Source organism: Kitasatospora sp. NPDC096140, from assembly GCF_040303045.1.
Classification (GTDB): Bacteria; Actinomycetota; Actinomycetes; order Streptomycetales; family Streptomycetaceae; genus Kitasatospora.
In genome coordinates, this window is sequence record NZ_JBEOUW010000017.1 from 29254 (window position 1) to 142277 (window position 113024).

At 74.2% G+C, this 113024-nt stretch carries 98 protein-coding genes, 2 pseudogenes and 4 riboswitches (1 of these 104 running past the window's edge); of the genes and pseudogenes, 43 read left to right on the forward strand and 57 right to left on the reverse strand.

Translation table 11 applies throughout. The annotated features are described in order from the left end of the window. Nucleotides 1–91: 91 nt before the first annotated feature. Nucleotides 92–493 (forward strand): AfsA-related hotdog domain-containing protein, encoded by a 402-nt coding sequence (locus ABT048_RS19350; protein ID WP_350522628.1) that lies wholly within the window; start codon nucleotides 92–94, stop codon nucleotides 491–493. Nucleotides 494–878: 385 nt separating this feature from the next. After that, a complete protein-coding gene (locus ABT048_RS19355) occupies nucleotides 879–1412 on the forward strand; it encodes a DUF5959 family protein (protein ID WP_350522629.1) in 534 nt (177 codons plus the stop codon). Between the two features lie 7 nt (nucleotides 1413–1419). Here ABT048_RS19355 and ABT048_RS19360 read toward each other — a convergent pair whose 3' ends face one another. After that, nucleotides 1420–2868, reverse strand: coding sequence for an MFS transporter (locus ABT048_RS19360; protein WP_350522739.1), 1449 nt, complete (start codon nucleotides 2866–2868; stop codon nucleotides 1420–1422). A 173-nt stretch (nucleotides 2869–3041) separates the two neighbouring features. Continuing rightward, the gene (locus ABT048_RS19365; RefSeq protein ID WP_350522630.1) at nucleotides 3042–3563 is read right to left on the reverse strand and encodes a MarR family winged helix-turn-helix transcriptional regulator; all 522 of its coding nucleotides are present in this window, start codon (nucleotides 3561–3563) and stop codon (nucleotides 3042–3044) included. A 93-nt stretch (nucleotides 3564–3656) separates the two neighbouring features. Here ABT048_RS19365 and ABT048_RS19370 point away from each other — a divergent pair, with 93 nt between their 5' ends. Further along, a complete protein-coding gene (locus ABT048_RS19370; RefSeq protein WP_350522631.1) occupies nucleotides 3657–4325 on the forward strand; it encodes a response regulator in 669 nt (222 codons plus the stop codon). Between the two features lie 275 nt (nucleotides 4326–4600). On the opposite strand, the gene ABT048_RS19375 is transcribed toward ABT048_RS19370, so the two are convergent. From ABT048_RS19375 to ABT048_RS19385, 3 genes are all read right to left on the reverse strand, one after another. Next, nucleotides 4601–5956: a sensor histidine kinase gene (locus ABT048_RS19375; protein ID WP_350522632.1), complete on the reverse strand. Its 1356-nt coding sequence runs from the start codon at nucleotides 5954–5956 to the stop codon at nucleotides 4601–4603. Nucleotides 5957–6089: 133 nt separating this feature from the next. Then, nucleotides 6090–7505: an FtsX-like permease family protein gene (locus tag ABT048_RS19380; RefSeq protein WP_502894036.1), complete on the reverse strand. Its 1416-nt coding sequence runs from the start codon at nucleotides 7503–7505 to the stop codon at nucleotides 6090–6092. A gap of 14 nt (nucleotides 7506–7519) precedes the next feature. Next, a complete protein-coding gene (locus tag ABT048_RS19385; protein WP_350522741.1) occupies nucleotides 7520–8284 on the reverse strand; it encodes an ABC transporter ATP-binding protein in 765 nt (254 codons plus the stop codon). Nucleotides 8285–8581: 297 nt separating this feature from the next. Between ABT048_RS19385 and ABT048_RS19390 the strand changes: the two genes are divergently transcribed. The 6 genes from ABT048_RS19390 (at nucleotide 8582) to ABT048_RS19415 (ending at nucleotide 13000) form a co-directional block, all read left to right on the forward strand. Next, a complete protein-coding gene (locus ABT048_RS19390; protein WP_350522633.1) occupies nucleotides 8582–9148 on the forward strand; it encodes a hypothetical protein in 567 nt (188 codons plus the stop codon). After that, a complete protein-coding gene (locus ABT048_RS19395) occupies nucleotides 9145–9945 on the forward strand; it encodes a hypothetical protein (RefSeq protein ID WP_350522634.1) in 801 nt (266 codons plus the stop codon). The genes ABT048_RS19390 and ABT048_RS19395 overlap by 4 nt, the downstream gene beginning before the upstream one ends. A 37-nt stretch (nucleotides 9946–9982) precedes the next feature. Then, nucleotides 9983–10933: a ketopantoate reductase family protein gene (locus tag ABT048_RS19400; RefSeq protein WP_350522635.1), complete on the forward strand. Its 951-nt coding sequence runs from the start codon at nucleotides 9983–9985 to the stop codon at nucleotides 10931–10933. 69 nt (nucleotides 10934–11002) lie between these two features. Beyond that, nucleotides 11003–11593, forward strand: coding sequence for a DUF6817 domain-containing protein (locus ABT048_RS19405; RefSeq protein ID WP_350522636.1), 591 nt, complete (start codon nucleotides 11003–11005; stop codon nucleotides 11591–11593). Nucleotides 11594–11703: 110 nt separating this feature from the next. Further along, a complete protein-coding gene (locus ABT048_RS19410; protein ID WP_350522637.1) occupies nucleotides 11704–12102 on the forward strand; it encodes a hypothetical protein in 399 nt (132 codons plus the stop codon). Between the two features lie 238 nt (nucleotides 12103–12340). Continuing rightward, the gene (locus ABT048_RS19415; RefSeq protein ID WP_350522638.1) at nucleotides 12341–13000 is read left to right on the forward strand and encodes a thiaminase II/PqqC family protein; all 660 of its coding nucleotides are present in this window, start codon (nucleotides 12341–12343) and stop codon (nucleotides 12998–13000) included. A 126-nt stretch (nucleotides 13001–13126) separates the two neighbouring features. Here ABT048_RS19415 and ABT048_RS19420 read toward each other — a convergent pair whose 3' ends face one another. Further along, the gene (locus ABT048_RS19420; protein WP_350522639.1) at nucleotides 13127–13648 is read right to left on the reverse strand and encodes a hypothetical protein; all 522 of its coding nucleotides are present in this window, start codon (nucleotides 13646–13648) and stop codon (nucleotides 13127–13129) included. A 221-nt stretch (nucleotides 13649–13869) separates the two neighbouring features. Continuing rightward, the gene (locus ABT048_RS19425) at nucleotides 13870–15093 is read right to left on the reverse strand and encodes an ROK family transcriptional regulator (RefSeq protein ID WP_350522640.1); all 1224 of its coding nucleotides are present in this window, start codon (nucleotides 15091–15093) and stop codon (nucleotides 13870–13872) included. Between the two features lie 416 nt (nucleotides 15094–15509). On the opposite strand from ABT048_RS19425, the gene ABT048_RS19430 reads away from it, so the two are divergent. Together ABT048_RS19430 and ABT048_RS19435 are read left to right on the forward strand one after the other, a co-directional pair. Next, the gene (locus ABT048_RS19430) at nucleotides 15510–17255 is read left to right on the forward strand and encodes a SpoIIE family protein phosphatase (protein WP_350522641.1); all 1746 of its coding nucleotides are present in this window, start codon (nucleotides 15510–15512) and stop codon (nucleotides 17253–17255) included. Between the two features lie 421 nt (nucleotides 17256–17676). Then, nucleotides 17677–18597 carry a DUF8832 domain-containing protein gene (locus tag ABT048_RS19435; RefSeq protein WP_350522642.1) on the forward strand — a complete coding sequence of 307 codons (921 nt, stop codon included), beginning with the start codon at nucleotides 17677–17679 and terminating at the stop codon, nucleotides 18595–18597. Between the two features lie 55 nt (nucleotides 18598–18652). Here the strand turns inward: ABT048_RS19435 and ABT048_RS19440 are convergent, their stop codons facing one another. Together ABT048_RS19440 and ABT048_RS19445 are read right to left on the reverse strand one after the other, a co-directional pair. Then, entirely contained in the window at nucleotides 18653–19411 is a 759-nt protein-coding gene (locus ABT048_RS19440) for a DUF1775 domain-containing protein (protein WP_350522643.1), read from the reverse strand. Nucleotides 19412–19590: 179 nt separating this feature from the next. Next, complete coding sequence (locus ABT048_RS19445) at nucleotides 19591–19977, reverse strand: hypothetical protein (RefSeq protein ID WP_350522644.1); 387 nt, start codon at nucleotides 19975–19977, stop codon at nucleotides 19591–19593. A 223-nt stretch (nucleotides 19978–20200) separates the two neighbouring features. Here ABT048_RS19445 and ABT048_RS19450 point away from each other — a divergent pair, with 223 nt between their 5' ends. Beyond that, entirely contained in the window at nucleotides 20201–21868 is a 1668-nt protein-coding gene (locus ABT048_RS19450; RefSeq protein ID WP_502894037.1) for an LCP family protein, read from the forward strand. A 151-nt stretch (nucleotides 21869–22019) separates the two neighbouring features. Here ABT048_RS19450 and ABT048_RS19455 read toward each other — a convergent pair whose 3' ends face one another. From ABT048_RS19455 to ABT048_RS19480, 6 genes are all read right to left on the reverse strand, one after another. After that, nucleotides 22020–22679, reverse strand: coding sequence for a double zinc ribbon domain-containing protein (locus tag ABT048_RS19455; protein ID WP_350522645.1), 660 nt, complete (start codon nucleotides 22677–22679; stop codon nucleotides 22020–22022). A gap of 91 nt (nucleotides 22680–22770) precedes the next feature. Further along, nucleotides 22771–23097: a hypothetical protein gene (locus tag ABT048_RS19460; RefSeq protein ID WP_350522646.1), complete on the reverse strand. Its 327-nt coding sequence runs from the start codon at nucleotides 23095–23097 to the stop codon at nucleotides 22771–22773. A 147-nt stretch (nucleotides 23098–23244) separates the two neighbouring features. After that, nucleotides 23245–24249, reverse strand: coding sequence for a signal peptidase I (lepB, locus tag ABT048_RS19465; protein ID WP_350522647.1), 1005 nt, complete (start codon nucleotides 24247–24249; stop codon nucleotides 23245–23247). A gap of 63 nt (nucleotides 24250–24312) precedes the next feature. Next, nucleotides 24313–24909, reverse strand: a complete 597-nt coding sequence (locus tag ABT048_RS19470) for a helix-turn-helix domain-containing protein (protein ID WP_350522648.1) — start codon at nucleotides 24907–24909, stop codon at nucleotides 24313–24315. A gap of 105 nt (nucleotides 24910–25014) precedes the next feature. Continuing rightward, nucleotides 25015–25176, reverse strand: coding sequence for a hypothetical protein (locus ABT048_RS19475; protein ID WP_350522649.1), 162 nt, complete (start codon nucleotides 25174–25176; stop codon nucleotides 25015–25017). Nucleotides 25177–25342: 166 nt separating this feature from the next. Further along, entirely contained in the window at nucleotides 25343–26860 is a 1518-nt protein-coding gene (locus ABT048_RS19480) for a GlnX family signal transduction membrane protein (RefSeq protein WP_350522650.1), read from the reverse strand. A 397-nt stretch (nucleotides 26861–27257) separates the two neighbouring features. On the opposite strand from ABT048_RS19480, the gene ABT048_RS19485 reads away from it, so the two are divergent. Then, complete coding sequence (locus tag ABT048_RS19485; protein ID WP_350522651.1) at nucleotides 27258–28592, forward strand: NAD(P)/FAD-dependent oxidoreductase; 1335 nt, start codon at nucleotides 27258–27260, stop codon at nucleotides 28590–28592. Between the two features lie 69 nt (nucleotides 28593–28661). Here the strand turns inward: ABT048_RS19485 and ABT048_RS19490 are convergent, their stop codons facing one another. Continuing rightward, nucleotides 28662–30206 carry an FMN-binding glutamate synthase family protein gene (locus ABT048_RS19490; RefSeq protein WP_350522652.1) on the reverse strand — a complete coding sequence of 515 codons (1545 nt, stop codon included), beginning with the start codon at nucleotides 30204–30206 and terminating at the stop codon, nucleotides 28662–28664. Nucleotides 30207–30609: 403 nt separating this feature from the next. Between ABT048_RS19490 and ABT048_RS19495 the strand changes: the two genes are divergently transcribed. After that, nucleotides 30610–32520 carry a lamin tail domain-containing protein gene (locus ABT048_RS19495; RefSeq protein WP_350522653.1) on the forward strand — a complete coding sequence of 637 codons (1911 nt, stop codon included), beginning with the start codon at nucleotides 30610–30612 and terminating at the stop codon, nucleotides 32518–32520. Between the two features lie 150 nt (nucleotides 32521–32670). Continuing rightward, on the forward strand, nucleotides 32671–33618 hold the full coding sequence (locus ABT048_RS19500; RefSeq protein ID WP_350522654.1) for an endonuclease/exonuclease/phosphatase family protein: 948 nt from the start codon (nucleotides 32671–32673) through the stop codon (nucleotides 33616–33618). Nucleotides 33619–33685: 67 nt separating this feature from the next. On the opposite strand, the gene ABT048_RS19505 is transcribed toward ABT048_RS19500, so the two are convergent. After that, nucleotides 33686–34258 carry a histidine phosphatase family protein gene (locus ABT048_RS19505; protein ID WP_350522655.1) on the reverse strand — a complete coding sequence of 191 codons (573 nt, stop codon included), beginning with the start codon at nucleotides 34256–34258 and terminating at the stop codon, nucleotides 33686–33688. Nucleotides 34259–34558: 300 nt separating this feature from the next. On the opposite strand from ABT048_RS19505, the gene ABT048_RS19510 reads away from it, so the two are divergent. Further along, nucleotides 34559–34774: a CbtB domain-containing protein gene (locus ABT048_RS19510; RefSeq protein ID WP_350522656.1), complete on the forward strand. Its 216-nt coding sequence runs from the start codon at nucleotides 34559–34561 to the stop codon at nucleotides 34772–34774. A 26-nt stretch (nucleotides 34775–34800) separates the two neighbouring features. Continuing rightward, entirely contained in the window at nucleotides 34801–35580 is a 780-nt protein-coding gene (locus tag ABT048_RS19515) for a CbtA family protein (RefSeq protein WP_350522657.1), read from the forward strand. 112 nt (nucleotides 35581–35692) lie between these two features. Here ABT048_RS19515 and ABT048_RS19520 read toward each other — a convergent pair whose 3' ends face one another. Next, complete coding sequence (locus ABT048_RS19520) at nucleotides 35693–37096, reverse strand: short-chain fatty acyl-CoA regulator family protein (protein WP_350522658.1); 1404 nt, start codon at nucleotides 37094–37096, stop codon at nucleotides 35693–35695. A gap of 350 nt (nucleotides 37097–37446) precedes the next feature. Here ABT048_RS19520 and aceA point away from each other — a divergent pair, with 350 nt between their 5' ends. The 3 genes from aceA (at nucleotide 37447) to ABT048_RS19535 (ending at nucleotide 41425) form a co-directional block, all read left to right on the forward strand. Continuing rightward, nucleotides 37447–38739 (forward strand): isocitrate lyase, encoded by a 1293-nt coding sequence (gene aceA / locus ABT048_RS19525; protein ID WP_350522659.1) that lies wholly within the window; start codon nucleotides 37447–37449, stop codon nucleotides 38737–38739. Nucleotides 38740–38906: 167 nt separating this feature from the next. Further along, entirely contained in the window at nucleotides 38907–40520 is a 1614-nt protein-coding gene (gene aceB / locus ABT048_RS19530; RefSeq protein ID WP_350522660.1) for a malate synthase A, read from the forward strand. A gap of 38 nt (nucleotides 40521–40558) precedes the next feature. Continuing rightward, entirely contained in the window at nucleotides 40559–41425 is an 867-nt protein-coding gene (locus ABT048_RS19535; protein WP_350522661.1) for a 3-hydroxybutyryl-CoA dehydrogenase, read from the forward strand. A gap of 171 nt (nucleotides 41426–41596) precedes the next feature. Here ABT048_RS19535 and ABT048_RS19540 read toward each other — a convergent pair whose 3' ends face one another. Further along, nucleotides 41597–42388 carry an AraC family transcriptional regulator gene (locus ABT048_RS19540; RefSeq protein WP_350522662.1) on the reverse strand — a complete coding sequence of 264 codons (792 nt, stop codon included), beginning with the start codon at nucleotides 42386–42388 and terminating at the stop codon, nucleotides 41597–41599. A gap of 55 nt (nucleotides 42389–42443) precedes the next feature. Between ABT048_RS19540 and ABT048_RS19545 the strand changes: the two genes are divergently transcribed. Next, entirely contained in the window at nucleotides 42444–43043 is a 600-nt protein-coding gene (locus ABT048_RS19545) for a class I SAM-dependent methyltransferase (RefSeq protein WP_350522663.1), read from the forward strand. 104 nt (nucleotides 43044–43147) lie between these two features. On the opposite strand, the gene metE is transcribed toward ABT048_RS19545, so the two are convergent. The 7 genes from metE to ABT048_RS19580 form a co-directional block, all read right to left on the reverse strand. Further along, nucleotides 43148–45463 (reverse strand): 5-methyltetrahydropteroyltriglutamate--homocysteine S-methyltransferase, encoded by a 2316-nt coding sequence (gene metE / locus ABT048_RS19550; RefSeq protein ID WP_350522664.1) that lies wholly within the window; start codon nucleotides 45461–45463, stop codon nucleotides 43148–43150. A 159-nt stretch (nucleotides 45464–45622) separates the two neighbouring features. After that, nucleotides 45623–45860: riboswitch (cobalamin riboswitch) on the reverse strand. Nucleotides 45861–46056: 196 nt separating this feature from the next. Beyond that, entirely contained in the window at nucleotides 46057–46362 is a 306-nt protein-coding gene (locus ABT048_RS19555) for a hypothetical protein (RefSeq protein ID WP_350522665.1), read from the reverse strand. A 17-nt stretch (nucleotides 46363–46379) separates the two neighbouring features. Continuing rightward, a complete protein-coding gene (locus ABT048_RS19560; RefSeq protein WP_350522666.1) occupies nucleotides 46380–47231 on the reverse strand; it encodes an ECF transporter S component in 852 nt (283 codons plus the stop codon). Further along, nucleotides 47228–48871 (reverse strand): ABC transporter ATP-binding protein, encoded by a 1644-nt coding sequence (locus ABT048_RS19565; protein WP_350522667.1) that lies wholly within the window; start codon nucleotides 48869–48871, stop codon nucleotides 47228–47230. The genes ABT048_RS19560 and ABT048_RS19565 overlap by 4 nt, the downstream gene beginning before the upstream one ends. After that, complete coding sequence (locus tag ABT048_RS19570; RefSeq protein WP_350522668.1) at nucleotides 48868–50106, reverse strand: energy-coupling factor transporter transmembrane component T; 1239 nt, start codon at nucleotides 50104–50106, stop codon at nucleotides 48868–48870. The genes ABT048_RS19565 and ABT048_RS19570 overlap by 4 nt, the downstream gene beginning before the upstream one ends. Nucleotides 50107–50110: 4 nt before the next feature. Beyond that, nucleotides 50111–51241, reverse strand: a complete 1131-nt coding sequence (locus ABT048_RS19575; RefSeq protein ID WP_502894038.1) for a hypothetical protein — start codon at nucleotides 51239–51241, stop codon at nucleotides 50111–50113. Beyond that, on the reverse strand, nucleotides 51238–54156 hold the full coding sequence (locus ABT048_RS19580; protein ID WP_350522669.1) for a prenyltransferase/squalene oxidase repeat-containing protein: 2919 nt from the start codon (nucleotides 54154–54156) through the stop codon (nucleotides 51238–51240). The genes ABT048_RS19575 and ABT048_RS19580 overlap by 4 nt, the downstream gene beginning before the upstream one ends. A 329-nt stretch (nucleotides 54157–54485) precedes the next feature. Next, nucleotides 54486–54562: riboswitch (cobalamin riboswitch) on the forward strand. A gap of 212 nt (nucleotides 54563–54774) precedes the next feature. On the opposite strand from ABT048_RS19580, the gene ABT048_RS19585 reads away from it, so the two are divergent. Further along, nucleotides 54775–56139 carry a prenyltransferase/squalene oxidase repeat-containing protein gene (locus ABT048_RS19585; RefSeq protein WP_350522744.1) on the forward strand — a complete coding sequence of 455 codons (1365 nt, stop codon included), beginning with the start codon at nucleotides 54775–54777 and terminating at the stop codon, nucleotides 56137–56139. 114 nt (nucleotides 56140–56253) lie between these two features. After that, nucleotides 56254–56580 (forward strand): hypothetical protein, encoded by a 327-nt coding sequence (locus ABT048_RS19590; RefSeq protein WP_350522670.1) that lies wholly within the window; start codon nucleotides 56254–56256, stop codon nucleotides 56578–56580. Between the two features lie 65 nt (nucleotides 56581–56645). On the opposite strand, the gene ABT048_RS19595 is transcribed toward ABT048_RS19590, so the two are convergent. Both ABT048_RS19595 and ABT048_RS19600 read right to left on the reverse strand, forming a co-directional pair. Next, entirely contained in the window at nucleotides 56646–57134 is a 489-nt protein-coding gene (locus ABT048_RS19595) for an SCO2322-related protein (RefSeq protein ID WP_350522671.1), read from the reverse strand. Nucleotides 57135–57163: 29 nt separating this feature from the next. Continuing rightward, nucleotides 57164–58237, reverse strand: a complete 1074-nt coding sequence (locus tag ABT048_RS19600; protein ID WP_350522672.1) for a peptidase — start codon at nucleotides 58235–58237, stop codon at nucleotides 57164–57166. A gap of 100 nt (nucleotides 58238–58337) precedes the next feature. Next, nucleotides 58338–58487: riboswitch (cobalamin riboswitch) on the reverse strand. Nucleotides 58488–58593: 106 nt separating this feature from the next. Between ABT048_RS19600 and cobF the strand changes: the two genes are divergently transcribed. Further along, nucleotides 58594–59352: a precorrin-6A synthase (deacetylating) gene (gene cobF / locus ABT048_RS19605; RefSeq protein ID WP_350522673.1), complete on the forward strand. Its 759-nt coding sequence runs from the start codon at nucleotides 58594–58596 to the stop codon at nucleotides 59350–59352. Between the two features lie 82 nt (nucleotides 59353–59434). Here cobF and ABT048_RS19610 read toward each other — a convergent pair whose 3' ends face one another. The 5 genes from ABT048_RS19610 to ABT048_RS19630 are packed head-to-tail and all read right to left on the reverse strand — an operon-like array spanning nucleotide 59435 to nucleotide 64806. Beyond that, nucleotides 59435–60208 (reverse strand): enoyl-CoA hydratase, encoded by a 774-nt coding sequence (locus tag ABT048_RS19610; protein WP_350522674.1) that lies wholly within the window; start codon nucleotides 60206–60208, stop codon nucleotides 59435–59437. Continuing rightward, nucleotides 60205–61089 carry a 3-hydroxyisobutyrate dehydrogenase gene (mmsB, locus tag ABT048_RS19615; protein ID WP_350522675.1) on the reverse strand — a complete coding sequence of 295 codons (885 nt, stop codon included), beginning with the start codon at nucleotides 61087–61089 and terminating at the stop codon, nucleotides 60205–60207. The genes ABT048_RS19610 and mmsB overlap by 4 nt, the downstream gene beginning before the upstream one ends. After that, entirely contained in the window at nucleotides 61086–62162 is a 1077-nt protein-coding gene (locus ABT048_RS19620; RefSeq protein ID WP_350522676.1) for an enoyl-CoA hydratase/isomerase family protein, read from the reverse strand. Before ABT048_RS19620 ends, mmsB begins: the two co-directional genes overlap by 4 nt. Further along, a complete protein-coding gene (locus ABT048_RS19625; RefSeq protein WP_350522677.1) occupies nucleotides 62162–63310 on the reverse strand; it encodes an acyl-CoA dehydrogenase family protein in 1149 nt (382 codons plus the stop codon). The genes ABT048_RS19620 and ABT048_RS19625 overlap by 1 nt, the downstream gene beginning before the upstream one ends. Further along, a complete protein-coding gene (locus tag ABT048_RS19630) occupies nucleotides 63307–64806 on the reverse strand; it encodes a CoA-acylating methylmalonate-semialdehyde dehydrogenase (protein ID WP_350522678.1) in 1500 nt (499 codons plus the stop codon). The genes ABT048_RS19625 and ABT048_RS19630 overlap by 4 nt, the downstream gene beginning before the upstream one ends. A 203-nt stretch (nucleotides 64807–65009) precedes the next feature. Beyond that, nucleotides 65010–65193: riboswitch (cobalamin riboswitch) on the reverse strand. Nucleotides 65194–65417: 224 nt separating this feature from the next. Between ABT048_RS19630 and ABT048_RS19635 the strand changes: the two genes are divergently transcribed. Both ABT048_RS19635 and ABT048_RS19640 read left to right on the forward strand, forming a co-directional pair. Beyond that, on the forward strand, nucleotides 65418–66674 hold the full coding sequence (locus tag ABT048_RS19635; protein WP_350522745.1) for an arsenic transporter: 1257 nt from the start codon (nucleotides 65418–65420) through the stop codon (nucleotides 66672–66674). Nucleotides 66675–66678: 4 nt separating this feature from the next. Further along, complete coding sequence (locus ABT048_RS19640) at nucleotides 66679–67167, forward strand: universal stress protein (RefSeq protein ID WP_350522679.1); 489 nt, start codon at nucleotides 66679–66681, stop codon at nucleotides 67165–67167. A gap of 113 nt (nucleotides 67168–67280) precedes the next feature. On the opposite strand, the gene ABT048_RS19645 is transcribed toward ABT048_RS19640, so the two are convergent. Next, nucleotides 67281–67448: a hypothetical protein gene (locus ABT048_RS19645; RefSeq protein WP_350522680.1), complete on the reverse strand. Its 168-nt coding sequence runs from the start codon at nucleotides 67446–67448 to the stop codon at nucleotides 67281–67283. A 171-nt stretch (nucleotides 67449–67619) separates the two neighbouring features. On the opposite strand from ABT048_RS19645, the gene ABT048_RS19650 reads away from it, so the two are divergent. From ABT048_RS19650 to ABT048_RS19675, 6 genes and pseudogenes are all read left to right on the forward strand, one after another. Next, nucleotides 67620–68540 carry an NADP-dependent oxidoreductase gene (locus ABT048_RS19650; RefSeq protein ID WP_350522681.1) on the forward strand — a complete coding sequence of 307 codons (921 nt, stop codon included), beginning with the start codon at nucleotides 67620–67622 and terminating at the stop codon, nucleotides 68538–68540. A 252-nt stretch (nucleotides 68541–68792) separates the two neighbouring features. Continuing rightward, nucleotides 68793–68945: a hypothetical protein gene (locus tag ABT048_RS19655; protein WP_350522682.1), complete on the forward strand. Its 153-nt coding sequence runs from the start codon at nucleotides 68793–68795 to the stop codon at nucleotides 68943–68945. Further along, complete coding sequence (locus ABT048_RS19660; RefSeq protein WP_350522683.1) at nucleotides 68945–69685, forward strand: (Fe-S)-binding protein; 741 nt, start codon at nucleotides 68945–68947, stop codon at nucleotides 69683–69685. Before ABT048_RS19655 ends, ABT048_RS19660 begins: the two co-directional genes overlap by 1 nt. After that, nucleotides 69682–71163, forward strand: coding sequence for a LutB/LldF family L-lactate oxidation iron-sulfur protein (locus tag ABT048_RS19665; protein ID WP_350522684.1), 1482 nt, complete (start codon nucleotides 69682–69684; stop codon nucleotides 71161–71163). Before ABT048_RS19660 ends, ABT048_RS19665 begins: the two co-directional genes overlap by 4 nt. After that, nucleotides 71160–71873 (forward strand): LutC/YkgG family protein, encoded by a 714-nt coding sequence (locus tag ABT048_RS19670; RefSeq protein WP_350522685.1) that lies wholly within the window; start codon nucleotides 71160–71162, stop codon nucleotides 71871–71873. The genes ABT048_RS19665 and ABT048_RS19670 overlap by 4 nt, the downstream gene beginning before the upstream one ends. Beyond that, nucleotides 71870–72166 (forward strand): annotated as a pseudogene (locus ABT048_RS19675) (L-rhamnose mutarotase); the annotation flags it as partial. The gene ABT048_RS19670 and the pseudogene ABT048_RS19675, both read left to right, overlap by 4 nt. A 294-nt stretch (nucleotides 72167–72460) precedes the next feature. On the opposite strand, the gene ABT048_RS19680 reads toward ABT048_RS19675, so the two are convergent. Next, nucleotides 72461–72952: a thioredoxin family protein gene (locus ABT048_RS19680; RefSeq protein ID WP_350522686.1), complete on the reverse strand. Its 492-nt coding sequence runs from the start codon at nucleotides 72950–72952 to the stop codon at nucleotides 72461–72463. Nucleotides 72953–73912: 960 nt separating this feature from the next. Between ABT048_RS19680 and ABT048_RS19685 the strand changes: the two genes are divergently transcribed. After that, complete coding sequence (locus ABT048_RS19685) at nucleotides 73913–75484, forward strand: PP2C family protein-serine/threonine phosphatase (RefSeq protein WP_350522687.1); 1572 nt, start codon at nucleotides 73913–73915, stop codon at nucleotides 75482–75484. A 140-nt stretch (nucleotides 75485–75624) separates the two neighbouring features. Here the strand turns inward: ABT048_RS19685 and ABT048_RS19690 are convergent, their stop codons facing one another. Both ABT048_RS19690 and ABT048_RS19695 read right to left on the reverse strand, forming a co-directional pair. Then, a complete protein-coding gene (locus ABT048_RS19690; RefSeq protein ID WP_350522688.1) occupies nucleotides 75625–76353 on the reverse strand; it encodes a YcnI family protein in 729 nt (242 codons plus the stop codon). Between the two features lie 152 nt (nucleotides 76354–76505). Beyond that, nucleotides 76506–77213 (reverse strand): hypothetical protein, encoded by a 708-nt coding sequence (locus ABT048_RS19695; protein ID WP_350522689.1) that lies wholly within the window; start codon nucleotides 77211–77213, stop codon nucleotides 76506–76508. A gap of 300 nt (nucleotides 77214–77513) precedes the next feature. Here ABT048_RS19695 and ABT048_RS19700 point away from each other — a divergent pair, with 300 nt between their 5' ends. Both ABT048_RS19700 and tsaD read left to right on the forward strand, forming a co-directional pair. Beyond that, a complete protein-coding gene (locus ABT048_RS19700) occupies nucleotides 77514–77744 on the forward strand; it encodes a hypothetical protein (RefSeq protein ID WP_350522690.1) in 231 nt (76 codons plus the stop codon). Nucleotides 77745–77963: 219 nt separating this feature from the next. After that, the gene (gene tsaD, locus ABT048_RS19705; RefSeq protein ID WP_402803022.1) at nucleotides 77964–79028 is read left to right on the forward strand and encodes a tRNA (adenosine(37)-N6)-threonylcarbamoyltransferase complex transferase subunit TsaD; all 1065 of its coding nucleotides are present in this window, start codon (nucleotides 77964–77966) and stop codon (nucleotides 79026–79028) included. A gap of 82 nt (nucleotides 79029–79110) precedes the next feature. Here tsaD and ABT048_RS19710 read toward each other — a convergent pair whose 3' ends face one another. Beyond that, complete coding sequence (locus ABT048_RS19710; RefSeq protein WP_350522691.1) at nucleotides 79111–79797, reverse strand: response regulator; 687 nt, start codon at nucleotides 79795–79797, stop codon at nucleotides 79111–79113. Beyond that, nucleotides 79794–80999 (reverse strand): sensor histidine kinase, encoded by a 1206-nt coding sequence (locus ABT048_RS19715; RefSeq protein WP_350522692.1) that lies wholly within the window; start codon nucleotides 80997–80999, stop codon nucleotides 79794–79796. The genes ABT048_RS19710 and ABT048_RS19715 overlap by 4 nt, the downstream gene beginning before the upstream one ends. 146 nt (nucleotides 81000–81145) lie before the next feature. Between ABT048_RS19715 and ABT048_RS19720 the strand changes: the two genes are divergently transcribed. Both ABT048_RS19720 and ABT048_RS19725 read left to right on the forward strand, forming a co-directional pair. Next, nucleotides 81146–81889: an ABC transporter ATP-binding protein gene (locus tag ABT048_RS19720; RefSeq protein ID WP_350522747.1), complete on the forward strand. Its 744-nt coding sequence runs from the start codon at nucleotides 81146–81148 to the stop codon at nucleotides 81887–81889. A 145-nt stretch (nucleotides 81890–82034) separates the two neighbouring features. Next, nucleotides 82035–84380, forward strand: a complete 2346-nt coding sequence (locus ABT048_RS19725) for an ABC transporter permease (protein WP_350522693.1) — start codon at nucleotides 82035–82037, stop codon at nucleotides 84378–84380. Between the two features lie 242 nt (nucleotides 84381–84622). Here ABT048_RS19725 and ABT048_RS19730 read toward each other — a convergent pair whose 3' ends face one another. Both ABT048_RS19730 and ABT048_RS19735 read right to left on the reverse strand, forming a co-directional pair. Next, nucleotides 84623–85393, reverse strand: a complete 771-nt coding sequence (locus ABT048_RS19730) for a methyltransferase domain-containing protein (RefSeq protein ID WP_350522694.1) — start codon at nucleotides 85391–85393, stop codon at nucleotides 84623–84625. A gap of 7 nt (nucleotides 85394–85400) precedes the next feature. Continuing rightward, entirely contained in the window at nucleotides 85401–85955 is a 555-nt protein-coding gene (locus tag ABT048_RS19735; RefSeq protein WP_350522695.1) for a hypothetical protein, read from the reverse strand. Between the two features lie 80 nt (nucleotides 85956–86035). On the opposite strand from ABT048_RS19735, the gene ABT048_RS19740 reads away from it, so the two are divergent. Continuing rightward, nucleotides 86036–86809, forward strand: a complete 774-nt coding sequence (locus ABT048_RS19740; protein ID WP_350522696.1) for a class I SAM-dependent methyltransferase — start codon at nucleotides 86036–86038, stop codon at nucleotides 86807–86809. A gap of 298 nt (nucleotides 86810–87107) precedes the next feature. On the opposite strand, the gene ABT048_RS19750 is transcribed toward ABT048_RS19740, so the two are convergent. From ABT048_RS19750 to ABT048_RS19760, 3 genes and pseudogenes are all read right to left on the reverse strand, one after another. Then, nucleotides 87108–88325, reverse strand: coding sequence for a glycosyltransferase (locus ABT048_RS19750; RefSeq protein WP_350522697.1), 1218 nt, complete (start codon nucleotides 88323–88325; stop codon nucleotides 87108–87110). After that, entirely contained in the window at nucleotides 88322–89161 is an 840-nt protein-coding gene (locus ABT048_RS19755; protein ID WP_350522698.1) for a MerR family transcriptional regulator, read from the reverse strand. Before ABT048_RS19755 ends, ABT048_RS19750 begins: the two co-directional genes overlap by 4 nt. Before the next feature lie 123 nt (nucleotides 89162–89284). Further along, nucleotides 89285–89518, reverse strand: a pseudogene (locus tag ABT048_RS19760) (DUF6745 domain-containing protein); the annotation flags it as partial. A gap of 401 nt (nucleotides 89519–89919) precedes the next feature. Between ABT048_RS19760 and ABT048_RS19765 the strand changes: the two are divergent. Next, nucleotides 89920–90300 carry a VOC family protein gene (locus tag ABT048_RS19765; RefSeq protein WP_350522699.1) on the forward strand — a complete coding sequence of 127 codons (381 nt, stop codon included), beginning with the start codon at nucleotides 89920–89922 and terminating at the stop codon, nucleotides 90298–90300. Between the two features lie 230 nt (nucleotides 90301–90530). On the opposite strand, the gene ABT048_RS19770 is transcribed toward ABT048_RS19765, so the two are convergent. From ABT048_RS19770 to ABT048_RS19785, 4 genes are all read right to left on the reverse strand, one after another. Continuing rightward, a complete protein-coding gene (locus ABT048_RS19770) occupies nucleotides 90531–93251 on the reverse strand; it encodes a ligand-binding sensor domain-containing protein (RefSeq protein WP_350522700.1) in 2721 nt (906 codons plus the stop codon). A 188-nt stretch (nucleotides 93252–93439) separates the two neighbouring features. Then, a complete protein-coding gene (locus tag ABT048_RS19775) occupies nucleotides 93440–94150 on the reverse strand; it encodes a rhomboid-like protein (RefSeq protein WP_350522701.1) in 711 nt (236 codons plus the stop codon). Nucleotides 94151–94419: 269 nt separating this feature from the next. Continuing rightward, nucleotides 94420–94848: a hypothetical protein gene (locus tag ABT048_RS19780; RefSeq protein ID WP_350522702.1), complete on the reverse strand. Its 429-nt coding sequence runs from the start codon at nucleotides 94846–94848 to the stop codon at nucleotides 94420–94422. Between the two features lie 88 nt (nucleotides 94849–94936). Then, a complete protein-coding gene (locus tag ABT048_RS19785; protein WP_350522703.1) occupies nucleotides 94937–95950 on the reverse strand; it encodes a helix-turn-helix transcriptional regulator in 1014 nt (337 codons plus the stop codon). A gap of 159 nt (nucleotides 95951–96109) precedes the next feature. Between ABT048_RS19785 and ABT048_RS19790 the strand changes: the two genes are divergently transcribed. The 4 genes from ABT048_RS19790 to ABT048_RS19805 all read left to right on the forward strand — a co-directional run bounded on the left by ABT048_RS19790 (nucleotide 96110) and on the right by ABT048_RS19805 (nucleotide 98113). After that, the gene (locus tag ABT048_RS19790) at nucleotides 96110–96310 is read left to right on the forward strand and encodes a hypothetical protein (RefSeq protein ID WP_350522704.1); all 201 of its coding nucleotides are present in this window, start codon (nucleotides 96110–96112) and stop codon (nucleotides 96308–96310) included. A 5-nt stretch (nucleotides 96311–96315) separates the two neighbouring features. After that, nucleotides 96316–96528 (forward strand): response regulator transcription factor, encoded by a 213-nt coding sequence (locus ABT048_RS19795; protein WP_350522705.1) that lies wholly within the window; start codon nucleotides 96316–96318, stop codon nucleotides 96526–96528. Between the two features lie 149 nt (nucleotides 96529–96677). Next, the gene (locus ABT048_RS19800) at nucleotides 96678–97322 is read left to right on the forward strand and encodes a LuxR C-terminal-related transcriptional regulator (RefSeq protein ID WP_350522706.1); all 645 of its coding nucleotides are present in this window, start codon (nucleotides 96678–96680) and stop codon (nucleotides 97320–97322) included. Further along, nucleotides 97322–98113 (forward strand): thioesterase II family protein, encoded by a 792-nt coding sequence (locus ABT048_RS19805; protein ID WP_350522707.1) that lies wholly within the window; start codon nucleotides 97322–97324, stop codon nucleotides 98111–98113. Before ABT048_RS19800 ends, ABT048_RS19805 begins: the two co-directional genes overlap by 1 nt. A gap of 100 nt (nucleotides 98114–98213) precedes the next feature. Here ABT048_RS19805 and ABT048_RS19810 read toward each other — a convergent pair whose 3' ends face one another. The 9 genes from ABT048_RS19810 to ABT048_RS19850 all read right to left on the reverse strand — a co-directional run. Then, nucleotides 98214–100448, reverse strand: coding sequence for a pyridoxal-phosphate dependent enzyme (locus ABT048_RS19810; protein ID WP_350522708.1), 2235 nt, complete (start codon nucleotides 100446–100448; stop codon nucleotides 98214–98216). Nucleotides 100449–100482: 34 nt separating this feature from the next. Further along, a complete protein-coding gene (locus tag ABT048_RS19815; RefSeq protein ID WP_350522709.1) occupies nucleotides 100483–101391 on the reverse strand; it encodes a GHMP family kinase ATP-binding protein in 909 nt (302 codons plus the stop codon). Continuing rightward, complete coding sequence (locus ABT048_RS19820) at nucleotides 101388–102947, reverse strand: argininosuccinate lyase (RefSeq protein WP_350522710.1); 1560 nt, start codon at nucleotides 102945–102947, stop codon at nucleotides 101388–101390. Before ABT048_RS19820 ends, ABT048_RS19815 begins: the two co-directional genes overlap by 4 nt. Next, on the reverse strand, nucleotides 102938–104590 hold the full coding sequence (locus ABT048_RS19825) for a condensation domain-containing protein (protein ID WP_350522711.1): 1653 nt from the start codon (nucleotides 104588–104590) through the stop codon (nucleotides 102938–102940). The genes ABT048_RS19820 and ABT048_RS19825 overlap by 10 nt, the downstream gene beginning before the upstream one ends. Beyond that, a complete protein-coding gene (locus ABT048_RS19830) occupies nucleotides 104587–105585 on the reverse strand; it encodes a TauD/TfdA family dioxygenase (protein WP_350522712.1) in 999 nt (332 codons plus the stop codon). Before ABT048_RS19830 ends, ABT048_RS19825 begins: the two co-directional genes overlap by 4 nt. Then, nucleotides 105582–107786, reverse strand: a complete 2205-nt coding sequence (locus tag ABT048_RS19835) for a non-ribosomal peptide synthetase (protein WP_350522713.1) — start codon at nucleotides 107784–107786, stop codon at nucleotides 105582–105584. The genes ABT048_RS19830 and ABT048_RS19835 overlap by 4 nt, the downstream gene beginning before the upstream one ends. Before the next feature lie 242 nt (nucleotides 107787–108028). Then, complete coding sequence (locus ABT048_RS19840) at nucleotides 108029–110749, reverse strand: non-ribosomal peptide synthetase (protein ID WP_350522714.1); 2721 nt, start codon at nucleotides 110747–110749, stop codon at nucleotides 108029–108031. Continuing rightward, a complete protein-coding gene (locus ABT048_RS19845) occupies nucleotides 110746–112482 on the reverse strand; it encodes a non-ribosomal peptide synthetase (protein ID WP_350522715.1) in 1737 nt (578 codons plus the stop codon). The genes ABT048_RS19840 and ABT048_RS19845 overlap by 4 nt, the downstream gene beginning before the upstream one ends. Then, on the reverse strand, nucleotides 112479–113024 hold the 3' portion of the coding sequence (locus ABT048_RS19850; RefSeq protein ID WP_350522716.1) for an aspartate/glutamate racemase family protein. Its footprint extends 294 nt past the window's final position; 546 of the gene's 840 nt are visible here — the last part of the coding sequence; its start codon lies beyond the right edge, outside the window; its stop codon occupies nucleotides 112479–112481. The genes ABT048_RS19845 and ABT048_RS19850 overlap by 4 nt, the downstream gene beginning before the upstream one ends.

The following is a 113024-nucleotide window of genomic DNA, read 5'->3' on the forward strand; positions in this document are numbered from 1 at the left end:
GCCCCCCCCCGGTTCCCCCCTTACCCCCCCCCCCCCGCCCGCCCCGGCCGGGGGGGGGGGGGGGGGCCGCGCCCCCGCCCCCCCGCTGCCGGTGCCCGGTACCACCGCCGAGCCGCTGCCGCCGGCCCGGGTCGGACGGCTCCGCCCCTGCGACGTCGTCCTCACCCCGGCCGGTGCGCCCGGTACCTGGCACCTCACCCCCGACTTCTGGCACCCGATCCTCTTCGACCACGCCAACGACCACATTCCCGGCATGGTCCTGCTGGAAGCGGCCCGCCAGGCGACCAACGCGCTGGCCAGCCCGGTCACCGTCACGCCGACCGCCGCGGCCACCACCTTCCACCGGTACGCCGAGCACGACGCGCCCACCCTCATCACCGCCCGGCACACCCCCGGCGAGGACCCGGACGCGCTCACCACGACCGTGACCGGCCACCAGCACGGCGAGCCGATCTTCACCACCGTCCTCACCGGACACCCGGACCACCGCTGAGTCGACGCCCACCGCCCACCGCCGCACCGAAGCGGGCAGCCGGTGCGGCGAGGGCAGCCGGTGCGGCCCCCACCGCCTGAACGCTCCCTCCCCGCGAACGTCCCGCACCGCCGCGACGGCCCGCCCGACCTCCCCGGTCCGGCGGGCCGACCCGCTCGGGGCAGCGCGCGTCGGCAGGGCCCGATCCCGGACGCGACGGAGGCTCGCGCGGACGGCCCCGGCCGGGCCGCAGGCCGACGGGGACGGGCCTCGGCGGGGACGGAGGCCGGCCGGCGAGCTGCGGCAGGGAACCCCGACCGGAACGCACCACCCCCGGGCTGGCACCGGAGCGAACACCTGCGCGAGGATGTCAGCCCTTGGATCCACTGCCACCGGGGAGCACGCAGTGAGTGAAGCCGCTTCGCACCAGCACGAGTTGATCAAACTGACGGACCGTCCGGACGACGCCGACGCCCGCGGCTGCGACGGGCGGACCGGCGGCCGCGACGTCCGGGTCCGGGTGCTCGGGCGGCACGCGCCGGGCTCCCTGCGCGGGCACGACTGGCTGGACTGCGAGATCACCGTCACGGCCGACACCGTGCGCGGACGCTTCACCACCGTGGTGACCGATCGCCACCTTCGGCGCTGGGAAACGGCGCTGGACCGGCTCCGCCAGGGGTTCGCGGTCCGCTGGCTGAACGAGGAGCACGGCCCGGAACTGCGGATCGAACCCGGGCGGCCGGGCGGGCTGTGGGTGACCGTCTCGGACACCGAGGACTCCGGCGTCACGCTCCGGGTCGCCCTCTCCCCCGCCCCCGGCTGGCTGGACGAGCAGCACGCCCTGCTCGAACTCGTCCGGAACGCCTATCCGACCGAGGTGATCGAGGCCGCTCCCGGCGTCCACGCGGAGTGGCGCGGGACGCCGGCCGTCGAGAGCTGAGTGGCCGTCAACCCGCGTTCCCGACGCTCTTCCCGGCTGTGGTCGCGGCGGGCTTGTCGGTTGTGGTCCCGGCGGGCTTGTCGGCGGGCTTCGCGAGGCGGCCGAGGGAGCGGTCGGGCAGGGTGAGGAGGAACAGCAGGGCCGCGGCACCGAGCATGAACAGCGCGAGGCCGTGCAGGCCTTCCGTGGTGGCACCGTGCGGGAAGACGGCGGCGTTCGCCGCGGAGGCGGCCATCGCACCGAGGTACATGAAGGTGCGCAGCAGCCCGGCCGCGGAGCCGATGGCGGCCGGGTCGGCCTGGTGGTACAGCGCGGTCTGGGTGCCGAGCCCGATCAGCCCCTGCGGGATGCCCGCCAGCACGCCGATCGCGATCAGCAGCCCGGCCGGGCTGTCCGCGTGCACCGACGACAGGGCGGCACAGGCGGCGATCTGGCACGCCGCGCCGACCAGGAGCTTGCCACGGACAGCCGGGCTGCGGCCGGTGAGGCCGGACACGGCGAGGGCCGTGAGCGAGAGCGGCAGCAGGACCAGTCCGGCGCCGGTGGCGGACAGGCCGCGACCCTCCTCCAGCCACTGGGTGTATCCGTAGAGGAAGGCGTAGCCGGCGGTGTAGCCGAGGAGTTGGCGCAGATAGGTGGCGATCAACGGCCGGTTGCCGGCGAGCGCCCGCAGGTCGATGAAGGGGGTGCGGGCCCGCGTCTCGCGGACGGCGAAGCCGGCGCCGGCGAGGAGGGCCAGCACGGGCAGGTACCAGAGCGCCGGGCTCGGCCTCATCAGGAACAGCATCAACGAGACCAGCAGGACGGCGAACAGCGCGATCCCGGTGCGGTCGAGGCGGTCAGGCTGACCGGTGTGGTCGGGCCGGTCGGGCCGGTCGGGCTGATCGGTACGGTCGGGCTGGTTCTGGGGGCCGCGGTGTGCGGCGGCGACGGGCAGCCGGGCCGCACCGAGCACCAGACACGCGAGCGAGAGCGGCACGTTGACGAGGAAGACCGTCCGCCAGCCGCCGACGCCGATCAGCAGGCCGCCGAGGGTCGGACCGATCACCGCGACGGTCTGGTTGGCGACGGCGAGCGCGGTCAGCACCCCGGTGGAGCCGGACCTCCCGGTCCGCTCGGCCTCGCTGCGGGTGAGGTGCATCGCGGCGGGGTAGGCCGCCGAGGTGCCCAGGCCGAGCAGTACCCGGGCGGCGATCAGCAGACCGAGGGACGGGGCGAGCGCGCCGAGCAGTCCGGCCGCGCCGACCAGCGCGGTCCCGGCGAGGTAGAGACGGCGCGGGCCGTGGGTGTCCACCAGCCGCCCGATCACCGGCTGACCGACGGCCGTGGCGAGGTAGAGGCCGGTGACCAGCCAGGCGGTCTCAGCGGGCGGGGCCCCGAAGGCTGCGCCGACCGGCACCAGGGCGACCGCGATCATCGAGGAGTTGATCGGGTTGAGCACCGAGCCGAGCACCATCGGCGCGATCAGCCGTCGGTCGAACGCGCCGTTCGGAGCGGGCGCCCGGCGACGGCCCACCCGAAGGCGGTCGGCCCGAAGGCGGTCGGACCGAAGACGGCCGGCCCAGCCGCTGGCCTCGCGACGGACCCCGCGACGAATCCCGGGGCGGGCCGCGCGGGTGGCCGGGCCGGTCATCGTCGGTTCAGCCGGTCGATCAGGGCCAGCGCGGCCAGGACGGTGGTGCGTTCGGCCTCGTCGTACTGCTCCTCCAGCGCCCGGGCCAGCCACTCCTCGCGCGCCTGTCGACTGTCCGCAATCCGGGCCAGACCGGCCTCGGTGAGGCTGACCAGCAGGCGCCGCCCGTCCTCGGGATCGGGCCGTCGCCCGATCAGGCCGTGCTGTTCGAGCGCAGCGAGGCTTGCGGCCATGGACTGCGGCCGGACCCGCTCGGCGGCGGCCAGCGCACTGGCGGAGGCCGGGCCGTCGTTGATCAGCCGGCTCAGCACGGCGGTCTGGGAGGGGGTGAGGTCGCCGGTTCCGTCGGCCTCCCGGAGGGTGCGGCGCAGTCGGCTGAACACGGCGCGCAGCTCCCGGGCAGCCAGGGCCGCGGAGTCGCCGGGGCCTGCGGAATCTTCGGGGTCGGCGGAGTCACCGGCGGCCACGGGGGCCTCGGGGGCCTCGGGAACAGGGCGGGTCTCTCGCTTCTCGGTCATGCTTCCACGGTAATTTCATCAGTCTGGACTGATGGTTTTCCTCTTGTCCGGCTACGGGGACGGCTCCGTCCGGCGGCCCGGAATAATGGCGGAATGACCGATGAACAGCTCCGCGTCGTCCTCGCCGAGGACTCGGTGATCCTCCGGGACGGGATGGTCGAACTGCTCACCGCGCGCGGCTGCGCGGTGGTCGCCACCGCCGGTACGGCGCCCGAGCTGGTCGCCGCCGTGACCGAGCACCGGCCCGACGTGGCCGTGGTGGACATCCGGATGCCGCCGACCCACACCGACGAAGGGATCCGGGCGGCCGTCGAGATCCGCGCCACCACGCCCGAGGTCGGGATCCTGGTCTTCAGCCAGCACGTCGAGACCGTCTGGGCGGCCCGGTTGCTGGCCGACGGCGCCGCCGGCATCGGCTACCTGCTCAAGGAACGGGTGGCCCGCACCTCCCAGTTCGTGGACGCGCTGCACCGGGTCGCCGCGGGCGGCACCGCGCTCGACCCGGAGATCGTCAACGGGCTGATCGGCGGCCGGCGGCGCAGCCCGGTGGACGCGCTCACCCCGCGCGAGCGGGAGGTACTGGAGCTGATGGCGCAGGGCCACTCCAACCGCTCGATCGCCGCGCAGCTCGTGGTGTCGGAGCGGGCGGTGGAGAAGCACGTGGCCGCCGTGTTCACCAAGTTCGACCTGCCGGCGACCGACACCGACAACCGACGGGTCAAGGCCGTACTCGCCTACCTCGCAGAGAGCGGAGCCTCGTGAAACCGGGCATGCGGGCTGCGCATGAGCGCGCCTCATGAGCCTGCCTCATGAGGCGCGCTCATGAGCCTGCCCCATGAGCAACGCTCATGGGCACTCATCATGAAGTCCTCGCATGCCCAGGGCCCATGAAGTCCTCTCATGGGAACGTCGGCCCATGCACGCAGCTCATGGCCGACCCCATGAGAGGAGCTCATGGCCCTCCCCATGAGCTCCTCTCATGCCCCCGCTCCCACCCCCCGATAGCTCCATCCGCTCCGACGGCCCATGAGAGTCCGTCACAACCTGCCGGGCAACTCGGCGCTGACCACGGTCGGCCCGCCCGGTGGGCTGTCCACCCGCAGCACACCGTCCACCGCGGCGAGCCGTTCGGCCAGGCCCGCGAGTCCGCTGCCCGTGCCGACCGCGGCACCGCCGCGGCCGTCGTCGCGCACGGTCAGCCGGACCCTCCCGTCGGCGGCGCTCGCGGTCAGTTCCGCCGATCGCGCGCCACTGTGCTTGGCCACGTTGGTCAGCAGTTCGGCCGCGCAGAAGTAGACGGCCCGTTCGATCACCTCGACCGGCCGTTCCCGCAGGTCCAGCCGGACCGTGACGGGCACCGGCGAGGTCGCGGTGAGTCCGGGCAGTGCCTCGGCCAGCCCGCCGTCCAGTGCCACGGGGTGGATGCCCCGGGTCAGTCGGCGCAGGCCCGTGATGGTGTCGTCGGTCTGCCCGCGGGCCCGGTCGACCAGGGTGCGCAGCCGTCCGAGGTCGGGCTCGGCCGGGTCGGCGAGGGCGTCGTCGGCCAGCGAGAGGGTGATGGCGAGCGCGACCAACTGCGCCTGGGTGCCGTCGTGCAGGTCGCGTTCCAGGCGCCGCAGCCGGTCGCTGTTCTCGGTCAGCAGGGTGGCCCGCGCGCTCTCCAGTTCGCGTACCCGCTGCTGCGAGCGCACCGGGCCGAGCAGCGTCCGGGCGAGCGCCCGGTTGGCCCGGCTCAGGGCCCGCAGCACGGCGGGTACGGCGGCCAGCAGTGCGAGGCCGACCGGGATCGCCAGCACGTCCGACCAGCCGACCGGTCTCGGACCGGGCTCCGCCAGCCGTACCCAGAGGGGGAAGCCGACCAGCCAGACGCCGCCGAGCGGCAGCCCGACCGCGGCCAGGAAGCCGAGCACTCCCACCGGCAGCCGTAGGAAGAGGTAGAGCAGCACCCGCCAGGCCACCGGGTCGGTCAGCACGATCCGGCCGCGGGCGATCAGCCCGGACGGGCGCGGCAGCGGCGGCGGGCCGGGCACCGTCTCGTCGAGCAGCCACTCGACCAGCCACCGGTGCATCCGGCCGATCCGTCGGGCCCCGAGCAGCGCGGCCGCCAGGAACGGCAGGCCCAGCACGGTGAGCGAGAGCAGCACCCCCGCGTAGAGGACGGCGACCGCGTAGACGCCGCCGAGCACCCCGAGCGGCAGCCCGAGGACGGCGAACGCCGCCTCGTCACCGCGCACCGCCAGGAACCGCCGCCGCTCCGCCACCGTCCGCGTCACCGCCGCCCACCGGGCTGCCGCCCACCGCGCCACCGCACCGCCGCCCACCGCACCGCCGTTCACCGCGCCACCGCCCACCGCACTGCCGTCCACCTCACTGCCGTCCGCCTCACCGCTCACCCGCCGACCGAGGCAAGCATCCACCAGGCCCCGCCGCACCGCCGCAACTACCGCATCCAGCGGCCTGCACCGGTCTCCTCAGGCCCCGCCGCCCCGCCCGCGCGCCCCCGCCCGCGCCCCCGCGCCCGTCACCTCACCCCCGCTCCCCGCCCGCCGACTCCACCGCCGATCCGCCGCTCGCCCACAGCCCCGTCCCCACGATCCCCGGCACCGTCAGGACCGCCGCGCCCAGCACCACCCAGGCGCACCCCGCGCCCGGCACCACCGGCACCACCGTTCCCCGGACCGCCCGGCTGAACGCCCCGGTGGCCGCGGCGGCCACCGCCGCGCCCAGCAGCACACCGACCGCCGTGGTCAGCAGTGCCTCCGCCGTGAGCATCCGCAGCAGTTGCCTCCGCGTCGCGCCCACCAGACGCAGCAGGGCGAACTCCCGGCGCCGGTCGGCGGTCAGCGCGACCAGGGTGTTGACCGTGGAGACCGCCGCGAAGCAGACCAGCAGGCCGAGTTCGGCCTGGCGCAGCCAGATGTCACTGGCCTTGGTGACGCTGGTCGCGGCGCCGGTCGCCCGGGCGACCCGCTCGGCGGTGCTGGTCATGATCAGCATCGTGCCGGAGAGCCCGACCAGCAGCGCGACCGGGACCACCGCCGAGGAAAGCCGGGCGGCGTAGCCGCGCAGGTTGGCGTCGGCGAGCCAGCCGGCCCGCGGGACGAGTGCCCGGACCGGGGCGCCGAGCACCGCGGCCGTCGCCCACGCCGCCGACGGACCCAGCAGGGCGACGGCGACCAGGAGCACCAGCGAACCGAGCAGCGAGGCCTGGCCCGCCTTGTCCAGCTCCCCGGCGGGCCTGGTCGCGGCCAGTCGCAGCAGCAGCACACCGCCCGCCAGCACGGCCGCCCCGGCGATCAGCCGCGGCACGCCGGTCCGCCGCGGCCCGCCCGTCTCCCCGGTCAGGGCGACGGCCGGTGCGGGCCGGGTGATCCGCCGGGCCGCGACGGCGGTGGCCGCCAGGCCGACCAGCAGCGCCACGCCGAGCGCGACCAGCACGGGCACCGGCGACCCGGATACGTGCAGACCGGGAGCGGCCATCCCGCGCCGCTGCAGGGCGGAGAGGAAGAACCGGGCGGCGAGGAGGCCCGCCGCGCAGGCGGGGGCGGCGGCCAGCAGGACGGTCGCCAGGACCTGGGCGCGGACCACCCGCCGCACCTGCCAGGGCGTCGCGGCGACGGTGCGCAGCAGGGCGAGGTCGCGGTGCTGCTGACGGACGGTGAAGCCCAGCGCGTTGACCACGACGAACAGCGCGACCAGGACGGCGATCTCACCGAAGGCCGCGGCGATCACCATCACGCCCGGCCCGCTCACCGGTGTCCGTGCCACCGCCTCGGGAGCCGTCGCCTGCGCGGCGACCAGCGAGCCGAAGAGCGTCACCGTCGCCATCGCGAGGAACAGCGCCGCCCCCAGGCCGGCGAAGGCCGCGGGCCGCCGCCGGATCTGCCCGACGGACAGGGCCAGCACGGGGCTGCTCGTCCATGCCGTGCTCATCGTGCTCATCGTGCCCATCGTGCTCACCCGCCCAACCGGCTGAGCCGCTCGCCGACCTGCGCGGCGGTCGGCCGGAGCAGCTCGTCCACCAACAGCCCGTCCGCGAGCAGCAGCACCCGGTCCGCGTAACCCGCGGCCACCGGGTCGTGGGTGACCATCACACAGGTCTGCCCGTCCACGTCGACGCCCGTGCGCAGCAGGTCGAGGATGTCGTGCCCGGTCGCCCGGTCGAGCGCGCCCGTCGGCTCGTCGGCGAAGAGCACCTGCGGCCGGGCGACCAGCGCCCGGGCGATCGCCACCCGCTGCTGCTGGCCGCCCGACAGCTGTCCGGGCCGGTGCCGCTCGCGTCCGGCCAGTCCGACCCGGGCCAGTGCCTCCCGCACCCGGTCCCGCTCCGGCGGCCGACCGGCCAGCCGCCCGGGCAGTTCGACGTTCTGGGCGACGGTCATCGCGGGCATCAGGTTGAAGGCCTGGAAGACGAAGGCCATCCGGGTGCGGCGCAGTTCCGCCAGCCGTCGCTCGGGCAGCCCGGACACCTCGGTGTCGCCCCACCGGACGGTGCCCCGGGTCGGCCGGTCCATCCCGGCCAGGCAGTGCAGCAGGGTCGTCTTGCCCGAGCCCGAGGGCCCCATCACCGCGGTGAACGTCCCCGGCTCGAAGGCCACGGACACCCCGCCCAGTGCCCGTACCGCCGCCGTGCCGCGCCCGTACGCGCGGTACAGGCTGTCCCCGCTCAGTGCTGTGCCCGTCGTCCTGCCGTGCGCCGCCTGGGCGGCGGCTGTCGTCATCCCGTTCATGCCCTCCATCCTGGGCACCGGGGGCCGGGTGATCGATCGAGCTGGCCCCCGAATCCGGGGTTCGGATAACCGAACCCCGCAGGCAGGGGGTCGAAGACGGGCGCTACGTGCTTGCGGGCCGGTTCCGGCACTGCCAGGCCCAGAGGGCGGCGGCCCGGTGGGCGGGCCGGTACACCGCCGGGGCACTGCCGCGCACCCGGCGCACCCTGGCCCCGGCCGGAGCGGAACGGACTCGCCGATTTCCGCCCCGCGCTCCCCGCCGCGCGCCCCACGAGGAATCATGAGCGGGTGACCATCGACCTGCTGCCCGGCCACGGCGTCCGATTGCCGGAGCCGCTGCCCGAGTTGCCCTTCGGCCTGACCGAGACGGCGGTGCGGGCGCTGCTGGCCCCGCACGACGGGCTGCTGCCCGACGGTGTGCGGAACACCTTCGTCTGCGGCACCCGTTGGGCGCTGGCCTTCCAACTGCCCGGGGTGAGCGTCACCCTCTGTTCGGACGACGACAACCGGCTCCGCAGTGTCACGGTCAACCGGAACCCGGGCGACGACCGGCCCGCCTGCCCGGTCGGCTACCTCGGGATCGACCTCCTCGGCTGGCCGGCGCACGAGCTGGTCGAGGCGCTGCGCGCCGAGGGCCTGCCGGTGCCCGATCCGACCCGCGGCACTCTCCGCCACGGGCCGCTCCACCTGTGCCGTCACCCCGCCCCGCGCCGGCCGTCCGCCCCGGGCCGCAAGCCGCGCCACGAGGAGCCGTTCGCCTTCGACTGCGTCTCCTTCCACGTCGACACATGGGCCACGCGAACCGAAGCCGCCGAAACCGCTGCACCCGCTGAACCCGCCGAGAACACCGGATGACGCCCCTGACGACCCCGCCCCCGACCCCGACCCTGCCGCAGCCGACCGGCACGGCCACCGGTCCGCACGACGCCGCCTTCCTCCCCCGTCTGCAGTTCGCCCTGCGGAGGGCCGAGCGGCCGATCACCGCTCCCGTCCCCAAGCTCGGCGGCGACCCCTGCTGGCCGGCCGAGCCCGCCTGGCCGCTCTCCCCCCGCACCGGTGAACCGCTGGTGTTCGTCGGCCAGTTCGCCGTCCCCGGCGAGGACCGCCGGCTCGCCTTCCTCTTCCTCGCGGCGGACGGTGGCCTGGACGGCCCCATGGGCGGACTCGACCCGGAGTCGGGCGACGCCGTGCTGCTCGTCCAGCCGGGCGGCCGGATCCCGCCCTTCGCCGTCATCGGCCCACCCGGCACCCGCGGCCGTACGCTGTGGCGCCTCGACCCCGACGGGGACGGGGGCGGAGACGGGGACGGCAACGGCAACAGGACCCCGGTCGAGTTCCACCTCGACCTGGTGCCGCTGCCGGGCGACCTCGACCGGTCGATGGACGAACGGGCTGCCTTCCAACGGCACTTGCGCGGCGAGGGCCCCGAGGTCCGGTTCCCGGACGGCGGCCACGCGCACGACCACGTCGGCGGCCTCCCGTCCTTCCCGAGCGGCCGGGCCGGGGTCCCCGCGCCGTGGCGGTACTTCTTCGCCCTCTCGGACGCCCCGTACCCGGACGATCCCTACTTCCTCGACTTCGGCCACGGCGACGGCTTCGGCTTCCTCAGCCCGGACGGCCTGGAGGGCCGCTTCCACTGGGACATCCCGTGACCGCCCCCCGACCCTCCTCTCAGCCCCGGGAGTCAGCATGACCACCACCCCCCTGACCGTCGCGGTCCTCGGACCGGGCGGCGTCGGCGGACTGATCGGCGGACTGCTCGCCCGCGACGGGCACCGCGTCGTCTGCCTGGCGGGCGAGCGGACCGCCGCCGTCCTCGCCCGGGACGGACTGCGCGTCCGCAGCGGGCAGTTCGGCACGTTCACCGCCGACGTGGAGGCCGCCACCGAGCTGTCCGAGCCGGTCGACGCCGTCCTCGTGACCGTCAAGGAGACGGCCCTGGCGGCTTCGCTCGACCGGCTGCCGGCGGACGTGCTCGGCGCCGCGCTCGTGGTGCCGCTGCTCAACGGCCTGGACCACATGGCGGTGCTGCGCGAACGCTACCCCGCCGCCGGGGTCGTGGCCGGCACGATCCGGGTCGAGACCACCCGCACCGCGCCCGGGCGGATCGAGCACACCAGCCCGTTCGCCGCGATCGAACTCGCCGCACCCTCCGGACCCACCGGCCCCGCGACGTCCACCGCCCCCGCGACTTCCGACGAACTCCGCCGACCCGTCGAGGAGTTCGCCGAGCAGCTCCGGCACGCCGGCCTGACCGTGACGCTGCGCGAGGACGAGACGGCGATGCTGTGGAGCAAGCTCTCCTTCCTCGCCCCGCTGGCGCTGCTCACCACCCGCCACACGAGTGACGTCGGCACCGTGCGCACCGAGCACCGGCCCGAACTCCTCGCCGCGCTGGACGAGATCACCGCCGTCGCCCGGGCGGTCGGCGCCCCGGCCGACGCGCAGGCCCTGCTCGCGGTGATCGACCGCGCCCCCGGGGCGATGAGGTCCTCGATGCAGCGGGACGCGGAGGCCGGCCGCCCGACCGAGCTCGACGCGACCGGCGGCGCCGTCCTGCGGGCCGCCGCCGCACACGGGATCGCCGTCCCGACGCTCGCCCGCCTGGTCGCCGAGCTGTCGGAGCCCGCCGAACGGTGACGGGCCCGCGCCGGGCGTCTCCTGCGGCAGCAGCGGGCGCAACGGACGGGAGCGGGTAGGAGTCGCGGCATGACGCCTTCCGAGCCCGGCAGCGCTCCCGCGTGGGACCGCATCGAAGCCTTCCTCCTCGCCCACGACGCCGACCGGATCCCCCACCCCGGCGGCACACTGCTGGCGCATCTCCACCGTGTGGCCGACCTGTTGGCGGACTGGGGCTGCGACCCGGCCGTCCGGGCCGCCGGCCTCTGCCACGCCGCGTACGGGACCGACGGGTTCGACCACGCCCTGCTGGGGCTCGACCGGCGCGGCACCCTGGCCGACCTCGTCGGCCCCCGCGCCGAGGCGCTCGTCCACCTCTACGCGAGCTGCGACCGGGCGGCGGTCTACCCGCGGCTGGGCGTCGACGAACCGGTGGTGTTCCGCGACCGGTTCACCGGGGCCGACCACACGCCGCCGGAAGCGGACCTGCGTGCCTTCCTCGCCCTCACCGTCGCCAATGAACTCGACGTCCTCGCGCACAACGCGGACCTGGCCGCCCGTTACGGACCGGGCCTGTACGAACTCTTCGCCCGCGCCCGCGCCCTGCTGCCGTCCGCCGCCTGGCGGGCCTGCGGCGATCTCCTCGGACGGCACACCACCGCTCCTGAGGAGCGGAATTGACGTTTCGTCATAACCGATTCCCAGGCCCGAGGTTTTGCCAACCGTTCATCCGTCCCGCCGGAACCACCGTACGGCACAACGGCGTTGTCCATGCCGGGAGGGATAGTGACATGACAAGGAAGCCGTACCGTCCGGCCGCCGCCGCTCTCGCGGTGCTCATCGCGGCCCCGTTGTTCACCGCGTGCAACAGCGCCGACCAGGCCATCGACTGCGGGAAGCGCGCGGTCAGCCTCGCCGGCGACGTCCAGGACCTCACGGACGCGGCGTCCAACGTCGGCCAGATCGCCGACGACGAGCGCCGCCGGCACACTGTCGACGCACTGAAGAAGGTCGTCGACGATGCCAAGAAGATCCGCCACGACGGCGGGGACAAGCTCGATGCCGCCGCCGACAAGCTCTCCAAGGCCGTCTCCGATGCCATCGACAAGGTCAACGACAACAAGCAGCCCGACTTCGGCGCGATCACCAGCGCCGCCGCCGACGTGACCAAGGCCTGCGCCGGGGCCTGACCACCCCGATCGTCCTGACCCCCTGACCGTCCGAGTGCACCGCGCGCCCCACCGGTACGATCCACCGCTCCCGGCCCGGCCCGCTCCGGGCCGGGAGCACCCGGCGACCCCTGCCGCCCCGCGCGACCCCGGCCGCCCCCGGCGACCCCGGTCCGGCCGCGCCCGGCCTGTCGCCGCCCTCCGGACGCCGCCAGGCGGTAGGAATGGCACCGGACCGAACCGCACCCCGGAGGCACCGGTGAACCACCCGATCCTCGACCGGATCCAGGACCTGCGCGCCGAGTTGGCGCCCGGCGACGCCGCCCCCGCGCTGGTCACGGCGCTGGCCGCCGGCACCGCCACCCGCTCGGCACTCGCCGAACTCGCCGCCCAGCAGCACCGGATCATCCGCTCCGACCGCCGCAGCCTGCTCATGCTCGCCACCCGCTGCGCGGACCGCCCGCTCGGCGCCTGGTTCGCCACCCTGGCCGAGGGCGAGAGCGCCGCCCTGCGCACGCTGCCCGCACTCGCCGCCGCCAGCGGCCTCGACCTCGCCGCACCGGAGGCCCGAGCACCGCTGCCCGGCTGCCAGGCCTACCCCGCCTACCTCGCCTGGCTCGCCCTGAACGGTCGGCCCGAGGCCGCGGCCGCCGCCCTGGTCGCCAACTTCGCAGCCTGGGGCGGCTACTGCGCCACCATCGGGAAGGCGCTGCGCAACCACTACGGCTTCGACGACGAGGCCTGCGCCTTCTTCGACTTCTTCGCCCGACCCGCCACCGAACTGGAGCAGCAGGCCGCCGACGCGCTCGGCGCGAACGGGCTCGACGCACCGGCCCTGGCCGACGCGCGCGAGTACGGGCTGCTGCTCCAGTCCTACGAGCACCTGTTCTGGGACACCCTGGGCGTGCTCGACCTCTGACCGCCGGACGCCGGACCCCGCACGACCCGGACCGACGCACGACCCGGACCGGACGTACCACCGGGACCGGGTCGTACCACTCGGACCGAACGTAGGCCCAACCACGCCTCGGGCGGCCCGTCCGCGTCAGGCCTGCCAGTGCGGCTTGCCGCTGACCATCCGGCAGTAGATCTCCCGGCCGCTCGCGTCGTGGGTGCTCTTCCCCAGGTCGGCGTTGCGGCAGAACTGCCCGGCCTCGTAGCAGTTGCCGGCGGCTGAGCGGATCTCGCACCCGCCGCCGGCGGCCGCCGCGGTGTGCTCCGGCTGCGGGTCGGCCGGCGGCTGAACGGTGGTCACCTTCGGCTGTGGAGCCTTGGGCGCCGCGGGCTGCGAGGCGGCCACGGGCGGCGCCGGGGGCGTGGCGGCCGGTGCGGTGGGCTGCTCCGACGGCGTGGTGGCCGGAGCCGGGGCCGGCGCCGCGGGGGTCGTCGGCGGCGCGACCGGCGCGGGAGTGGTCGGGGCGGCGGCGACGCTCGGCGTGGCGGAGGCCGTCGACGTGGCGTCGGCGGCCGACGGGTCGCAACCGGTCAGCGCCAGGCCGACGGTGAGGACGAGTCCGGCGAATCCGGCCAGACCGGCCCGGCGGCGCCCGGGTATGCGTGAAGGCATGGGAGGAGAACGCTCCGTTCCGTTTGGATGAGTCGTGCGATTCAAGCAGGGCTCCCACACGCCCCGCGCACCGTTTCCCCACTCGTTTGCAGATCGAGATCTGGCGACCACCGAGCGTGTCCGCCCTCCCGGTCGCCGTCACGCTGCGCGTCCCGGCCCCCGCACCCTCCGCGGCCACCCCGACCCCGCGCCCTCCGCGGCCACCCTGACCCGCCCGACGGTCAGCGCAGCCCTGCGGTCCGACGCTCGAACACCTCCGGGCGGGCGGACTCCAGTGCCGTGGAGACCGCACCGAGGAGCACCGCCTCCTCCCCCAGCAGGCTCGGCGCGAGCGTCGGACGCATCGGCGCGAGCCGGTGCAGGGCCCGCTCCAGCGGCTCCAGCAGCAGGTCCGCGCTGCTGCCGATCCCGCCCCCGAGCACCACCAGGTCCGGATCCAGGACGGCCGACAGCACGGCCACCGCGTAGGCGAGTTGCTCCGCCTGCCGCTCCACCGCCCGCAGCGCCGGGGCCTCCCCGGCCCGGGCCCGCTCGAACACCTGCTTCGCCGTCAACTGCCCGGCGGCGCCCGCCCCGACCAGCCCGAACTCCCGGGCACTGCGCACCACCGCGTCCGCGGCGGCCTCCTCCTCGATGGTCCCGGTCGGCTCGCCGCCCCGGGCGGGCAGCGGCACCAGGCCGATCTCGCCCAGCCCGCCGTGCGCGCCGACCAGCAGCTCGCCGTCCTTCACCACGCCCAGTCCGAGCCCGGTGCCGACCAGCAGGTAGGCGAACATCCGGCTGCCCCGGCCGGCCCCCAGCGTGTACTCGCCGAGCGCGGCCAGGTTGGCGTCGTTGGCCACCGACACGGCCGTGCCCAGCCCCTCCGCGATCCGGTCGAACAACCCCGGTCGGCCCCAGCCGGGCAGGTGGGAGGCGTAACGCACCCCGCGCCGCCCCTCGTCCCAGACGCCCGGGGTACCGATCACCGCGTGCACGATGTCGTCGGTCGCCAGGCCCGCGTCGGTGATCGCCCCGTGCGCGGCGGCCACCACGGCGTCCGCGACGGCGTCCGCCGAGCTGCCCTCGTTGGCCACGTCCCGGCGGGCGACGACCGACCCGGCGAGGTCGGCGACCGCCACCCGCAGCCGGGCCCGGCCGATGTCCACGCCGAGCACGTGCCCGGCCGTCGGGTCGACCTCGTACAGCACGGCGGTGCGGCCCCGCTCGGGGGCCAGCCGACCGGCCTCGCGGACCAGCCCGGCCTGTTCGAGGGCGGCCAGTGCGGCGGAGACGGTCGGCTTGGACAGGCCGGTGTCCCGGGCCAGCTGGGCGCGCGAGGAGCCGCCGCCGGTGCGCAGCAGCTCCAGCAGCAGCCACTCGTTGTTGCTGCGCAGCCGCTGCCGGTTCCAGGGCACCGCGGGAGCCCCTGCCGCCGGGCGACGGGTCGGCTGGTGGGGGCTCATCGTTCTTCCTCCGGTCTGGTGCTCACGGACGTCTCCGCACGGGTCTCGCGCGGGGTCCGGCGCTGGTCTGCGGGGGTCCGGCCGGGCCTGCGGGGGTCCGGCCCGCCCGCGGGCGCACAGCCGGCCCCCGAGGGTGTTCCGGCCCCGCCCGTGGGTGTTCCGGCCCGGCCCGCGGCGCCCGGGTCGGGCCCCGCCGCCCAAGTATGACCGGTGATCATCCGGCGTTCGCCCGCCCGACCCTGGCCGGTCCGCGGCAGGTCCCGCGCGCGGCCGCCCACCGCCTCCCGGGGCCCGCTCCGCACGCACGGCACCGCTCTGCACCGCTCTGCACCGGGCCCGGGACAACAGCGTCTCCGCCCGGTCAAGGTTTCCTCCAGTTGTGGGCGTGCCGCGCCCCGGCGCGTGATCATGGGCGTATGCACTTCCGGCACGGAAACCGAGCAGAGGGTTCCCCGTCCGCGACACCGGGGCCCCGGTCCCTGGCGGCGACGGCGGCGGCCCTCGCGGCGAGGCTCGGCGCGATCACCGGCAGTGACCACGGAGGTGACGACCCCGACCTGCTCCGGGCGGTCCTCGGCGCCGCCCCGGTCGGCGTCGCCGTGCTCGACGAGCGGTTGCGCTGGGTGTACCTCAACCCCGCCTTCACCACCGCCACCGGCCTGCGCCGCGCCGATCTGCTCGGCCGCACCGCCGAGGCCACCGCCTTCGCCCCGGCCACCACCACCCTGCGCCGCGTCCTCGACGACGGGCTCGACCGCGAACACGGCACCGGCGGCCCGGACGGCGTGGGCCACCCCGTCCCGCCCGGCCTCCGGGTGCGCTACCGGCCGCTGCGCCACGCCGGACGGACCACCGGTGTGATCGTCGTCGTCCTGGACGACCCCGACCCGGCCCGCGAACGGCTCCGCGAGCTCGAACAGGCCCGCGCCCGCCTCGCGCTCCTCGACGACGCCGCCGAGCGGATCGGCACCACCCTCGACGTCGGAACGACCTGCGCCGAACTCGCCGCCTTCGCCGTGCCCGGCCTCGCCGACCTCGCCGTCGTCGACGTCCTGCCGCCCGAGGCCGAACCCTTCCGGGCCGGCCACGGCACGCCCCAGCGGCTGCACCGCGCCGCCGTACGGTCCGTGCCGGCCCTGACCGCCGCCCTCGCCGACCTGGCCCGTCCCGGCGAATCGATCCGCCACCGGGAGGGCTCGGCCGCCGCCCGCAGCCTCGGCGGCGGCATCGCCGTACTCACCGAGCCCGGCCCCGAGGACGCCTGCCCCGCCGGGACGGCCTCGCTGCTGGTCCTGCCGCTGGCAGCCCGCGGCGGCCAGGTCGGGCTGCTCACCCTCGGGCGCACCGCCGCCACGCCGCCCTTCACCTCCGACGAGGCCGCGCTGCTCGGCGACCTCGCCGCGCGGGCCGCCACCGGCATCGACAACGCCCGCCGCTACACCCGTTCCCAGGGCATCGCCCTCGAACTGCAGCGGGCCCTGCTCAGCGAACCCGGCAACCCGCACCAGAACCTCGCCCTCGCCTCCCGCTACCTGCCCTCCGGCACCACCTCGGTGGTCGGCGGCGACTGGTACGAGACGGTCCGGCTGCCGTTCGGCCGCACCCTGCTCGCGATGGGCGACGTCATGGGGCACGGCGTCGAGGCCGCCGTCGACATGAGCCACTACCGCTCCGCCCTGCGGGACATCGCCGGGATGGACCTCCCCCCGCACCGGATCCTGCGCCAGCTCGACACCGTCATCTCCGCCGACGACTCCGCCCGCCCCGCGACCTGCCTGCTCGCCCTCGCCGACCCGGGCCGCGGCCGCTGGACCCTCTCCAGCGCGGGCCACCTGCCGCCCGCCCTGATCTCCCCGGGCCAGCCCACCGAACTGCTGCACCTGCCCAGCGGCCCGCCGCTGGGCACCGGCCTCGGCGGCTACGAACAGACCACCCACCCGCTCACCCCGGGCGAGACGCTGCTGCTCTACACCGACGGCCTGGTCGAACGGCGCGGCGAGGACATCGACGTCTCACTGGACCGCCTCGCCGCCCTGCGCCTGCCCGCCACCGGCGACCTCGACGACCTCCTCGACGCCGTCCTGCACGCCCTCGTCCCGCCGCCGGCCCCCGCCGCCGAGGACGACATCGCCATCCTGGCCGCCCGGGCCAAGCCGCGCTGACCGGTCCGCACCGGCGCCCCCGCCGTCCCAGGCCTGGACCACGGTCCCGGTGACTCCGTCGGGCGGGGTGAAGGAGTACGTGCCGGGCACGTCGGCACCGGCGCGAGGCAGCTCCGGCGCGAACCGGCGACCCGGGAACACTGTGTTCGGAGAGTGGCCATGGCGCGACGTTCCACTGCGGTGCGTACACGTGCAATCCGGAGCTCTCCGCCCGAACCGGCGCTGGTGCCGGGCCCGTCACCACTGCCCGCCGGCCGCCGGGCGCCTCCCGGACGCGGCGGCGACCGATGCCGCCGGTCCCGTGCACCGCGACTTTCGGTTATCAGGCCGTACGCCGGCGGTCTCCAGTAACAGCGGGGCCGAACGCCGTCGGCCCGCACGGCGTCGCCCCCGGCGCGCCCGCAACGGGAAAGACCTGCCGATGACCGCTTCTCCCACTCGCCGTCCGTTCCAGCGGCGCTGGCTGCTCGCCTCCTGCGTGCCGGTGCTGCTCGTGCTCGGGATGGCCGCGTCCGTTCCGGCCGCCCCGTCCGCTCCCGCGCCGCACGCCGGCATGCCCGGCATGTCGGACGGCATGCCCGGGATGCCCGGCATGGCCGGCGCGCCGGGAGCGGCGGACGCGTCCGGGAGCACCGGGCGCGGCCTCGCCGCCGAGCAGGGCGGCTACCGGCTGGACACCGCGGCCACCGAGCTGCCCGCCGGGCGTCCGACGCCCTTCCGCTTCACCGTCACCGGCCCGGGCGGCTCACCCGTCACCGACTTCGCGGTCCACCAGACCAAGAAGCTGCACTTCTACGCGATCCGCGCCGACCTCACCGGCTTCCAGCACCTGCACCCGGACATGGCCGACGACGGCACCTGGACCGCCGACCTCTCCGCCCTCGCGCCCGGCACCTGGCGGCTGTACGCCGACTTCGTGCCGGACACCGGCCCCCACGCCCCCGAACTCGTCCTCAGCCGCACCGTGACGGTGCGCGGCGAGTACGCCCCGGTGCCCCTGCCGGCCCCGACCGGCACGGTCGAGGTGGACGGCTACACCGTCACTCTCCGCGCCCAGGCGGCGGCCGGCGCACACACGTTGGTCGCGAGCATCGGCCAGGACGGCCGGCCGGTCACCGACCTCCAGCCCTACCTGGACAGCTACGCCCACCTCAGCGCCTTCCACGAGGGGGACCAGGCACTCGCCCACCTCCATCCGGCGGACGCCGTGGCCGGCGACCACGGGGGCCCGACCCTGACCTTCCAGGCCCTCCTCGCGGAACCCGGCGACTGGCGGGTCTTCCTGCAGTTCCAGACCGCCGGGCGGCTCCACACCGCCGAACTCACCCTGCACGTCGACTGACGCCGCGGGCCCGGCCCCCGCCCCTCGGGCCGGACGCCCCGGTTGCGACGGACCGTCAGCTGCCGGCGGCGGCCCGCCTGCGGCGCCACAGCCACGCACCGCCCGCGGCGAGCGCGACGACCACGGCGGCACCGACGGCGAGGCCGGCCGAGGAGGAACCGCCCCCGCCCGACGCGGTCGAGGCCGTTCCGGGCGAGGCCGTCACGCCCGGGGCGCCGGACGGAGCGGGCGCGGCGGCGGCCGAGGTGGCAGCAGCCGAGGTGGCGGAGGTGGCGGAGGCGCCGGCCGAGGAGGGCACCGCGGACGGCGTGCCGATCGGGGTCGCTCCGGGCGCGGCGGCGGCGAGCTTGAGGGTCGGCGCGGGGTGCTGGGGCTCGGTGCCGCCCTCGGGCAGCTCGATCCAGCGGTCGATGTGGCCGTCGCCGTACGTCTCCAGGGTCTTGAAGACCAGCTGCCGGGCGTCGGGCAGCTGCTTGACGGTGATCCGGTAGACGGCGTCCTTGCCCTGCGGGAGCGCGGGGCCGCCGACCGTGTAGCCGTCGGCGGTGGCGGCGAGCGTCCAGCCCTGGGGGGCGTCGGCGAGCGTGACGTCGGCGGGGGCGATGCCCTCGGGCAGGACGACCCGGAACTCGGCGAGGCCGGCGGTGCTCGACTCGGCCTCGGCGGTGAAGGTGACGGTGGCGTTGACGGCCAGCGCCCGGGCGGTCTCGGAGGCGACCTCCACGTGTGCGAAGGCCGGCGCCGCGAGGGCGAGGGATCCGGCCACGACGGCCGTGACGGTGGCGGCACGGCCGGGCAGGCGGGAGTCGTTCACGGGTCTTCGCTCCGGGGGGGGAGCCGGCGTCGGGCCGGGGCCGGCCCGGCCGATCGGGCCCGGCGGCGTCCATCATGCACGACGGATCCGCGATCCCGGCCCACCCCGGAGGGCCCCGGCCGGGCCGGAGCCGGCGCCCGGCCCACCGCGACGACCGCTCACCCGCCCGGCCCGTTCCCTTACTTGCGGCGGCCGAAGATCCGCTTCGCGGCGTAGATGATCCCGACGATCAGCAGGACGAAGAGGAGGATGATCAGGATGATCACGACCAGCAGGAACTTGCCCAGCTTGGCGAAGAACCCCTTCTTCTTCTTGGTGTCCTTGGCCGCGACGTGCACGGCATCGGCGTTCGACGGGGCGACGGACGAGGCGACGGAGGCGGCGATCGGCCGGGCGCCCGCCTCGGCGGCCGCCCCCGCGGCCGGTGCTCCGCGGTCGGACACCGCGACGGCGGCGGTTCGGGGTGCGGCCACCGCCGTCGCGCTCGACGCGACGGCGGTGAGGCCGACGGCGGCCGCCAGTGCCACCAGGGCCCCGGCTATCGAACGTGCGATCCGGTGAGTCATCGTGCTCCTCGTACGGGTTCAGGGCTGCTCGGACAAGTCCAACCAAAGCAATTTCTCATGCTCTGACCAGCTGGTTTTCTCATCCGCGCCTAGTATGCTCCACTGAAGTTCTACAGCGGTGTAAAAGTTTAGCGACGGGCCTCGCCCGGATCGGCTCCGGCCCCGGACCGCGCAAGCCCACCGCTCCGACGGGGGCTCCGTGGCAACTGTGGAGGATGACGACGTGTCTGGCCGCAAGGGTTCCCCCGACGCCGGAAATTCGCCGCACCGGGCGGGCGGACGCCGGGCGGCGGGCCGAACGAACGCCCCGGAAACGGGCGAAAAGGACACCGAGGGCATAGCCGAGGGCATAGCCGAAGGCCGTTCGGCGAGCCGCGCCAAGAAAAAGCCGAAGCGCAGCACCAAGCAGAAGGTGCTCTGGGCGACCGCCGGAGGCACCGCGCTCCTGGTGCTCGCCGGCGGCGGCCTCTACTACCGCCTGAACAGCAACATCTCCACCTTCGACGGCGACGCCGTCAGCAAGGACCGCCCGGACGCCGCTGCGCCGGACGCCCAGGGCCGCACCCCGGTGAACGTCCTGCTGATCGGTTCGGACAGCCGCGGCAACGGCAACAGCGACCTCGGCGGCGGCGGGGACGGCGGCGCCCGCTCGGACACCGCGATCCTGCTGCACGTCTACGCCGACCACAAGCACGCCGTCGGCATCTCCATCCCCCGCGACTCCCTGGTCACCATCCCGCCCTGCAAGCTGCCCGGCGGCAAGTGGACCAAGGAGCAGACCAACGTCATGTTCAACAGCGCCTTCTCGGTGGGCGACACCGACCAGGGCAACCCCGCCTGCACCCAGAACGCGGTCGAGAAACTGACCAACCTGCGCGTCGACCACACCATCGTGGTGGACTTCAACGGCTTCGCCTCGATGACCAAGGCGGTCGGCGGGGTCGAGGTCTGCCTGCCGAACGACGTCCACGAGGGGGACCTCAACCCCAACCTGGGACACAAGGGCAAACTGGTCTTCGCCAAGGGCAAGCAGAAGGTCGAGGGACAGTCCGCGCTCGACTACGTCCGGGTCCGGCACGGCATCGGCGACGGCTCCGACATCGGCCGCACCAAGCGCCAGCAGGCCTTCCTCTCCTCCCTCATCAAGCAGGTCAAGTCCCGCGGGATGGACCCGACCACCCTGCTGCCGCTCGCCGACGCGGCCACCAAGTCGCTGACCGTCGACCCCGGCCTCGGCTCGGCCGCCAAACTGCTCGACTTCGCCACCTCCCTCAAGGACATCGACCTGCACGACGTCAAGTTCCTGACCACGCCGTGGCGCTACGAGGGCCCGCGGGTCGCCCTGGTCCACCCCGACGTGGACCAGCTCTGGGCGGCGCTCAAGGCCGACCGCACCATCGACGGCCAGGACGCCAGCGCCCCGGGCGGCCCCGGCTCCGCTGCCCCCACCACCCCCGCCACCGAGGCCGCCCCCACGCCGACCACCGCCCCGGACCCGAAGGCCGCCGGGGTCAAGGTCTCCGTGCTCAACGGCACCGGCGAGACCGGCCTCGGCGGCAAGGCCGCGGAGACGGTGAAGGGCGCCGGCTACACCGTCACCACCGTCGGCAACGCCGCTGGGAAGCCCCGCGGCACCACGGTCGTCGAGTACGGTGCGGGCGAGCGCGGCTCCGCCGAGGCGGTCGCCAAGCTGTTCCCGGGCGCGACCGTCCAGCCCGGCGGCCGGGGCCTCAGCGTCGTCCTCGGCCACGACTTCGCCTCCGCCAACCCGGCGACCGCCGCCAACCCGGCCCCCGGCGCGGGCGCCGCTCCGGCACCGCTGCCCACCAGTGTCAGCGGCACCGCCCGCTCGGCGGACGACGACCCCTGCGCCAACGTCTCGTACGGCTGAGCGGCGCGCCGCCGACGGGTGCGCTCCCGGGGCGCGCGGACGGTGCCAGGGCGCCCGGGCGCGCACACGGCGGAAGGGCGCGCGGACGGCGACGGGGCGCCCTCGGACCGCCGTCCCGAGGGCGCCCCGTCGGCCGCGCCAGGAGTCGCGTCTAGCGTCTCGTCCCGCAGGACGGGCAGAACGCGGCGCCGTCCGGCACGTCCTGGTGGCAGCTCGTGCACTGGACGGCCTGCGCCAACCGGAAGCCGCAGCCCGGACAGAACGGCGTTCCGTGCGTCTCGGCGTGGCACTGCGGACAGACCAGCTGGCGCGGCGCGTTGACGTCGTACCCGGTACCCGTCTGCTGTCCGACCTGGTAGGCGCGCTCGGAGACCATGTCGTTGAGACCGCGGTGCTGCGCCGCCATCGCCTCGGCCGCGGTGTCCGGGGCGCAGCTGAAGCACAGGCCCTGCGCCGGGTTGAAGCAGCGGCCGCAGACGTAGTGCGTGCAGCGGGCGCAACGGTTGAAGTGCGTCTGGGCGTTGGCGATCGCGCGCTGGAAGGCGGCGTCCCGGGTGGTGCCCCAGGTCTGGCCGGCCAGACCGTCGGCGGCGTTGCTGATGGTGTTGGCGTTGCCGCCGATGAGGTTCCAGGCCGCGCTGACGCCCTTGCCTATCCAGCCGGCCATCTGGCCGGTCCGGAACGCCTCGAACGGTGAGCGCCAGGTGTCCGAGCAGCGGTAGCAGTAGAACTCGAACTGGAAGCCCGCACCGGTGCCGTGCTGCTCGCACAGGTCGCGGTAGTTGCTGCTGAAGTAGATCTCCGAAGTCACGTCGTCCCCGGTCGCTGAAAGTGGGATGTCGGCGGTCGCTCCCAGGGACGATAGGGCTCAATGAACGGTTCCGCCAAGGCGTCTGCGCTGATCAGAGCCCCGATACCGGCAGCAGCACCACTCGTGCCGGGTCGAACCGCTCCCAGTACGCGGGCTGTCCGCTGCGGCCGACCCGCAGCCGGCACCAGCGCCGGCCGGTCGCGTCCTGCCACCAGCCGCTGATCCGGCCGAGCGCCCAGGCGCCCTCGCCGAGGTCCACCTCGACCGGTTGGTAGACCCACTGCACGGTGTGCTCGGCCGGGTCCACCGGGTCCGCCCCGTCGGCCCCGACCCCGCGCTCGTCACGCTCGTCGCGGTCGTCCCCGTTCGCGGGGTCCGCCGGGTCCCCGGTCTCCCGGTGACCGCACTGACTCTCCATCACGGCTCCGCCTCCCGACCCGGCCTCGGCCGCGGAGGCCACCCGGTGCGGGGCGGCCGCCGCGGCCGGGGGTGCAGTACACCTCCTGAACTCTACAGGCGTGTAGAGAACGACGGGAGGGATTCCCCGAAGCCGAGCAGGACCGGCTCAGCGGTCCTTCCGCACCGACCTCCGACGACGGACTCCCCACAGCGCCACCGGAACGACCCCGGCCAGCGCGAGCGCCTCCGAGGCCGGCGGCGCCTCGAACGGGGCGCCGGCCGCCCCCGCCGGGACCTTGTCGAAGGTGTCCGGCACGGGCAGGGTGGACCAGTCCGACAGCGGCCACGCCACCACGAACGCCCGGCCCACCACGTTGTCCACCGGCACGAAGCCGTCACCGGTCACGTTGTGGTGCCAGCGGGAGTCCCGCGAGTTGTTGCGGTGATCGCCCATGACCCAGAGCTTGCCCTTGGGCACGGTGATGGTGCCCACCGGGTCGTTGTCGCAGGGCGTCGAGCCGGGGAACAGGTACGGCTCGTCCAGCGCGACGCCGTTCACCTTCAGCGGGGCGCCCGCGTCGCACTGGACGGTGTCCCCGCCGACCGCGATCACCCGCTTGATCAGGTCCTTCTCGTCCGCCGAGGGCATCAGGCCGACGGTGCTCAGCGCCTTCCGGACGGAGCCCATCACGGAGTCGTCGGTGGTCGTCGTGCCCTCCAGCCAGCCGCCGGGGTCACGGAAGACCACCACCTCCCCGCGCTCCGGCTCCGCGCCGAACCACGGGGTCAGCTTGTCCACCAGCACCCGGTCACCGATCGCCAGGGTCTGCTCCATCGACCCGGAGGGGATCGAGAAGGCCTGCACGAAGAAGGTCTTGATGCCGAGCGAGAGCAGCAGGGCGATCACCAGCAGGATCGGCAGCTCCTGCCAGAACGGGCGCTTCTTGCGCGGGCGCTTCGCCCCCTCGTCCGGGTCCTCCCCCGCGCCTCCGCCCGAGTCCCCGCCCGCCCCTGCGGCTGCAACCGCGGCCGCGGCCGCCGTACCCACGCCTGTGCCCGTGCCCGAGGACGTGCTGGCGGACGTGCCCACGCCCGCCCGGCCGTCCCCGGCCCCGCCGCGTTCCCCGGCTCCACCGCTCTCGCCGGACTCCGCGCTCTGCTGCACACTCATTTCCTCGGCCCCTCCCGACGGCCCGACGGGAGTCGCAACGAAGACCCCCTGTCAGGAACGAACCTACCGAACAGAGGTTCCCGGGCGCGCCCTGACGTGCATGCGCTCACCCTGCGGGCCGAACAGGCTCAGGAACTCCACCGGCTGCGGGCCCGCGTTGCCGAAGGCGTGCGGGGTGCGGGTGTCGAACTCCGCGGCCTCACCGGCCGTCAGCACCAGGTCGCGCGACCCGAGCACCAGCCGCAGCCGGCCGGACAGCACGTACAGCCACTCGTAGCCCTCGTGCACCTTCAGCTCCGGCTCCGGCTCGGTGTTGCGGCCCGGCGGCACGATGTGCTTGAACGCGTGCATCCCGCCCAGGTGGCGGGTGAGCGGGATGATCGTCTGGCCGTTCCTGGTCACCGGGCGCGGGTGGATCCGCGGGTCACCGGTGGCCGGGGCGCCGACCAGCTCGTCCAGCGGCACCCGGTACTCCCGGGCCAGCGGCAGCAGCAGCTCCAGCGTCGGCTTGCGCTGCCCGGACTCCAGCCGGGACAGCGTGCTGAGCGAGATGCCGGTCGCGGCGGCCAGTTTGGCGAGCGTGGTGCCGCGCTCCCGCCGCAGGGCCCGCAACCGGGGACCCACCGTGGTGAGGACGTTCTCGAACTCTTCGTCGGCCATGCCTGCCATGTGCCGCTATGGCAAGGGCGTTTGTCAATCCGGCACCCGGGTGAGCGCCCCGGATACCGGGTGAGGCCCCCGGGACACCGCGTACGAGCGCCTCGGCTAGGGACGCTCCCGCCGCCAGACCAGGAACCAGTGCTCGTGCACCGACCGCACGAACGGGTCGAGCCAGTCGCTGAACGCGAACAGCACCACACCGACGCCTCCGCCCAGCAGCAGACCGATCGCCACGGCCGCCACCACGATCCGCACGATCGCCCGCACCCGGCCCTCCTCCCGTTTCCCGGCAGGGTTCCCCGGTGCGGCCGTCGTTGCACCCAACGTCCTTGCACCGAAACCGAGTTGTCATCGACCGGTGAGGACCGGGAGCCCGCCGGCCCGCCGACGGTGACCGGCCGTCGGCCGGCCGGCGGCGCCTCGGAGCGCCCGGCTACCGGTACTCGCGCAGCCGCGGCCGCACCCCGACCGCGGCGAGGCCCAGCGCCACCGCCAGCACACCGGCTGCCAGGGCCGCCGTGGTGCCGTCCAGGTCCCCGTCGGTCTCGGCGACCGCCCGGTCCATCGCAGTGGCGTTGATCGCGATGGTGTCCCCGATCGCGGCGCCCAACTGCTCGAAGTCGTAGTTGGACTGCCCCTTCGAGAGCCCGGTGTTGAGCGTGACCGCCTCCTTGAGCCTCCCGGCGGTGCTCAGCTCGCGGATCCTGCGGTCGGTCAGCTGGTACTGCTGGAAGGTGTCCAGCACGCGCTCGGCGGCGTCCTGCTCGCCCGGGAAGGTGACGTTGTGCAGCTCGCTGCCGAGGTACCCGCCGAAGGGGACCGCCGTACGGTCGGCGCGGTGGCGGCCGGCCGCGTCGGCCAGCCGGGCGTTGTAGTCCGCGAGGGTGGCCCCGTCGATCCGGGCGATCGCCTGGGTCTGCTCCAGGAAGGCCTGCTCGTACACGACGGCGCGGGTCGGGTCGATCAGGTAGCGGCTCTCGTCGGCGTTCATGTCGAACGCGACGGCGCGGGCCCGGCTGAGAGCGATCACCGAGTCGTAGGCGTTGCTCTTGGCGGTCACCAGGTGGTCCTCGGCGCGGCCCACCAGGTTCAGCCCGGTCACCAGCACCACGCCGGTCAGCAGGGTCACCGCGGCCAGCGCCGGGTTGACCACCCGGCGGTAGCGCACGGCGAGGGCGCGCTGGAGGCCGAGCAGCGCCGCGAGGGCGAGCAGGCCGACGGCGAGCAGCCACCACCGGCCGCTGCCCAGGGCGTCGCGCTGCTGAAGGTAGACGCGCTCGACGGAGGCGTCGCTGGTGACGGTGACCTGGTCGGCGGCGGGCAGGAGTCGGCCGCGCAGCAGGTCGGTGGCCTGCCGGTAGGTCTCCAGCGCGGCCGGCGAGGGCTGCCCGGCGGGCGAGTTCGCCTGCTCCTCCAGCAGCTGCGCCCGGGCGACCAGCGCCTCGTAGCTGCCGAGCCGGTCCAGGACGAGCCGGACGGCGCGCTGCCCGGCCGGGTCGTCGGCCGCGGCCCGGGCGGCCTGCTGCAGGTCGTCGTCGGCCTGGGCGCGGCGCTGCTCGTAGGTGTCCAGGGTCTGCTTGCGCAGGGTCGTGTACTCGGGGTCGGCGCCGACCAGCAGCAGGTTGGCGGCCTGGGCGTCCATGTCGCTGAGCGCGAAGTAGAGGTCGGCGGCGCGGGTGGCCTGCGGGGCGTCCCGGTGGCCGATGGTGTCGGTGCCGTCGCGGGCGCCGCCGAGTACGGCGGTGGCGGTGGCGCCGAGGCCGAGCAGGGCGGCGAGGCTCAGCGCGGTGAGGCCGCGCACCAGGCGCGGGGTGGTCCAGTGGTCCCGGCTGCCGATCGTCCGCGCACGGCGGCCGAGGCGGGCCAGGGTGCCCGGTGGGGCGGGTTCCGCCGTCTCCGGCGGAACCGCCTCGTTCGAGGTGGTCGCCCTGTGCTCCGTGGAGGTCGTCATGACCGCACGTCCCTTTCCCCCGTGGCACGGTCGGCCGGGGGTTCGGGCGCGCCGAAGACCCCGAGCGCCGAACCGTTTCTGCTTTTCGTTCGCTCTTCCGCCGCGCGACGCTAGTGCCGCACCGACCGGTGCACGGGTGGTCCTGACGCCTCCTTGACACCGCCGGGCACCGATCTTGACGCTTCCTTAGCGCCCGCCTGCGCCCGCCTGCTCCCGCCTGCTCCCGGCACCCGGCGCCCCCTTGCCGCCGGCACCCTCCCGACCGCTTGGCGGCCCGCCCCGGGGAGCCGGCGTGCCGGTCGATCCGAGCGGACGTCAACAGCGGCCGGGAGCACCGGCGTTCCTCCTCCGACCGAAACGATCACGGAGCCCCCGGCGCGCCACTACGCTACGTGTCATGACTTCTTCGGATAAGACCCCCGGGCTGGGCACTGCGGTCGTGATCGGCGGCGGACTGGCCGGATTGGGGGCGGCCTGGGCGCTGCGCGGCCACGCGGAGCGGATCGTCGTCGTGGAGCGGGACCACTACCCGGCGGAACCGGCGTTCCGGGCCGGGGTGCCGCAGGGACGGCACGCCCACCTGGTGCTGGAGGCCGGGCACCGGGTCCTGGAGGAGATGTTTCCCGGCATCAAGCAGGAGCTGATGGACGCGGGTGCGCTGCGGGTGACCACCTCGGAGGTGAGGTGGCTCTGCTCCGCGGGGTGGATGGCCGAGTACCCGGCGCAGATGGCCTTCCTCTCCTGCACCCGGCCGGTGCTGGACCAGCTCGTCCTGGAGCGGGTCCGCGCCGACTCCTCGATCGAGTTCCTGGAGGGCACCGACGTGGTCGGCCTGCTCGGGTCGGCCGGGGCGGTGACCGGGGTGAAGGTCCGCGAGCGGGGCCCGGAGCGCGGCGAAGTGCGTGACCTCCCCGCCGAGTTGGTGGTGGACGCGGCCGGCCGCTCGACCTCGGTGCCGAAGTGGCTGACGGAGCTGGGCTGCCGCCCGGTGCCCGAGCAGCGGGTGGACGCGGGTGTGGCGTACACCTCCCGGCTGTTCCACCGCCCGGCCGGGGTCGACCTCGGCGGCCAGGCGATCTACCTGCAGACCAAGGCACCGGAAGCACCGCGGATGGGCGTCCTGCTGCCGGTCGAGGGCGACCGCTGGATCGTCAGCCTCGCCGGGATGCGCGGCGCCGAACCCCGGCCCGGCGAGGAGGGGTTCACCGAGCACCTCGCCGGACTGCGCGACCCGCTGCTCCGCGAAGTGCTGCGGGACGCCGAACCCGCGGGCGAGGTGCGCGGCTTCCTCCCCGGCCCCGGCGTGCGGCGGCACTACGAACGCAGCGGTCCGGAGGGCCTGGTGGCGGTCGGCGACGCCGCGAGCACCTTCAACCCGGTGTACGGCCAGGGGGTCACCGTCGCCCTGTTCTGCGCCCGGGAGCTGCGGCGGACCGTGCGGCGGCACGGCGGCATCGGCCACGCCGCGGCCCGGGACGCGCGGCGCGCCGTCGCGGCGGCGTCCAAGAACCCGTGGGTGATGTCCTGCGCCGAGGACGCCCGTTTCGACACCACCACCGGCGCGCCCACCGGCGCCCTGCTCAAGCTCCAGCACCGCTTCCTGGACAAGGTGCTGGCCGGCGCCACCCGCGACCCCCTGGTCACCGCGGCGTTCCACGAGGTGATGTCGCTGGTGGAGCCGCCGTCGTTGCTGTTCCGCCCGTCGGTGCTCAGCGCCGTCCTGCGCGGCTGAGCACCGACGGGTCGGGCCGGCCGGGGCCGCTTGATCGGCCCGGCCGGCCCGATCGGCGCCGTCGGCGCGTCAGACGGTCGGCTTCCCGTGGGAGGCCGGCCCGCCCGTGACGAGGGCCGTGATCTCGGCGGCGAGCTGCGGGCCGAGCTCGCCCCACCCCTCCTTGTAGCCGTAGACGCCGGCCAGGGAGCGGGCGTCGTAGTCGCCGTTCATGATCTCGATGTCGTTCGCCGTGATCAGTGCCGGGTGGGCCACGCCGACGGCCGCCGAGACCTTCATCAGCTCCTTGCGCAGGGTGCGCAGGTAGACGGCGGCCCGGGTGGCCTTCGAGGCCGGGTCGAGGCCGCGGGCCAGCCACGGGTTCTGGGTCGCGATGCCGGTGGGGCACTTGTCGGTGTGGCACTTCTGGGCCTGGATGCAGCCGATCGACAGCATCGCCTCACGGGCGACGTTGATCATGTCGACCCCGAGGGCGAAGGCGACCGCGGCGTTCTCGGGCAGACCGAGCTTGCCGGAGCCGATGAAGGTCAGCTCGTCGGTCAGCCCCAGCTCGGCGAAGGTGCCGTAGACCCGGGAGAAGCCCATCCGGAACGGCAGCGACACCGAGTCGGCGAACATCCGCGGGGCCGCCCCGGTGCCGCCCTCGCCGCCGTCGATCGTCACGAAGTCGACCCCGCGGTCGCCGCGCGCCATCAGGGTGGCCAGCTCCTGCCAGAAGCCCATCTCGCCCACCGCGCTCTTCACCCCGACCGGCAGGCCGGTCTCGGTGGCGAGCAGCTCGACGAAGTCGAGCATCGAGTCGACGTCGCCGAACGCGCTGTGCCGCGACGGGGAGGCGCAGTCCTCGCCGACCGGGATGCCGCGGATCCCGGCGATCTCCGGGGTCACCTTCGCACCCGGCAGCATCCCGCCCAGCCCGGGCTTGGCACCCTGGGAGAGCTTGATCTCTATCGCCTTGACCGGGGCTCCGGCGACGACGTCCTTGAGCTTGTCGAGGTTGAAGCTGCCGTCCTCGTTGCGGCAGCCGAAGTACGACGTCCCGAGCTGGAGGACGAGGTCACCGCCGTTGCGGTGGTACGGCGAGAGGCCGCCCTCGCCCGTGTTGTGCATCGTGCCCGCCAGCGCCGCGCCCTTGTTGAGCGCCGTGACGGCCGCGCCCGAGAGGGATCCGAAGCTCATCGCCGAGATGTTCACCACGCTGGCCGGCCGGAACGCCTTGGCGCGCCCGCGCGGCCCGCCGAGCACCTTGGCCGAGGGCAGCGGGGCCTGCGGGTCGTGCGCGTCGGGCAGGGCGCCGGCGAACGTGCGCTGCTTGACGTAGGCGTGGCCCTGGACGTGCTCGACGTCGACCTCGGTGCCGAACCCGAAGTAGTTGTTCTCCTCCTTCGCCGACGCGTAGATCCACGTGCGCTGGTCACGGCTGAACGGGCGCTCCTCCTCGTTGGAGGTCACGATGTACTGCCGCAGCTCCGGCCCGATCCGCTCCAGCAGGTACCGGGCGTGCCCGACCACCGGGAAGTTCCGGAGCAGCGCGTGCCGCTTCTGCATGAGGTCGCGGGCAGCCAGGAGCGCCACCGCTGTCGCGGCGGCCGCGCCGATCTTCCGGGCTTGCATGAACGTTCCTCCAAGGTGCACGACACCATCGCCGGGCGGTGGGGTCGTCGTGTCGTGTGGGGTGCCGGACGGCGGGCACGCGGCCGAGCAGGCAGCAGCGTCCGTCGAGGGATGCCAGACGATGGTAGGAGGCCCCCCGGACCGGCCCGCGGCCAGGGGCGGTCGGAGCGCGCGGCCGCCGGCCCGCGCCCGGCGTTCCGGGGTGTTCGGGGTGTTCCTTGTGTTCCGGGGTGTTCCCGAACCTTCCGGGACGTTCCCGAGCGTTCCGGAGCGTTCCGGAGGTCAGCAGGCGGCATTCAGCCCCCGTACACGCTGTTTCAACGTTGCGTCACCAGAGTTCGGCCTCGTGCCTACCTCACACTCACGCGCCGGTGTCGCCTCCCTGTGCGCCGCGGCTTTGACGTTGTCAGGAATCGTCGTCACCGGGATCGTCGCCGCACAGCCCGCGGCGGCCGCGGACCCGGCCGGCTACCAGAACGTTCGGATCAACGAGGTCACCTCGTCCAACAGCGACACCGTGGAGCTGTTCAACAGCGGCTCGACCGCGGTGAGCATCAGCGGCTGGAAGATGTCCGACGACGGCTTCACGCCGCAGGCGTTCAGCCCGTCCTCCACCACCATCCCGGCCGGCGGCTTCGTCACCTTCAACTCGCCCAAGGGGCTGGGTGACTCGGACAAGGTGGTGATCTACACCGCCGACGGCACCGTGGTCGACCGCGTCGACTGGGCGACCGACAACGCCAAGCCGGCGATCGCCCGCTGCGGCGGCGACGGCACCGGGACGTGGGTGACCGCGACTGCGGCTACCACCTTCGGCTCCGCCAACGCCGGCGGCTGCCCGGCGTCGATCCCGGCCGCGAGCAAGGTGCGGATCAACGAGGTCACCGCGGACGGCGCGGACACCGTCGAGCTGTACAACAGCGGCACGAGTGCGGTCGGCATCGGGTCGTGGAAGTACGTCGACAACGACACCACGCACTCCCCGGTCTCCGTCTCGTCCTCCTCGCCGAGCGCGACCACCATCCCCGCGGGCGGCTACGTCACGTTCAACTCCACCATCGGCCTGGGCGGCAACGACTCGCTGTTCCTGATCGACGGCAGCGGCAACACCGTCGACTCGGTGACCTGGGCGGCCGGTGGCGCCTCACCGTCCGACGAGCGGTGCACCGGCGGCTTCCGGACCTCCGTGACCGCGACGTTCGGCAGCGCGAACTCCTGCACGGGCGCCGGCGGCGGGGGCGGTGGCGGTCAGACCGGCCACCTGCTGGGCGGCGGCGGCGCGCTCACCAGCGGCTGCACCCCCGAGGCGCCCTCCGGTACGGGCTCCACCCCGGCGGGCACCCTGGCGTGGCCGGGCGGGCTGGACGTCACGATCGCCGACAACGTCTGCGCGTTCACCACGTCCACCGGCCCCGAGGGCCGTGACGTCAGCGGCCTGGCCTTCGACCCGGCCAACCCGTCCGTGCTGTGGGCGGCCAAGAACAAGAACTGGCTGTTCAAGCTGGTCAAGAGCAACGGCAAGTGGATCCCGGACGCCTCCTGGAGCGCGACCGGCAAGCAGATCCGCTCCGCGGGCGGCTCCGGCCAGCCGGACTCCGAGGGCCTGACGGTCGGCCCCAACGGCCACCTCTACGTGACGTCCGAGCGCGACAACAGCAACAACACCGTCCCCAAGGACACGATCATGGAGTTCGACCCGGCCGCGACCGGCTCGACCCTCACCCCGGTCCACCAGTGGGACATGACCTCGCAGTTCCCGCAGCTGAACACCGGCAGCAAGGACGACGCCAACCTGGGCTTCGAGGGCGTCGGCTACGTGCCGGACAGCTGGCTGACCACGAACGGCTGGGTCGACCCGCTCACCGGCTCCGCCTACAACCCGGCGAACTACCCGCTGCACGGGGCGGGCCTGTACTTCGCCGGTCTGGAGTGGGACGGCACCCTGCACGTGTACGGCCTGAACTCCGACGGCACGTTCACCACCTTCGGCACGATCGCCACCGGCAAGGTCTCCGTCATGGACGTGACCTTCGACGCCGGCACCCAGCGCCTCGTCGCGACCTGCGACAACACCTGCGGCGAGACGCACACCTTCATGAAGGTCGACGCCGCCGGCGCGATCGTCCCGGACGTGACCTACACGAACCCGGCCGTCATGCCGGTCGACAACCTGGAGGGCTTCGCGATCGCGCCGACGTCCACCTGCGTCAACGGCTTCCGCGAGGCCGTCTGGAGCGACGACGGCATCTACGGCTTCGGCTCAGGGACCTCCTCCTCCGGACACGCCCTCTACAGCGGCACCTTCCCCTGCTGACCGCGTGCTGAAAGCTCCCGGCCGTCGGCGGGTCACGACCGTGACCACCGCCGACGGCCGGGAGCTTCGTCGTACGGTCCGTCCCCGCCGGGCGGGCCGCCGGGACCCTCCAACGCTCCGGCCCCGGGGCGCTGTTGGTAGCGTCCCTCCATGATCGGCTCCGCGCTGGTGCGCCTCGCGACCTTCAACGTCCTGCACGGGCAGCAACTCCCGGACGACGGCCGCCCGCCAGGGCCGGCCTCCGACACCGCCGGCGTACACCCGCTCGTCGACGCCGTCGTCTCCCTGGACGCCGACGTGGTGGCGCTGCAGGAACTCGACCGCTTCCAGGAGCGGTCGGGCCGCGTGGACCAGGCGCGCGCGATCGCCGAGGCGACCGGCGCCGCGGACTGGCGCTACGCCTCGGCGTTCCACGCCCGGTCCGGGCCGGGGCGGACCTGGGCCCCCGACCGGTCCGAACCGGGGCTGCGGGTGTACGGGCCGAAGGACGCCGGGCAGGACGGCGAGGTCCCCTCGCACGGCATCGCGCTGCTGTCCCGGCTGCCCGTCCTGGACTGGCGGGCCCGGCGGTTCGGCGCACCGCCCGTCGCCGTGCCCCTACCGGTGTCCGGACGCGCGGGCCTCACGGTGATCCGCGACCATCCGCGCGTGGCACTGGCCGCCGTCCTGCAGGGCCGGCGCGGCCCGTTCACCGCGGTGGCGCTGCACCTGTCGTTCGTCCCGGGGTGGAACCTCCGCCAACTCCTCGCCGTACACCGCTGGATCGCCGGCCTGCCCCGGCCGCACGTACTGCTGGGCGACTTCAACATCCCCGGCGCCATCCCCGCGGCCGCCCTCGGCACGGCCGAGTTCCTCGCTCCGTCGAAGCCCGCGACTCCCCCGCCGCGCGCGACTCCACCGCCGCAGACCGCCGGCCTGCCGGCCCGGCCGGGCTGGCGCCGCCTTGCCCGCGTCCGCACCTTCCCGTCGCACCGCCCCCTGGTGCAGCTCGACCACGTGCTCGCCACCAGGCTCGGGCCGCACCCGTCCCAGCCGGCGCGGGCTCCGAGGACGCCGGTCTCGGACCACCGGCCCGTGGTGGTCGAGCTGCCGCTGTAGGCCCACGACCGACCGACTGCTTCCCGCTCACCGACGGCACCCTGCCGGCACCCTCACGACGGCACCGTCACACCGGCATCAGAGCCGTCCCGCAGAGCAGGTTCCAGCGGCCTGCGCGGCCGGACAGCTCGGTGGCCGACAGCGGCCGGACGTCGAGGCGCCAGAACACCGTCGGTGGCAGGTCGAGCGCCCGTACCACCGCGGCCCGGACGACCGCGGGTTCGGCCACCGCCAGGACCCGCCCGCCGTCCCCGGCCAGCCCGTCCAGCCAGCCGCCCACCCGTGCGCACAGCGCCGTGACCGACTCCCCGCCGTGCGGGGCCGCCTCCGGGTCGGTCAGCCAGCGCGACACCGCCTGCGGGTCCCGGGCCGCGACGTCCTCCAGCCGCTGCCCGCGCCAGTCGGCCACGTCCAGGTCCGCCAGCGACGCGGCCGGCGCGGCGGCGAGGCCGAGGGCCTCCGCGGTCAGCCGGCAGCGCGCCGAGGGCGAGGTGAAGGAACGGGCCGCCGGGGGCAGCACACCGGCTGCCGCGCGGGCGGCGGCCAGGCCGGCCTCCTCCGGCGGGGCGTCGTCGCCGAATCTCGCCTCCCGCAGTTCGGCTCCGATCGACGGTGCGATGAAGATCACGCGGACGGTCACCCGTCCCCCTCCCTGCCCCGAACTGGGCCTTCGCGCGTGTGCGTACCGGTGCTCCCGCCGTCCGACGCGCCGGGTGCGCGCCCGTGAGCCCCCTGTCAAGCCATTGGCCGGACGTTCGCGACACGGTACCGTCCCTGCGACAACTGAAGACGACGGTGCGCGGAAGCCGGTGAGAACCCGGCACGGTCGCGCCACTGTGAAGCCGTAGCCCTGGCCCCCGCCTCGGCCCGGCCAGTCAGACCCGCCTCCGTCGTCCGTGCTCCACCGAACGGGACGCGTGTTCCCAGAAGGAGGTCGGCCATGGCTCACCCCATCGCCCCCGCCGCCACCGCTCCGGCGGTCACCCCCATCTCCGTCAAGGCGATCCTGCCCTGGGCCGTCTTCTTCGGCATCCTGCTCATGGCCCTGATCTACTTCGTCGGCGCCGAGCAGGGCGCCACCTCCCTCATCTCCGGCGAAGACGTCCACGAGTGGGTCCACGACGGCCGCCACCTGCTCGGCTTCCCCTGCCACTGACCAGGGAAAACAGGGGAAACAGACCAGTGAACTCCGTGAACGTCAGATCCCTGCTCGTCCGCGGCATGCTCGCCGGCCTCGCCGCCGGCCTGCTCGCCCTCATCGTCGCCTACCTGCTCGGCGAACCCCGCGTGGACGCAGCCATCGCCTACGAGGACGCCCACGCCGCCCCCGGCGCACCCGAGATGGAGATCGTCAGCCGCTCCCTGCAGTCCACCGCGGGCCTGGCCACCGGCGTCCTCGTCTACGGCGTCGCCCTCGGCGGCATCGCCGCCCTCGCCTACTGCTTCGCCCTCGGCCGCGTCGGCCGCTTCTCCCCGCGCGCCACCGCAGCCCTGCTGTCCGGCGTCGCGCTCGTCGCGGTCTACGTCGTGCCGTTCCTCAAGTACCCGGCCAACCCGCCGTCGGTGGGCGACCCGGAGACCATCGGCAAGCGCACCACGCTGTACTTCCTGATGATGGCGCTCAGCGTGCTGCTGGCCGTCGCCGCCGTGATCGTCGGCAAGCGCCTCGCACCACGCCTGGGCACCTGGTACGCCACCGTCGTCGCCGTCCTCGGCTTCACCGTCGCCGTCGGCCTCGCCTACGCCTTCCTGCCCGCCATCAACGAGGTCCCCGAGGACTTCTCGGCCACCCTCCTCTGGCAGTTCCGTCTCGCCGCACTCGCCATCCAGCTCACCCTCTGGACCTCCTTCGGACTGCTGTTCGGCCACCTCGCCGAACGACTCCTCAACCCGAAGCCGGCGACCGCGGCCGCCGTCGCAACGCCGGGGAGCGCCCCGGAGACCGCCGCCTCCGCACACTGAGGCACGGACCGTCCCACCGTCACACCACCGGAGGCCGGTCGAGGCGACACCACGTCGCCCCGACCGGCCTCCGGCGTTCCCGGGACGAGGACGGAGCCGCCGTTTCCGGCCGTCAGCTCCGGGGGTCGGGTACCGCGGCGTAGGGGACGAAGGTGCTGGTGCGCTCGTCGACGGCCAGTGGGCGGCCGATGGCGGGCGCGGAGCGCTGCGGGCAGGCGGGACGTTCGCAGACCTTGCAGCCGAGGCCGATCGGGATGGCGGCGCTCTCGTCGCCGAGGTCGAGGCCGGCCGAGTACACCAGCCGTCCGGCGTGGCGGATCTCGCAGCCGAGGCCGATGGCGAAGGTCTTGCCGGGGCGGCCCCAGCCGCCGGGTGAGCGGGTGACGGCGCGGGCGGTCCAGAGGTAGCGGCGGCCGTCGGGCATGGCGGCGACCTGGACGTGGACCCGGCCCGGCGAGGCGAAGGCGTCGTAGACGTTCCACAGCGGGCAGGTGCCGCCGGTGCGGGAGAAGTGGAAGGGCGTGGCGGACTGCCGCTTGGAGACGTTGCCGGCCCGGTCGACGCGGACGAAGGAGAACGGCACGCCGCGCAGGCCTGAGCGCTGGAGGGTGCTGAGGCGGTGGCAGACGGTCTCGTAGCCGACGCCGAAGTGGTCGGCGAGGTGCTCGATGTCGTAACGCGCCGCCTCCGCCTGGGCGTGGAAGGCGGTGTACGGCAGGACGAGGGCGGCGGCGAAGTAGTTGGCCAGCCCGATCCGGGTGAGGGAGAACGCGGTGGAGCCCTCCGGGCTGTCCTGGACGGCGAGTTCGGACAGCAGGGAGTCGTGTTCCAGGTAGCCGAGCTGGGTGGCCATCCGGAAGGCCCGCTGGCCGGGGCGCAGCCGGTCCGACAGGTGCAGGGTCCGGGTCCGCTCGTCGTACCGGTGCAGTTGTCCGCCCCCGGTGGCGATCCGGACCCGGTGCGTGGTGGCGAGCCGTTCGGTCAGCGCCTCCCTGACCCCGCCGCGCCTCAGCTCGATGGAGTTCGCCAACTCCTCGGCGGCGGTGTCGAGTTCGTGGACGTAGTTGCGGCGGCTGTAGAAGAACTCCCGGACCTGTTCGTGCGGGGTGCGGGCGTCGGCCTCGGCGCCGCGGTCCCCGGCGAGGACGGCGAGCTGTTCGGCCGTGTCCCGGCGGCCGCGGGCGAGATCCGTCAACAGCCGTGCCACGGCGGGCAGTCGGCCGGCCAGCTCGTCGAGGTCGCCGGCGGTGACGCGTCCGGTGGTGATCTCCTCGCCGAGCGTGTCCCGCAGTTCGGCGGTGAGCCGGGCGCTGTCCGGCGGGGCGAAGTAGCCGGCCTCGATTCCGAAGGCCTCGGTGAGGCGCAGCAGGACGGGGACGGTGAGCGGGCGGGCGTCGTGCTCCAGCTGGTTGAGGTAGCTGGGCGAGAGGTCGATCAGCCGGGCGAGGGCGGCCTGACTGAGGCCGCGTTCCTCGCGCAGGCGGCGCAGCCTGGCGCCGGCGAAGGCCTTCCCCATGTGGCTCCCTCCACTGTGCGCGCCCCGGGCGGATGCGGTGGGGGCAGCCTAGCCGCCGGGGCGGGGGCCGGATCGTCGCAACCTTCGCAGATTCGCTGATGATCGTTCGCAGAAGTTGGCACCGGTCCACCGGTGACGGCGGGCCCGACAGGCTGTCAGAGTCGGTGGTGCGGCCGGGAGGTGCGCAGGACAGCAGTGAAACACCAGGTCGGTCGCGGTCCGGTGGGCTGTCCGGGCATCCACGTCCCGCGGTGCACCCACCGCAGCCCGGCACCGTCCGGCCGCCCACTCGCCCTTGCGGTGAGGTGCGTCACACCCTTCGCAAACCAGCACCCTCGGGGAGCAGACCCATGACTCAGTCGGTTCGGCAGCAGCAGGAGCAGCAGGCGGCGGAGCTCGCCGCGCGGTGGGCCTCCGACCCGCGGTGGGCGGGCGTCGAGCGCACGTACACGGCGGCCGACGTGGTGCGGCTGTCCGGCACGGTGCGCGAGGAGCACACCCTGGCCCGGCGCGGCGCCGAGCGCCTGTGGACCCAACTGCACGAGCAGGACTACATCCACGCCCTCGGTGCACTCACCGGCGGGCAGGCCGTGCAGATGGTGAAGGCCGGACTGCAGGCGATCTACCTGTCCGGCTGGCAGGTCGCGGCCGACGCCAACCAGGCCGGTCAGACCTACCCCGACCAGAGCCTCTACCCCGCCAACTCCGTTCCGCAGGTGGTGCGCAGGATCAACAACGCGCTGCTGCGGGCGGACGGGATCGATGCGGCGGAGGGCAACGACGGCCCGGACTGGCTGGTGCCGATCGTCGCCGACGCCGAGGCCGGCTTCGGCGGCCCGCTGAACGCCTTCGAGCTCACCAAGGGCATGATCGCGGCCGGCGCGGCGGGCATCCACTACGAGGACCAGCTCGCCTCCGAGAAGAAGTGCGGCCACCTCGGCGGCAAGGTGCTCGTCCCCACCGCCCAGCACATCCGCACCCTCAACTCGGCGCGCCTGGCCGCCGACATCGCCGACGTGCCGACCCTGATCGTGGCCCGCACCGACGCGCTCGCCGCCAACCTGCTGACCACCGACGTCGACGAGCGCGACGCCCGCTTCTGCACCGGCGAGCGCACCGCCGAGGGCTTCTACCGGGTCGAGCCCGGCATGGCGCCGGTCATCTCCCGCGGCCTGGCCTTCGCCCCGTACGCGGACCTGATCTGGGTGGAGACCGGCACCCCGGACCTCGCGCAGGCCCGCGAGTTCGCCGAGGCGCTCAAGGCCGAGTACCCGGACAAGATGCTGGCCTACAACTGCTCGCCGTCCTTCAACTGGAAGGCCGCGCTGGACGACGACCGGATCGCCAAGTTCCAGCGGGAGCTGGGCGCGATGGGCTACCGCTTCCAGTTCATCACGCTGGCCGGCTTCCACGCGCTCAACCACTCGATGTTCCAGCTCGCCCGCGGCTACGCCGAGCACGGCATGACCGCCTACGTCGACCTGCAGGAGGCCGAGTTCGCGGCCGTGCCGGACGGCTACACCGCGGTGAAGCACCAGCGCGAGGTCGGCACCGGGTACTTCGACCTGGTCTCCACCGCCGTCAACCCGAACGCCGAGACCCTGGCGCTCACCGGCTCCACCGAGGCCGAGCAGTTCCACTGAGCCACCCCGGGCGAACCGGAGCGCCACTGAGCCACCCCGGACGCCCGAACGGTCACTGAGCCACCCCGGCGGCCTCGTTGGGGACGAGCCGCCGTCCACCCCGCCGCCCTGGGCCTCGTTGAGGGACGAGGCCCAGGGCGCCTTCCGCCTGCCCCCTGGAGAGCCGGATGAGCCAGCCCAGCCGCATCGAGGTCCTCGGAGCGCACGAGGACCGATTCGACGAGATCCTCACCCCCGAGGCGCTCGCCTTCCTCGCCCGCCTGCACGACCGGTTCGCGGACCGCCGCGCCGAGCTGCTCGCCGAACGCGGCCGCCGTGCCGCCGCGTTGGCCGCCGGCGCCACCCTGGACTTCCTCCCGGAGACCCGCGCCGTCCGGGAGGACCGCACCTGGCGGGTGGCCGGCGCCGGTCCCGGCCTGCACGACCGCCGGGTGGAGATCACCGGGCCGCCCGAGCGCCGGATGACCGTCAACGCCCTCAACTCCGGTGCGAAGGTGTGGCTCGCGGACTTCGAGGACGCCACCTCCCCCACCTGGCACAACCTGGTCTCCGGCCAGCTCAACCTGCTGGACGCGATCGACCGCCGGATCGACGACACCACCCCGGACGGCAGGCGCTACTACGTCGGGGACGACCCCGCCACCATCGTGGTCCGCCCCCGCGGCTGGCACCTGGACGAGCAGCACCTGCTGATCGACGGCCGCCCGGCCGTCGGCGCCCTGGTCGACTTCGGCCTCTACCTCTTCCACTGCGGCCGGCCCCAGATCGCGGCCGGTTCCGGCGCCTACTTCTACCTGCCCAAGCTGGAGAGCCACCACGAGGCGCGGCTCTGGAACGAGGTCTTCACCTTCGCCCAGGCCGAGTTGGGCATCCCGCACGGCACGATCCGCGCCACCGTCCTCATCGAGACCATCACCGCCGCCTTCGAGATGGACGAGATCCTCTACGAGCTGCGCGAGCACGCGGCGGGCCTCAACGCGGGCCGCTGGGACTACCTGTTCAGCCTGATCAAGAACTTCGCCCAGCACGGCCCGCGCTTCGTCCTGCCCGACCGCGCCACCCTCACCATGACGCAGCCGTTCATGCGCGCCTACACCGACCTGCTGGTGCGCACCTGCCACCGCCGGGGCGCCCACGCCATCGGCGGCATGGCCGCCGCGATCCCGCAGCGCGACCCGGAGGCCAACGCCGTCGCGCTGACGAAGGTCCGCGCCGACAAGGAACGCGAGGCCGGCGACGGCTTCGACGGCTCCTGGGTCGCCCACCCCGGCCTGGTGGCCACCTGCCGCACCGCCTTCGACGCGGTCCTCGGGGACCACCCGAACCAGCTCGACCGCACCCGCGAGGACGTCGAGGTCACCGCCGCCGACCTGCTCGGCGTCCACCGTCTGACCGCCGGCCTGCCGACCGAGCAGGGCCTGCGCGCCAACGTCGCCGTCGCCCTGCGCTACCTGGTCGCCTGGCTGAACGGCTCCGGCGCCGTCGCCGTCTTCGGGCTGATGGAGGACGTCGCCACCGCCGAGATCTCCCGCTGTCAGATCTGGCAGTGGCAGCACCACTGCACCCGGCTCACCGGCGGCTCGCTCGTCACTCCGGACACGGTGCGGCGCCTGATCGACCGCGAGCGGGCAGCCCTGCTCGCGGACGGCGTCGATCCGGTGCTGGTGGACGACGCGGTGCGGATCCTGGAGGAGACCGCGCTCGGCGCGGACCTGCCCGCCTTCCTGACCACCGAGGCCTACGCCCGCCACCTCGTGCACACGACCGTCCCGGTGGCCTGACCCGTGGCGACCCGCATCCGCTCTGAAGGGGCACGCTCATGAACGACATCCGCCGTGTGGCCGTCGTCGGGGCCGGGCAGATGGGCTCCGGCATCGCCGAGGTCTTCGCCCGCGCCGGGCTCGACACCGTCGTCTGCGAGAGCGGCCGGGCCGCCCTGCGCGCCGCCCGCAGCCGGATCGACCGCTCCCTGCACCGCGCCGTGGACCGCGGCCGGATCGGCGAGCAGCAGCGCACCGACGCCTGGGCGCACCTGCTGTTCGCCGACGACCTGGAGGCGCTGGCCGACCGTCAGCTCGTCGTCGAGGCCGTGGTCGAGGACGAACGGGTCAAGACCGAGGTGCTCACCACGCTGGACAAGGTGCTCGTCGCCGAGGACGCCGTCCTGGCCACCAACACCTCGGCGATCCCGGTCACCCGCCTCGGCATCACCACCGGGCGCGCCTCGCACGTCCTCGGCCTGCACTTCTTCAACCCCGCACCGGTGATGCCGCTGGTCGAACTGGTCGCCTCGCTGCACACCGACCCCGCCGTCGTCGGCCGGGTGGAGGCCTTCGCGACGAACGTCCTCGGCAAGCGCGTCGTCCGTTCCCGGGACCGGGCCGGCTTCGTCGTCAACGCCCTGCTGGTGCCCTACCTGCTGTCCGCGATCCGGATGGCCGAGGCCGGCCACGCCGACCCCGAGGACATCGACGCCGGCATGGTCCACGGCTGCGCCCACCCCATGGGCCCGCTTCGACTCGCCGACCTGATCGGCCTGGACACCGTCGAGGCGATCGCCCGGTCGATGTACGAGGAGTACAAGGAGCCGCTGTACGCCCCGCCGCCGCTGCTCTCCCGGATGGTCGAGGCCGGCCTGCTCGGCCGCAAGAGCGGGCGGGGGTTCCACGTCCACCGGCCGGCCTGACCCGGGCACGGCCGCCCGTTCGCAGCCACCCGTTCGCGGCCGCCCGTTCGCGGTCAGCCGTTCACAGCCACCCGTTCGCGGCCCGGGAGAACGCACCGCCCCTCCGCAGCCCCGGAGTTCGCGCCGACCGCGCACTGCTCCGGGGCTCCGTACCGTCCCGGCCCGGGTCCCTCAGTCCGCCGCCGGGCCGCCGCGGAAGTAGCTGCCGGGGGTGAGGCCGGTCTCCCGGACGAAGGCGGCCACGAAGGCGCTGGGCGTCGCGTAGCCCACCCGGCCGGCCACCCTGCCGACGGGCTCCCCGTGGGCGAGGTGGCCGAGGGCCGCGCGCAGCCGGACGGCGGTGCGCCAGCGGGCGAAGGTGATGCCGGTGTCGGCGGCGAAGGCTCGGGCCAGGGTCCGTGCGCCGGCGCCGACGTGGTGCCCCCACTGGGCGAGGGTCCGTGGGTCCGCCGGGTCGGCGACCAGGGCGCGGGCGACGTCGAGGGCCCTGGGATCGACGGGCATCAGCACCTCGATCGAACGGGCGGGGACCGGGGCCAGGTTGTCGATCAGGACGGCCTGGGCCCGGAGCCGGCGCGGCGGGTCGAGAGCGGGCCGGGCCAGGTGGTCGATCAGGCCGGCGACCAGCTGGTCCACCGCCACCGGCTGCGGCACCGACCAGCCGGGCAGCCCGGGGCCCCGGGTGATGTTCAGGCTGCGCATGGCGGTGCCGGCCAGCGCGGCGGTCTGGTGCGCGGTGCCGGCCGGGATCCACAGCGCCCGGGTCGGCGGCAGGATCCACTCACCGTCCTCGGTCGACACGGTCAGCACGCCGTTGCGGGCCCAGACCACCTGGTGGGTGTCGTGCCAGTGGGTGCCGAACCGACTGCCCGGCGCGAGGTCGTAGGAGCGCACCACGATCGCGCCGGCCGCCTCGTCCACGGTGCCCGGCGGACCGGGACGGGGTTGTCCGTTTGACGACATGATCTGGAAGCGTACGCGCTGGTGGCCCACCCGCGCCCTTCCTAGCCTCTTGGACATGAACCTCAACCACGCACGAGTGTGCACCAGCCCCGAATGGGCCCGGACGTTGCAGACCACGGTGTTGCCCACGGTGACGGCCGGAGCCGAGTTGGGCACGGTGATGCTGGAGATCGGCCCCGGTCCGGGCGCCGCCACCGACTGGCTGCGGCACCGCGTCGAGCGGCTCGTCGCCGTCGAGTACGAACAGCCCGCCGCCGAGGCGCTGGCGGCCCGCTTCGCCGGCACCAACGTCGAGGTCCGGCACGGCGACGCCACCGCGTTGCCCTTCGCCGACGCGGCCTTCGACTCGGTGGCCTGCTTCACGATGCTGCACCACGTCCCCACCCGGGCCCTGCAGGACAGGCTGCTCGCCGAGGTCCTGCGCGTGCTGCGCCCGGGCGGGGTGCTGGTGGGCTCGGACAGCCTGGCCGGCGACGGGCTGCACCACTTCCACGAGGGCGACACGTACAACCCGGTGGAGCCGTCGTCCTTCCTGACGCGATTGCAGACGCTGGGCTTCGAGAACCTGACCATCGGGGTGGGGGGACGGTTGACCTTCGTCGCCCACAGGCCGCGAGCCGCAGCCGAGGACGGCAGCGTCACCGGCGCCCGCTGACCGGCCCCGGGCCCACGGGAGTGCGCGCCGGGCGGCCCCGACGGAAGGTCCGCCGGGGCCGCGAACCACCGGCCGCTCGGCCGACGACTCCCTTCGGGGGACGGTCAGTCGGCGAGTTCCTCGCGCAGGCGGCGGGCGGCGGCGACCAGGCTGTCCAGGGAGGCGCGGGTCTCCGGCCAGCCGCGGGTCTTCAGGCCGCAGTCGGGGTTGACCCAGAGGCGCTCGGCCGGGATCGCGGCGAGGCCGGCCCGGAGCAGCGAGACCGCTTCCTCGGTGCTCGGGACGCGCGGGGAGTGGATGTCCCAGACGCCGGGGCCGACCTCGCGCGGGTAGCCGGCCTCGGCCAGCTCCCCGGCGACCTCCATGTGCGAGCGGGTCGCCTCCAGGGAGATGACGTCCGCGTCGAGGTCGTCGATCGCCTTCATGATCGCGCCGAACTCGGCGTAGCACATGTGGGTGTGGACCTGGGTGTCCGCGCGGACGCCCGAGGTGGCCAGCCGGAAGGCCTCGGTGGCCCAGTCCAGGTAGGCCGGGCGGTCGGCGGCGCGCAGCGGCAGGGTCTCGCGCAGGGCCGGCTCGTCGACCTGGACGACGGCGGCGCCGGTGGCCTCCAGGTCGGTGACCTCGTCGCGCAGGGCGAGGGCGACCTGGCGGGCGGTGTCGGCGAGCGGCTGGTCGTCGCGGACGAAGGACCAGGCGAGCATGGTGACCGGGCCGGTGAGCATGCCCTTGACCGGGCGGTCGGTGAGGTCCTGGGCGTAGCGGAACCAGTCGACGGTCATCGGGTGCGGGCGGGAGATGTCCCCGGCGAGGACCGGCGGGCGGACGTAGCGGGTGCCGTAGGACTGGACCCAGCCGTGCCGGGTGGCGAGGTAGCCGGTGAGCTGTTCGGCGAAGTACTGGACCATGTCGTTGCGTTCGGGCTCGCCGTGGACGAGGACGTCGAGGCCGGCTTTCTCCTGGTAGGCGATGACGTCGCGGACCTCGGCCTCCATCCGTTCCCGGTAGGCGGCCGTGTCGATCCGGCCCGCCGTCAGGTCGGCGCGGGCGACGCGCAGTTCGGTGGTCTGCGGGAAGGAGCCGATGGTGGTGGTCGGCAGCAGCGGCAGCCTGAGCCGGGCGCGCTGGGCCTGGGCCCGTACGGGGTAGGGCTGGGCGCGGCGGGCGTCGTCCGTGGTGACGGCGGCGGAGCGGGCGCGGACGGCGGGGTCGCGGGTGATCGGTGAGGTGGCGCGGGAGGCCAGGTCGGCGCGGTTGGCGGCGAGTTCGGCGGTGATCGCGCCGGTGCCCTCGCGCAGGCCGCGGGCGAGCAGCGCGGCCTCGGCGGCCTTCTGCTTGGCGAACGCGAGCCAGCGGGCGATCTGCGGGTCGATGTCGCGTTCGAGCGTGGCGTCGATCGGCACGTGCAGCAGCGAGCAGGAGGGCGCGACGTCGACCCGGTCGGCGAGGCCGAACAGGGTCGCCAGGGTGGCGAGCGACTTCCCCAGGTCGTTGATCCAGATGTTGCGTCCGTCGATCACACCGGCGACCAGTCGCCTGCCGGGCAGCCCGCCGACGGCGGCGAGGTCGGCGAGGTTGGCCGCGGCCGGTCCGGTGAAGTCCAGCGCCAGGCCCTCGACCGGAGCCTTCGCCAGGACCGGCAGGGCGTCGCCGAGGCGGTCGAAGTAGCTTGCGACCAGCAGCTTGGGCCGGTCGGCGAGGGCGCCGAGGTCCCGGTAGGCGCGGGCGGCGGCGTTGAGCTCGGCCGGGGTGCGGTCCTGCACCAGGGCGGGCTCGTCCAGCTGGACCCACTCGGCGCCGGCCGCCTTCAGGGCCGCGAGCAGCTCGGCGTAGACCGGCAGCAGCCGGTCCAGCAGGGTCAGCGGCTGGAAGTCCGCGGCGACACCGGGCGCGGGCTTGGCGAGCAGCAGGTAGGTGATCGGCCCGACCAGCACCGGCCGGGCGGTGTGACCGAGCGCGAGGGCCTCGCCGAGCTCGCCCACCGACTTGGCCGGGTTCGCCGCGAAGGCCGTGTCGGGGCCCAACTCGGGCACCAGATAGTGGTAGTTGGTGTCGAACCACTTGGTCATCTCCAGTGGCGCGACGTCCTGCGTGCCGCGCGCCATGGCGAAGTAGCCGTCCAGCGGATCGGCCTCGACCGCGGCCCGGTGCCGGGCGGGGATCGCGCCGACCGCGACGGTGGTGTCCAGCACGTGGTCGTAGAGCGAGAAGTCACCGGTCGGGACTTCCTCGATGCCGGAGTCGGCGAGCTGCTGCCAGTTCCCCCGGCGCAGGTCGGCGGCCGTCGCCAGCAGCGCCTCGGCGGTGACCGCGCCCTTCCAGTACCCCTCGATCGCCTTCTTCAGCTCCCGGCCCCGCCCCTGGCGGGGGTAGCCGTACGCGGTGGCGAGGGTTGCCGCGGCTGCGGACTTCGTGGTCAAGGGACTCTCCTTCGCGAGTCTGTCTCCTCAGGGATCCGGAGACCGCAGGGGCGCGAAGGGATGACGGACCGGGCAGTGGCCGCACGGACGTACGGGCCTGATCTGCCTGGTATGGTCGCCGACCCGCCCACGAGGTCACCGGATGTCCGCGCGCGGATCCTCCGCGGGCGGGCAGTGGCAGGTCTTCGGACTCGCGGGCGCGCCCACCCTGTCGAGGGCGGACTCCTACTGGCCGTCGCTTCCCAGACCCGTCCCGGGCCCAGTGCGTATGACGGCGGTCGTTCCCACTCACCGCTGCGGGGCAGTCCCGGACTGGCCGATCAAACGGCGTCACCGGGTTCCCTCTTGCGACGCCCCGCCTGGCGGACAGGGCGAACCAACTGCACGGCCAGCTTAGGGGCAAGGAACCCGAACCCACGCGGAATTCACGCAACGTGTCCGCATGGTGAGACCCGGCGCCGCCCGCGATGGCGCACGGGGTGCACCCCGGCGGCACCGGCCGTGGCCGCGGCGCACGGCCGCCGCCCCGGGGCCTCACCCGGTTCCGTACACCCGGCAGACGGTCAGGGACGCGCCGGCGGTCAGGTGCGTGCCTAGGTGTCGGGCGTGCGCGGCAGGGCGGCGCGGATGTCCGCGATCAGTTGGGGCAGGGTGCGTCCTGGATCCAGCTGACCGTCCAGGTGCCCGATCCGGTCGGCGGGGATGCCCGCCAGTATCCGTTCGGCCTCGCCCAGCAGTCGGCTCTTCCGGTGGAGGTCGAGCTTCATCCGGGCGACCTGCGCCTGTGCCCCGCCCAGCTGGCGGCGTGCGGATGCCAGGCCGGCGTGTTGTTCCGGGGTCAGGACGACGACGTCGACCCCGTTCAGCGTCACCGTCCGGGGCTTCGCGGGTTTGGGCACGATGGTGGCCTTCCGGTTCAGGGGTTCTCCGACCCGACGGGCCGGCCGACGGCCTGCGTTCCCACCGCGGCGTCCGCACCGCGCGGAGCCTCGAAGCGCACGGTGGGCTCGAAGTTGGCGCGGCGGGCGGCGCGGCGGAAGACGGTGAGGACGGCCGGCCCGACGACGAGGACGGCGGTGAAGGTGGTGACGGCGCGGCCGGTGTCCCAGCCGAGCGAGGTGGCGAGGTCGAACAGGAGGTAGCGGTGCCACTGTTCGGTGAAGGGCAGGCCCGGCAGGTAGGCGATCGAGCTGTTCGGATCGGTGGAGAACGGCCAGAAGGACAGGTTGAGCAGGAAGCCGAAGAGGTAGCCGGAGAAGGCGCCGTACACGGCCAGCATCGGCACCTCCACCCGGCGCCGCCGGGCACCGGGCAGCAGGCCGGCGAGCATGCCGACGAAGGCGCAGCCGAACATCTGGTAGGGCATCCAGGGGCCGACGCCGCCGGTGAGCAGCGCGGAGGCGAACAGTGAGGTGCAGCCGAGGGTGAAGCCGAAGCCGGGGCCGAAGACCCGGCCGGCCAGGACGAGGATGAAGAACACCGTCTCCACCCCGGCGGTGCCGGCGCCGAGGGGACGGAGTCCGGCGTTGACGGCGGAGAGGACGCCGAGCATGGCGAGGGCCTTGGCGTCGATGCCGCCGGACGAGATCTCGGCGATGACGACGGCGAGCACCAGGACCAGCAGGGCGCCGAAGATCAGCGGTGGCGCGTAGGAGGAGCCGAACTTCCCCGGGGCGACGACGAACGGCCAGGTGAAGGCGACCAGGCCGATGAACGCCGCCAGGGCGATGACGACCCGGGCCCGGCCGGGGATCCGCAGGGCGGTCATCGGGCCGCCCCTGCCGGTTCGAGGGCCTCGGCGACCTGGTGGGCCGTCAGGTAGGCCAGCGGCGCCAGGATCTTGGCGGTCTGGGGGGCGAAGGTCGGTGAGGCGACGATGACCTCCGCGGTCGGGCCGTCCGCGACGACCTCCCCCTCGGCCATCACCACGACCCGGTCGGCGGCGGAGGCGACGAACTCGACGTCGTGGGTGGAGACCACGACGGTGCGCCCCTCGGCGGCGAGCGCGTCCACGATGCCGGTGAGCGCCGCCTTCGCCCGGTAGTCGAGGCCGCGGGTGGGCTCGTCCAGCAGCACGACCCTCGGTGCGGCGGCGAGTTGGATCGCCAGGACGAGGGCCAGCTTCTGGCCCTCGGAGAGGTCCCGGGGGTGGGTGTCGTCCGGGATCCCGAGGGCCAGGCGGTCCAGGATCTGCCGTGCGGTCGGGCCGCCGGCCCGGTCGGCTTCGACATCGCTCTGGGCGAGTTCCTGCGCGACCGTCTCCAGGTACAGCAGGTCGGTGGGAGTCTGCGGGACGAGACCGACCAGCTGCCGGGCCCGGGCGGCCGGGAGGCGCTTGGGGTCCTCGGCCTTCCCTCCCCCGGTGCCGGTGACCTTCACGCTGCCGCCCTGGCGCGGGCCGGAGCCCTGCAGCGCCCACAGCAGCGAGGACTTGCCGGAGCCGTTGCGCCCCATCAGGGCGGTCACCTCGCCGGCGCGCAGCGACAGGTCGACGTCCCGGACGGCGGCCACCGGCCCGTAGCGGACGACCACCCCCCGGGCGTCCAGCACCGGCTCCCCCGCCACCGCTGCCCGGCGCGGCGGAGGAACCGGTACGTCGGTGAGCCGCTCGCGCAGCGGCGCGGCGGCACGGCGGGCGTCCCGGACGGACAGCGGCAGCGGCCGCCAGCCGGCCAGTCGGCCGAGGTCGACGACGGGCGGCGCGATCGCGGTGGTCCGGAAGACCTCCGCGGGCGGCCCGTGCACGACGGTGCCGTCCCCGGGCAGGTAGGCGACCCGGTCGGCGTACTGGACGACCCGTTCCAGACGGTGCTCGGCCAGCAGGACGGTCACGCCGAGGTCGTGCACCAGCCGGGTGATCGCGGCCAGCACCTCCTCGGCGGCGGTCGGGTCGAGCGCGGAGGTCGGCTCGTCCAGGACCAGGACGCGGGGGTGTGCGGTGAGGACGGAGCCGATGGCGACGCGCTGTTGCTGGCCGCCGGAGAGCTCGTACAGGGCGCGGTGGCGCAGGTCGGCCAGGCCGAGCAGGTCGAGGGTCTCCTCGACGCGCTTGCGCATGACCTCCGGACGGATCGCCAACTGCTCCATGACGTAGGCCAGTTCCTCCTCCACCGTGTCGGTGGTGAAACCGGCCAGTGGGTCCTGCCCCACGACGCCGACCACGTCCGCGAGTTCGCGCGGCGGGTGGTGGGCGGTGTCGCGGCCGTCCACGGTGACGCGGCCGCGCAGAGTGCCGCCGGTGAAGTGCGGCACGAGGCCGTTGACGGCGCCCAGCAGGGTGGACTTTCCGGCGCCGGTGCGGCCGACCACGAGGCAGAGTTCGCCCTCCGGGATGTGCAGGTCGACGTCGCGCAGGACGGGCGTGGTCCCGCCGTCGTACACCACGCTGACCTGGTCGAATCGGATCACGTGCTCACCTCTGAGGTCGTGCGGGCGGTGCGGGTGCTGCGGGTGTCGCCGGTACTGCGGGGGTCGCCGGCGGGCTCGGGTGTCCGGCCGGGCGGCGGCGAGACGACCCCGGCGGCGCCCGCCAGCAGCAGGGCGAGCACCGGGACGAGCGGCAGGGTCGGCCAGGTCAGCGGGTAGAGGGAGGGGTTGAGATCGGTGGCGTCGTAGCCGACGGTGGCGAACAGCAGGACGGCGGCGGTCACCCCGCACCCGGCCACACCCCATTCGGCGGCCCGCCAGCGGTCCGGCCGGTAGGTGGTGCGTCGCACGCGGCGCCCACCGAGCAGCAGGCCCGCCACGCAGAGCACGGCGCCCGCGAGGAAGGCCGGCAGGCCGAGCGCGGCGGGGGCCGTACCGTCCAGCAGCCCGTACACCCCGGCGCACAGACCGCACATGCCGAGCAGCATCAGCGCGCCGGTGGTCCGGCGGGAGCGGCGCGAGGCGGTGCCGGCGCGTCCGTAGCCGCGCGAGTCCATCGCGGCGGCCAGGTGCAGCGACCGCTCCAGCGCGTCCTCCAGGACCGGCACGACGATGCCGCGCAGCGCGCGGACGCCCTTGCGCCCGCCGGCGCGCAACCGCCGTGCCCTGGACACGCGTTGGACGCTCTGCACCAGCTGCGGCGCGACGCTGAGCGACACCGTCACGGCGACGCCCAGCTCGTACAGCGCGCCGGGCAGCACCCGCAGCGCCCGTTTGGGGTTGGCCAGGGTGTTGGCGGCGCCGATGCAGCAGATCAGGCAGGCCAGCCGCAGCCCGTCGAAGGCGGCGGAGAGCGTCGCCTCCAGCGAGACCGGGCCGCCGATCCGGATGCCCGCGTACCAGGCGGGGGTCGGGATGTGCGGCAGCGAGAAGAGCAGGTGGTCGCTCGGGGTGATGCCGGTGGCGAAGACGCACCGGAAGAGCACCCGGATCGCCACCACGGTGAGCGCGACCCACAGGTAGTAGGTGAACCCGCGCGCCCACGGGGCCTCGCTGCGGCGGGCGGTGACCACGTAGCCGAGCACGGCGAGGACGAGCAGGAGCAGCAGCGGGTTGGTGGTGCGGCTGGCCGCCGTCGCCAGGGCGATCGCCCAGGTCCACCAGGCCAGTGGGTGGAGGTTCCGCGGGACGCGCCGGCCCCCCGCACCGCGCCCGGGGGCGGCGGACGGGGAACCGGCGGGCGGGGAACCGGCGGAGCGCTTGTCGGGCACGGTCACCGGATCACTCGGCCCCTCGCCGACGACGGCGCGCGGTGATCACGGTCGCCACGCCCAGGACCACCACGAGGACGGACCCGATCACGGCGGGGAGCATCGACCCGGAGTCGTGCGACGCGTCGGCCATCGGCGGGGCGTTCTGCACTCCGCCGGGCACCGCCGGGGTGGCGGTCGGCGCGGCGACGGCGTCCGTTGGCGGCGTCGGCTGCTCGCTCGGGGTGTCGGTCGGTGCTGCGGTGGGCGGCTCGACCGGCACCGGGGTGGCGGGCACTTCCGTCGGCTCGGGCGCGCCCGGCGGGGTGACGCCGTCCTCGGGGGTACCGGCCGTACCGGCCCCTGCGGGCGGGGTCGGCGCGGGCGGACGGGCTCCGCCCGCCGGGGGCTTGGCGGGGGCCGGGGCCCGGCCGGTGCCGGTGCCCGTGCCGGAGCCGCCGGTGCTGCCGGTGCTGCCGGTGCTGCCGGTGCTGCCGCCCGAACCGGTGCCGGAGCCACCACCTCCCGTACCTCCGGATGCCGTGGAGCCGCCGGAGCCGCCCGCGGTGCCCTGGCCCGGGTCGGCAGGCTGCCCGCCGGGGCTGGAGTTGTGCGCCCGGACGCTGTCCGGGGAGAAGGTGGGACGCCCCTCGGTGCCCTCGATGTTGGTGCCTCCGAAGATCCACAGGTCGACGCTGCCCGGCTTCGGCTGGTAGAGCATGGCGCCCAGCTGGCTGTACGACCACGTGTTCTGCCCGGGGTCGGCGTGCCAGTACGACCAGTACGCCGTGGCCGGGGGCGTCAGCACGCACTTCTCCTGGTCCGGGGTCGGGAACTGCTTGCCGCCCTGGAAGCCGCTGTAGCCGATCCGGCAGATGAACGCCGGGCCGTCGTGGCCGGTGCCGGTGGTCTTCCAACCGCCCTGGTTGAGCAGGGCGTAGCCGGTGGTCGGGGTGGTGCCGCAGGACCGCAGCAGCGGGCCGCCCCACTTGCCGAAGTCCACGGCGAGCACCACGCCGGACGTGGTGGTGCACTGGTCCATCGGCAGCGGCGCCGCGGCCGCCGGGGCGGTGCTCACGGCGACGCCGCCGCAGGCGAGCGCGAAGGTCAGTGCCGCCGCCCCGGACAGCCGGCCGAGTCGCGTGCCGGGCCCCCCGCTCACCGGTGACGTCCCGGGGTGGCGGCGGAGCGGCGACGGGCGATGACGACGGCGGCGGCCCCGAGTGCGGTCAGCGCACCGGCACCCGCCGTCAGCACCAGCGCCTCGGTGCCGGTACTGGCCAGGTCGCCGGAACCACTCTGCACTGACACGTCGCCGGCCGGCCCATTGCCCCCGGCGGCACCGCCGCCCCCGGCCGGGGCGTCGATGCCGCCGGCCGGCTGGGTGGTCCCGGTCGTCGTGGGCGAGGCGGTCCCGGTGGGAGTACCGGTCGGCGTACCGGACGGCGAACCCGTCGGAGTGCCAGTCGGCGTACTCGTCGGGGTCGGGGTACCGGTCGGGGTGCCGGTCGGCGTCCCCGTCGGGGTGGGCGTCGGCGTGCCGCCGAGGCTGTGGGCCAGCGTGCCGAAGGAGATGCCGGTGGCGCCGCCCAGCACCTGGGTCGAGGCCCGGACGTCCGAGCCCTGCTGTCCGGCGGAGGCGACGTTGAACCCGCCGTCGCCGTTCTGCTGCCCGGCGAGGAAGTCCAGCGCCTTGGCGATCTGCCCGTCGTAGGCGGCCTTGTGCAGGGTCATGCCCTGGACGGCGAGGGCCGCCGAGTTGGTCGAGTGGCCGGCCGCGCCGGGGAAGCCGCCGTCGGGCAGTTGCTGGGCGGCGAGCCAGGTGAGTCCCTTGTCGACGGCCTGGGCGGCGTCGTCCCCGGGCACGAGCGCGAGGGCCATGACGGCCATGGCCGTGCTGTCGACGTCGGAGTCGCCGGTGGCGGGGATCAGGCTCGGCCACGAGCCGTCCGCGTGCTGGAGGCTCCTCAGGTAGGCGATCGCGGGCGCGGCACCGGTCGACTCCCCGGCGCGGAGCTGGGCCATGATGCCGAGGGCCTGCGAGAAGACCGAGGTGGCGTACGTGTAGTTGCCGGGGGCGTCGCAGCCGGTGTTCGCGTCGGCCTTGGTGCACACCATGGCGGCGAGGGCGGCGATCAGGTCGTGGCCGCCGAAGTTCCGCGGGTCGCGGCCGACGATCTCGGCGAGCAGCGCTTCCTTGCCGACGGAGCCGCCGCCGGCGTACTCGGTGCCGATGCCCGTCCAGTCGTTGACGCTGCGGTCGCTCGCGTCCTTGCCCTGCTGGTCCAGGAAGTCGACGATCCTGCGCAGCGCGGCGTCGTCGGTGCCGGTGGCGGCGAGCGCGTAGGCGCCGTCGATGGTGAGGCCGAAGTCGGCGAAGGCCGGGAAGCCCTCGTAGTAGTGACCGTCGATCAGCCGGGCCGGGTCGGTGAGGTAGGCGCTGCCCTTGGCGGCGTCGGGCTTCCTCCCGGCGGGCGGGGTCGGTGTCGTGGTGGTGGCGTCCGGGTTGTGCCGGACGCTGGTGAGGTCGGTGCCGGTCAGGGCCAGGAGGGCCTGCTCGGTGGCGGGCGCGTCCGGGTCGACCGTGGACGCGTCGGGTCCGACACCGCCGTCCTTGCCCTGCCGGGCGGCGAGCCAGGCGGTGGCGGCGGCCCGCCGGGCGCCCTGACCGGTGACCTTGAACACCTGGGCGGCGCTCGCGGTGCTGAGGGTGTCGCCGGGGGCTCCGGCGTACGGGACGAGCGATCCGTCCGGCTGCTGGCTCGCCGCGAGCTGGTCAGCGGCCTTCTTTGCGGCCGCCTCGTACCCGGGGGCGGGGCGCAGCGCGAGAGCGGCGACGGAGGTGGTGAGCGGGTCGGACTCGCAGTGGTCACCGGCGGCGATCATCGATCCGGCCATCCCGCCGTCGGCGCACTGGAGCGCCGTGAAGCGGGCGAGCGCCGGGGCGGGCGGTGTGACGCCGGCGCGCTGGAGCGCGATGACGCCGAGGGACTGGACCCAGGGCGAGGCCGCGCCGAGGAAGTCCCCGGCGGCGGTGCACTTGCCGTTCTCCCCGGCCGCGGTGCAGACGTGGTCGGTGAGCGCGGCGATCAGGTCGCGGCCGCCGAAGGTGCGGGGATCCCGGCCGGTGCTTTCGGCGACGAGGGCCAGCAGCGTGGCGGCCCTGGTGTCGGGCTGGGCGGTGGGGCCGTCGGGGTACAGGAAGGCGTCGGTGTGGGCGGCGAGGAAGGCGACCACCTTGCGCAGGGCCGGGTCCTGGGTGCCCGCGGCGGCGAGGGCGACGGCGGTGAGCGCGGTGCGGGGGTAGTCCGGCCCTTCGGTGGCCCAGTTCTCCATGTGGTCGCCGCCGACGAGCTGACCGGCCAGCCAGGCGGCGGCCGCGGCCGGGTCACCGGTGGCGGAGGGCCCGGTCGGAGTGGCGGTCGGGGTCGGGGTCGCGGAGGGTGAGGGGGACGTGGAGGGCGAGGGGGACGTGGAGGGCGAGGGGGACGTGGAGGGCGAGGGACCGCCGTTCTTGGCCCGCACCGAGTCGGGGGTGAAGCTCGGTGCCCCGCTGGTGCCGCCGATGTCGGTGCCGCCGTACACCCAGGCCTCGACCTCGCCGGGCTTGGGCTGCTGGGTGCCGGCGCCGAACTGGCTGTAGGACCAGGTCTGTTGGCCGGGCGCGGCGATCCAGTAGGACCAGTAGGCGGTGGCCTGCGGGGTGTTGACGCAGGGTTCCTCGGCGGGCGTCGGGTACTGGACGCCGCCGTTGAAGGTTCCGGTGCCGAGCCGGCAGATGAAGGCGGGCCCGTCGTGGTCGGTCCCCGCGGTGGTGAAACCGGCGTTGTGCAGCAGGTTCATCCCGGTCGTGGGGTGGGCGTCGCAGCCCCGGACGACTCCACCGCCCCAGTGGGTGAAGTCCACGGCGACGATCGCGCCCGTGGTCGCGGTGCACTGCTCGATCGGGTCGGCGGCGGCGATGCCGGGCCGGCCGAGCAGGACCGTGCCGCAGGCGGCAGCCGCGACGGTGCCGGCGACCAGCAGGGACGCGAGGTCCCGGTTCCTGTGACGTGTGCGACTGCTGCTGACCCTCACGACGACTCCCTGATCGGTCGACGCAGGAGGCCACGGCGCAGCCGACGGCTGCCCGCAGACACGGGGCCGTCATGAGCTGCGTCGTAGTCCGCGACGACGCAAGTGCTGTGTGAACAGACCCCCGGTCCAGGCATTCCGGCTCACCCACCACAAGGTGGGTCCACGGTTGCGGGTCAGCGCCGGAGTTGGACCGGCTTCCCCTGAATGCCGAGGGTGAAAATCGCTTCATCAGACCACGGCGTTCGATTCGGAGTCAACGGGTCGTCAGGTGGGTCACACCATCTCGTCAGCCGGTCCGCGCGTGCGGTAGCGTCCGCCGTGGCCGAGTGGGGGAACCCGGTGCGACTCCGGGGCTGACGCGCAGCGGTATGGGGTGGCGGTCGAACCGTCCCGAGCCCGAATGCCCGCCCGGCCGTGCACCACGGCGAATGCCGGCCCACGCGATCCGGGCGGCGCCCGCTCCGGCTGTCGCGCGCCCCCGAACGGACGCCGAGACTTCCGGGGCAGGGTCGGCGCCCGCCACCCCAAGGAGCCTGACCCGTGCCCCTCCCCACCCCGAAGCGGACCACCCCCAGCCGGACCACCCCGGCCCGCGCCGCCTCCGCGGCGACCGTCGCCCTGACCGCCGGAGCCCTGCTCCTCTCCGCCGTTCCCGCCCACGCGACGGCCAGCCCCACGCAGATAGCCACCTCCAAGAGCACCGGCGTCACGTACCTGAAGTCCCTCCAGGCCGCCGACGGCAGCTACGTCACCGGCGGAGGCCTCTCCAACGAGTGGGCCTTCAGCGCGCTGGCGGCCGCCGGCACCGCCGCCGCGGACGTGACCCCCGGCGGCGACCCGAGCAAGAACGCCCGTCTGGTGTACCGGAACCAGCTCGCCGTCGCCGGCTGGCCCGGCGGCTCGCCGGTGGTCACGGACTACGAGCGCGCCATCCTCAACTCCTACGCCGCCGGGATCGACCCCGCCCGCGTCGGCCCCGGCCGCAACCTGATCGCCGACGCGGTCGCCTACTGGCAGACCGCCGAGCCCGGCTACTACGGTCCGTCCGCCAACTTCAACGGCACCGTCTTCGGCCTGCTCGCCCTCGCGGGCGCCAAGACCCAGACCGGCACCCAGCGCGCCCCGCAGGCCCTGCTGAACGCCTCCGTCACCGCGGTGCGCGCCAACCAGCACAACGACGGCGGCTGGAACTACAGCAAGGCCGCGGGCGACCCGACCGCGCTCGCCCAGGGCAGCGACATCGACATGACCGGCGCCGCCATGGCCTCGCTGTGCGCGGCGGGCGTCCCCAACACCGACCCGGCGATCGTGGTCGCCAAGAACTTCCTCAAGGGCAAGCTGGCCTCCTCCGGGGCCTTCAACGCCATGTTCGGGGTGAACACCGACTCCAACGGCTGGGCCGTGTCCGGCCTCAACGCCTGCGGCATCAACCCGCAGGGCACCGACTTCACCAGCGGCACCGGCAAGACCCCGCTCGACTTCCTCATCGCCCAGCAGTTCAAGCCCGGCGGCGGCTTCAAGTACCTGCCCACCGACACATCCCCGTCCCCCTACGCCTCCGTCGACGGCCTGCGCGCCGTGGCCGGGGCCGGGTTCACCGCCACCCCGCCCGCCCCGGTCACCGCGGGCGAGCCCACCTGGACCGCCACCACCGGCTTCACGGCCGGCACCGCCGCCAGGCTCGCCCTGGTCGTCGACGACGGCACCGGGGCGCTCAAGGCCTGCACCGTCACGCTCACCCCGACCGGCAGCACCGCGACCCTCGGCGACGTCCTCGACGCGGCGGGCACCGCCACCCCGGCCGGCTGCGTCACCGCTGTCACGCCGTCCACCGGCGGCGGCACCGTCACGGCGATCAACGGCACCGCCAACAGCGGTTCGTCCACCTGGAAGGTCAGTCTGGACGGCGCCACCGCCACCGGTGCGACCCGCGCCACGGTGGTCCACCTCGGCGACACCGTCTCGCTGCGCTACGGCAGCTGACCGCACGACTCCGCAGGGGAGTCGAGCACGGATCATCCTCCCCTCGGCAGGGCAGAACCACGACGGCCCGACGGATCCCGCCGCCGGACCACGGAACAGGGGGAAGTGGTACCGATGGGTGTCTCCAGGTGGGTGGCAGGCGGCTACGTGGCCTCGGTCGGCGTACTGGCCGCCCTGGGCGGGCTGACGGGGAACGGGCGCTACTACCTCGCGTCGATCGTCCTCACCCTGCCCGTCGGGCTCGCCGCGTTCGCGGGCGTCTACCTCGCCCGGGGGCTGCTGACGGGCGTCGGTGAGCTGTTCACCACGACACGACTCCCGAACGGCGATGATCCCGGGTGGCTGACCACGGCGGGCATCGTGGCCAACACACTGCTGTTCACCGCTGCCGCCGTCATCACCGTGGTGCTGGCCGAGCGCTTCGTCCGCCGCCGGCGGTGAGCCCCGGGCACCCGGCGCCCCGGCTCCTCGTGGAAGGGGCTGGGGCACCGATGTGCCATGGGGTGTCAGGGCGCCGTGATGCCCGGCTGGGCGCCGGCGCCGAAGGACCAGCCCTCGACGTCGCCGGGCGCCGGGTTGTAGCTGCCCGCGCCGAGGTTGCTGTACGACCAGGGGCCGCCGTGCTGGGCGTGCCAGTACGACCAGTAGGCGCTGCCGGTGGGGTTGGTGCAGGTCGTCGGCAGGCTGTTGATCTTGCAGACGAAGCCGGGGAAGCGCGGGTGGAAGGCGTACGAGAACCCGGCGCCGGTCAGCGCGGCCAGGCCGCTGGCCGGGTCCCCGGGGGCGCAGCCGGTCTCGATGCCGCCGCCGACGGCGGTGAAGTCGACCACGACGGTGACGCCGGTGGTGCCGTCGCATGCCGCCGCGTGGGCCTGCGGGGCCTGGGCGGCGGAGGCGCCGAGCAGGCCGGCGGTGAGGGCCGCCGCGGCCGCGATCGACCCGAGCGTACGGCGGGCCGGGCGGGCCGGGCGGGCCGGGGTGAGGGTGTCGGTCATCGGTGAACTCCTCGCGGTTTCGGGCCTGTTCAGCGGGTGGCCGGGGCCGGGCAGGCCAGGGTGGGGGCGTCGGGGCGCGCGCCGGCGGCGGACAGGGTGGCCAGCGGCGCACCGCCCAGGCCGAGGACGGCCTGCGCGGTCGCCCGGGCGCCGTTGCCCGCGTTGAAGCCGGTCGCGTCGTAGGCGACCGCGCCGCGGACCGCCGGGTCGGCGGCGCAGCCCTGCTGGAGCTTGACCAGCCGGCTCCAGCCCTTGAGGCCGGCACCGAAGCGCCCGCCCGAGAGCAGGGCCTGGGTGGCCAGGCCGGTGGTGTTGGCGTTGGAGGCGGTCGCCCCGGCGGCCGCGAAGCCGCCATCGGCGTTCTGGTGGGTGGTGAGCCAGGTGAGGCCCGCGTTGGCCTTGGCGGTGCGGCCGGTGGCGGCGAGGGCCTGGGCGGCGAGGGCGGTGGCGTCCGGGTCGCCGGCGCAGGTGGCCTGGCCGAAGGCGACGGGGAAGCCGCCGTCCGCGCACTGGCTGTTCGCGAGGTAGTCCACGGCTGCCGCCGGGGCGCCGCCGGGGGTGCGGTGCAGGGCGATCAGGGCCAGTGACTGGCCGAAGGCGTTGCTGTAGTCGCCCCACTGGGAGCGGTCGGAGAAGCGTCCCTCGGCGGTCTGGAGGGAGCGCAGCCGGGCCGGCAGGTCGACGCCGCCGAAGTTCGCCGGGTTCGCGTCGCGGACCTCGGCGGCGAGCAGCAGCTTGGCGGTCGCGCCCGCGTACGCCTCGGTGGTGCCGTCACCGAGGTAGCCGGAGATGATCTCGGGCTTCGCCAGCCAGACGGTGGCGTTGGCGGCGGCCTCGTCGGAGCTGTGCGAGGCGGCGAAGGCCAGCACGGCGTCGATGGTCAGCCCCTGGTCGGGGTAGGCGGTGCCGTTGAAGACGGACTCGAAGTGGTCACCGCCGACGAGCTGGCGGGCCAGCCAGCCGGCCGCGGCGGCGTCGGGACGGACGGTCCTGGACGAAGACGAGGTCGTGTCGGCGTGGGCGGCGGTGGCGGCGGGGAGCGCGGTGGCGAGGGCCAGGGCGGGTATCGCGAGCAGACCGAGGGTACGGCGGAGCGTGGGCATGGGTGCCTTTCCGGGCCTGGACGCAGGGGCCCGGAGGGCGTCGGCGCCGTGCCGGAGCAACCCTCGGAGCTCCGGCCCGCAGACCACGACGGGAGGAGGGGACGACACACCTCCGCCGACGGGTACTCGGGCTCGCCGCCGACGTGGCGTCGGCGGCCTACCGTTGCGGGCCAGCGCCGGATTCGAACCGGACTTCCCCCGTGGGCGGAGTCACTACGTGACGGCTCATCATGGCGAAACGGAAAAGATCGGGTCAAGGGATCGTGCGTCACATCACGGTGACCACGGCGTAGTTCGCCGACTCGCCCCCGCCGGCCGGACGAGATCGCAGCGGTTCGGACGGCAGAATGCCTCCCATGCGGCACATCTTCGTCATCGGTATCGGCGCGGGCGACCCCGACCACCTCACCCTGCAGGCGGTCAGGGCGCTGGCCCGCACGGACGTCTTCTTCATCCTCGACAAGAGCGAGGAACGGCAGGACCTGATCCGGCTGCGTCGCCGGATCCTCGCCGAGCACGGCCGCGCCGGGCACCGCGTGGTCGAGGCGCCGGACGCGGAACGGGACCGCGGCACCCCCGCGTACGCGGCCGCCGTCGACGACTGGCGCGTCCGCCGCGCCGACCTGGTCGAACGGCTCCTCGCCGAGCACCTCGGCGAGGACGAGACCGGCGCCTTCCTGGTCTGGGGCGACCCGAGCCTGTACGACAGCGTCATCGCCGTCGTGGACGACGTCCTGGCCCGCGGCACCGTCGGGTTCGACTTCGAGGTGGTCCCGGGCATCAGCAGCGTCTCGGCGCTCGCCGCCCGCCACCGCACCACACTGACCCGGGTCGGCCGCCCGGTGCAGATCACCACCGGCCGCCGTCTGGCCGAGGGTTTCCCCGAGGGCGTGGACGACGTGGTGGTGATGCTCGACGGCCGGGCCGCCTTCGCCGGGATCGACCCCGAGGGGTTGGAGATCCGGTACGGCGCCTACCTCGGCACCCCCGACGAGATCCTCGTCGCCGGCCCGCTCGCCGAGGCCGCCCCGAGGATCCGCGAGCTGCGCGAGCAGGCCCGCGAGCGCAAGGGCTGGATCATGGACACCTACCTGCTCCGGCGGGCCGGGAGCTGACCGGCGGTGCGCCGCCCCGTGGAGGGGGCGGCGCACCGGGCCGGCCCGTCAGCGGTTGCCGAACGTCAGCGGTTGCCGAACGTCAGCGGTTGCCGAACGTCGGCGGGCGCTTCTCGGCGAAGGCTGCCATGCCCTCCTTCTGGTCCGCCGTGGCGAAGGTGGCGTGGAAGAGCCGGCGCTCGAAGCGGACGCCCTCGGCGAGGGTGGTCTCGTACGAGCGGTTGACGCTCTCCTTGAGCATGACCGCCGCCGGAGCGGACATCGCCGCGATGGTCTCGGCGGTGGCCAGGGCCTCCGTCTGCAGCTGGTCGGCGGGGACGATCCGGGAGACCAGGCCGGCCCGTTCGGCCTCCTCGGCGCCCATCATCCGGCCGGTCAGGCACAGCTCCATCGCCTTGGCCTTGCCGACCGCCCGGGTGAGCCGCTGCGAGCCGCCGATGCCGGGGATCACACCGAGCTTGATCTCCGGCTGCCCGAACTTGGCGGTGTCCGCGGCCAGCAGGACGTCGCACATCATCGCCAGCTCGCAGCCGCCGCCCAGCGCGTACCCGGCCACCGCCGCGACGACCGGCTTGCGCAGCGCGGCGAAGCGGTCCCAGGCGGCGAACCAGTCGCCGAGGTAGGCGTCGACGAACTCCAGGGACTGCATCTCCTTGATGTCGGCGCCGGCCGCGAAGGCCTTCTCCGAGCCGGTGACCACCAGACAGCCGATCTCCCTGTCCCGGTCGAACTCCGTGGCCGCGGCGACGACTTCGGTCATCAGCTGGGTGTTGAGCGCGTTGAGCGCCTTCGGGCGGTCGAGCGTGATCAGCCCCACCCGGCCCTTGCGCTCGACCAGGATCGTCTCGAACGTCATGCGGTGTCCTTCCGGAGGGTGGTGATGATGGCGGAGAAGTCCAGCCCGGCGCCCGCCCCTTCGGCGAACGCGGCGTACACCTCCGATGCCCTGCCGCCCAGTTCGGCCGGTACGTCGCAGGCGGCGGCCGCGGCGGCCGCGAGTCCGAGGTCCTTGGCCATCAGGGCGGCGGCGAATCCGCCGGCGTAGTCGCGGTTGGCGGGGCTGCCCGGGACCGGGCCGGGGACGGGACAGTTGGAGGTGAGCGCCCAGCACTGCCCAGAGGCGGTGGAGGCCACCTCGAACAGGGCCTGATGGCTGAGCCCGAGGCTCTCCCCGAGTACGAAGGCCTCGCTGACCGCGATCATCGAGACGCCGAGGATCATGTTGTTGCAGATCTTCGCGGCCTGCCCGGCACCGGAGGGGCCGCAGTGCACGACCCTGCGGCCCATCGCGGCCAGCAGCGGCTCCGCCTCGGCGAAGTCGACGTCCTCCGCGCCGACCATGAAGGTGAGGCTCGCGGCCTCGGCACCGGGCACACCGCCGGACACGGGCGCGTCGACGGCCCGGTGGCCGGCCGTGCGGGCAAGGTCGGCGGCGACCCGGGCGTCCCCGACGGCGATGGTGGAGCAGTCGATGAACAGCGCACCCGAGGCCGCCTCGGTCAACTCGCCGTAGGAGTCGAGGACATGGCGTCCGGTCGGCAGCATGGTCAGCACCACGTCGGCCTCGCCGACCGCCTCGGCGGCGGAGACCGCGATCATCACTCCCTGCGCCGCGGCCAGGTCCCGGGCCTCGGCCGAGAGGTCATAGCCGATCACCCGGTGCCCGGCCTTGACGAGGTTGGCGGCCATCGGGCCGCCCATGTTGCCCAGTCCGATGAATCCGATGCTGTGGGTCACCAGCGCTCCAGGGATGTGGTGGTGGCGGCGAGGCCGAGTTCGCCATCGCCGCGCGGGGCGAAGTAGCGGGCCACGGCAGCGGGTTCGACGGCGCCCAGGGTGGCCGGGCTCCACCGCGGCGAGCGGTCCTTGTCGATCACCTGCGCCCGGATCCCCTCGGCGAGGTCCGGCGTGGCGAGCGCCGCACACGAGGTGCGGTACTCCTGGTCGAGCACCGCCTCCAGCGGGCCGAGGGCCCGGGCCCGGCGCAGGGCCGCCAGCGTCGCCTTCACCGCGGTCGGGGAGTTGGCGGTGATCCGGTCGACGGCCTTCTTCGCCTCGGGTTCACCGCTGTCCCGCAGCCGGTCGAGGATCTCCTCGACGGTACCGGCCGCGTAGCAGGCGTCGATCCAGGCGCGCTGCCCCTCCAGCGCACCGGTCGGCGCGGGTTCGACGTGCCGCTCCAGGGCGTCGTGCACGGGCAGCCCGGCAAGGTCGTCGAGCAGCGCCGGCACCCGCTCGGAGGGCAGGAAGTGGTCGGCGAGCCCGCAGAGCAGCGCGTCCGCCGCTCCCACCGATCCGGCGGTGAGGGCGAGGTGGGTGCCCAGCTCGCCGGGCGCCAGGGCGAGCAGGTAGGTGCCGCCCACGTCAGGGACGAAGCCGATGCCGGCCTCGGGCATGGCGATGCGGGTGGTCTCCGTGACGATCCGCACGCTGCCGTGGGCGGAGACGCCGACGCCGCCACCCATGACGATGCCGTCCATCACGGCCACGTAGGGCTTGGAGTAGCGGGCGATCCGGGCGTTGAGGCGGTACTCGTCGCGCCAGAACTCCTCGACCGCGCCCGGGTCCCCGCCGGTGGCGGCGCGGTGGATGGCGACGATGTCGCCGCCGGCGCAGAACGCGCGGTCCCCGGCCCCCGTGATGACGACGGACTCGACCCGGTCGTCCTGCTCCCAGGTGTCCAGGGCCTCCGCGATGCGCAGCACCATGGTGTGGGTGAGGGCGTTCAGGGCCGCCGGCCGGTTGAGGACGATGAGTCCGGTCCGGCCCTCGCGCTGGAGGACGACCTCGTCGAGGTCGTGACCGGCCATCACGCGGCTCCGGTCAGGCCGCGGGCGACGATGACGCGCATGATCTCGTTGGTTCCTTCCAGGATCTGGTGCACCCGCAGGTCGCGGACGATCTTCTCGATGCCGTACTCGGCCAGGTAGCCGTAGCCGCCGTGCAGCTGGAGGGCCTGGTTGGCGACGTCGAAGCCGGTGTCGGTGGCGTAGCGCTTGGCCATCGCGCACAGCTGCGGCGCCCGGGGATCGCCCCGGTCCAGCGCGCCGGCCGCCCGCCACACCAGTGCCCGGGCCGCCTCCAACTCCGTTGCCATGTCGGCCAGTCGGAACTGCAGGGCCTGGGCGTGCAGCAGCCGGGCGCCGAACGCCGCACGGTCCGCCAGGTAGCGGGTGGCGCGCTCCAGCGCCTCCTGCGCGCCGCCGAGCGAGCAGGCCGCGATGCCGAGCCGGCCGCCGTTCAGCCCGCTCATGGCGATCCGGAAGCCCTCGCCCTCGGCGCCGAGCAGACGGTCGGCGGGCAGCCGGACACCGTCCAGCACGACCTGCCGGGTGGGCTGGGCGTTCCAGCCCATCTTCCGCTCGTTCGGCCCGAACGAGACGCCGGGGTCGTCCCGCTCGACGACGAACGCGGAGACCCCGTCGGCTCCCGGTCCACCGGTGCGGGCCATCACCACGTAGATCCGGGAGTCGCCCGCCCCGGAGATGAACTGCTTGACGCCGTCCAGCACCCAGTGGTCGCAGTCCCGGACGGCCCGGGTGGCGATCGCCGCCGCGTCGGAGCCGGCGCCGGGCTCGGTCAGGCAGTAGCTGCCCAGGTGCTCGGCCGTGCAGAGGCCGGGCAGCCAGCGGGAGCGCTGCGCGGTGCTGCCGTAGCGGTCGATCATCCAGCCGACCATGTTGTGGATGGACAGGTAGCCGGCGATCGACGGGCAGCCGGTCGCCAGCGCCTCGAAGGCCACCACCCCCTCCAGGCGGGAGAGTTCGGAACCGCCGGCGTCCTCGCGCACGTAGACGCCGGCCAGACCGACGTCCGCCGCCTTGCGCAGCACGTCCACGGGGAAGTGCTTGGCCTGGTCCCACTCGACGGCGTTCGGTGCCAGGTACTCGTCGGCGAAGGCCCGGGTCGTCTCCGCGATGGCGCGCTGGTCCTCGGTGAGATCGTGCACGGCGCTCATCCCATCGTCGGCATGGTGAAGCTCGCGCCCTCCTTGACCCCGGAGGGCCAGCGCGAGGTGACGGTGCGGGTGCGGGTGTAGAAGCGGATCGAGTCCGGGCCGTGCTGGTTGAGGTCGCCGAAGCCGGAGCGCTTCCAGCCGCCGAAGGTGTGGTAGGCGATCGGCACCGGGATGGGCACGTTGACGCCGACCATGCCGGTGTTCACCCGGCGGGCGAAGTCCCGCGCCGTGTCGCCGTCCCGGGTGTAGATGGCCACGCCGTTGCCGAACTCGTGCTCGCTGGGCAGCCGCAGCGCCTCCTCGTAGTCGGCGGCGCGGACGACGGTGAGCACCGGGCCGAAGATCTCCTCGCGGTGGATCCGCATCTCCGGGGTGACCCGGTCGAACAGCGAGGCGCCGAGGAAGTAGCCGTCCTCGTGCCCCTCCAGGCGGAAGTCCCGTCCGTCGACGACGAGTTCGGCGCCCTCCTCGACCCCGAGGTCCAGGTAGCCGCGGACCCGCTCCAGGGCGTCGCGGCCCACCAGCGGGCCGAAGTCCGCCGCCGGGTCGTCCGAGCGGCCGACCTTGAGCGCGGCGATCCGCTCGACCAGCTTCGCCACCAGGGCGTCCGCGGTCTCCTCGCCGACCGGGACGGCGACGGAGATGGCCATGCAGCGCTCGCCGGCCGAGCCGTAGCCGGCGCCGATCAGCGCGTCGGCGGCCTGGTCGAGGTCCGCGTCGGGCATCACGATCATGTGGTTCTTGGCGCCGCCGAAGCACTGCGCGCGCTTGCCGTGCGCAGCCGCGGTCGCGTAGACGTACTGGGCGATCGGGGTCGAGCCGACGAAGCCCAGTGCCTCGACCCGCGGGTCCTCCAGCAGGGTGTCCACGGCCTCCTTGCCGCCGTTGACCACGTTGAACACGCCCGGCGGCAGCCCGGCCTCCAGGAACAGCTCGGCCAGCCGCAGCGGCACCGACGGGTCGCGCTCGGAGGGCTTGAGGACGAAGGCGTTGCCGCAGGCCAGTGCGGGCGCGGCCTTCCACAGCGGGATCATCGCGGGGAAGTTGAACGGCGTGATGCCCGCGACGACGCCGAGCGGCTGGCGCATCGAGTAGACGTCGATGCCGGTGCCGGCGTTGTCGCTGAACTCGCCCTTCAGCAGGTGCGGGATCCCGGCGGCGAACTCCACGACCTCCAGGCCGCGTTGGAGGTCGCCGTGGGCGTCGGCGACGGTCTTGCCGTGCTCGGCGGACAGCAGCCGGGCCAGCTCCTCCTTCTCCTGCTCGACGAGCTGCAGGAAGCGCAGCAGGACGCGGGCCCGGCGCTGCGGGTTCCAGGCCGCCCACGCGGGCTGGGCCTGCGCGGCGTCGGCGATCACCGCCTCGACCTCGGCGCGGTCGGCGAGCGGCACCCGGGCCTGCACCCGGCCGGTGTTGGGGTCGTACACGTCGCCGAAGCGACCGGACGTCCCGGGTGTGCGCTTCCCGGCGATGAAGTGGGTCAGTTCACGGACCATCGGTTCCTTCTCTCAACGGGTCGGGAGAGGAGGAATGGAGGCCGCCGCCGGACGGCGGGGCGCACGGTCGTGCGCCGCCCCGGCATGCGGTGGTTGACGGACCGTCAGGGCAGGTGGGCCCCGACAGCCATCGGCACGGGACCACCAGGAGCAGCGGAACGGGAGCAGCCCGGAGTCATGCGTGTCGTCTCCATCCTCGTGGAAAACACGGATCACCCGCGGCCGGTATCCTGACTCCCGGATCACCGCACGCCCTCAGGCCTTCCCGGCTGGCTGCCAGTGGCCGTCTCCTGCGAGGACGGACTCCCCGGTCACAGTGGCGGGACCGTGCCGGACTCACACCGGCTTCCCTGACACCGCGGACCTGCCGTCGACCATATAGTTGGACGTCCTAGTAAGTCCAGAGGTCCGGGTGCGCGCCGCGCCATCGGAATCCCACGCACCGGGCGCCGGGCCGATGGCGCGATCGGCCCGCCCGCCACCGGGCGAGGCGCGCACCGAGCCCCCGCGCCGACACCGGCGGTGCGGCGGCCAGCCGGTACATTCCTACCGGCTCACCTGCGTGTTTCCGGATCGGTGGGTGGTCACCGTCACCTGCGAGGAGCAAGACCCTGAGTACGTCATCCGCGGAAGCGCTGTCCGTCGGCCTGCTGGTGCTGGTACTCGTCTGCGCGGTGGTACGGCCGTGGGGCTGGCCGGAGGCGGTGGTCGCGGTCCCGGCGGCCGGGCTGGCGATCGCCACGGGCGCGATCTCCTGGGACCACGCGGTGGCTGAGGCGCAGCGGCTCGGGCCGGTGATCGGGTTCCTGGCGGCCGTGCTGGTGCTGGCTCAACTGTGCGACGACGAGGGCCTGTTCCGTGCCTGCGGGGCGTGGATGGCCCGGACGTCGGCCGGGAGTCCGCGGCGGCTGCTGGTGCAGGTGTTCGTGGTCGCCTCGGTGGTCACGGCGGTGCTCAGCCTGGACGCCACCGTGGTGCTGCTGACGCCGGTGGTGTTCGTCACCGCGGCCCGGCTCGGCGCGCGCCCCAAACCGCACCTGTACGCCTGCACCCACCTGTCGAACACCGCCTCGCTGCTGCTGCCGGTCTCCAACCTCACCAACCTGCTGGCCTTCGCCGCCAGCGGGCTGAGCTTCACCCGGTTCGCCGCACTGATGGCGCTGCCGTGGCTGGCGGCCATCGCCGTCGAGTACGTGGTGCTGCGCCGGTTCTTCGCCGCCGATCTGGACGCGGGCGCCCCGGCCGCGGGCGAGGCGGAGGCGTCGGAGATGCCGCTGTTCGCGCTGGTCACCGTCGCCTGCACGCTCGCCGGATTCGTCCTGACCTCGATCGTCGGCGTCGATCCGGCCTGGACGGCGCTGGCCGGCGCGCTGGTGCTCGCCGTCCGGGCCCTGGTCCGGCGGCGCTCCACCCCGGTGGCGATCGTGCGCTCGGCCGCCGTACCGTTCCTGGCCTTCGTCCTGGCGCTCGGCATCGTGGTCCGGGCCGTGGTCGACAACGGGCTGGCCTCCGCGCTCGGGCACCTCGTGCCCCACGGCACCTCGCTGCCCGCGCTGCTGGGCACCGCGGCGCTGGCCGCGGTGCTCGCGAACGTCATCAACAACCTGCCCGCCACCCTCGTCCTGCTCCCGCTGGCCGTGCCGTCCGGCGCCGGGGCGGTGCTGGCGGTGCTGCTCGGGGTCAACATCGGCCCCAACCTCACCTACGCCGGCTCGCTGGCCACGCTGCTGTGGCGGCGCATCGTGCGCGAGCACGAAACCGAGGTCGGCCTGGGCGAGTTCACCCGGCTCGGACTGCTCGTCGTGCCCGCTGCCCTGGTGACGGCCGTGGTGGCACTGTGGGGGTCCCTGCACATCATCGGAGGCTGACCGCGTGACCGTCGTCGTCTGGATCACCGAAGGCACCTGGCCCGCCTGCGTGGACGCCGCCCGCGCCCACGCACCCCGGGAGGCGGAGATCGTCCTGCTCCACGTCAGCGGCCAGGAGGTCCCCGGCGTCGCGCACGGCGCGTTCGCCGGGCTGCTCGGTCGCGGCCACCGCGAGCGCGACCCCGGCACCCGGGTGGAGACCCTGGCGGCGGCCTCCGCCCGGGAACTCCTCGACGCCGCCGCCGAGCGGCTCGGACGGCCCTGCGCCCGGGTGGAGCGGACCGGACGGGTCGAGCGCGAGGTCGTCGCGGCCACCGAGGGCGCGGCGTTGCTCGTCCTCGCCCGCGACGGCGACCGCACCCGCCTCGGACCGCACAGCCTCGACCCCGCGACCCGTTTCGTCGTCGACCACGCGCCCTGCCCGGTGCTGCTGGTCTGGCCGGAACCGGCGCCCGGCACCGCCACGATCCCTCCCCCGCCCGACGGACGGTAGCGGTCCGGGCCGGGACGCCCGGGCCGTGCGACGCCTGGGCCGTACGACGCCTGGGCCGTGACTCCGGGTCAGCGCGTCCGGACGGACCAGTGCCCGACCGCCCGGTGTCCCCGTCAGTGCCCGACGGCCGGTCCGGGGCGGGAGAGCCGGTAGACCCCGCCCGCCGTGAGGCGGACCCGGAAGCGCCGCTCGTCGCCGGGGACGGCGGCGGCCACGACCGCCCGGCCGTCCCCGCCGGTCAGGACGGGGTTGCCCGCGGGCTCGGGCAGGCGCAGCTCCACGGTGGTGTCCCGGGCGGCCCGGAGGCCCCGGACCGTTCGTCACCGCCCGGTTCGCTCCGACGGGTGGGCGAGGGTGCCGGGCGTCCGCCCGCGGCATAGCGTGGCCGACGGTGCCCGCCCACCCGGTGGCGGTGGGCCCCGGGCCGGCATCGCCACCCTGGAGGCCAGTTCATGCGAGCGGTGACCTACGACGCGTACGCCAAGGACAACTCCCGCCTGCGGTACGGCGAGCTGCCCGACCCCAAGGTGGGCCCCGGCCAGGTGCTGATCGAGGTCCGGGCGGCCTCCGTCAACCCGGTCGACTGGAAGGTCATGGCGGGTGGTCTGGACGGCATGATGGACACGGTGTTCCCGGTCGTCCCCGGCTGGGACGTGGCCGGTGTGGTCACCCGCACCGGCCCCGACACCCCCGAATTCGCGCCCGGGGACGAGGTGATGGCCTACGCCCGCAAGGACGTGGTGCAGGCCGGCACCTTCGCCGAGTACGTCGCGGTCGCCGCGCCGTCCGTGGCGCGCAAGCCCGCCGCGCTCGACTGGGCGCAGGCGGCCGGGCTGCCGCTGGCCGGCCTGACCGCGTTGCGCTGCCTGGACCGGCTCGGGGTCGGCCACGGCGACGTGCTGCTGGTCCACGGCGCCGCCGGCGGAGTCGGCAGCCTCGCCGTCCAGCTCGGCCGCGACCGCGGGGCCCGGGTGATCGGCACCGCCTCGGAGCGCAATCACGCCTTCGTCCGCGAGCGGGGCGCCGAACCGGTGGCCTACGGGGAGGGGCTGGCCGAGCGCGTGCGCGCGCTCGCGCCCGGCGGCGTGTCGGCCGTGGCCGACCTCGTCGGCGGCCAGCTGGAGACGACGAGGGCCGTGCTCACCGACGACGGGAGGCACGTCTCCGTCGCCGATCCGACCGTGGAGCAGCACGGCGGCCACTGGATCTGGGTCCGCCCGGACGGCGCGAAGCTCGCCGAGCTGGCGGCGGCGGTCGACCGCGGAGCCCTGACGGTGGAGGTCGCCCGGACCTTCCCTCTGGAACTGACGGGCGCGGCCTTCGACGCCAGCCGTACCGGCCACACCCGCGGGAAGCTCGTCATCGTGCCGTGACGCTCCGCCCGGGTGCTGGGAGCACGCGGGCGGGGGCCACCCCTACGCTGGGACGCAGCGGCCGGAATCCCGTTCCGGCGTGCACCGCTACCCGGACGGAGGTCTGGCTCGTGGATTCGGCTGGTATGCGGGACGCGCCCACGGCTGGGGTCGTGGTGGATCCGGACGGCGTGGCGAGCGGCTGGAGCGAGGGCGGGCTCTCCTGCTCGGCGCCGCGGCGCTGCGCTGCGCTTCCCGTTCGGGCACCCCGCCGTGGTCAGCGTGCTGGTCGGCACCCGCAACGCCGGCGAGGCCCGGGACGCCGCCGCGATGCTCCGGCACCCGGTCCCCGACGAGCTGTGGGTGGAACTGAAGGACCGCGATCTGCTCCCACCGGACGTCCCGACCCCGCAGGAGGCACCCTGATGCGCGTCGCGCTGTTCATCACCTGCTTAAACGACACCCTGTTCCCCGGCACCGGCCGGGCCGTGGTGAGCGTCCTCGAACGGCTCGGCCACACCGTGGAGTTCCCGCAGGACCAGACCTGCTGCGGGCAGATGCACGTCAACACCGGCTACCGCACGGACGCCGTCCCGCTGATCGCCCGGTTCGCGCGCGCCTTCGGCGAGTACGACGCGGTCGTCACGCCGTCCGCGTCCTGTGCCGGGCTGGTCCGGGAGCACCACCCCGCCCTCGCCGAGGAGTACAGCCCCCCGGAGCTGCGTCGACAGGTCGCCGAACTGGCGCCCCGGGTGCACGAGTTCACCGAGTTCCTGACCGACGTCCTCGGCGTCACAGACGTCGGTGCGCGCTTCCCGCACCGGGTCACCTACCATCCGACCTGCCACTCGCTGCGCGGGCTGCGCCTCGGCGACCGGCCGCAGCGGCTGCTGCGCGCGGTCGAGGACCTCGACCTGGTCGAACTCCCGGCCGCCGACTCGTGCTGCGGCTTCGGCGGCACCTTCGCCGTCAAGAACGCCGCGACCTCGGGCGCGATGCTCCTCGACAAGGTCGACGCCGTCCTGGAGACCGGGGCCGACGTCCTGTGCACGGTCGACAACTCCTGCCTGATGCACATCGGTGGCGGCCTGTCCCGGCAGGCCGCCCCGGTGCGGACCATGCACCTGGCCGAGATCCTGGCCACGACCGAAGGAGGACGGCCATGACCGGAAAGGTGCCCGGGACCACCCCGGTTGACCGCGGCGTGGTGTGGCTGGGCTCGCCGTCCTTCCCGGACGCCGCCCGGGAAGCCCTCGGGGACACCCGGCTGCGGGCCAACCTGAAGCGGGCGACGACCGTCATCCGCGACAAGCGCCTCGCCGCGGCCTCCGAGCTGGACGACTGGGAGGAGCTGCGCGCCGCCGCCGACGCCGTCAAGACCCGGACCCTGCGCCACCTCGACCACCACCTGCTGCGGCTGGAGGAGACGGTCACCGCGGCCGGCGGAACGGTGCACTGGGCCGCCGACGCCGCCGAAGCCAACCGGATCGTCACCGATCTCGTGCGAGCGACCGGCGAGCGCGAGGTGGTCAAGGTCAAGTCGATGGCCACCCAGGAGATCGGCCTCAACGAGCACCTGGCCGAAGCCGGCATCACCGCGTACGAGACCGACCTCGCCGAACTGATCGTCCAGCTCGGCGACGACCGGCCCTCGCACATCCTCGTGCCTGCGATCCACCGCAACCGCACCGAGATCCGCGACCTGTTCGCCGCCGAGATGGGCCACTGGGGCCGCCCCGCACCCGACGGCCTCAGCGACGACCCCGAGGCACTGGCCGAGGCGGCCCGGCTGCACCTGCGGGAGAAGTTCCTCACCGCCAAGGTGGCCGTGTCCGGTGCCAACTTCGCCGTCGCCGACACCGGCACCGTCATGGTCGTCGAGTCCGAAGGCAACGGGAGGATGTGCCTGACCCTCCCGCAGACCCTGATCACCGTCATGGGCATCGAGAAGGTCCTCCCCGCCTGGGCCGACCTGGAGGTGTTCCTCCAACTGCTCCCCCGCTCCTCCACCGGCGAACGGATGAACCCCTACACCTCCGCCTGGACCGGGGTGACCGAGGGCGACGGGCCGCAGGACTTCCACCTCGTGCTGCTCGACAACGGCCGCACCGACACCCTCGCCGACACCGTCGGCCGCCAGGCCCTCGCCTGCATCCGCTGCTCCGCCTGCCTCAACGTCTGCCCGGTGTACGAGCGCACCGGCGGGCACGCCTACGGCTCGGTCTACCCCGGGCCGATCGGCGCCGTCCTCACCCCGCAGCTCGTCGGCGTCGGCAGTGACAAGAACAGCAGCGCAGCGTCGCTGCCCTTCGCCTCCACGCTCTGCGGGGCCTGCTACGACGCCTGCCCCGTGAAGATCGACATCCCGAAGCTGCTGGTCCACCTGCGGGCCGAGGTGGTCGAGGCCGGGGGACGATCGGCGGAGTCCCTGGCGATGAAGGCCGCCGCCACCGTCCTCGACTCCCCCGCGCTGTTCACCGCCGCCCAGAAGGCGGCCTCGCTCGGCGGCCGGGCCCTCGCCCGGGGCGGGTGGATCGGCCGGCTGCCCGGCCCGCTGCACGGCTGGTCCGACACCCGCGACACCCCCGCACCGCCCGCCGAGTCCTTCCGCACCTGGTGGCGCAGGAACAGGGAGAGCGAATGACCAGCCGCGAGACCGTCCTCGCCCGCATCCGGGCCGCCCTCGCCGACGTCCCCGCCGACGAGGGCCCGGACGACCTGCCCGTACCCCGCTCCTACCGGCGCGGCCACACCGCCCCCGGGCAGGACCTGGTGGCCCTGTTCGCCGAACGCGTCGCCGACTACCGCGCCACGGTCACCCGGACCCGACCGGCCGGACTGCCCGGGGCGATCGCCGCCGCCCTCACCGCGCGCGGTGCCGGGCGGCTGGCGGTGCCCGCCGGCTTCCCGGACGACGCCCTGCCGTCCGGGGAATGGGAGTGGCACCGGGAGCCCCTGGACGTCTCCGCCCTGGACGCCCTCGACGGCGCCGTCACGCTCGCGGCCGTCGGCATCGCCGTCACCGGCACCATCGCCCTGGACACCGGGCCGGGCCAGGGCAGGCGCGCGCTCACCCTCGTCCCGGACTACCACCTGTGCGTCGTCCGCGCCGAGCAGATCGTCGACGACGTCCCCGCGGCGCTCGCGCGCCTCGACCCGCGGCGGCCGATGACCTTCGTCTCCGGCCCGTCGGCGACCAGCGACATCGAACTCGACCGGGTCGAGGGCGTCCACGGGCCCCGGACCCTGCACGTCATCGTCGTCGACACCACCGACACCACCATCCACACGACCGTCGGCACCACCGGCGCCACCGTCGGCACCACCGATCCCGAGCCCGCGGAGCAGCCATGAGGACCGCCCTGCACACCCGCGTCCGTGCGGACCGGATCGAGGAGTACGAGGCCGCGCACCGCGAGGTTCCCGCCGAACTCACCGACGCCATCAGGGCGGCCGGCGTGAGCTCCGGGACCATCTGGCGCAGCGGATCCGAGCTGTTCCACCTCCTGGAGTGCGAGGACTACGGCCGGCTGCTCGCCGAGCTGGAGGACCTGCCGGTCAACATCGCCTGGCAGGCGCGGATGGCCGAACTCCTCGATGTCGTCCACGACTACTCGGCGGCCGGTGCCGCGGCCGGACTCCCCGTGGACGGGCTCGATGCCCAGCAGGACGACCGTCCTCGCCGGCAGCAGGACCGACACAACCTCTGGACGCCGCGCGACGCGGCCGAAGACCACGGCGCACACGGTCGCTTCGACGCCGAGGCCCGCGAGCACAGCGCCCAGCTGTGGGCCTCCCAGCACCGCGGACTGGTCGCGGCCGGCCTGCTGGGCGGTGCGGCGGCGGCCGGTGCCGGCGCCCTCGCCCGGAGCCTGCGGTTAAGGCCCGGGGAAAGCCGTCACCACGACGTCACTCGTCAATCCCCGGTGACCTTGCGACGATCAGTCCCCGGTGACCTTCCGAAGGATTCGGAGCATGGCCCGCAGAGCGCCCTGGTTCGGACCGATGACGGAATCCCGGCTGTGCTCGCCCTTGAAGATCACGAACGTGGGCAGGGTACGGACTCCGTACCGTTCGCCGATCTCGGGGAGAGCGGCGATGTCGACCGCGACGAATTCGACCGATGGATTCTCCTCGCTCTGCCTTTCGAAGAGGGGCGCCATTTCGCATGACGCGCCACTCCCGGCAGCCGTGAAGTGGACCACGAGGAAGGACCCCGAGGCCAGGAGTTCATCGAATTCGGCAACTCCTTCGATCCGCTTGACCATGCCGCCTCCCTCGGCGGTCGCCGAGGCCGAGCAGGCCCCCACGTGGCCCCGCCCGGCGGACGGGTGGCAGCCCTCCGACAGCAGGGGCCGCCGACCCCAGTACCGACGGTACATCGGCTGCCCCCTGCCTCGGAGGCCGCAACGAGCGTCCCCGCCCCGTGGCATGGTCGACCCGCCGCAGCAGCGCCTACACCGATGTCGCCCTCGACCTGGCCGTGCCCGCCCCCGCCGGAACACTGGTCTTCACCCGTTTCCTCGCCGGAGAGACGAGTTGATGGACCGTCACACCGTCGCCCTGGCCCTGCTCTGGGCGGGCACTGCGGCCCTGCTGCTCGCCGGACTCGCCCTCGTGCTGCTGCCCGGTCCGTACCGGCGCCTCCACGCCCTCTCCCCCGCCGCCGCCCTCTCCCCCGCCGCCGCGCTCGCCGCCGCCCTGATCGCCGCCGCGACCGAGCTTCCCGGCTTCGGCGGCCTCCGACACCCCTACGGCGAAAGGTCGATGTCCGCCGCAAGGCCGTCACCGAGGACGCCGTCGGACACGAACTGGCGTGGCTGCCCGCGGTGTTCGTCCGGGGCGTCCGCGCTCGCCGGTGGCGCAGGTGCTGCGCGCGGCCCTGCGCGTGTTCGCCGGAGCCGGGCTCCCGCCCCGCGAGCACCCGGAGGCCGCCGCCACCAGCGGCGAGGTCGAGGAGCCCGACGTCCCGGGCGGCCCGGCACGACGCCCGGCACGGCGCCCGGCACGGTTCGCCGTGGGACCGGGGCGCCTTGCAGATGTGCGTTCAGTACGGGAGTGGACGGCCCGAGGGCGTCCGCAGATCGAGCGGCGGTTGCGGACGCTGTGGCGCAGGGCGCTTCTTCACCGTGATCGCGGTCATCTCCGTCACCTCCTCGAACCGGAGGACCCAACCGACGTGTGCCCAACCGACGGGAGTTCTACCGGATCCGGCACACTCAGCCCAGGCACGTACCGGACGGCCTCCGCCTCCGGGGACTCGGCCGGTGCCCGAAGGCGCTCGTCGCCTTCCACCCTGCCCGGGCGGCATCGCCGTCGATGCACGAACGGAGCCCCGGGAGCACCTTCCCGGACGAGGGCTGCCGACTGCCGTGGCGTGGCATGCTCGTAGCATGACGGACCGATCGGTGGTGCCGGGGCCGGGCGGAGGCCCGACGGCGGGGAGCGACCCGGCGGTCGCGGTGGTCCGGCAGGTCCTGGCGGGCCTTCCCGGTTCGGTGGTCTTCCTCCGGCCGGAGTTCGGGTCACAGGGCGAAGCGACGGACTTCCGGTTCGTGGCCACCTCACCCGAGGCGGTCGACATCGGCGGACGCCGGGGCCCGGACCTGTTGGGACTGAGCGTCCTCCGGACGTACCCCGGCGTGGCCGGCAGCGACCTGTGGCAGGGCTACCTGAGAGCGTTGAAGGCCGGGGTCGGCTACGAGGGGGAGCTGGAGTACGAGGCGGTCGCCGCCGGTGTCCCGCACCGGTCCCGGTACAGCGTGCGGGCCGTACCGTGCCACGACGGGCTGATCGTCTCCTGGGACCGTCTGGACAGCAGCGAACGCGAACAGCGCCGACTGGCCCTCATGCAGCACCTCGGCCGCATGGGCTGGGTGGACCGGGACCTGGTCCACGGCGAGATCACCTGGTCGGAGGAGGTGTACTCGATCTTCGACCGGGACCGGTCGCTGGGCCCGATGACCCTGGAGGACCTGTCCGTCCACGCCGAACCAGAAGACCGTCCGGCCCTGGACGGAGCGGTCGAGGCCCTGCTGAAGACCGGCGAGCCGCTCGACCACACCTTCCGGATCAGCCTGCCCCGGAAGGTGACGCGGCACGTACGGATAGTCGCCGGGACCGAGAACGACGCACAGGGACATCCCGTCCGCGTCCACGGGTTCTTCCAGGACCTCACCGCCGCCAAGCGCGCCGAACAGCAGTTGCTGGAGCACCAGCAGACCGCTCTCGCCCAGCAGAGCCTGCTGACCGCCGAACGCGACCTGGCCGCCCGTCTCCAGAACACCCTGCTGCCGGTGCCCCAGCAGGTTCTGCACCTGGCCGACCTCACCGTGGACATCGCCTACCAGCCCGTCCAGGAAGGCCTCAACCTCGGCGGCGACTGGTACAGCGCCATCGAACTGCCCGACGGCAGCTCCCTGTTCGTCGTCGGCGACGTCGCCGGCCACGGACTGGACGCCGTGGCCGCCATGGCCCTGCTGCGCTTCACCGCCAAAGGCATGGCCATCACCGGCACGCCCCTGCCGACCGTCCTCGACGGCCTGAACACGCTGCTGCTGCACACCACCGAGCGGACCTGCGACACGGCCACCATGATCATGGCCGTGTACCAGCCCGCCACCTCCCGACTGACCTGGGTGCGGGCCGGCCACCCGCCACCCCTGCTGCTGCGCCGGGGCGAGGCGCGCTTCCTGCCGCCCCCCGCGGGCATCCTGCTCGGCGCGACCACCACGCCCCGCTACGCGGCGGCCACCCTTGACCTGCTCCCCGGGGACCACCTGCTCCTCTACACGGACGGCCTGGTCGAAAGGCCGAACGAGCCCATCGACGAGGGCCTGGCCCGCCTGGCCCGAACCGCCGCGGCCCACGCCGACACCCCGCGCTTCCTGGACGGACTCGTACGGGCACTCGTCGCCCCGGAGGCCCGCCGCGACGACATCTGCGCCCTGCACATCAGCCGCTGACCGCTCCGGACCACGGCGGGACCGGCCCGGGGTCGGGCCTTGCGCGGGTCGGGCCTTGCGCGGGTAGCCGCATGGTTCCGTCCGCGATCTGACGGCCCCTCCCGGGTGGGCGCCGGGTTCGGCGCCCACCCGGGGTGGTGTCAGGACTGCGGGGTGTTGCGGCGGCGCAGGCTCAGCACGCCGAAGGCGGTGCCGGCCACACCGACGACGATGCCCACGACGCCCAGCGTGCGGGCGGTGGTGTCGGACGAGGAGGAGCCGGCGGCGGCCGCGGGTGCCGCCGTCGGAGCGGCCGCCGGGTGGTCGCCGTCGCCGTCTGCGGTGGCCTTGGTGAGGGTCAGCGCCGGGGCCGGGTGCTGGGGCTCGGGCTGGCCGGCCACGGTCTCGTCGATCCAGCGCACCACGTTGCCGTCGTCGTAGGTCTGCAGGGCCTTGAAGACGATCTTGTCGGTGTCGGTGGGCAGCGGGCCGAGCGAGACCCGGAAGTCCTGGAACTGCCCGGGCGCGATCTTCGTCCCGGCGTCCGCGGTCCAGGTGACCTTGGAGACGGCTTCGGTGATCTCGTCCCCGTCGTCGGTCTTGATCGGGTTGGCCAGCTTGGTCTTCTCGGCCGTGGCGGTCCAGCCGGGGATCGGCTCGGTCGCCACCGATGCCACCGGGTGGTCGGCGGGCAGGGTGACCTCCAGCTTGGTGGTGGAGGCGGTGTCGCTCTCGTCGGGCACCCGGAAGGCGACGGCGGTGTAGCCGCCCTTGGGGGCGGTGCCGGGCTGTACGGTCACGTGCGCGAACGCGGGGGCCGCGGTTGCCAGCACGGTCGCGGTGGCGAATGCAGCCGCGGCCACGGTGCGTCGGGTGGCGATGGAACGCATGGGTGGGTCTCTCCGTCCGGGAGATGGGCACGGCGTGGACCGGTGCGGCGGTATGCCGCCGACCGGGAGCGTGCCGGGGGGGTGGGATGGTGCTCGGTCGGCGCACGCCGGACCGGCGGCAAGGCCCGAGCGGCCCTCCGTCGATCGTTCGGCTACGCGCCCACCATCCGCGGAGGCCCCCGGAGGACGCGGCTGTAGCGCAGGGCCACCGGAGCGGCCGACACGTCGTCGGCGCACGGCACCGGGCCTGTCGACACGACGGCCCGCAGCTGCACGGGCTCGACCCGCCCCGCCAGGCGGGCCAGCGTGTCGGAGCACCGCCGCCGCCAGTCGCGGGCCGACTCCGGCAGAGCCCTCGCCAGGTCCAGCAGACGCCACAGCGTGACCTCGACGCGGTGCAGCAACCACCCCGTCGCGAGCGCGGCACACCCGTGCGCGGCGAGCATCGCGGGCGAGTGCCCCAGCATCGCCGTGTGCGCCGACGCGTGCATCGCGCCGCCGCCGGTCATCGTCGCCGGGTGGTGGAGGTGGACGTGCCCGCCCGAACCGGCGGCCGGCTTCAACCGACCACGCAGACGCGCCCACGGGTCGGACCGGAACAGCAGGTGCAGGCCCAGCTGCCCCGTTGCGAACGCCCCCGTGATCGTGGGACACGACCGTTGCCGCCCGGCCCCGGCCGCACCGATCAGCGCCGTGAGTGCCCAGCCCAGAACCAGCGATCCCGTGCCCGGGCGGCCACCCGCCGCCGTGTGCGCCGCGGCGGCGAGCGCGACGCTCACCGTGGCCAGCACGACCGCCCGCACCAGCCGGACGTCGACGGCGGCGGCGCGGGAGCTCGGGGTGCGGGGCTGGGCGGTCATGGCCGGCCCATCATGACAGCCCCACGGGCCGGGCCGGGCGCGGACCGTGGATCCGGCGCCCTTCGGCCGCCACCCGCGCCGCAGTGCGGCCCGCCCCGGCCCGGGAACAGGTCCGGTGGAGCACGGAGTCCGGCACATGAGCCCGACACATCACCCACGTCATCCGTCTGCGCGGGAACTTCCGCCCCGTCGCATCCGACTACCGGTCCGACGCCTGCCCGCGAGCCGGTCACCGGCACTCGTCGACCGGCGGGCACGACAGGCCGGCTCACGGCCGGCCAGGAGAGGAGAGCAGCAACCATGCGAAACCCCGACCTCCCGATCGCCACGTTCTGCGGCAACTGCAACTGCGGCTGCCCGCAGCTGTTCCTCGACAGCGACGCCCCCGCGGACAAGCGGGTGCGCATCACCGACGACTTCGGCCAGCAGATCCAGATGAGCCTCGAACAGTTCGCCGACCTGCTCGCCCAGGCGAAGTCCGGGGCGCTCGACGACGCCACGGCGACGGCGACGGCGACGGCGACGGCCTGACAGACCGCCGTCGGGGCCGCCCGGCACCGTGCTTCCGCGCTGCCGGGCGGCCCATGGCCCACCCATCCGCCGGGGCTGCCACTCCGGACGGCTGACGGGCGGGCCACCCCGACCCCCGACCCCGGCGTCCGCGACGGGACGGGACGCCGACGGCACCATCGAGCTTCTGTTGCACATAGCATGCAGTTGCACAATCACTGCAACAAGGAGCTGCACATGGTGGGATCGCCGGTGGTCCTGGGGATCGAGTCGTCCTGCGACGAGACCGGTGCCGGTCTGGTGCGCGACGGCGTGCTGCTGGGCCACGCGGTGGCGTCGTCCATGGACGAGCACGCCCGCTACGGCGGAGTGGTGCCGGAGATCGCCGCCCGCGCGCACGTCCACGCCATGGCGCCCGTCGTCCAGGAGGCGCTGGACCACGCCGGGCTCACCCTGGCCGACGTCGGCGCCGTCGCCGTCACCGCCGGCCCGGGCCTGTCCGGGGCCCTGCAGGTCGGCGTGGCCGCCGCCAAGGGCTACGCCTTCACCCTCGGCGTCCCGCTCTACGGCGTCCACCACCTGGCCGGGCACGTCGCCGCCGCCACCCTGGACGGCGGGCCGCTGCCCGACCCCTGCATCGTCCTGATCGTCTCCGGCGGCCACACCTCGCTGCTGCTCGTACGCGACCTCGCCCGCGACCCGATCGTCCACCTCGGCGACACCCTGGACGACGCCGCCGGCGAGTGCTTCGACAAGGTCGCCCGCATCCTCCACCTGCCCTACCCCGGCGGGCCCGCCATCGACCGCGCCGCCCGCGACGGCGACCCCCGCTCGGTACGCCTGCCGCGCCCGCTCAGCGGACCGAACGACCCCCCGTACGCCTTCTCCTTCTCCGGCCTCAAGACCGCCGCCGCCCGCTGGGTCGAGGCCCGACGCGCCGCCGGCACCGAACCCCACGTGCCCGACGCGGCCGCCGCCCTCCAGGAAGCGATCGCCGACACCCTCACCCGCAAGGCCGTCCGCGCCTGCACCGACCACGGCATCGACACCCTCGTCGTGGTCGGCGGCGTCGCGGCCAACTCCCGCATCCGCGCCCTCACCGAACAGCGCTGCGCGGCCGCCGGAATCACCCTGCGGGTGCCGGCGCTGCGCCTGTGCACCGACAACGGCGCGATGATCGCCGCCATCGGCGACCTGCTGGTGCGTGCCGGCGCCGAACCCGCCCCGATGAACCTGTCCGTCGATCCCTCCGCCCCGCTGGAGTACGCCTCCCTCACCCCACTCGCCGTCACCCGCGCCGCATGACGCCCGCCGAGCTCCGCCGCGTCCTCGACCCCGGAAGCGGGCTGCCGAACTCGTGGTCGGCGATCGTTCGTCTCACCCTGCCCTACCGCCGACCCGGCGTGAGTCCGTTCTCGTAGGCGATGATCGCCAGGTGGACGCGGTCCCGGGCTTCGAGCTTGGCGAACAGCCGCGCGACATGGGTCTTCGCCGTCGCCGCGCTGATCACCAGCTTCTCGGCGATCTCGGTGTTCGACAGTCCCTGTCCGACCAGGGCCAGCACCTCGCGCTCCCGGTCGGTGATCCCCGCGATGAGACGTGCGTCTGCGGCGGGCTCGGGGGCCGGTGCGGGGGCCGCGGGGGTGGCGGAGGTTCCGGCGAAGTCGGCGATCAGCCGTCGGGTGACGCTCGGCGCGATCAACGCGTCGCCGGCCGCCACCACCCGGATCGCGTCCAGGATCGCGTCCAGGGCCATGCTCTTGAGCAGGAATCCGCTGGCGCCGGCGCGCAGAGCGCCGTAGACGTACTCGTCGTCGTCGAAGGTCGTCAGCACCAGCACCTTGGGCGGGTCCGGCTCGGCGGTCGCCTGCCGGGTCGCCTCGATCCCGTCCATGCCCGGCATCCGGATGTCCATCACCACGACGTCCGGCCGCAGTTCACGCGCCAGGCGCACCGCCTCGCGGCCGTCGCCGGCCTCGCCGACCACCTCCAGGTCGGTGGTGCCGCCGATCAGGATCCCGAGCCCGACCAGCATCAGCGGCTGGTCATCGACCAGCAGTACCCGCACGCTCATGCCGGGATCCTCGCCGTCACCCGGAATCCGCCCTCCGGACGCCGGCCCGCGCTGAACTGGCCGGACAGCAGCGACACCCGCTCGCGCATGCCGAGCAGGCCGAAGCCGCTCCCGCCGGCCGCCGCCGGGTGCCTGCGGCCGGGCCCGCCGGGACCGTCGTCCCCGTCGTCCACCACCTCGATCGTCACTCCCTCCGGCTCGTATCCGACCGCGACCCGGCACGTCCGCGCCCCGGAGTGCCGCACCACGTTCGTCACCGACTCCTGGATGATCCGGAACGCCGACAGTTCGATCTCCGGCGGCAGCAGTCGCTGCTCGCCCCGCCAGGCCACGTCGACCCGCACCCCGGCGTCGGCCGTGCGTTCGGCGAGCCGCGGGATGTCGGCCAGGCTGCTGGCCGGCGCCAGCGGGGCGGCTTCCGGCATGGCGTCGTCCGGCTCGGCGCGGCGCAGCGCCCCGAGCATGCGCTGCAGTTCGAGCAACGTCTGGCGGCTGGTGGTCTCGATGCCGGTCAGCGCCTGCCGCGTCTGCTCGGGCTTGGTGTCCACGACCCGCGCCGCCGCTCCCGACAGCACCGTGATGATCCCGATGCTGTGCGCGACGCTGTCGTGCAGTTCGCGGGCGATCCGCAGCCGCTCGGTGACGACGGCGCGGGCCGCCCTCTGCTCGTGCAGGGCGCCAAGGTATTCGCGGCGTTTGCGATGCACCCCCCCGAAGACCCACGCGACCGCGAACCACAACGCGAACTGCCCGGCCCACTGGACCGCGTCGCCGAGGGTCTCCCCGGGGTAGACGTCGATGTTCTCGACGAACGCGGCCGCGACGGCCGCGACGGAGCCGACGGCGGCAGCCTTCGGCCGCCGGACGGCGAGGTGCCCGCCCAGGACGACGAGCAGGACGAACACGATCCAGGGCCGCATGCCGAAGAGGGCGCCGAGGACCGATTCGCCCAGGATCGTCGCGAAGACCGCCGCGGGCAGACGGCGCATCAGCAGAACCGGAAGGGCGAGCACGACGCACAGACCCACCAGCTGGAAGGGCCCGAGGCCGGGAAGCCGGAACAGGCCGTTGTGGTCCCGGACCTGAGCGATCGACCAGCAGAGCATCACCGCGTAGAAGCAGGCGGTGGCCAGCACCACGGCCCGGTCCGTCAGCCAGGTCATGCGCTTCGATGTCGAGAGGCGCTGGAGAAGCTCTTCCATACGGAGATCGTATTCAGCGGCGTCGGCTCCACGCGTCGCCCCGGGGATGTACGCGGGGTACACCGCCGGGTCGACGGCCCTGGGGAACGGTGACATCCACCGGCCGACGCGACGGATCACGCCCTGTTCGTAGGTTCGTGGACATGATGAATGCACCGATGATCGACGTCCGCGAGGCGACGAAGAAATACGACGACGGCCCGCCCGCACTGGCCGGTGTGACCTTGTCCGTGGCGTCCGGTGACTGTGTGGCGATCCTCGGCCATTCCGGCAGTGGGAAGTCCACGCTGCTGAACCTGATCGCCGGTTTGGACAAGCCCTCCAGCGGCAGCGTCACCGTCGACGGCACGCGCGTCGATCAGCTTGGTGAGGCCGGATCGGCGAAGTACCGCCGGGCCTCGATCGGCATGATCTTCCAGTTCTTCAATCTGCTCGACGATCTGACCGTGTTGGACAACGTCATGGTTCCGGCGCAGCTGGCCGGGATGGGCAAGGGGGAGGCGAAGCGCCGGGCCGTCGAGCTGCTCGGCTCGCTGGGTATCGATCGGCACGTCAAGGCCTATCCGCAGCGGCTGTCCGGTGGTGAGCGGCAGCGGGTGGCGGTGGCCAGGGCCCTGATGAACAAGCCGGCGTTGCTGCTGGCTGACGAGCCCACCGGCGCGCTGGATTCGAGCTCGGTCGAGGACGTGCGTCAGCTGCTGCTGGAGCTGAACGCCGAGGGCCAGACCATCCTGCTGGTGACCCACGACGTGCAGCTGGCCGCCACCACCGCGCACCGCACCATCGAGTTGGTGGACGGCGCGGTCGCGCGGGACGTCGTCAACAGTGGCAGCGGTGCCGGCCCGGCCGCCCACACGCGGCTGACCCGTCCGGCAGGAGCGGTCGGATGACGCCGCGCAAGCCGCCGATGCCCCGGCGCCTCTTCGAGGCCGGATTCCACTCCACAGCCCGCATGCTGCCGGCGGTGAGCCGGTGAGCGCCCTCGGCAAGGTCGTACGCTCCGGCGTGGGCCGGCGTCGGGTCCAGTCCCTCGTCATGACTTTGACGACGGTCACCGCGGTGATGTCATCCGTGCTCTCCCTCGGCCTGCTGACCGCCGTGCAGGCCCCGTTCGAGCACGCTTTCAACACCCGGCACGGAGCGCACCTCGCGGTCCAGTTCGACGGTTCGAAGGTCACGGCCGCGCAGACCACCGCCACCGCCCACGCCGCCGGTGTCACCGAGGTGGCCGGGCCGTACCCGATCGCCGCCGCGTTGGACACGACCGTCGGCACCGACTGCCCCGACACCGAATGGGCCGGTCACGACAACCATCCGATCACCGTCACCACCCGGCCCGACCTGGGCAGCACCTCCGGGATGGACCAGCTGGTGCTGACCCAGGGGCGCTGGCCGACCGGCCCGGGCGAGATCGCCCTCCCGGAGAACAACTATGCCGACGCCTGCTTCGGCTCCTCGGTGGTGTTCTCCTCCCTGTCGGGCACACCGTCGTTCAAGGTCGTCGGCTTCGCCGGCTCGGTGACCGACAGCGCGACCGGCTTCGCCACCGCCGACGGTTTCGCCCGGCTGACCGCTGCCGGGGCCAAAACCGACGAGCAGATGCTCTACCGGTTCGCCGAGGCCGGGACCGACGCCGACATCGCCGCCGACAAGCAGGCGGTGGCCGCCGCCGTGCCGGCCGGCGCGGTCGAGAACGGACAGTCGTATCTGACCGCGGAACAGCAGGCGACCGGCAACGCGAAGGCCTTCGTGCCGTTCCTGATCGCCTTCGGGATCCTCGGGCTGGTCCTGTCAGTGCTGATCATCGCGATCGTGGTCAGCGGCGCGGTGGCCTCGGGAATCCGGCGCATCGGGATTCTGAAGTCGTTGGGCTTCACCCCTTCGCAGGTGGCCCGCGCCTACACCGCGCAGGCCATGATCCCGGCGACACTCGGCGTGGTCCTCGGCACGGTCTTCGGCAATCTCCTGGCTGTGCCGATCCTGGGCCAGGCCAGCAAGCAGCTCGGCGCGGCCGGTGCCACGATTCCGTCGTGGGTCAGCGCCGTGGTGTCGCTGGGCACCTTGCTCGTCGTCGGCGTCACGGCTTCGATCCCGGCGTTGCGGGCCGGCCGGATGCCGGCGGTGCAGGCTCTGGTGGTCGGCCGCACCCCGAAGGCCCGGAGCGGTCGGACTGCGCAGCGCCTGGCCTCGCGACTGCCGCTGCCCCGGGCCGTGTCGCTGGGGCTGGCCCAGCCCTTCGCCCGGCCGGCCCGGGCCGTACTGCTCGGCGCGGCGGTGCTGCTCGGCACGGTCAGCGTCACCTTCGCGGTGGGGCTGGGGACCGCGTTCACCAAGTACCAGGACACTTCCATGAGCTCGGGCTTCAACGCCGCGTCGATGCTCGTGATCCCCACAGCCGACGTGGGCGCGCCGTGGGGTCTCTACGGCCCCAACGACCCGCGCCACGCGAACCTGGATGCCCCAAAGGTGGCCGCCGCGCTCGCCGAGGTCCCGGGCACGAAGGCCGCGTTCGGCTGGGGCGACAGCGGCGCGACCATGCTCGGCGCGCCGATCGGCGGCGAACCGCCGGTCGTGTACACGGTCAGCGGCGACTTCTCCTGGACGAACATGGAGCTGGTGTCCGGCCACTGGTACTCGGCGCCCGGCGAGGCCGTGGTCGGTGACAAGCTGGCCTCGGCCGTGGGGATCCACGTCGGTGACGACGTCACCGTGGTGCAGCAGAACAAGCAACTGTCACTGAAGGTCGTCGGCATCTCCTTCGACACCCACGGAACCGACTACACGGCCATGACGGACGCGGCCACCTTCACCGCCGCAGGACTGACCCCGCACATCGACCAGTTCAACGTCGAGCTGGCCCCGAACGTCAACCGAACGGACTGGTCCGCCTCAGCCACCGCCGCGCTGACCCCGCTGAACGCCTCGGTCCGGCCGAGCTCGACCGACAAGAACCTCGTGGTGATCATCATGGACGCCCTGGTGGCGATGTTCACGCTGATGTTGACCGCGGTCGCCGCGCTCGGGGTGCTGAGCATGGTCGCGCAGGACACCCGGGAGCGGGTCCACGACCTGGGGATCTTCAAGGCCCTCGGGATGACACCCAAGCAGACCCTCGCGATGGTCCTGACCTCGGTGACACTCACCGGCTTGATCGCCGGACTCATCGGACTGCCGCTCGGGGTCGCGCTGGAGAAGGCGACACAGACCCCGATGAGCAACGCGATCGGCCGTCACCTGCCACCGAACGTGACCCACGTCTACACCCCCGGGCTGCTCCTTCCGCTGCTGGCCGCCGGGGTCGTGATCGCCCTGCTCGGGGCACTGCTGCCGGCCGGCCGGGCGGCACTGTCCCGGACCGCCACCGCGCTGCGGACCGAGTAGGACCGAGCAGAGCCGAGCAGAGTCGAGCAGAGCCGCCGGTCGCCGCAGCAGAAGCGGTGCCGGGCACTGCACGGCGCGGCCAGAACGCCGATGCCGACCTCCCCCGGTCATACCCCCGGGAGGTCGGCATTCCGGTGTTCCTCCCTCAACACAATCCTGACCGGCCATCAGAGAGGTCAGCAAAAGGTCAGCAAGGATACGAGCAAACCCTGCCCGACAAGCACAGGCGTGAGACTCGATGTCTACTTGCGTGCCTCGATCAGGAAGCGGGCCGAGTGGGCGACGAACGGGCCCTCGGAGCGGATCTGCTGGTCCAGTTCGCGCAGCCGGTCCCGGTAGGCGTCGACGGTGAAGCCCGGAACCATCCAGATCACCTTGCGCAGGAAGTACACCACCGCGCCGATGTCGCGGAACTCCATCCGCAGCCGCTCGGAGCGCAGATCGACCACGTCCAGCCCGGCGGCGCGGGCCTCCTCGCTCTCGACCTCGGGGCGGCGGCCCTCGCGCGCCTCCGGCTGCGGCCCGAGGAAGTACTCGACCAGCTCGAAGACGGACGCCGGGCCCACGTGCTGGGCGAAGTAGCTGCCGCCGGGCCGCAGCACCCGGGCGATCTCCGTCCACCAGGCCCGTACGGGGTGGCGGCTGGTGACCAGGTCGAAGGCCTCGTCGGCGAAGGGCAGCGGAGGCTCGTCCTGGTCCGCGACCACCACCGCGGCCAGCGGGTGCAGGAGTCGCGTGGCGCGAGCGACGTTCGGCGGCCAGGACTCGGTCGCGGCGAGGACGGGCGGGAGCCAACCCTTCGGCTCGGCGAGCCGCAGGGCACCGGCCAGCACCTCGCCGCCACCGGTCTGGATGTCCAGCGCAGCCGTCACCGCGCCCAGCCGCTCGGACAGCAGCCGCTGGTAGCCCCACGAGGGGCGTTCCTCGGTGGCCCGGCCGTCCAGCCAGGAGAAGTCCCAGCCGTCCACGGAGACGGCCTCGGCCTCGGCGATCAGCTCTTCGAAGGTGCGCATGCACGCATCATCCCGGCGTGTGCCCCGCAGGGCCACCGGATTCCGCGCCGGGCGTGTGCCGAAGTACCAGCTCAACCCGCATCTGCAGGCTCCCGGCAGCGATCAGCCCGGTCACCGGCTCCGAGCCTCCGCCGTCCGCCTCGAAGGCCACCAGCACACCCGGTGGCTCGCCGCACTGCCACTCGACCGCCTGCCGCTCCTCGGGCGTGGCAACGCGGAACACCGGGTCGTGGAAGTCCGCCGGGCAGCGGACGTACAGCGGATCGGCGAAGACCAGTTCCAGGCCGTGATGGTAGGACAGGTCGTACCCGGCGGCCAGGCGCAGCTCACCCGGGCGCCAGGAGAAGACGTCCCAGTCCCACCAGGAACCCTCGGGCAGTTCGACCGGCTGCTCCTCCGGGGCCGGTGCGGGACACGCTCCCGGTTGGGGCTCCGGTTGGGGCTCCGGTTCGGGTGCTGTTTCGGGTGCTGTTTCGGCTCGTAGCCCGGCTTCCGGTTCGGCTTGTAGCCCGGCTCGCGGCCCGGCTCGCTGCGCGGTCGCCCGCTGCTGCCCCGGATCCATCCGGTCCCCCTTCTCGCCTTGGCCGTGGCGTCGTCGAAAACCGGTGTCCCGCACCGGCTTTCCTCCGCAACGATGGTGGCATGACCAGCTCTCCCATCGGGCGTTTCTACGACGGCTTCGCTGCCGACTACGACCTCCTCTACGCCGACTGGGACGCCTCCGTGGCCCGCCAGGGCGCCGCGCTGGACGCTCTGATCCGGGACCGCCTCGGCGACCGCGCCGCCGAGGTGCTGGACTGCGCCTGCGGCATCGGCACCCAGGCGATCGGGCTCGCCGGGCTCGGGCACCGGGTCACCGGCACGGACCTCAGCCCGGTGGCCGCCGGACGCGCCGCCGCCGAGGCCGCCCGGCGCGGGCTCGACCTTCCCACCGCGGCCGCCGACATGCGGCAACTCCCCTTCCCGGACGGCCGATTCGACGTCGTCGTCTGCGCCGACAACGCGCTGCCCCACCTGCTCACCCCCGAGGACGTCCTGGCGGCGCTCGGCGAGATGCGCCGTGTTCTGCGTCCGGGCGGCCTGCTCCTGCTCACCACCCGACCGTACGACGAACTGCGCCGCAGCCGCCCGTCCTCCACTCCGCCGCAGACCGCCGAGCGGGAGGGGCGGAGGTCCGTCGTCTTCCAGCTCTGGCAGTGGCACGAGGACGGCGAGCGGTACGACCTGGAGCTGTTCCAGCTGCTGCGCGACGACACCGCGCAGTGGCGGGTCGACGTCCGCCGCGCCACCTACTGGGCCCTCACCCGGACGCAGTCGAGCGGCTTCGCCACGGAGGCCGGCTTCACCGGGGCCACCTGGAAGGAGCCCGCCGACACCGGGTTCTTCCAGCCCGTCCTCATCGCGCGGAGGCCCTGAGCGTCGCCCGGAGGCCTGAGCGTTGCCCGGCATCCCCGCCGGGCAACGCCGCTGCCGGCTCACACCGCGGGTCGCGCCCCGCCGGGACGACGAGCCACCAGGGGGTGCCACTCGTGCCCGCACCCCGTGGCGCAGAACCGTTCCCGGCGTCGCGCATCGGCCTGAGCCCGGCCAGCCGGACGGCTTCCAACGCGTCATCTGTGGTGGCAAGGGACGCCGCCACCGCTCGGGGCTGAGGCTCACCGTTCCGTTGGCTCCCCCCTCTCTCCTCCCCTCGACGCCGCCGCGGCTCGCTCCGCTACGACGTCCACGTCGCCACCACCTCCCCGACCCGCGCGGAACCGTCCTCCCGCGCCATCGCACGAGCCGCCGCCTCGGCCCGGGTGCGCAGGGTCCGCTCCTCGACGGCCCGGCGTATGGCCTCCGCCAGCCCGTCGGCGGTCAGATCGGCGAACCGGACCGGCGCGGAGGCAGCGCCGACCCGGACGAGCCGCTCGGCCCAGAACGGCTGGTCCGCCATCACCGGGACAGGAACGCTCGGGACCCCGGCGCGGAGGGCCGCGGCTGCGGTACCGGCTCCGGCGTGGTGCACGACGGCGGCCATGCGGGGGAAGAGGTGGGCGTGCGGCATCTCGCCGACGCTCAGCACGTCGTCCCCCTCCCCTGCTGTTCCGGCCCAGCCCGCCTGCAGGACTCCCCGGGCTCCCGCCCGCCGCAGCGCGTCCACCGCGAGCGCGCCCAGCCGCTCGCCCTGCCCCGCCGCCATGCTGCCGAACCCGATGAACACCGGCGGCGGACCCGCCCGGAGGAAGTCCTCGACCTCGGGCGGGAGCCGGTAGTCCGCTGCGACGTGCGGCCACCAGTTGCCGACCACCTGCAACCCCTTCCGCCAGTCGGCCGGGCGGGGCACGAGCGTGGGACTGAACCCGTGCAACACCGGCCAGTTCACCCGTTCCACGGCCCGTCGCCGGGCGCCCTGGGAGACCGCCGGGAGGCCCAACCGCTCCCGCAGCCGGCGTGCGGCCCCGGTGTGCAGGCGGTCGACGACCCGTTGGCCGAGCGCGCCCGCGGCCCGGTTGCCCCACCCGCCCAGCGAGCGGCCTCCGCCGACGACCGGCGGGAACTCCCGCGTCGGCAGCGCGGGTTGGAGGTAGACGCCGAGGCTCGGTACGTCCATCGCCTCGGCGAGGTGCCAGCCCAGCGGTGCGGTGGTGGTGCTGAGCAGCAGCAGGTCGGCACCGGGCGCAGCCGCGTCGGCGAGCCCGTCACCGAGCCGGTCGATGAACGCGGCCGCTCGCGCAAACAGTTCGGAGCTGCCGCCCCGGGGACCGGCGGACGCGCCGCGCGGGTCGACCGGGAGCGGACGGAAGTCCAGGCCGCTGTCGACCGCCGACTCGCGGAAGGTCTCCGGCGCGGCGAGCGCGACGTGGTGCCCCTCGCCGCGCAGGTGCGCCCCGAGTCCGGTGTAGGGCGCGACGTCACCGTGCGAGCCGGCCGCCATCACGAGGATCCTCATCGCGTCACCTCCGGGTCGGTCGCGGTCGCGGGGGCGTTCGCCGAGTTCGCCGTCGCGGGGGCGTTCGCGCTGTGCCGGTCGGCGTTGCGGCCGATGGCCGTGCGGAGGTAGCCCGCCAGTCCCGGGCGTTGCTCGGCTGCCGGTACGACGAGTGCGAAGGCGCGGGCGTCCGCCTCGTAGTCGTCGGCGATCCGGCAGTGCATCTCGGGCGGGCAGGGCGTGAACCACCGGGTGATGTGCCGCCGGTGTTCCTCGGCGAGGTCCAGCACCACCCCGTGGTCGGCCGGCAGGCCGTCGTCGAAGGCGGCCAGCAGCCGGCCGCGCCACTCGGCGGCCTCCGTCATCAGTTGCCGCCAGTCCTCCTTCGAGTGGGTGGCGGCGCGGGCCAGGGCTTCCCGGTGGCTCTCCCGTTCGCCCCACTTGAGGTGGGCGTCGGCGGCGTAGCTGAGGTCGAAGACGACGTCGCCGAAGACCTCGAAGCGTTCCTCCGGGCCGAGTTCGACCCCGGTGCGCCGGACCTCGATGGCCCGCTCGGCGACGTCGACCAGTTTCTGCAGCCGGGTGATCTGCTCGGTGAGGGCCTGTCGCCGGGCCAGCAGGTGGTCCAGGGCGTTGGCCTGCGGGTCCGCCAGGATGTCGCCGATCTCGTCGAGCGGGAAGCCGAGTTCCCGGTAGAAGAGGATCTGCTGCAGCCTGGCGAGGTCGGCGCCGTTGTAGAGCCGGTAGCCGGCCGGGCTGCGTTCGCTGGGCGACAGCAGCCCGGAGCGGTCGTAGTAGTGCAGGGTCCGAATGGTGACCCCGGCGAATCCGGAGACCTGTCCCACCGACCAGCTCATGCGTCCTCCCGTACCGTCCGTGCATCCGTGCGTTCGCTGCGGCCCCACCATGCGGCCTGACGTGGGGTGAGGGTCAACACGCGCAGCTCGGCGGCCTGCTCCGGGGCCGGGAAGCGGGCCCGGTCAGGTCTCGCGCTGCGGGTGGTAGGCGGTCTCGGGTATGCCGAAGGTCCAGGCGACCCCGGCGCGGGCGGTGCGGGTGCTCGGGGGGACGCGGAGCCAGTAGGTGCGGTGGGTGCCGTCCGGCTCGGGGGTGGAGTTGACCACCTCGACCATCACGACCGGTTCGTCGTCGGGCAGGACGATCCGCCAGAGCACGCCGGTCTCGTCACGGTGGATGGGCTGTACGAGCTGTTCGGCACGGGCGTCCTGGAGCGCGTGCCGCACGAGTGGCCGCGGCGCAGGTCATAAATCGGTTGCGAACCGGCCACGCTGCGTGAAAGCGTACGAACAACCGCATACGACCAGCATGTTCAGGAAGGAGGCCCGACATGATCAGCGGCATACGACCGGAGGCCGTGCCGGGCCCCGTGCCCGGAGGCAGCCCGGCTCGGTCTCGGCCTGCGCACCGCTCCTTGACAACTGAATCGTGTGCCTTCAGCGCCTCGACATGATCGACGCCCGTCGGCCGCCCGCACGCTCACCCCGCGCCGATGACTCCCGGCGACCCCGCGCCTACCCCCTGCAGCGCCTCCTCGCCCACCGGGCGGCCCGGCTCCGGATTCCCTAGCCTGATAGCAGGGAGGAGGCGATACACCATGCTTGGAGACGCACCGCTGCAAGCAGTCATCCCCGCCACCGATCTCGCCCGCGCCAAGGCCTTCTACACCGACACCCTCGGCCTCAAGCTCACCGATGAGAGTGAGGAGGAGTTCGCCTGCGACTCCGGCGGTACCCAGTTCACCGTCTACCACACGCCGAGCGGTGGGCAGGCGGCCCACACGCTCGCCAGCTTCAAGGTCGCCGACCTCGACGGCGAGATGGCCGGCCTCCGCGACCGCGGCATCACCTTCGAGGAGTACGACTTCCCCGGCCTGAAGACCGTCAACGGCGTCGCCGAGGGCGAGGGCATGCGCGCCGCCTGGTTCAAGGACAGCGAGGGCAACATCCTCTGCGTGGCCCAGCGCGTCGGGCCGTAGACCGTCCCACCACCCACCCGGCCGGTGGACGGTTCCGCGAGGGTCCGCCCACCGGTCCGTCGCGCCTCCCGCGCCCCCGCACCCGCGACAACCGCCGCCTCCCCACGCGCGGTGACGCCGCTGCCCGGCCCACTCGTGCGGAGCGGAGCGGAGCGGACCGGGCAGCGACAGAGGCAGCGGCGGGGACCGGGGCGAAGGCGGGCCCGTCAACCGGTCACCGGGTCAGCCGATCAGTCGTCCGTCTCGTCGTAGCGGCCGTGGCCGAGGCGGCGCGGGTCGAAGGACCAGATGCCACGGCCGAAGGTGGCGGCGTAGAGCTTGCCGTCCGGACCGATCTTCAGCTGCTGCACCGAGGTGGTGGGGAGGTTGCGGCCGAGGACGCGCCAGTCGGTGGTGCCGGGGGCGCGGTAGAACGCGGCGAGGTCGGTGCCGAGGGCCAGGCCGCCGTTCGGCAGGATCTTCACCGAGGTGGCCGGGACGTCGGGCAGGTTGGCGGACACGTCGGTCCAGCTGGCGCCGCCGTCGCGGGTCTCGAAGAGGTGGCCGATGCCCGCGCCGGGGCCCTCCGTCCAGGTGCGCGAGAAGCCGTTGAAAGCGACGAGGACGTGCCGGGCGTCGTTCTCGTCCACGGCGAAGGAGGAGATGTAGCGGTTGGGCAGGGTGCCGTCGACGGGCAGGTCGAGCTGGTGCCAGCCGGTGCCGTCGGTCTTGCCCACCGCGATGCCGCGGCTGAAGCCGACGTTGTTGCACGGGCCGCACCAGCCCGCGTACACCGTGCCGTCGACGGTCGCGACGGCGCTGGCGACGTGCCCGGCACCGAGGTCGTAGGCCGAGGTCCACTCGCTGCCGCTGCGGATCGCGTAGCCCTTGTGCTGCACCCAGACGTGCTGGCCGCCGGCGATCCAGGTGTTGCCGTCCTTCGGGTCGCTGGTGATCGGCGCGATGAAGCGCGCGGCGCCGGCGTCCTTGTCGGGCGGGGCGACCTCGTAGGAGGTGGCCTTGCTCGGGTCCTTCGTCCAGCTGCCGTCGTTCACCGCGCAGTTCTGGGTGACCCACATGTCGAGGTAGACGTACTCCTCGGCCATGTTGCAGCCGTTGTTCGGGTCGACGAGGGTGTCGGCGCCGTCGCCGCCGAAGTTGGATCCCATCACCTTGTCGTGGGCGCGCAGGATCGACTGGCCGTTGTCCTGCAGGCCGCCGGTGACGATCACGCCCTTGCCCGACCGGTCCGCCGGGTCCTTGCCGACGCCGACCGAGTAGTACTGCAGGGTGTCGATGGTGCCGTCGTTGAGCGGCGTCCAGTCCTTGGCGTGGCCGTAGGCGTCCAACTGCCCCGCGGCCGGACGCCGGTAGATGCCACCGTCGTTGCCGACGAACACGGTGGCCTTGCCCTGGTAGCCGCCGAAGGCGACGGCGTGCTGGTCGGAGTGGGTGGTCGGCGAGCAGTCGCCGGTCTGCTTCGCCGGGTCGATGCTCCAGCAGGGGAAGCCGTTGTTCCAGTACGGCCCGACGGTGGCCCACTTGGCGCCGCCGTCGGTGGTCTCGAAGACCTCCTCAAGACCGGCGTAGACGTGGTCCGGGTTCGCCGGGTCGACCTGGAGGGACTGGTTGTACCAGGCCTGGATGCCGGGCTGGTAGCCCTCGTCCTGCAGCGCGGAGCCGGAGTTCTTCAGCTTGTCCTTGTCCGCGATCTGGATCCACGGTCCGGACGGCGAACCGGACTTGGAGACGTAGATGCCCTTGAGGCCGGTGTCCGGGTCGCTCGCCATGACGGCCGGGGACTGGTCGATCGCGTAGTAGCGCGAGCCGTCCGCCGAGCGCGCGAAGGTCACGTTGCCGACGTTCGCGGCGTCGGTCGGCAGGTCCCCGAGCGAGGCCACACGCTGCCAACTGCCGTCCGCGGCCTTGCTGTAGAAGCCGTTGTAGGTGTCGCCGCCGCGCCAGCCCACCGCCAGGACCACCTTGGACGGGTCCTTGGGGTCGATCGCGATGTCGTTGGCGATGTTCTTGTACGGCGCGGCCGGGTCCCCGGCCTCGGCGCCTCCCGGCAGGTACTCCGGGTTGGGCGCGAACTCCAGCGTCCACGGGCCCGACAGCGTGGTGGCCGAGTGGCTCCACACGCCCCGGCTGGTGGCCGCCCACACCTTGCCGCCGCCGAAGCGCAGCGCGTGGATGATGGTCGACTCCAGCTCGGCGCCGCCCACCCGCATGCCGGGCTGGAACTCGCCGTGCCTGGGATCGCCCAGCACGTACACACCGGTGCCGACGTACGAGGTCGCACCGGTGTTGGACTCGCCCGTGGCGTACCAGAGCCGGCCGCCCTCGTCGAGGTTCAGGGTCCCGGTGGACAGGGTGGGCAGCTTGTCGGCGATCGGCTCCCAGTGACCGCCGCCGGTGCGGGAGCGGAACACCCCGCCGTTGGCTCCGCCCGCGTAGACGTAGCCGTCCTTGTCGGCCGCGAGGCCGGTGATCCGGCCCGTGACCAGACCGGTTCCGCCGCTGGAGTTGGAGTTGACGTCGCGGTAGCGCGGGTCGTCGGAGTCGTACGGCTTGTCGGTGACGTGGTCCCAGGCGCCGCCGGTGTGCGGCATGGACTGCAGTTGGGCCCAGGCCGCACCGTAGGCGCCGGGCGCGACCACACCCGGGGCGGTGCGGGCCTCGGTGTACTGTGCGGTGCCCTCGGCGGAGTTCTCCGCCTCGTCACCGCCGTCCCCGGCCTCCGTCTCGGCCCGCGGGCTGAGGCCCGGGGCCGCCGGGGCTGCGGTCGTCGCGCCGGCGGCGTTCCGCACCTTGCGGGCGTGCTGCGTGCCGATGTCCGCCTGGTGCCGGACCTGCCACGGCTGCGAGTCCGTGGGGGCGGGCGGCGCGGCGAGCGCCTGGGTGGTGGTCAGTCCGATCGCGGTGAGCGTGACGGCGCTCAGCAGCAGCCGTCGTCGTTGCCTGGTGGGCACGGTTGCGGTCCTCCCCTGCGGCCGGTCGCGCGGTCGCGCGACTCGGCGGAAACAGGGGGACAGCCTGGTCGGCCGATCCGTCCGGGGGAAGGGGCGTACGGTAAGAAGACGGTAAGGCTCTTACGGTTTCGGGCAGTTGGCATTCACCGAATACTGACTGACCGTCATACCGGCGCGAAGTCTTCCGATCAGTGCCCGCGCACCCGTCGCCAGGCCGCGCGCACGAAGGCGACCGGGTCGAAGGCGCCGGGGCGGTCCCGGGTCAGCGGGTAGCAGGCGAATCCGATCAGCGCCGCGCTGAGGTGGCCGATGCTGGTGTAGTCCCGGTTCTGCTGGACGCCCAGGCCGTAGACGACCAGCACGCCGACCGCGTACAGGTACCGCCAGGGCCGCACGATCAGGTAGGTGAGCACCGCGACCACGCCGGCGAGGGCGTAGCTGACGCCGTAGTCGAGGGTGTAGACGGCCCTCGGCGGGGCGAGCCCGCGATGGATCGCCCAGCCGAGCACTCCCTCGCTGAGGTAGGTCGCGCCGACGTGCGCGATCCCCGCCACCGAGATCCAGCGCAGCGTGCCGAGCCAGCGCTCGGCCGGCACGTGGAAGAGGTTGTAGAGCAGGAAGTAGAACAGCCACCCGCCGCCCGCGATCCACAGCGCGCTGGTCACCAGGACCCGGACCGGCGAGACCTGCAGGTGGTGCAGGTTGGTCGAGCGCCGCTGCAGGATGCGGTCGGCGGTCATCGGGTCGACGTGCCGGATCACCTGCGTGGTGACGAGCAGGATCGCCAGCCAGATGTAGGTGCCCGGCGCGCGCCGGACGTAGGCCCACACCGCGTGGGCAGCGCGTGCCCACCAGGGCCGCCGGTGCGCCTCGGAGCTCCTGGCGGTACTGCCGGCCATCGACGCCTCCTCGGCACTCCTCCCCGCACCGTCCACTCCCCTCACCCTCCCCCCGCCCGGCCGCCACCCGCCGCCGCGGCGGCCCGTCCGGGTGATCCGCCGCCGCCTCGATCCCTCCCTGACCGGGCGCCCCACGAGCCGGGAGCCCTCGCGGACCGGGAACCCGCACCGGCCAGGGCCCGCACGGACCGGGCCCGGACGGACCCGGTCCTGCCCGGCCCGTCGTCCGGCGGCAGGGCAGTCGGCGGCACGGCAGCCGGCGCCGGCGGCTACTCCCCCGAATCGGTGACCACGAGGAAGACGTGCCTCGCGTCGTCGCTGTGCACGGCACTGGAGCGGTAGCCGGGCGGGACGTACAGGGCCTCGCCGGTCAGCGTGGGGACTTCGGCGGCGGGGGTGCCCGGCGACCGGAGCGTCCAGCGGCTCGATCCGGCGGACTGGATCACCAGGACGTGGCCGGAGGGTGGTCGCGCGCCGGTGGCGTGCTCGACCTTCCAGCCCAGGAGGCTCGTGAGGCCGGCCGCGACGTACCCGGCCAGTACCGTGTCCGGAGGTCCGCCGGCGCCTCGGGGCACGACGGGGTCGTTCTCGGGCCAGAGCAGGCCGAAGGTGCGGGCGAAGTGGGCGTCCAGGAAGAGCGCCAGCTCCTGGAGGTAGGGATCCGTCCCGGGGCGCTCGCTCAGACGTTCCCAGTTCACGTGTCGTCTCCTTCGACGGTGCCGTCCACCACAGTGATGTCGGAGTGTCAAGAATGGTGCATCGGCGTGTCGCGCGGCATCACGATTTTCAGGTATCCAGCAGGCCCGCCCGACTGGCGGCGACGCCCGCCTGGAAGCGGCTGTCCGCACCGAGCTGCTCCAGGATCTCGGCGATGTGACGGCGCGCGGTGCGCAGCGACATGCCCAGCCGACGGGCGATCGCCTCGTCCTTCAGCCCGTCGGCGAGCAGGCGCAGGATCGTGGAGTGCAGTTCCCGGGCGACGGCCTCCATCTCGCGTCCGGTCGACTCCTGGAACGGGGTGGCCTGGCCCCAGGTGAGTTCGAACATCTCGTAGAGGTAGGCGACGGTCGACGGGTCGCGGACGACCGCCGCTCCCAGCTCCGGGCCCGCCGCCGGGAGGAAGGCGGTCTCGCGGTCCATGATGATGAGCCGACCGGCCAGTTCGTGCGTGGTGCGGTACTCGGCGCCCAGGTCGGAAGCGGCGGCGACGTAGGCCTGGCTGGGGCCGTTGAAGCGGGCGGTGTGGTGGTAGAGGGTGCGGATGCGCACGCCGCGCTCCAGCATCGCCCGGTCGCGCACCAGCGCCTCGGACATCGCCTCGGGGAGCCGGGCACCGCCGCCGGGCTGGCAGGAGACCACCTCGGTGGTGCACTGCTCGCCCAGCCGGTTGAGCAGGAAGCGCACCTCCGCCAGGGTGGGGATCACCTCGATGCCCGCGCCGGACTCCCGGCTGTCCGGGAAGAGCGGGGCGAACTCGTCGAACCGGCTGCGCATCCGGGCGATGTCGTCCTGGCGCCGGCGGATCTCCGCCTCGACGGGCGCGGCGCGCCGGAAGAAGGCCGAGTCGGGGGACACCACCCGCAGGCCTTCCTGCCGGGCACCGGCCGGCGCCAGCAGTCCCGCGTCGAGCAGCCGCCCGACCGCCGCCGACACGTCGGACGGGGACAGTCCGGTCGCCCGGGCCACGACCGCCGCATCGTGGGCGCCGGTGTACCGGTTCTCCGCGAACCATGCGTAGACGGAGAGGTCGGGTTCGCGCCCCGGGCCTGCTTCGCTCCGACGCTCCCGACGCTCTGTCACATCGCGATCACAATTGTCCATATTTACCCCCACACCCCTTTGCTGCCAGGCAAGTTGATGAACGGTTCCAAGCATGTCGACGATCTTCGGTGCCCGCCAGAGTGGAGCCATGGCCCCGTCACCCCATGGGGCGAATGCAAACGACCCCGGGAGATCCCCATGAAGCGCACCATCCTCACCACCGTGGCGCTGCTCGGCGCGGCCGCCGCCTGGCTGACGCCGACCGCCTCGGCCGCCGTCCCGGGGCACGCCCACCGCGACGGTGCGACCGCTGCCACCCACCGTGCCGGGCCCGCCCCGTCCGCCACCGTCATCTGCCCGGCCAGTACCCGCTGCAACGACACCTCCTGGGGAGGCTGAGCCCTTTGTTCACAACGCGGGAGAGGGAGATCCTCGTTCACCTCGCACAGGGCCGCACCTCCCGGGTGATCGCCCACCTGCTGCACCTGAGCCACCACACCGTCGAGACCCACATCCGCAACATGCGGGCCAAGAGCGGGGCCAGCAGCCGCACCCAGTTGCTGGCCATCGCCCTCGGGGTCGACGCCGTCGGGCCCGCCGGGCCCAACAGGGGCTGATCGCCGATCCAGTCCGAATCCGCTCAGCACTCCCGACGGGGGTCGGACAGGTCCGGCCGGCCGGCGACCCGCCCTGCGGCGACGCCAGGACCGGCGGGTACCGGGCGTGCTGGGAGGACCACTCCGGAGAAGGGGGATGTCACAGACCGATGGAAATACCGATCCTGATTTGTGCGGGCCAGCCGCTGATGCGCAGCGGACTCTCCTCGGCCCTCGTGGCCGAGCCGGACATCCGGGTGGTCGGCGAGACCGCGGACGGGAGCACCGCCAGCGCGCTGGCCCGGGAGCTGAACCCCGCCGTCGTCGTCGCCGACTTCGAACTCGCGGACATGACGGGGATCGATCTCGTCCGCGAACTCCTGGGGCCGAGCCGGGAGGCCCCCCGTACGCTGCTGATGGCACCGGCCGAGGACGACGCCGTCCTGGAGTCCATCCTGGCGGGAGCGACCGGGATCGTCACCCGGAACACCCTGGTGGAGGACTTCCCCCAGGCGATCAGAGCCATGGCCACCGGCCACTCCTTCCTCTCGCCCGACATCGCGGCCCTGCTCCTGGGCTGGGTCCGCGACAAACAGCCCGCGCTGTTCCCCGCGCTCGGTCTCAACCTCCTCACCTTCCGCGAACGCGAGATCCTGGCGCTCCTGGCGAACGGAATGTCCAACGCCGAGATCTCCAAGCGGCTCTGCATCGTGCAGTCGACGGTCAAGTTCCACGTCTCCCAGCTGCTCAGGAAGCTCGGCCTCAGGGACCGTCTGCAGGCCGCCGTGTTCGCCCACCAGAACGGTGTCATCTGATGCTGCGACAGAACCAGGACCACGGTGCCCGTTGGCTGCCGTGGACCAAGGGGACGACGGGCCTGCCCCGCGTCTACTGCCTCCCCTTCGCCGGCGGGGCGGCGCACTTCTTCCGCCCGTGGACGGAGGCGGCCCGGCACCTCGCGGTCGAGGTCGTCCCGGTCGAACTGCCGGGCCACGGGACCAGGTTGCGCGATCCCCTGGTGAGCGGCATGGCCGCCATGGTGGACGCGCTGTGCGAGGAGGTCCTCCGGCAGGAGAGCGGGCCCTTCGCGATCCTCGGTCACAGCATGGGCGCGAAGATCGCGTACGCGGTGGCCGAGGAGCTGGAGCGGCGGCCCGGGGCGACGCCGCCGGCCCGGCTGTTCGTGTCCGGGGCCCTGCCGGCCTCGGCCCCCGAGCCGAAGCCGCTGCACGGCCTGCCGGACGCCGCGCTCACGGCGGAGCTGTCCGCGATGGGCGGCACGCCTCCCGAGATCCTCGCCAACGCCGAACTGATGGAGATCATGCTGCCGGTGATCCGGGCCGACCTGACCCTGCTGGAACAGTGGCACGCGTCGCCGCGGAGCCGGGTCTCCTGCCCCATCACGGCGTTCGCCGGCCGGGACGACCTGATCGTCCCGGCGGAGCTGACCACGGGCTGGGCCGACCACACCTCGGCGTCCTTCGAGCTCCAGGTCCATCCCGGGGACCACTTCTTCCTGCGGGAGGAGAGGGACGCCGTGCTCGCCCGGGTCGCCGCCGACCTCCACGAGCGCCCCGGCGACCGTCCGGCCCCGAGCGAGGTGTGACGAACCGCCGCATTCCGCTGGCCCGTCACACCTCGATGTCCCCGTCTCCGCCTCGGCGGCGCGCCTCCCGCGCGGCCTGTCACTCCTCCCGGGCCGCCCGTCACCCCTCCTCGACGCCGACCTCGATCAGTCCGGTCGCCTCGGCCAGCGCCCGTCCGACGTCCTGCGGCGACGACCCGACGGCGATGACGTGGCCCAGCCGGTCGTAGGCGCTCCGCGGCGGCCGGACCTCGCGCCCCGGCGTCCCGCTCACCAGGACGCGCTCCACGCCCGGCACCCGCTCGGCCTGCCGGACCCCGTCCACGCCGGTCAGCCGGCCCGGCCGGGGCGCGGTCAGGAACCGCAGGCCGGCCCGGCGTGCGTGGTCGGGCGACAGGTTCAGCGGGAGGCCGGCGGCGGCGCGGATCTGCTGCTCCAGCAGGTCGATCCCGGTGGCCGGGCGGATCAGTTCCGGGATCATGCCGCCGGCCAGCCGTCCGTTGATCTCGATGACGGCCGGGCCGTCGGCGGTCAGCCTGAGCTCGACGTGCGCCGGGCCGCGTTCGAAGCCGACGGCCTTCAGCGCCTGCCGGGCCGTGTCGGCGATCCGCTCGGCCAGCGCGTCGTCGATGTCGGCGGGGAAGAGGTGACCGGTCTCGACGAAGTGCGGCAGCGGGCTGACGGTGCGCTGGGTGACGCCGACGCACCGGGCCTCGCCGTCCACGCCGAACATCTCCGCGCTGAACTCGGGCCCGTCCACGTACTGTTCGACCAGCACCGCGCCCGGGGTCCGCTGGCCGCGCACGTTGTGGGTGACGGCGAGCAGGTCGACGGCGTGCGCGACGGCGGTCGCGGCGTCCTCGCACCACAGCACGGACTGCGAGCCGGACTCCCCGACCGGCTTGACCACGCAGGGCAGCCCCACCGCAGCGACGGCCGCCGCGACCCGGTCCGGGTCCGTGACGATCGCGAAGCCGGGCTGGGTCACCCCGGCCTCGTGCAGCGCCGTACGGGTCAGCGCCTTGTTGCGGCAGCGGGTCATCGCCTCCACCGGGTTGCCGGGCGTGCCCAGGGCCGCAGCCGCCCGTGCGGTGTGCTCCAGGTAGAACTCGCTGGTCGTCGTGACGCCCGCCACCCGGCGTCCGGCGCTCACCGCGGCGATGGCCCCGGTCAGCACGGCCTCGTCGTCGGTGTCGCAGACCACGACCCGGCAGCCGGTGCCGGGCAGTTCCGGGTAGCGGGCCGCGTCCTTGGTGAACAGCACCGGTTCCAGGGCCAGCCGGACGGCCGTCCGCAGCGCGATCATCCCGGTGCCGGTGGTGTTGGACTCGACGAACAGCAGCAGCTTCCGGTCCCGGCGGGGTATCCGGGCGAACGACCAGCCGGAGACGGTGGCGCCGTACTCCACCTCCTCCGGGGCGGTGGCGACGGTGCCGAACTCGGCGCCGTCGGCGTAGACGGTGTCCACGTACCGGTCCCCGCGGTCCGGCATGATCCCGACCAGCCGGGTGCCCGGCTCGGCGCGGGCCGCGAGGTGGGTGAGGATCCGGTAGACCGAGCCGGAGGTGTTCCCGCCGAAGATCTTCTGCTCCCGGGCGAGCCGGCGGGTGGCGTCGAAGGCCTCGTCGTCGGACAGCCAGTGCACCTCGTCGAGGAGCCGGTAGTCGATGTTCTCCGGGATGAGGCTGTTGCCGAGTCCGCTCTGCCTGCGGGTCGGGCGGTCCGGCTGGCCGAAGAGCACGCTGCCCACGCAGTCCACGCCCACCACCGAGACGTCCGGCAGGCGCTCCAGCAGCGCCCTGGACGTCCCGCAGAGCGAGCCTCCGCTGCCCACCGCCCCGACCACGACGTCCACCGGGCCCAGGTCGGCGACCAGCTCGTCGGCCAGGCCGCGGTACGCCGCCGGGTTCTGCGGGTTGCTGTACTGCTGCGGCCAGAACGCGCCGGGCAGACCGGCCATCAGCTCGGCCAGCCGCTCCAGCCGGGCGCTCTGCCAGCCCTGACCGGTCATCGCCGACACGACGTGGACCTCGCAGCCCAGCGTGCGCAGCTTGGCCAGGGTGACGGGGTCGATGCGCGGGTCCGTGACGATGTGCACGGGGTGGCCGAGGTAGGTGCCGACCAGGGCCACCCCGAGCGCCATCGTGCCCGAGGAGCTCTCCACGATCGGCCCGCCCTCGGCGAGCGCGCCGGTGCGCCGGGCTTCGAGGATCACCTGCCGGGCCACCCGGTCCTTCATCGCGAAGAGGTTCTGCATCTCCAGTTTGGCGAAGACCTCGACGCCCTCGGGGGCGTCCACCCGCAGCCGCACCGCCGGGGTGTGGCCGATGCCGTCGATGACCGATTCCTGCCGCATGTGTGCACGTCCTTGGGAGGTGTGGGATCCGCCGCTACCGGGCGGGCTGGGTGAGGGTCCGGAACAGCGACGTGTCGTCGCCCAGGGCCGCGCAGGCCGCGTGCGCCTCGGCCACCTTGCGGGCGCGGTCCGGGTCCGCGTCGTCGAACAGCAGGCCCAGCATGGTGCCGCTGTGCGCGCACACCACGCCGAGTGCCCCGGTCCGCCCCGCGATGGCCAGCATCGCGTCCAGGTGCCGCTTGGGCGCGAACCGCTGGTTGAGGACGGCACTGCGGGTGGTCACCCGGCCCACGGCGGCGAGGTCCCCGGCGCGCACGGCCGCGGTCAGGGTGTCCAGCAGTCCGGTGAACTCGGCGGTCTCGGCGGGCGAGTAGCGCTTGGGACGCTTGTTGAAGGCGACGGTGTCCAGGTGGCCGCCCTCGTCCACCGCCACCACGGTGGCCGGCGCCAGGCCGCCGAGAGCCTCGCGCAGCCGCACCTCGCGGTGCTCGAAGACGACGACGCCCGGGTGCATCACCCCGTCGGTCGGCTCGATCGGGCGCAGCCAGTGCTCCACCGCGGCCGGACCGGTGTCCAGTCCCAGCGCGCCGCCGACCGCGCGCGCGGTGGCGACCAGGTCCGCCGAGGAGCTGGCCAGTCCCTTGCCGACGGGCAGGTCGCTGTCCAGGATCAGGGTCCCGCCGCCACCGGGCTGGTGCGAGGTCAGCATGGCCTCGGCCAGCCGCAGGGACTTCGTCTTGTGCGCGGGGAAGACCCGGAGCGGACCGGCCGGGTCGTGGCGGAACCAGGCCCGGGAGCGGAGCGTGATCGGCAGGGTGACGAGGAAGTCGGTGCCGTCCGGCAGCCGGCCCTGGAGCAGTTCGCCGAAGGTGCCGGAGGCGTCGGCCCGGCCGCTGCGCAGGTCCGCGCCCGGGCGGCGGGTGATGAGGCTGGGGCCGGTCACGGGGCGCCCGCCGGGGTGCCCTCGCCGGTGCCGACCGCACTGTTCCCACCGATGCCCTCGGCGCTGCCCGCACCGACGCCCTCGACCGCCAGCAGGGCATCGACGCGCGCCGCGGCGACGTCCGCCGCCTCGCCGCGCAGCCGCCACTGCTCGGACACCTCCCGGAAGCCGCGTTCCTGCGCGGCGAGCATGGTACGCACGGCGTCGGGGTGCGTCGAGCCCGCGGAGTGCTTGACCCGGACGGCCTTGTCGGCGTCGAGGGAGCCGGACAGCATTTCGGCGGGTTCGGGCACCCGGTGGCCGTGCTCCTCGGCGATCGCCGCGAGCAGCGGGCCGTCGGGGGTGGCCGCGGGCAGGCCCTTGGCGATGGCGGCCCTGACGTAGGCTCCGGCGATCACCTGCGCCGTCCGCCACGGCACGCCGGCCTCCAGGGTCAGCTGGTTCGCGAGGGTGAAGGCGCCGAGGAAGTCCCCCTCGCAGGCCTCGCGCATGCGGTCGGTCCGGAAGGTGGCGGTGGCGAGGGCGGTGTGGGCCAGCCGCAGGGCCGAGCGCAGCGCGGCGAACTGGGCCGGGAGGTGCCGCCCGGCCTCCTTGGACACCTCGACGCTGTTGGCGTACGGGGTGCCGTGCTGGGCGAAGGCGAGCTGGGTCGCGCAGCCGACGACGTGCGAGCACCGGCCCCGGATCCGTTCCAGGACCGGGAAGTTGCGCTTCTGCGGCATCGCGGCCGAGATCCCGGCCAGCGCGTCGGGGAAGTCCACGAACCCGAACCCGGCGCCGCTCCACGTCATCAGGTCGGTGGTGAACCGGCTGAGGAGCACCGCGAAGTTCGACAGCTCGGACGTGACCGCGAGGGCCCAGGACCGGGAGGCCACCGACACGAGGGCGTGCGGCTGCGGCTCCCGGAAGCCCAGCAGGCCGGCCATCCGGTCACGGTCCCAGGGCAGTTCCTGGCCGGCCATGCTGCCCGCGCCGAGGGGCGAGCGGTCGATCTCGTCGTAGGTGGTCAGCAGCCGCCGGGCCGCGGCGAGGGTCTCCTCGGAGAGGGCCGAGAGGTAGAAGGCGGGTGTGATGGTCTGCGCGGCCTGCGCGTGGGTGTAGCCGGGCATCGGGCTGTCCGGCAGTTCGGCGGCGCGCGCCGCCGCCGTGCGCCCCAGGGCGACGAGGTCCCCGGCGAGGGCACGGACGTTCTCGCGGCAGGACAGCAGCTGGCCGCAGGCCTGGAAGTCGTTGCGGCTGCGGTCCACGTGCCAGGCCGCGAACGGGGCCGTGCCGCCGCGGGCCACGTGGCGTTCCATGGCGAAGAAGATGTCCGACATGTTGTCCCGCGGGTCCGCCCGGATCAGCTCGGGGGTCAGCTCGTCGAGCCGTCCGGCGATCGCGGCCGCCCCCTGCGGGTCGACCAGGCCCATCCTGCGGTACTCCAGCAGCAGCACCTTCTCGATGGACACGTAGTGCGGCAGCAGGGCCTGGGCCTCGTAGCCGAACTGCGGGGCCAGCACCTCCTCGTCCCAGACCTCGCTGGGCACGCCGTCGATCCGGCCGGTCACTGCCATGTCTCTCCTTCGGGGTCGGTCCGGTCCTCCCGGCGCGTCACGCTGTGCCGCTCAGGCCCGGCGCTGTGCCGCTCCGGCCCGGCGCTGTGCCGCTCCGGCCCGGCGGTCTGCCGCTCCAGCTCGGCGGCCAGCCGTGCGACGGTCGGGTGCGAGAAGAAGGCGTCGGCGGTGGTCTCGACGCGGTGGTCGGACGACAGCCGGGCGAGCAGGCGCAGCGCCTGCAGCGAGTGGCCGCCGACGGCGAAGAAGTCGTCGTCGACGCCCACCTCGTCGACGCCGAGGACGTCGGCCCAGGCGCGGGCGACCAGTTCCTCGGCGGCGGTGCGCGGCGGAACGTGGCCGGGCCGCGGGGCCGGGGTGTCGCCCGCCCCGGGCCCCGGGCCGGCCGGGAGCCGGGACAGCGGTGTCGCCGGGTCGTCGAGGGCCGCCGTGAGCACCGCCGCGTAGTCGGCGAGCAGCCCTGCGGCGGTCTCCCGTCCGAACAGGGCGGTGTCGTACTCAAGGCGGGCCGCGGTGCCGGACACCTCCAGCAGCAGGTCGTCCTCGGCCGCGGTGGACGGGGGCCCGAAGCCCTCGGCCGCGGTGACGTTGAACGCCAGCTGGTAGATCGGGGGCAGGCCGGGGCCGCGCTGCGGTGCGAGCTGCTCGACCACGGTCTGGAACGGCAGCTCCTGGTGGTCGCGGGCCGCCCGCCAGACCGCACGGACGCGTTCGACGAGCCCGGCGTACGACGGGTCGCCCGAGGCGTCCACCCGGAGCACCACCATGTTCACGAAGGTGCCGACGAGGGGCAGCAGTTCGGGGCGGTCCCGGCCGGACAGCGGCACCCCGAGGACGACGTCGTCCCGGCCGGAGCGCCGGTGGAGCAGGGCCGCGTACCCGGCGATCAGCAGCTCGAACGACGTGACCCCGAACCGGCGGGCGGCCTCCGCGAGCGCGGACGCGGTGCCGGCCGGGAGCTCGGCCCGGAGTTCCGCGCCGGCGAAGGACCGCCGGGCCGGCCGCGGCCGGTCCAGCGGGAGGCCGTGCGCGGCCGGCAGACCGGCGAGCTGTGCCCGCCAGTAGCCGGCCAGTTCGGCGATCTCGCCTCCGCCGAGCCGTTCGCGCTGCTGCCGCGCGTAGTCGCCGTAGGAGAGCGGGAGTCGGGGGACGCGCGGCGGCCGGTCCTGTTCGGACGCCGCGCAGAACTCGGTGATCTCGGCGTGGAGGTTGAACAGTGACGGGGCGTCGCAGACCGCGTGGTGGGCGACGAACAGCAACCGCCAGCGCCCGGCGCCGAGTCCGACCAGGCCCGCGCGCCACAGCGGTGCGCGGGAGAGGTCGAAGGCGGTGTGCTTCAGCCGGTCGGCGAGGGCGGCGCGGTCGTCGCGCTGCTCCTCCTCGGTGCGGCCGGACAGGTCGACGACCTCCAGGTCGAGGTCGACGCGGTCGCGGACGACCGCGGTCAGCGCGCCGTCCACGACCCGGAACCCGGTGCGCAGCGCCTCGTGCCGGTCCACCACGGCGGCCAGTGCCGCCCGGATCTGCGCCTCGGAGACGTCCCCGTGCAGCGGCCACTGGTCCGCGACGTGGTACAGCGCGGTGTCGGCGGCGAACCGGCTGGCCAGCCAGGCGCGTTCCTGTGCGAAGGAGGCGGCGGTCATCCGGCCCCACCGCCGGGCCGGAGGTGGTCGGCGGCGCGGACGGGGCCGTCCAGGACGTGGTCGGCGAGGCGGACGGGATCGCCGAGCACGACGGCGACCTCCCGGCGGCCCTCGTAGGGCTCCCGGCTGTGGGCCATCCGGATGTTGTCGACGACCAGGACGTCGCCGTCCTGCCAGGACTCGCCGAAGGCGGCAGCGTCGTAGACCGTGTTGACGGTCTCGACGGTGTCGGCGTCGATCGGGGTGGTGTCGCCGTGGGCGGTGGTGAACGGCAGGCCGGCCGGCCCGTACTGGTCGAGCAGGTACTCGCGGATCGCCGGGTCCATGGTCAGTTCGTTGAGGAAGGCGATCTGGTTGAACCAGCCGGGCACGCCGGTCCGGGGGTGGGCGACGACCGCGGCCCGGCGCTGCACGGTGCGCAGCCGGCCGTCCTCGTACCACGCGTGCCGGATGCCCTCGGCCGCGCAGTAGGCGTCGACCAGGGCCCGGTCGTCGGTGCCGAAGGCGTCGGTCCAGGGCACGCCGACGTCCTGGTAGGTCCGCAGCAGCAGCCAGCCGTGCCGGCGGAACGGCTCGACCAGGTCCGGGGGCAGGCTGCGCAGCACCTGCTGGGAGTCGGCGAGCATGGTCCGGCCGCCGCGCTCCGGGGCGGTCAGGCACCCGAACACCAGCAGTCCGGGGACCTCGGCGGCGTAGCTCTGCTCGTGGTGCATGCACATCGGGGTGTCCGCGGGCCAGTGCGAGGCCGAGTAGACCGTGTCGCCGTGGCGGTCGCGGGGCGCGAACCCCTCCCGTTCGGCCATCGGCTCGACGCCGAGCGCGGCGGTGACGGCCGCGAGGTCGGCGGCGGAGGCGACGCCCAGGCCGCGGAGCAGGACGGCCCCGGACGCCTCGACCTCGGCGAGGACCTCCTCGCGGTGCTCGGCGGCCCACTGCGGGCCGGGGGCGGCTGCCAGCACGTGCAGGCCCGGCGCGGTGCGGGTGGCAGGGGTCATCGCCGCGCCTCCGCGCTCCGGCCGGCCGCCTTGCGGTCGAGGAGTCCGGCCACCTCGGCGACGGTCGGGGTGGCCTTCAGCTCGCCGACCGTCACCGCGCGGTCCAGGGCGATCGCCAGCCGGATCGCGGCGAGCGAGGTGCCGCCGAGCTCGACGAAGCGGGAGCCGCGGCCGACCTGGTCGAGCGGGACGTCGAGCAGTTCGGCCCACAGCCGGGCGACCCGCCGCTCGGTGTCGGTCTCCGGGAGCGCCACGTCGCCGTCGGCAGACGGCCGGCCCTGGGCCCGGGCCTCGGCGGTCAGCGCCTTCTTGTCGATCTTGCCGTTCGCGGACAGCGGCAGCCGGGCGAGGCGGTGCAGCCGGCCGGGCACCATGTAGTGCGGCAGCACCGCGGCCAGGGCCCGGTCCACGGCCCCGGGCTCCGGGGCGGCGGCGCCGCTGTAGAAGCCGACCAGTTGCGGGTCCTCGGCCGAACCCGCGATCACCACGGCACCGTCCCGGACGCCGGGGACCTGCAGCAGGCGGTTCTCGATCTCGCCGATCTCGATCCGGAACCCGCTCACCTTCACCTGGGAGTCCCGGCGGCCGAGGTACTCGAACTCGCCGGAGGGCAGCCGGCGGCCGAAGTCTCCGGAGCGGTAGAGCCGTTCGCCCGACCGGTACGGGTCCGGCCGGTACGCGGCGTTCGTGCGGGCGGCGTCGTTGACGTACCCGCGGCCGACGCACACCCCCGCGAAGACGATCTCCCCCGGCGCCCCGTCGGGAACCATCCGCAGCCGCTCGTCCACCACGTACACCCGGACGTTGCGGGTCGGCGGGCCGAGCGGGACGGCCCGGCCGGCCGGCGGGCGGCGCAGCACGCCGTGGTTGGTGTCGTCCGAAACCTCGGTCGTGCCGTAGCAGTTGACGAGCGGGATGCCGGGGAAGGCGGCGAACCAGCGGTGCACCAGTTCGGCCTTGAGCGCCTCGCCGGTCACCGCGAGGCAGCGCAGGGACGGCAGGCCGAGGCGGTCGTCCTGGAGGGTCTCCAGCACCAGGTCCAGGTAGGAGGGCACCAGTTGGGCCACCTGGACGCCCGCGCGGGTGACGGTCTCCACGAACCGGCGGACGTCGGTGACGGTTTCCTGTCCGATGATCTCCGTCCGGCCGCCGACCAGCAGTGCGCAGACCAGCTGCCACAGCGAGATGTCGAAGCACTGCGGGGCGGTCTGGGCGATGACGTCGCCCTCGCGGACGCCCAGGTCCTCGATCTTGGCGTAGAGGTGGTTGAGGAAGCCGGCGTGCTCGCACATCGCGCCCTTGGGCTCACCGGTCGAGCCCGAGGTGAAGTAGATGTACGCCAACTGGTCGGCACGGACGGCCAGTCCGAGGTCCTCGTCGGACTCGGGCGTCGCAACCTCCGCCGACACCTCCGCCGGCACCTCGGTCAGCATCTCGGTCAGCACCGAGACGGTCACCTCGCCGCCGCGTCCGCGCACCGCCTCGTCGAGCTGGGCCAGCCCCGGGTCCGCCAGGACCCGGCGGCAGCCGCTGCGCTCCAGCACGACGGAGATCCGCTCGGCCGGGAAGGCCGGGTCCAGCGGGAGGTAGCAGCCGCCCGCCTTGAAGACCGCGATCACCGCGGCCGTCCACTCCAGCGAACGCTCGGCCACCACGGCCACCACGTCCTCGTCGGCCAGCCCCTGCCGGCGCAGCGACCGGGCGATCCGGTTGGCGCGACGGTTCAGCTCCGCGTACGTCCAGCTCCGCCCGGCCTGCACCGCGGCGACCGCGTCGGGGTGCCGGCGCACCCGCTCCTCGAACAGCTCGTGGAACCGGCGGTCCGGCAGCGCCCGGACCGGACCGGCGGAGGCCGCGAGCGTGGCCGCGAGCTCCTCCCCGGCGACCAGGCCGTGCTCGTCGTGCGCCTCGTCCGGGGAGCCGGTCATCCGCTCCAGGACCGTCCGGACGTAGCCCTCGGCCCGGTCCGGGCCGACGTGCCCCTGGGCGGCGGCCTCCTGCCGGACCCGCTCGGCCTCGGCCCGCCCCTCCGGGGTGGCGACCCGGGCGACCAGCTCGCGCCAGCTCCGGCCGTCGTCGCCGAGCGCGTCGGAGCCGGTGAGCACCGCCGCCACCTTGAACGACGCGGCCAGCCGCACCGTGTCCGGGCCGACCCCGGTCTCGGCCGCCAGGGCCGCGATCGCCGCTTCGGCGTTCTTCATCGGATGCCTCCAAGGGGACCCCAGCCCGTGGGCCGGGGAGGAATCGGATTGCCCGCGGAGCGGGTCAGGGGTGGTCGGGCTGCCGTCAAGGCAGTACGGAGTGACGGAAGGTCATGCCCGGCCGCAGAACCGGCGGCCACGACCCGCCCGGGCGCAGCGGATCGGCTGCGAGCCAGCAAGGCCGCGGGCCAGCGGGCCAGCGGGGCTGCGGAGCCGAGGGGTCCTCCGGGGCGGGGAGGGCGTCAGGACCCGTCGCCTTCCGGGTCGCTCCGTCGTGCCGGCAGGGGCCAGGGCAGCCGCGCACGATCGCGTTTGTTGGTGGCGGTGCGCGGCAGGTCGGCCAGCACCGCGATCAGGTCGGGCACCGCGGGGGCGGGCAGCCGCGCCGCGACGAGCCGCCGCAGCGCCTCGCCGGACACGCCGGGGTCGGCCACCACGTAGCCCACCAGGCAGGGGTCACCGGACGCGGTGGTGCGGACGGCCGCGGCGGCCTCCCGCACGCCGGCCTGCTGCTCCAGCACCGCCTCGACCTCGTCCAGTTCGACCCGGTTCCCGCGGATCTTCACCTGGTTGCCGGTCCGGCCGGTGAACGCCAGGGTGCCGTCGGCCCGCCAGTACCCGCGGTCGCCGGTGCGGTACAGCGTCCGGCCCGGCCGCCAGGGGTCGGGCAGGTACGCCGCGGCCGTCTCGGCGGGCCGGCGGTGGTAGGAGCCGGCCAGGAACGGGCTGCGCAGGTGGATCTCGCCGGGCACCCCGACCGGGCACGGCCGGCCGAGGCCGTCGAGGACGAGCACCTCCCGGCCCGGGATCGCCCCGCCGATCGGCACGCCCGCCGGGTACGCGCCGCCCGGGGGCAGTTCGTGATGGGTGGCGAGGATGCACTCGGTGGGCCCGTACAGGTTGTGCAGGCCCGGCCGCACCGCCCGGTGCGCCCAGGCCTCCGCCAGGTCCACCGGGAACACCTCACCGGCGATCAGGACGTGCCGCAGGTCCGGCAGTTCACCGCCCTGCGCGTCCAGCGCCTCGGTGAGCAGCCGAAAGAACGACGGCACGGTCTGGATCTGCCCGATCCGCTCCTGCCGCAGCCAGCGCACCACCGCGACCGGGTCGCGCCGGGCCGCGGCGGGCGGCAGGCAGAGCTCGGCGCCGGCGGTGAGCGCCGCGAACACCTCGGTGTACGCGGCGTCGTAGGTGAGCGGCGCCCACTGGGCGACCCGGCTGCCCGGCCCGATCCCGAACCGCTCCCGCTGCCACTCGGCGAACTGCGCGAACGCGGCCCGCGACAGCGCGATCCCCTTGGGCGTCCCGGTGCTCCCCGAGGTGTGCACGATGCACAGCGGGTGGTCGGCGACCGGCGGGGCCGGGAAGCCGACGTGCCCGCCCGGCGGGTCGTCCCCCGGGGCGGGCTCCAGCGGGAGCACCGGCAGGCCCGCGAACCGGCCGTCCGGCCCGAGCAGCGCGGGGTGCGCCGCGGCGGCGGCCGGGTCGGCCAGCACGCAGACCGCCCCGGTGCCGGCCAGGATGTCGCGCAGGCGGGCGTCCGGGTCGGCGGGGTTCAGGCAGGTGAAGGTCGCACCGGTGCGCGTCGCGCCGAGGACGGCCGCGATCTGTGCCGCGCCGCCGCCCGGCAGCAGCGCCACCACCTGCCCGGGGCCTGCGCCGTGGGCAGCGAGGGCACGGGCGATCCGGTGGCTCCACCGGTCGAGCCCCCGGTAGTCGAGCGTGCCCTCGTCGGAGCGCACCGCGACCGCCTCGGGGGCCTCCCGCACCCGGGCCGTGAACTCCTCGTCCAGGAAGGCCAGGTGGTCGCGGTACGGCCGGGCGGTTGCGGGGGCGGGGGCGGGTGCCGGGTACGGGGCGGGGCGGCCGGAGAGGTCGAGCTCGGCCAGCGGCCGGTCGGGGGTGTCGAGCCCGAACCGCACCGCCCGGACGACGTGGTCCGCGAAGCCCGCGGCCGTCACCCGGCCCGGCAGCGTGCCGGTGAGGACGACGGTGAACTCGTCCGGCCCGGTCAGGGCCAGGGTCAGCCGGCCCTCCGGGTCGGGCGGGGCGTCGACGGTGACCTCGGCGGCGATGCCCGGTAGGTCCAGGGCCGCCGCCGGGAGGCCGTGCGGCGTGAACACGGCGCGGATCGGGAAGGCCGGTCCGTCCGCGCCGGCCTGCGGTGCCGTCCGCACGGCGGCGCCCAGCCGGGCGAACGTCAGGTCGCCCGGGAGGTCGAGCCGGATCACCCGGACCGCCGGGCCGTCCGGAGCGGTCCCCGCGACTCCGTCCGGCACCGCGGCCACCTCCGGCACCGTCACCAAGGCCTCGTCCGGCACCGGCACCGTCACCACGGCCTCGTCCGTCCCGGCGTACCTGCCGAGCACCGTGGCGAAGGCGGCGAGCACCCGCTCGGCCGTGGCCCCGCCGGGCTGCCCGGGCACCGTACGGGACGCCCGCCCACCCGACAGCCAGGCACCCGCCGACCGGGCACCCGCGGACCGGACACCCGCCGACCGGGCATCCGAAGGCCCGGCACCCGGCACGGGCCCGGCCGCGGGCGGCGGCGCCGGTGCGTCCGGCGTCCGCGCGCGGTAGGCCGCGCCGAGCTCCCGGGTCAGCCCCGCGACGGACCACGCGTCGGCCCGCTCCCGGTCCAGTGCGAGCAGGAGTTCGTACGCCCCGGCGCCCAGCCCGGCGAGGCAGGCCCGCAGCCGGGGGCGCCCGGCGGCGCCGACCGGCCGGGCGGCCTCGTCGGCCGCCAGGTCGGCGAGGACGCGCCGCTGCTGCTCCCCGGCGGACCGCGAGAGGTCGATGACGCGCAGCCGGACCCGGCCCGGCCGCTCCCCCGCCGCCGCGAGTTCCGGACGCGCGGCCACGAGGTCCTCGACGGCGGCCGACAGCGCGGTGACGTCCAGCTCCCCCGTCAGACGGGCGCGGAGCACGGCGTTCGCGGGCGGCGCCGCCGCGGGGGCGCTCACGCCCCGCTCCGCGCGGTGCGGTCCGTCACGGCCGCGGCGAGCCCGGCGACGGTCGGGTCCTGGAGGAAGGCGCGCAGCGGGAGGTCCACCCGGTACTCGTAGCGGACCCGGTCCATCAGCCGCGCGATCGCCAGGGAGTCGCCGCCGAGCAGGGTGAAGTCGTCGTCGCGGTTGACGCCCGCCAGGCCGAGGATCTCGCTCCAGATCGCGGCGATCCGGGTCTCCTCGGGCCCCTGCGGCGGTTCCGTCGCCTCCGCCGTCCGCTGCAGTGGGACCCGCGGCAGGGAGCGGCGCTCCACCTTGCCGTTGAGCGTGCGGGGGATCGCCGCCATGCGGACGAACACCGAGGGCACCTGGCCGGGTGCGAGCCGCTGTGCGGCGTGCGCGCGCAGTTCGGCGTCGGGGACGTCCGGGGCCACCACGTAGGCGACCAGGGCGGTCGACACGTCCTCGGTGACCGCCGCCGCGCAGGCGTCCTGCACCCCGGGGTGGCTGCGCAGGGCGTTCTCGACCCCGCCGAGGTCGATGCGCACGCCGTGGACCTTGACCTGCTGGTCGCGCCGGCCGTACAGCTCCAGCGCCCCGTCGGGGCGGAACCGGCCGAGGTCGCCGGTGCGGTAGGTGGTGGCGGTGCCGGGCCACTCGTCGGCGCCGAGGTACCCGAGGAGCGGGTACGGGACCTCCAGCTCCACCTCGCCGAGCGCGTCCGGCGGGTCGCCGGGCCCGGTCAGCACCCGGGCCGCCACGCCCGGCAGCGGCCGGCCGACCGGCACCAGCCGGGCCCGGGCGTCGTCCTCGGTCGTCCGGTGGAAGAGCTTCGTCATGGTCGTCTCGGACGGCCCGTACAGGTTGACCAGTTCCTTGCCGCCGCCGAACAGGCCGCGCCACCACGCGACGTCCGAGGGGTGGAGCTGCTCGCCGGCGAGCAGCACGGCCCGCAGGGCCGGGAGGGAGTCGGGGGTCAGGGCGGCGGAGCGCAGCGTGCGGAAGAGGGTCGGCACGCAGTGCAGGACCTCGACCTCGTTCTCGGTGAGCCAGCGGGCGAGGCCGTCGCCGACCGGCGTCTCGGCGGCCGGGTCGACGCAGACGGTGCCGCCCGCGCACAGCGGGGTGAGGGCGTCGCGCAGGAACGCGTCGAAGCCCGGGGAGGTCAGCTGGGAGACCCTGGTGCCCTCGCCGATCCCGAACTCGGCGATCTCCCAGTCGACGAAGTGGTGGACGGCCCGGAGGCTGCCGCGGATGCCCTTCGGGCTCCCGGTCGTCCCGGAGGTGAAGTAGACGTATCCGCGGTCCTCCGGGGCGGCCTGCCGCCAGGCTTCGGCGGACCACTCGCGGGGCTCCAGCGTCTCGGGGCGGACGAACCCGGCGCCGCCGGGCAGTTCGCGCCCCGCGAGCGCCGCGCGCCCGGCGGCGTCGGCGACGACCGCGCCCGGCCGGAGGGCGGCGAGCACGCCGTCGAGCACGGCGGCGGGCAGGCGGGGGTCGACGGGGGCGAAGGTGCGGCCGGCGGCCGTGCAGCCGAGGAGGGCGGCGATCACCTCGACCGGGTCGGCGCAGGAGACCAGGACGGGGTCGGCGGGCCGGCCGATCTGCTCGAACGCGGCCTGGTAGCCGGCCACCCGGCCGGCGAGCTCCCGGTAACCCACTTCTCTGGTACCGGACTTGACGGCGCAGTGGGAGCTGTTGCGGGCCAGGCTGTCCGCCCATCGCCGCAGAACCGTCGGCGTTGTCATAGTGCTCCATCCCTGATTCGCTGTGCGATGACGGTCATCGGGTCGATGCTGGGCAGCTGCCGGGTCAGCCCGCGGTCCTCGATCGCCCGGGTCACCAGGTGCAGTTCGGTGCAGCCGGCGACGAACGCGGCGGCCCCGTACGCGGGCAGCAGCGCGCGGACGAAGTCGATCGTCGGGAGCCGGTCGGCGTTGCGCTTGAGCCGGTAGATGTGCTCGTGCAGCTGTTCCTGGTCCTCCTCGTCGGGCAGGACCAGGCGGTGCGCGAACTCGGGCCAGCGCTCGTGGTCGGTGAAAACCCCGGCGAGGACGCTGCCCCGGGTGCACAGCACCAGGTGCCGGCCGGGGCGTTCGGCGAGTTGCTCGAAGACCAGGTCGACCAGGGAGACGCAGCGGGAGCGCAGCCGCTCCGGCAGCAGCCGGATCGCGGGGTGCGCGGTGATGCAGGCCACCACGACGCGGTCGGCGCCGGCGGTGAGCAGGCGGTCGACGGAGTCCTCCAGCGCTGTGCGGACGAGGTCGACCGTCCCGGACCGGATGGCCGT

Coding starts and splice junctions, on each gene's coding strand:
- ABT048_RS19360 (WP_350522739.1), bottom strand. CDS start 2,868: ATGGTGCTCGGCTCGGTGCTCAACCCGATCAACTCCTCGATGATCGCG.
- ABT048_RS19365 (WP_350522630.1), bottom strand. CDS start 3,563: ATGACCGAGAAGCGAGAGACCCGCCCTGTTCCCGAGGCCCCCGAGGCC.
- ABT048_RS19370 (WP_350522631.1), top strand. CDS start 3,657: ATGACCGATGAACAGCTCCGCGTCGTCCTCGCCGAGGACTCGGTGATC.
- ABT048_RS19380 (WP_502894036.1), bottom strand. CDS start 7,505: ATGAGCACGATGAGCACGGCATGGACGAGCAGCCCCGTGCTGGCCCTG.
- ABT048_RS19385 (WP_350522741.1), bottom strand. CDS start 8,284: ATGACGACAGCCGCCGCCCAGGCGGCGCACGGCAGGACGACGGGCACA.
- ABT048_RS19395 (WP_350522634.1), top strand. CDS start 9,145: ATGACGCCCCTGACGACCCCGCCCCCGACCCCGACCCTGCCGCAGCCG.
- ABT048_RS19400 (WP_350522635.1), top strand. CDS start 9,983: ATGACCACCACCCCCCTGACCGTCGCGGTCCTCGGACCGGGCGGCGTC.
- ABT048_RS19405 (WP_350522636.1), top strand. CDS start 11,003: ATGACGCCTTCCGAGCCCGGCAGCGCTCCCGCGTGGGACCGCATCGAA.
- ABT048_RS19410 (WP_350522637.1), top strand. CDS start 11,704: ATGACAAGGAAGCCGTACCGTCCGGCCGCCGCCGCTCTCGCGGTGCTC.
- ABT048_RS19420 (WP_350522639.1), bottom strand. CDS start 13,648: ATGCCTTCACGCATACCCGGGCGCCGCCGGGCCGGTCTGGCCGGATTC.
- ABT048_RS19425 (WP_350522640.1), bottom strand. CDS start 15,093: ATGAGCCCCCACCAGCCGACCCGTCGCCCGGCGGCAGGGGCTCCCGCG.
- ABT048_RS19430 (WP_350522641.1), top strand. CDS start 15,510: ATGCACTTCCGGCACGGAAACCGAGCAGAGGGTTCCCCGTCCGCGACA.
- ABT048_RS19435 (WP_350522642.1), top strand. CDS start 17,677: ATGACCGCTTCTCCCACTCGCCGTCCGTTCCAGCGGCGCTGGCTGCTC.
- ABT048_RS19445 (WP_350522644.1), bottom strand. CDS start 19,977: ATGACTCACCGGATCGCACGTTCGATAGCCGGGGCCCTGGTGGCACTG.
- ABT048_RS19460 (WP_350522646.1), bottom strand. CDS start 23,097: ATGGAGAGTCAGTGCGGTCACCGGGAGACCGGGGACCCGGCGGACCCC.
- lepB (WP_350522647.1), bottom strand. CDS start 24,249: ATGAGTGTGCAGCAGAGCGCGGAGTCCGGCGAGAGCGGTGGAGCCGGG.
- ABT048_RS19470 (WP_350522648.1), bottom strand. CDS start 24,909: ATGGCCGACGAAGAGTTCGAGAACGTCCTCACCACGGTGGGTCCCCGG.
- ABT048_RS19480 (WP_350522650.1), bottom strand. CDS start 26,860: ATGACGACCTCCACGGAGCACAGGGCGACCACCTCGAACGAGGCGGTT.
- ABT048_RS19485 (WP_350522651.1), top strand. CDS start 27,258: ATGACTTCTTCGGATAAGACCCCCGGGCTGGGCACTGCGGTCGTGATC.
- ABT048_RS19490 (WP_350522652.1), bottom strand. CDS start 30,206: ATGCAAGCCCGGAAGATCGGCGCGGCCGCCGCGACAGCGGTGGCGCTC.
- ABT048_RS19500 (WP_350522654.1), top strand. CDS start 32,671: ATGATCGGCTCCGCGCTGGTGCGCCTCGCGACCTTCAACGTCCTGCAC.
- ABT048_RS19510 (WP_350522656.1), top strand. CDS start 34,559: ATGGCTCACCCCATCGCCCCCGCCGCCACCGCTCCGGCGGTCACCCCC.
- ABT048_RS19520 (WP_350522658.1), bottom strand. CDS start 37,096: ATGGGGAAGGCCTTCGCCGGCGCCAGGCTGCGCCGCCTGCGCGAGGAA.
- aceA (WP_350522659.1), top strand. CDS start 37,447: ATGACTCAGTCGGTTCGGCAGCAGCAGGAGCAGCAGGCGGCGGAGCTC.
- aceB (WP_350522660.1), top strand. CDS start 38,907: ATGAGCCAGCCCAGCCGCATCGAGGTCCTCGGAGCGCACGAGGACCGA.
- ABT048_RS19535 (WP_350522661.1), top strand. CDS start 40,559: ATGAACGACATCCGCCGTGTGGCCGTCGTCGGGGCCGGGCAGATGGGC.
- ABT048_RS19540 (WP_350522662.1), bottom strand. CDS start 42,388: ATGTCGTCAAACGGACAACCCCGTCCCGGTCCGCCGGGCACCGTGGAC.
- ABT048_RS19545 (WP_350522663.1), top strand. CDS start 42,444: ATGAACCTCAACCACGCACGAGTGTGCACCAGCCCCGAATGGGCCCGG.
- ABT048_RS19560 (WP_350522666.1), bottom strand. CDS start 47,231: ATGACCGCCCTGCGGATCCCCGGCCGGGCCCGGGTCGTCATCGCCCTG.
- ABT048_RS19590 (WP_350522670.1), top strand. CDS start 56,254: ATGGGTGTCTCCAGGTGGGTGGCAGGCGGCTACGTGGCCTCGGTCGGC.
- ABT048_RS19595 (WP_350522671.1), bottom strand. CDS start 57,134: ATGACCGACACCCTCACCCCGGCCCGCCCGGCCCGCCCGGCCCGCCGT.
- ABT048_RS19600 (WP_350522672.1), bottom strand. CDS start 58,237: ATGCCCACGCTCCGCCGTACCCTCGGTCTGCTCGCGATACCCGCCCTG.
- cobF (WP_350522673.1), top strand. CDS start 58,594: ATGCGGCACATCTTCGTCATCGGTATCGGCGCGGGCGACCCCGACCAC.
- ABT048_RS19610 (WP_350522674.1), bottom strand. CDS start 60,208: ATGACGTTCGAGACGATCCTGGTCGAGCGCAAGGGCCGGGTGGGGCTG.
- ABT048_RS19620 (WP_350522676.1), bottom strand. CDS start 62,162: ATGGCCGGTCACGACCTCGACGAGGTCGTCCTCCAGCGCGAGGGCCGG.
- ABT048_RS19625 (WP_350522677.1), bottom strand. CDS start 63,310: ATGAGCGCCGTGCACGATCTCACCGAGGACCAGCGCGCCATCGCGGAG.
- ABT048_RS19630 (WP_350522678.1), bottom strand. CDS start 64,806: ATGGTCCGTGAACTGACCCACTTCATCGCCGGGAAGCGCACACCCGGG.
- ABT048_RS19650 (WP_350522681.1), top strand. CDS start 67,620: ATGCGAGCGGTGACCTACGACGCGTACGCCAAGGACAACTCCCGCCTG.
- ABT048_RS19660 (WP_350522683.1), top strand. CDS start 68,945: ATGCGCGTCGCGCTGTTCATCACCTGCTTAAACGACACCCTGTTCCCC.
- ABT048_RS19665 (WP_350522684.1), top strand. CDS start 69,682: ATGACCGGAAAGGTGCCCGGGACCACCCCGGTTGACCGCGGCGTGGTG.
- ABT048_RS19670 (WP_350522685.1), top strand. CDS start 71,160: ATGACCAGCCGCGAGACCGTCCTCGCCCGCATCCGGGCCGCCCTCGCC.
- ABT048_RS19680 (WP_350522686.1), bottom strand. CDS start 72,952: ATGCCACGGGGCGGGGACGCTCGTTGCGGCCTCCGAGGCAGGGGGCAG.
- ABT048_RS19685 (WP_350522687.1), top strand. CDS start 73,913: ATGACGGACCGATCGGTGGTGCCGGGGCCGGGCGGAGGCCCGACGGCG.
- ABT048_RS19690 (WP_350522688.1), bottom strand. CDS start 76,353: ATGCGTTCCATCGCCACCCGACGCACCGTGGCCGCGGCTGCATTCGCC.
- ABT048_RS19695 (WP_350522689.1), bottom strand. CDS start 77,213: ATGACCGCCCAGCCCCGCACCCCGAGCTCCCGCGCCGCCGCCGTCGAC.
- ABT048_RS19700 (WP_350522690.1), top strand. CDS start 77,514: ATGCGAAACCCCGACCTCCCGATCGCCACGTTCTGCGGCAACTGCAAC.
- ABT048_RS19710 (WP_350522691.1), bottom strand. CDS start 79,797: ATGAGCGTGCGGGTACTGCTGGTCGATGACCAGCCGCTGATGCTGGTC.
- ABT048_RS19715 (WP_350522692.1), bottom strand. CDS start 80,999: ATGGAAGAGCTTCTCCAGCGCCTCTCGACATCGAAGCGCATGACCTGG.
- ABT048_RS19720 (WP_350522747.1), top strand. CDS start 81,146: ATGAATGCACCGATGATCGACGTCCGCGAGGCGACGAAGAAATACGAC.
- ABT048_RS19725 (WP_350522693.1), top strand. CDS start 82,035: ATGACTTTGACGACGGTCACCGCGGTGATGTCATCCGTGCTCTCCCTC.
- ABT048_RS19730 (WP_350522694.1), bottom strand. CDS start 85,393: ATGCGCACCTTCGAAGAGCTGATCGCCGAGGCCGAGGCCGTCTCCGTG.
- ABT048_RS19735 (WP_350522695.1), bottom strand. CDS start 85,955: ATGGATCCGGGGCAGCAGCGGGCGACCGCGCAGCGAGCCGGGCCGCGA.
- ABT048_RS19740 (WP_350522696.1), top strand. CDS start 86,036: ATGACCAGCTCTCCCATCGGGCGTTTCTACGACGGCTTCGCTGCCGAC.
- ABT048_RS19750 (WP_350522697.1), bottom strand. CDS start 88,325: ATGAGGATCCTCGTGATGGCGGCCGGCTCGCACGGTGACGTCGCGCCC.
- ABT048_RS19755 (WP_350522698.1), bottom strand. CDS start 89,161: ATGAGCTGGTCGGTGGGACAGGTCTCCGGATTCGCCGGGGTCACCATT.
- ABT048_RS19765 (WP_350522699.1), top strand. CDS start 89,920: ATGCTTGGAGACGCACCGCTGCAAGCAGTCATCCCCGCCACCGATCTC.
- ABT048_RS19775 (WP_350522701.1), bottom strand. CDS start 94,150: ATGGCCGGCAGTACCGCCAGGAGCTCCGAGGCGCACCGGCGGCCCTGG.
- ABT048_RS19790 (WP_350522704.1), top strand. CDS start 96,110: ATGAAGCGCACCATCCTCACCACCGTGGCGCTGCTCGGCGCGGCCGCC.
- ABT048_RS19800 (WP_350522706.1), top strand. CDS start 96,678: ATGGAAATACCGATCCTGATTTGTGCGGGCCAGCCGCTGATGCGCAGC.
- ABT048_RS19805 (WP_350522707.1), top strand. CDS start 97,322: ATGCTGCGACAGAACCAGGACCACGGTGCCCGTTGGCTGCCGTGGACC.
- ABT048_RS19810 (WP_350522708.1), bottom strand. CDS start 100,448: ATGCGGCAGGAATCGGTCATCGACGGCATCGGCCACACCCCGGCGGTG.
- ABT048_RS19820 (WP_350522710.1), bottom strand. CDS start 102,947: ATGGCAGTGACCGGCCGGATCGACGGCGTGCCCAGCGAGGTCTGGGAC.
- ABT048_RS19825 (WP_350522711.1), bottom strand. CDS start 104,590: ATGACCGCCGCCTCCTTCGCACAGGAACGCGCCTGGCTGGCCAGCCGG.
- ABT048_RS19830 (WP_350522712.1), bottom strand. CDS start 105,585: ATGACCCCTGCCACCCGCACCGCGCCGGGCCTGCACGTGCTGGCAGCC.
- ABT048_RS19835 (WP_350522713.1), bottom strand. CDS start 107,786: ATGAAGAACGCCGAAGCGGCGATCGCGGCCCTGGCGGCCGAGACCGGG.
- ABT048_RS19845 (WP_350522715.1), bottom strand. CDS start 112,482: ATGACAACGCCGACGGTTCTGCGGCGATGGGCGGACAGCCTGGCCCGC.